The organism is Allomuricauda ruestringensis DSM 13258 (genome assembly GCF_000224085.1).
Lineage (GTDB): Bacteria > Bacteroidota > Bacteroidia > Flavobacteriales > Flavobacteriaceae > Flagellimonas > Flagellimonas ruestringensis.
Genome location: NC_015945.1, coordinates 692058 through 807400 on the forward strand (window position 1 = coordinate 692058; position 115343 = coordinate 807400).

Genomic DNA, 115343 nt, shown 5'->3' on the forward strand with positions numbered 1-115343 from the left:
AACTGTAATGGGAAAAGCAATGTCCAAAACGTCGTTGTCGTCGTCCAATCCATCAAAAATTTCTTCAACAATTTCAAGGTCACTTTTAGAATCGATTGTCACATCAACCCCATTTACATTCACTGTATAAGGAAATTGTATGGCAAAACAACTGGCACCATCGACAATATTGTCAAAAGAACCATCATAAGAAGATGTATTTTTAATCAATATAGCTGTTGTAGAATTGGCTGCAATGGCCTGTCCCTCGTCACCTGGGTCAATCTTTTCGTATTCTTTCTGGCAGGAGGACAAACTTAAAACAAGTACAACCAGTACTGTGCGCAACAAGTTGTCAATCAACTTTTTCATAACTTTTGAATTTTGGGGTTATAATTCAATCTTAAAACAACCCTTCTTAAAAAAACCCTACTTTTTCTTAAAAATTTTCAAATATATTTGAACCGAAAAACAAACCCCCATCCATGAGCAACGTATGCGAAGATCATGTTTTCAGCAAAGTTTTTAAGACCCACTCCAAAACGGTCTTCAATTATATCTTTTACAAATTTGGGAATGAGGAAAAGGCTCATGACGCCGTTCAGGAAGCATTTGTAAAACTTTGGCAAAACTGTGCAAAGGTAAGTCCGGAGAAGGCAAAATCCTACGTTTACACAATTGCCAATAATCTATATTTAAATGTGATCAAGGCAGAAAAGGTGAGGTTAAAACATGCTGACAGCCTTGTCAAGGACAGAACAAATGAGTCCCCAGAATTTTTGATGGAGGAAAAAGAATACAAGGAAAAATTGGACAATGCCCTAAATGCTTTGCCCGAAAACCAAAGAACTACTTTTTTGCTCAACCGGATTGATGGAAAAAAATATGCGGAAATTGCAGAAATGGAAGGAGTGAGCATAAAAGCCATTGAAAAAAGGATGCATTTAGCACTCAAGAGCTTACGGGAACAAATTGATGGTATTTAAAGTAGAAAAGATAGACGATAGGAAAGAGACAGGAGCCATTGAACTTGATGTTAGAAGCACGAAGTCAGATGTCAGTTCGCAGTTGGTAGTAGCCCCAGTCTTTGTCGTTTGGCCCTGATCCACGGATCTATGCTCTTGAACTTGAACTTGAACTTGAACTTGAACTTGAAAGGTAGGGTATTTTAAAAGGTAGTTGTTATTATAACGTAAAGCATAAAACCCATGCAAGAAAATTATTTGGCAAAATGGCTCAGTGGAGAGCTTTCGGAAGAGGAGCTTAGGGAGTTCAAAAATTCCCAAGAGTTTGCCTCGTATCAAAAGCTCAAGGATGTTTCAGGCAACTTAAAGGCACCCGATTTTGACACGGAAAAAGCCTTACAGCGCTTGAAAGAAGAGCACATTGACAATGCACCAAAGGTGATTTCCCTGAACCCTTTCAAGAAATTCCTGAGAGTTGCTGCCGTTATTGCCATACTCCTTGCCGGTTCTTATTTTTATGTGAATACCTTAAACGAAAAAGTTACCACGGATTATGCAGAGCGTTCCGAGGTTCTACTGCCCGATAATTCCGAAATCTTTTTGAACGCAGATTCTCAAGTGTCCTTCAATAAAAAGAATTGGGACAATAAAAGAAATGTTGATTTAAAAGGAGAGGCTTTCTTTAAAGTTGCCAAAGGAAAAAAATTCACGGTTTCCACCAAACACGGAACGGTTGCCGTTTTGGGCACACAATTTAATGTAGAAAATAGAAAAGGCTTTTTTGAGGTGACTTGCTATGAAGGTTTGGTAAGCATCACCTACAACAACAAAGAAACCAAATTGCCTGCTGGAACTTCTTTCTTGATGATCAACGGCAAAATTGTCAACATTGGGACGCCCAATGGCACACTCCCATCTTGGATGAACAACGAAAGTAATTTTGAGAGCATCCCCCTAAAATATGTTTTTGCCGAGCTTGAAAGACAGTTCAATGTAAAGGTATCTTCAAAAAATATAGATACAAATCTATTATTTACAGGTTCTTTCAACAACACTAACCTAAATATGGCGTTAAAAAGTATAAGTACCCCCTCCAAAACACGTTACAAAATAGAAGGAGACAACGTACTTTTTTATGCTGGGAACACACAACAATAAGCATTTAGGCCTCGTCCTTGTTTTTTTGCTTTTCATACTCTGCGCCGCCAATGCGCAGGAAAGGCAGCAATCCCCCATTGGCCTTATTTCCTATATAAAAACGTTGGAAAACCGTTTTAACATCAAGTTTTCCTATCTCAATGAAGATTTGGAAGGACTCACCATTTCCATTCCCGAAAACCTTAACTCACTGGAAGGAATTCTACAATATATTGAAGATAAATTTCGTGTAGAAACAAAAAAACTCAATGAACGGTACTACACCCTTACCAAAGAAAACCGCGTAAACCTTTGTGGCGTAGTACTGGATAATTTTGAAGAAAACACGGTTATAGGTGCAACGGTGGAGGTATTGGGAACCGACATTGCCAAAATTACCAACAGCGATGGCACCTTTACCTTGAAAAACATCCCCCGTGATGCCTCACTCAAAATTCGCTATTTGGGCTACATTACCAAATATGTAAAGATCGAAACCCTATTGCAACAAGGTGGATGCCCTAAAATACTATTGGCACAGCATTACGAACAATTGGATGAAGTATTTGTGTACAAATACCTTACCTCAGGAATCATAAAGGAAAAAGATGCCAGTATTACTCTGAAAACTGACGAATTTGGCATCCTTCCAGGACTGATAGAACCGGACATCCTGCAAACCGTACAAGCCCTACCTGGCATTAAGAGTATTGATGAAACGGTATCGGACATTAATGTACGAGGAGGAACCAACGACCAAAACCTAGTACTATGGAACGGCATCAAAATGTATCAGTCCGGACATTTTTTTGGTTTGATATCCGCTTTTAATCCCTACCAAACAGATAAGGTGACCATATACAAAAATGGAACCCCAGCAAATTTCGGGGATGGCGTGAGTAGTGTTATTCAAATGGGAACTGGGAATACAATCTCCGATAGATGGAAGGGAGGCGGAGGATTTAACCTGATAAGCGGGGACGTTTATGGAGAAATTCCGGTAACCAACAAACTCGGCATTCAATTTTCGGCCAGGCGTTCGGCAACCGATTTCCTGAGCACGCCTACCTACAAACAGTTTTTCAATAGGGCCTTTCAAGATAGCGAGATTACGCTTCAAAACAACAATACTGTAGATGACGAATTTATCCGAGATGAAGACTTTTTCTTTTACGACTTTTCCGGAAAAATCCTGTACAACCTCAACCCAGACCATAAAATCAGGCTGAGTGCCATACGTATCAAAAACAATCTAAAATATGAAGAAACCAATGTCTCCGCAGATGAGACCAACACCAGTTTATTAAGACAGGATAATATTTCCGTAGGCGGTCAATTGCAGAGTACTTGGACCGACCGCTTTTCTTCTCATCTCAACATGTATTACTCCAGGTACAATCTGGACGCACAGAATATTTTTGCCAATGGGGTACAGCAATTGTTCCAAAACAACCAAGTGACGGAAAATGCCCTAAAACTGAACACAGATTATATCTTGAACGATGAATTCAGTTGGAGCAATGGCTATCAATATATTGAAACGGGAATAAAAAACTTTACCGAAATCAATCAACCTGACTTCTTCAGCAAAGTTATAGACGTTGCCCGAATCCATGCCCCATACACAGAGTTTGGGTATAGTTCTTTTGAGAACAAATTCATTGGAAAAATCGGTGCCCGCTTTAACTTTATCGAGAATCTGGACACGTTCAAAAAGTTTTTGATCGAACCAAGAATCAACCTAAATTTTAAATTGGCCAATTACCTAAGAGCTGAAGTGTTGGGCGAATTCAAAAGCCAAACCACCAACCAAATCATAGATTTGGAGCAAAACTTTTTGGGCATAGAAAAACGCAGATGGATTCTCTCCAACGATAGCACACTCCCTGTTACCAAAAGCAAACAAGGTTCCGTTGGCATTAATTACGAAAAAAACAATTTTTACGTTGGGGTTGAGGCTTTCTACAAAAACGTAGATGGCATCAGTACAAGTACACAAGGGTTTCAAAACCCGTATCAATTTTCTGGGGAAATTGGAAGTTACGATGTTAAAGGAGTGGAATTGCTCATCAATAAAAAAGGAGAGAACTACAGTACATGGTTGAGCTATGCTTACAATAAAAATGATTATACTTTTGATTCGATAGTACCACAGTCGTTTCCCAATAATTTAGATATAAGGCACACGGTTACCTTTGCAAGCACCTACACCTATAAAGACTTGAAATTAAGTATTGGACTAAACTATAGAACGGGAAAACCATTTACAGAACCTGTTGAAGGAGATGAAGGTTTGGACCAAGATTTTTTTCCACCCAGAATCAATTACCAATCTCCGAACAGTAGCCGATTGCCAGAATATTTTAGGGCGGATGCTTCGGCCATCTATAATTTTCAGTTAAGTAGAAGCATTCGTGCCAATGCGGGACTCTCCATTCTAAATTTTACGAATAGAAAAAATACGCTCAACAAATATTATCGAGTAAACGCGGATGATGAAATTGAGACCGTGGAAAACGTTTCGCTGGGCATTACGCCCAATGTAAGTTTTAGGGTGAGTTTTTAAATTTTGTAGATTTATTCCATCAATCTCCCCGATTTAGCTAGTCTGAATCACCCCTCTTTTGTAAAGAGGGGAACTTTTTAAATAGAGATTGATGAAGAAAAGAATCCATAATCGTAAAGAATTAGAACATTTTCGAAAAAAGTTGAGAAAGAACTTAACCCCTGCCGAAGCCTTTCTGTGGCGACATCTAAAAGCTAAAAAATTACAGGGAAAGCGTTTCAACCGTCAGCACAGTATCAAAAACTATATTGTAGATTTTTATTGTGCATCTGAAAAACTGGTAATCGAATTGGATGGAGCTGTTCATAATACACCCCTAGCACAAGAATACGATGCAAAACGTACTAAAGTTTTGAATGAATTAGGTTTTACCGTAATCCGATTTGAGAATAAAATGGTATTTGAAAATTTGGAATCCGTACTCTCGGAAATTTCAGAACATTTTAAATAATCCCACAGGCTTCTCCCTTTAAAAAGGGAGATAACAGAGGGATTACATCCGCTCAGGAACATCTATGCCCAATAAGTGGAACGCTGACCGAATCACCTCACCCACTTTTTGCGACAACTGCACCCTAAAGTTTTTCTTCTGATCATCCGTTTCGCCCAAAATAGATACTTGTTGGTAGAACGAGTTGAACTCCTTAACCAAATCATAAGTATAGTTGGCGATCAAGGCAGGACTAAAGTTTTCCGCCGCCAACTGCACCGTTTCAGGAAACAATTGGATTTGCTTCAACAACTCCTTCTCCTTTTCGTGCAAGTCCATTGTCATGTCGAGCGCAGTCGAGACATTGAAATCCGCCTTGCGCAAAATAGACTGGATCCTAGCATAAGTATACTGGATAAACGGCCCTGTGTTCCCTTGGAAATCTACCGACTCTTCAGGGTTGAACAAGATGCGCTTCTTGGGGTCCACTTTTAAGATGTAATATTTCAAGGCACCCAAACCAATGGTTCGGTACAATTGCCTTTTTTCTTCTTCGGAATAGCCGTCCAACTTGCCCAATTCTTGCGAAATGGACGCTGCGGTATCTTCCATGTTTTTAATCAGGTCGTCCGCATCCACTACGGTACCTTCCCTACTCTTCATTTTTCCGCTGGGCAGGTCTACCATACCATAGCTTAAGTGGTACAATTGCTCTGCCCACGAGTATCCCAATTTTTTCAGGATAAGGAACAACACCTTAAAATGATAATCCTGCTCGTTCCCTACGGTATACACCATTCCGTTGATATCTGGAAAATCGGTTACCCGTTGTATCGCCGTACCAATATCTTGCGTCATATACACCGCGGTTCCATCGGAACGAAGAACTATTTTTTCATCCAGCCCTTCCTCGGTAAGGTCGATCCAAACACTACCATCATCTTTTTTGAAGAAAACGCCTCGTTCCAAACCATCTTTTACCACATCGCGACCCAATAAATAGGTATCGCTCTCGTAGTACAACGTATCAAAATCAACACCTAGATTTTTGTAGGTGGTATCAAAACCATCGTACACCCAACCGTTCATTTTTTTCCATAGCGCCACTACTTCTTCATCACCAGCTTCCCACTTTCTGAGCATTTCTTGGGCTTCTAACAAAATTGAAGCTTCTTTCTCCGCTTTATCCTTTGGAGTTCCTGACTCTATCAACTCGGAAATCTGCTCTTTGTACACTTTATCAAAAGCTACATAGTATTTCCCGACCAAGTGATCCCCTTTCAATCCAGAAGATTCAGGCGTTTCTCCTTCGCCAAATTTTAGCCAGGCCAACATGCTCTTGCAGATATGGATTCCACGATCATTAATAATCTGCGTTTTGTACACTTTTTTGCCCGAAGCCTTCAAAATTTCGGCCACGGAATAGCCCAAAAGATTGTTTCGGATATGCCCCAAGTGCAAAGGCTTGTTGGTATTGGGAGAAGAATATTCCACCATGATCGCATCATCGGACTGTGATTTCACATAACCAAAATCGGTCTCTTCCTTGATGCTGTTGAAGAAATTGAGGTAATAGCTGTCTTCAATAACAATATTCAAAAAGCCTTGTACCACATTGCATTTGGATACTTCATCAACATGCTCCTCTAAATATTCCCCAATCTGCCCCCCAATCGCGGCAGGATTTCCCTTTACATAACGCAACATGGGAAACACCACAACGGTAATGTCTCCTTCAAAATCCTTTCGGGTAGGTTGAAATTCCACCGTGGGCAGGTCAACTTGGTACAGTTGTTTTACCGCTTCGATCACTTTTTGGGTCAAATCGTTTTGCAAACTCATCTAAAAGGCTTTTCAGGGCGCAAAACTACGGATTTTTTGGGCTTTTCCCACACCATTATCAAATGGTCGGTCTTAATTTGACTATTTTTAGATATGCTATTGAACGTATCCTACAACGATAAAAAAATCACCAAAAAAATTGACGAAGCCGTGGGCAAACCCCTCCCCATAAAAGAGCGTTTTTCCATGGGCGGTATCGGTTCACCAAAATTATATATTACCGAAGCCAGTATCGACATCTACAATCTGCTTATTTTGGACAGCAGCACCAACACCTGCAATGTTGAAATCCGTCCCAATGGTATTATTGTTCGGTTCCGTTCCCGCTTGGAGACCTATGGTCTGATCATTCCCTATTACAAATTGAATGTTCATAAAGGTGACATTGGTATTTACTCCATTTATATGGACCACTATTTTATTAAAGTACGTTCGGACACCAAGGCCATCCAACGATTTTTTCAGAAATTATTGGATCATCGAGCGGACAATCTACCCACCAACCTTGAAGATTTATGAAAATATTGTTGACTGGAGCCAATGGCTACATTGGGATGCGTTTATTGCCCAAACTTTTGGATATGGGCCACCAGGTCGTCTGTGCTGTTCGTGATGAAAAAAGATTATCGGTCGATACCAAGACCCGCTCCAAAATCGCCGTTGTGGAAATTGATTTTTTGGACGACCCCAAAAAGCAAAAAGCTCCCACAGATATTGATGCCGCCTACTACCTGATACATTCGATGACCTCTTCGGTCACAGATTTTGATGAAAAGGAGGCACAAGCAGCCAAAAACTTCAATGCCATTTTGGAGAATACCCAATGCAAACAGGTAATTTATCTCAGCGGTATTGTTAACGATAAAAAACTATCCAAACACTTAAGCTCCAGAAAAAATGTGGAAGAAATTCTTTACAAAGGCCCTTTTCATGTTACGGTGCTTCGTGCGGGGATCATTGTAGGTTCTGGTAGCTCTTCATTTGAAATAATCCGTGATCTCTGCGAAAAACTGCCCATTATGATTACGCCAAAATGGGTGCTTACCAAAACACAGCCCATCGCCATTCGGGATGTGATTCAGTTCCTAACCGAAGTTCTGGGAAACAAGGACACTTACGACCAATCTTTTGATATTGGTGGGCCAGACATTCTCACGTACAAGGATATGTTGCACGGTTATGCGAAGGTCCGTGGTTTTAAAAACTGGATTTTTACCGTTCCCGTGATGACACCCAAGCTATCTTCATACTGGCTTTATTTTGTTACCTCAACTTCGTACAAGTTAGCTATGAACCTGGTGGATAGCATGAAAATGGAAGTAGTGGCCCAAGACAATCGGTTACAAGAAATGCTGGGGATTGAAACCCATACTTACGAAGAGGCCATAGATTTGGCTTTCAAAAAAATTGAGCAAAACCTCGTAATAAGCAGTTGGAAGGACAGCATTGCCAGCGGACAAATCAAAGAAGACCTCAACGAATATATCCAAGTACCCAAATATGGTGTGCTTCAGGATAAAAAATCCATCCGTATTAAAGATGAAGATGCCGTTTTGAATAATATTTGGCGTATTGGCGGCGAAACCGGGTGGTATTATGGCAACTGGCTGTGGAAAATCCGTGGGTTTTTGGATAAATTGGTAGGTGGACCAGGACTCCGGCGCGGGCGCACCCATCCCTACAGACTATTTCCAGGAGATGCATTGGACTTTTGGCGTGTGCTTTTGGCCGATAAAAAAAATAAACGTCTGCTTCTTTTTGCCGAAATGCGAACTCCGGGTGAGGCTTGGCTCGAGTTTAAGATTAAGGACGGAGTACTTTATCAAACCGCAACCTTTCGTCCCAAAGGCTTATTGGGACGATTGTACTGGTATTCCGTGCTGCCCTTCCACCTTTTTATTTTTGGGAATATGATCCGGAATATTGCAAAATCTCGATAATCATCCAGTTAAAAGTTAAGATGTCATTCCGTGCTTGACACGGAATCTCATCCAACCCTATGAGATATTGTCATTTCGAAATGAGCTGCAATGCATAGATTGAGAAGTCTTCACTATTCTCATATTTCACGTCCCGATAATTATCGGGAGCGCTCGAAATGACAATCACCCTAACTCCTAAGCTGTTAAAATACTATTAAGCCGCATCGCGATTCCGTTTTTCTTTGCACTTTGTCACAAATTTCCCCAACGTTCGTCTAAACAACAGGCAACCTTTCCTCCCCAAAAGGAGTCTTAACTAATATAATCATACATAAAACTATGTCCGTTAAAAAAGCTTTTCTCCTTACTTATTTCTTGCTTTTGACCGCATTCCCGTTGGTGTCACAAACCATAAGTTCCCGTTTGGTGGATGCCAAGACCCAAAAAGGAATTCCCTATGCCACCATACAATATGGGGAGCACCAAGGAGTAATCACTAATGATGAAGGCCGTTTCAGTTTTGTGTTGGAAGAAGGTACCGCCCTGCCCGACTCCATTTATGTGACTTCCATGGGCTATGAGAAAAAAGGCTTCACGCTGGAACAGATGCAGGACAGCTTGGTTACTTTAAATGCCAAGGCCATTGAACTGAGCGGAGTTTATGTTTTTGACAAGGAACTGGAAGTGGACGACATCATTGAAAAAATGATAGAAAACATACCCCAAAACGTGAACAAAGCCCCCATAAAACAACGATTTTTCCTTAGGAAGTCGGAATTGGCCAATATGCACAAGGTAGATTTTGGATTTGAAAAATCATCCATCAAAGAACTCAACAAGGAATTGATGGACAGCATTGCCCGATCTATCCCTAAAAATGCATCGCACTACACCGAGAGTTTTGGCGACTTCTACAAAAACGACACCGATTACAAGCTCAATATTATAAAAGCCGCCGACCTGTACGATAAACGCGATGTGAGCTCTTTTGAAGATTTGGCGGAACACATGGAGGACATTTTTACGGCGAACGTAAAGCCGGGTTCTTATCTAAAGATAAAATCGGGGATTTTTAGTGAAAAGATACAGGTGGATTCCATTCTGGACACTATGGACGACGAACGGATGGACCAGGCAAAAAAACTGAAAGCCCAAGTAAAAAAAGATAGTGTTTCCGGCTTAACCGATAGCCAACGTTGGCAGTTCAAGGAACTATTGAGCCAACTGTACTATAAAGATGATACCAAATTGGATTTGGTGGACAAAAACCGCCGTTACGAGTTTAAACTGGCGGGCTATGCCGATATTGGCGATGCAGGGGTGTATGTGGTCGACTTTTGGCCCAAGCGAAGCAGTGCCGATTTTAAAGGCCGGCTCTACATCAACATTGAAGACTTTGCCGTAATGCGGTTGGACTTTACCAATACCCAACGCCTGCGTAATTTTAGGTTGCTGGGCATCACCTATCGCGAAACGATGTACAAGGGCACCATGCGATTTGCCAAACTGCCCAATGGCAAGTACGACCTTCAGTTTATGGAATTGGCCGATGGTAAATTCTTTGGGGTGGACCGGCCCTTAAAAGTGGTAGAAAAGAACAAACATGTAAAGGGCCGTCGCAAACAGAACGAATTGAAACTGAACATTGATTTCCAGATGAACATTACTGCCAAATGGGAACTCGTGGTCTTCAACCAAGATAACATTGCCGAAAGCGAGTTCAAGTCCTTTAAAGTGGACAAAACGGTGAAGGCTACCTATATGCCACGCTACGACCCGGAGTTTTGGAAAGGCTACACCATTATGGAGCCCAACCAGGCCATTCGTGGGTTTACGGCCGAGGAGGAAGATTAGTTATGAGTTTTGGGTTAAGAGTTCTGAGTTTCCAAATTACAAATTTGGGATAAAGGGACTTCCATTGCTTACAACTTGTCATTTATGACATTAAACCGTTTTCCAAACTATTGTTACTTGCTTGCCTAAAGGTAAGGATGGACATAGAAGAATATTTATCGCAATGGACGGTTTTCCTGAAGAACTGGCCAAAGTTTTAGATTTGGCCGTAGAAATGCTGTTTTATTTGGAAGAGGATACGTTTGACCGTAAGGAGGTGCAACAAGTTGTTGCTACGCTTAGGGGTATTGTAGTTGGGTTGAGGGAATGAGGTGCAAAGCAGCGATTGAGAAATCCCCACTATTTCTAGATTTCTCACATCCGTTCGAAATGACAATTTAATACTTCGAGAAAATCCGTGCAATTCGTGTCAAAAAACATATTCCGACAACACCCCTCAGGTCCCCTCAAGGGGACAATTATGCCTTCGGCAAAAATACTTCCGCCATCATACAACGAGCACTACCGCCCCCACAAGTCTCAATGGTATCCAAAGGACTATGGATGATTGGACAATGTTTTTCAATGTTCATGATTTGTTCTTGAGTAAGGCTATTGTAAGCTTGGGTGCTCATCACCATGTAACGTTGGTCGTCCGCACCTACAACTTGCAGCATATTACCGGCAAAGTGGCACATTTGTTCCTCGGTGATTCTGATAACTTCCTTACCGTCCATCTTAATATGCTCGACCACATTCTTTCGTTCTTTTTTATCATCAATGGAGTCTAGGCAAATCACAGCAAAGGTTTCGGCCATGGCCATCATCACATTAGTGTGATAAATGGGCAATCGTTCACCCTCTACCGTTTGGTTGGCATGAAAAATCACAGGAAAACAATCAAAATCCTCGCAAAATTCTATAAAAAGCTCTTCATGGGCGCGTTCGGAAAGAGCACAATACGCTTTTTTATTGACTCTATCTTTGAGGATACTACCGGTTCCTTCCAGAAATACTCCCTCATCCTCAGCAGCTGTATAATCCATAATATTGTTGATGACAAAACCGTTTTCCTCCAACAATTCAAAAACATCCTCCCTACGTTCCTTTTTGCGATTTTCGGCAAACATGGGGTACACACAAACGGTTCCGCTCTCGTGAAAAGAAACCCAGTTGTTCGGAAAAATGGAATCCGGTGTATCGCGCTCCATATCATCGTTAATGGTAATCACGTTAACACCATGCTCCCGAAGAACCTTTACAAACTGGTCGAACTCTTGTTGCGCTTTTTTATTGATTTCGACATTTTTAAGATGCGGGTCTTCCTGAAAATAATTATTAACAGCGGTTTGCTCGTTCATCCTAAAGTTTACGGGACGCACCATAAGAATGGTGTTTGTAATCTGCTTTCTCAATATTTTGACTGTTTTGGCTATACCTGTGGCAGCAGGAAAGTTGGGTTAAAAAATCATGCTCTGATCAAAGGCATGGTGCTACAGCGCAACAGGCCTTCTTGTTTGGCGATTTCGGCATAGGAAATCTCCTCAACGGTGAATCCTTGGTCTCGAAGCCAATTGTTAAGTCGGGTAAAACTCTTTTCCGACACTACCACCTCGGGCGATATGGAAAAAACATTACTGAACATTTGGTACATTTCTTCTTTATCGATCTCAAAAATATTCTCCGATCCAAAGAAATCTACCAAATATTGGTATTCCTCCTCTACCAAGAATCCATTTTTATGCAAAATGGCTTTATCCTTGCCCACGGGTTGAAAACAACAATCCAAATGTAGTGCATTCTCCTTGGGGTCGGTATTGGATTTTCTGAGTTCGAAGGATTTTACCGTTTTATGGGGAAACATACCTCTAATAAATTCCACTGCTTCCCTATTGGTCCGTGCCGTAATATAACTTGCGTAGTCTGCACCCGAATAGGTTCCGATAAAAATATGGTCGTTCCAGGGCATTACATCGCCCCCTTCTATATGTGCTTCTTCTGGTGGGCGAACTATCTTTTTGGGGTCTATTTTGTCCAATACATTATGAATGGCCACAAACTCACGCTCCCTATCGGGCAAAATATTGGCATGAAACATTTTATCCTCTATAACAAAGGCAATATCTCTTGCGAAGATCTGGTTGCAATCCTTAAGCACTTCCGGTCTATAGACATCCACCCCATATTTATGGAACACTTGGGCAAAGCCTTCCATTTCTTTAACCATATCCGCTTCTTTGGGATAAGTGCCCGCCTTAATATGCTCTATGGATTTAGGGTCGTAAGCCTCATCAATAGTAGGTATAGGTCCACTACTTTGGGCCGTTCCCAAAATAACAGCTTTTAATTTACTGGTCTCATCAACAATGTTCAATTCAATCATACACGATTCATTAATGGCCAAAAAAACCGGCCGTTGAAAGTGATAAGGATAATCCTTAGAATACGGTGACAAATCTAGTGTTTTACTTCAATTTCCCCTTTGTTAAATAATAAAATTACCTACTTTATTTAAGGTTTTCCATTATAAGAACAAAGGAATATAATTTTAAATCAATGATTTGTATATCAAATGATTAAAATGAAAAATAAAATTTAAGAAACTGACTTTGATCAGGTTTTTGTTCATATTAATCATTACATTTGCAATAAGATTTTTCTTACAAATGAAAAGATTGCTACTTACATCGGTTCTGCTAGCCTCAGTGTTTATTACATTGAGCGGTATGAATGCGTTTCAAAAAATGGAAGATATTAATTTTAATTCCAAAGAACAGATGGAATCTGTTTACGCTGTAAAATATGATGATTGTATCACAGAGAGTGATTTTCCTGAAGGTTATCTATCTATAAATCAGGATGCCGACCAAGATGTGGATTGGAATATTATGAAGGTAAACCAATCCATTAACAAATACCGTAAATCTTTAGAGTCTACTTTAAAGAATTTAAGTACTGTGGACGCACATGATTTTATACATCAAACATTTCAAAAGGCGAAAAGTTCCATGGAAAACGACAATACCTCTGAAATACAGAAACATTACTTTAGTGGCATTATGTGGATATGCTATGACAAAGACAAGGATTTAAATCAAAATAGCGTAACCATACTATAGTTCCCCCATAAAAAAGGGGCGAGATTCGCCCCTTTTTAATTCTTTTCGTCCCAAATCTTATCTTTTTTCCAACGGAACAAAGCTTCTGAGGTTTTCCCCGATATAGACTTGTCTTGGTCTTCCAATAGGTTCTTTTCTAAGTCTCATTTCTCTCCATTGCGCAATCCATCCGGGCAATCTACCGAGAGCGAACATTACGGTAAACATTTCTGTGGGTATGCCCAAAGCGCGATAGATAATTCCTGAGTAGAAATCCACATTGGGGTATAGTTTTCTATCTACAAAGTAGCTGTCTTCCAAAGCTTCTTTTTCCAATCCTTTGGCAATGTCCAAAATAGGGTCTTCAATGCCTAAGTTGCCCAATACTTCGTCAGCTGATTTTTTAATGATCTTAGCCCTTGGATCAAAGTTTTTGTACACACGGTGTCCAAAGCCCATTAATCTGAATGGATCATTCTTATCCTTGGCTTTGGCCATATATTTTTTTGTATCACCTCCGTCGGCTTCAATTGCTTCGAGCATTTCCAACACTGCTTGGTTGGCACCGCCGTGCAGTGGTCCCCAAAGTGCAGAAATACCTGCAGAAAGGGAAGCAAAAAGCCCGGCATGCGAAGAACCCACAATACGTACGGTTGATGTAGAGCAGTTTTGTTCGTGATCTGCATGTAGAATCAATAATTTGTCCAAGGCATCAATAGCAATCCTATCTCTCTTATACTCTTGGTTAGGTCTTTTGAACATCATCTTATGTATGTTCTCGACATAACCGAGGCTATCATCGCCATAATCCAAAGGAAGACCTTTTTTCTTACGCATGGTCCAAGCCACCAATACTGGGAACTTTGCCAATATACGAACAATGGAGTTGTACATGGCCGATTCGGATGACACATCTACACAAGATGGGTTAAAGGCCACCAATGCACTGGTTAATGAAGACAACACTCCCATTGGGTGTGCCGATTTTGGAAAACCGTCCAAAATCTTCTTCATTTCCTCATCCACTTGCGACTCTTCTTTAATATCGCTATGGAATTTTTCCAGCTGCTCTTTGTTTGGCAATTCACCAAAAATCAAAAGATAGGCTACTTCTAAAAAGTCGGCTTTCTCGGCTAAATCTTCAATTGAATACCCCCGATACCTCAAGATTCCTTTCTCACCGTTTAGGAAGGTAATAGCACTTTCACACGATCCAGTATTTTTGTAACCGGGATCTATAGTCACCATTCCTGTTGAGGCCCTCAAGGTTTTAATATCTATGGCCAATTCATCTTCAGTACCTTTGATAACGGGGAATTCATATCTTTCTCCCCCATATTCGAGTATAGCTTTATCCGACATTTTATATTTTAATAGATTAGTAAAAATAGAAAGCGGAAAATACGAAAAAGCGCAACCATTAACAATTTCCAACCGCTATTTGTGTTGATATTAACGTGAAAACGATATAGAAAATTTGCTTAATCCAACTTGTAAAGTAGTTTGTAATATTGATCAACGGATTTCTCCCATGTGAAACGTTTTTTTCTTGCGGCGGCCTGTATTTTTTTCCAGGTCGGCTTATCATTTTCAAACACATCCAGAGCCATGTCCAAAGCTCCCAACATGTTTTTTATTTTTTCATCGTAACTGTCTCCGTCAAAGGCAAAACCAGTTATCATATGGTCCACCGTATCCTTTAACCCTCCTGTGTGGTGCACCAAACAAGGATTTCCGTTTCGCATGGCCAACATTTGGCTGATGCCGCAGGGTTCAAAAAGGCTGGGCATAAAATATAGGTCGGATTCCAAATACATGGAATCGATGAGTTTTTCGGATTGACCGTTCGTAAAAATAAAGTTCTTGTGCTCGTAGCTCAACTTTCTAAAAAGTTCCTCATACTCCGGAGCACCTGTTCCCAATAGCATAAATATTCCATCCACCTTCTCCAAGTGTTTCAGGATTTCCACGAATGCCTCGGGCGAACGCATAAAAAAATAAAACTTTTGCTCCGTTAAACGTGCTACGCTGGATGCAATGAATTTTGGTCGTTCATCCACAAATGCCATAATTTTTTCTCCTGTGTGCGCTAAAAAATCAGCTTTGTATTTTTTATCCTCTTGCTGTAGCCATCCGAACAATGCTTTGACCGTATTTCGGTAAATATTACCCTTCTTCTCTTTATTGATATTTTTGTAGTTACATCCATTTAAAATACCGAACAACCGTCCTTCTTGGTCTGCTTTTTGCAAATCCTTTTCCAATCCCTCACCTCCAATAAATTCAGGGGGCGAACTTGGCAGCAGCACATCTTCTTTATAAGAAGGTGAAACGGTGTGTACGGCATCGGCAAAACGGATACCTACCGCCATTAGGTTGATACAGTCCTGATACCTATAGTCCATCAATTTTTGATAATCCAAGGGCAGGTTGGGAAACCAGTTTTTTACGGATGAATAGTTTCCATCAAAAGGGCGTATTCCTTGAATGGCCAAATTATGAATGCTGTATACCGTCCTGATATCTTTTAGGTTGGTGTACTCGGGGTGATACTCCCTTAAAAACAATAACAAACTGGAGTGCCAGTCGTGCAGATGCACTATATCCAAATCTCCAAACGCTCCCTGTTTTATGGCTTCTGCCACTGCTGTACAAAATATAACAAACTTAATGGCATCGGTATAGAATGGTTCTTCTGGGTCATTATGATAAATGTGTGCAATATCTCCAGCCTCTATCTCTGGATGATGCAGTACATAGTGGAAAATATTTGGAAACTCCTTTTTGGGCTGTACTTCATACAATTCCGCAGTGGTTTTTATACCCCGCAGCGTAAAGTTTAACGTGGTTCTGGGCAATCCCCCTTTATGAAGCCTTGAATAAGCTGGCACCACTACGTGAACCTTGTCTCCCCGGTCCGAAATTTGTCTGGGCACATCGCGAACCACGTCGCCCATACCGCCTGCTTTACAATTTTCCAAAGCATCGTTTTCGGCGGCAACAAAAAGAAAGTTATTCATGCAGGAGAATTTTAAGGTAGTTTAGTGAACCATTAAGTTAACCAAACTTTGTTATTGAAACAAAAAAAAGCCTTTCCCAAATGGGAAAGGCTTTTTGTATGCTAAATAATTATTATGCTTATTTTACCTTGAAGGCTTTTTCCTGAGGATAGTAAGCAATGTCTCCCAACTCTTCCTCAATTCTCAACAATTGATTGTACTTGGCCATACGGTCACTCCTAGAAGCTGAACCGGTCTTAATTTGACCTGTGTTCAATGCCACTGCCAAATCGGCGATGGTATTGTCTTCAGTTTCACCGGATCTGTGAGACATTACAGAAGTATAACCTGCATTTTTAGCCATGTTTACGGCAGCGATGGTCTCTGTTAATGTGCCGATTTGGTTCACCTTGATCAAAATGGAATTGGCGATGCCATTTTCGATACCACGGGATAAACGTTCTACATTCGTTACGAACAAGTCATCCCCAACCAATTGTACCTTGTTACCGATTTTTTCGGTCAGTACTTTCCAACCGTCCCAATCGTTTTCATCCATTCCATCCTCAATGGAAATGATTGGATATTTATCACAAAGGTCGGCAAGATACTGTGCTTGCTCCTCAGAAGTCCTGACCACCCCCTTGCTACCTTCGAATTTTGTATAATCGTAAGCACCGTCAACATAGAACTCAGCGGCAGCACAATCCAATGCGATCATTATATCGTCACCTAATTTGTAGCCTGCTTTTTCAACAGCTTTTCCAATGGTATCCAAAGCATCTTCGGTACCACCTTCCAAAGTTGGTGCAAATCCACCCTCATCACCTACAGCAGTACTCAAACCACGGTCATGCAGTACTTTTTTAAGGTTGTGGAAAATCTCCGTTCCCATTTGCATGGCATGGCTAAAGTCCTTTGCCTTTACCGGCATTACCATAAACTCTTGGAATGCAATGGGTGCATCGGAGTGCGAACCTCCATTGATTATGTTCATCATTGGTACTGGAAGCGTGTTGGCACTAACACCACCTACGTAACGATACATGGGCATTCCCAACTCGTTGGCCGCTGCTTTTGCTACTGCCAAGGAGACACCCAATATGGCATTGGCACCCAATTTTGATTTGTTCGGGGTACCATCCAATTCGATCATGGCTTGGTCTATATAATTCTGCTCAAAAACAGAAGTTCCGATCAATTCCTCTGCAATAATGGTATTTACGTTGTTCACGGCTTTGCCAACTCCTTTGCCCATAAAGGAATCGCCACCATCTCGCAACTCAACGGCTTCATGCTCTCCAGTAGAGGCTCCAGAAGGGACTGCTGCCCTCCCCATAATTCCATTTTCGGTTACTACATCTACTTCTACTGTTGGATTTCCTCTGGAATCCAATATCTGTCTTGCATGAATGTTGATAATGATGCTCATTTTAATTCAATGTTTTATAGTTGTGATTATTTGGGCTAAGATACAAAAGGTGGCGTTTTTAACTCCATGATATTACACACAAAACGCACTTAATTGCTTAAAAACAAAACTATAACGTTTTAGAAACTGTTTAGAAATTTGTCAATTGTTTTCCTATGTCCCTTTTTCCGCATTTTTTCGTTATAATCTTGAACCGTAACCACGGCTATGCTTAAAAATTACGCCTCAAACTGCGAAAAAATGGCTTATACCAATTCCAATCACAAATTCCTAAACAGGCTCTTAGTTTTTCCTAGCCTTGATCAAATCAAAGAACTGGTCGAACAGATAATCCGCATCGTGTGGACCTGGACTTGCTTCTGGGTGGTATTGTACCGAGAATACATCCTTGTTCTTCATTTTGATACCTGCCACCGTTTGATCGTTCAAATGGGTGTGGGTGATTTCCAACTCGGCATTGGCTTCTGTTTCTTCCCTATTTACCGAGAATCCGTGGTTTTGTGAGGTGATTTCCCCTTTCCCTGTGACCAAGTTTAGGATAGGGTGGTTGATTCCTCTGTGCCCATTGTGCATTTTATAGGTGGAAACGCCATTGGCCAAGGCCAATACTTGGTGTCCCAAACAAATCCCGAACAATGGTTTGTTGGAAGCAATCATTTCTTTGGTGGCTGCCACGGCATCCGTCAGAGGTTCTGGGTCACCAGGTCCATTGGAAATAAAATATCCGTCCGGGTTCCATTCCTTCATTTCGCTGTAAGAAGTATTGTACGGGAATACTTTGATGTAGGCTCCTCGCTTTGCCAAGCTTCTCAAAATGTTCTTTTTGATTCCGATATCCAAAGCGGATATTTTGTATTCAGCATTTTCATCTCCGTAGAAATAGGGCTCGTTGGTGGACACTTTGGATGATAGTTCCAAGCCCTCCATACTCGGCACTTGGCTCAACTCTTTTTTTAGGGCATCAATGTCGTCCACTTTTGTGGAGATCAATGCATTCATGGCTCCATTATCCCTTATGTAGCTCACCAAAGCACGGGTGTCCACATCGGAAATGGCCAATAGGTTGTTCTTGTCCAAGAATTCCAAAAGACTCATTTTGGCATCCGGCCTCGAATATTCGTAACTGAAATTTTTACAGATGAGACCTGCAATCTTTACAGAATCAGATTCCACTTCATCTTCGTGGGCACCATAATTACCAATGTGTGCATTGGTGGTCACCATTAACTGCCCATAATAAGATGGGTCGGTAAAAATCTCTTGGTAACCTGTCATCCCGGTATTGAAACATACTTCCCCTACCGCGGTGCCTTCTCTTCCTCCAACGGCCTTGCCATAAAATATGGTTCCGTCAGCCAACAAAATCAACGCTTTTTTCTTTGTGTGATACTTCATTTCGTGCTCTAGTTTCAGTTAAGATAAAAAAACATAAAAAAAGGATAAGTTTTCACTTATCCTTTTTCCTAAAATATAATAGTTAATAACATTCTTCTTATTCTTCAGAATCGTCAGTTTTAGTTTCTGCTGCTGGCGCTGGAGCAGGTGTTTCAGCTTTTTTAGCACCTCCGCCGCCTCTTCTACTTCTTCTGGTTGATTTCTTCTTCGGCTTGCCTGCGTTGTAAAGCTCGTTGAAATCCACCAGCTCGATCATTGCCATATCAGCGTTATCTCCCAAACGGTTACCCAATTTAATGATTCTTGTGTAACCTCCTGGTCTGTCACCTACTTTCTCAGCAACGGTGCTGAACAATTCTGTTACGGCCTCTTTACTTCTCAAGTTGCTGAAAACAACCCTTCTGTTGTGCGTACCTTTTTCGGTAGTCTGGTTGTTTTCGGTTTTTGCTTTAGTGATCAAAGGCTCTATAAACTGTTTCAACGCCTTGGCTTTTGCAACCGTGGTGTTGATTCTTTTATGCTCTATTAGGGAACTTCCCATATTGGCCAACATGGCCTTTCTGTGGGCGGCTGTTCTACCTAAGTGATTAAACTTCTTTCCGTGTCTCATTGTTCTAAGTTATCATCTTGCTACCAAATCCCAATCAATCAGGAGAGCAAAATATGATTATTAATCTTTATCTAATTTGTATTTGGAAAGGTCCATACCAAATTGTAGGCCTTTGTTGATGACCAATTCTTCCAATTCGGTCAATGATTTTTTTCCGAAGTTTCTGAACTTCATCAAATCGTTTTTGTTGAAGGAAACCAAATCTCCCAAAGTATCCACTTCGGCAGCTTTAAGACAGTTCAATGCCCTTACGGACAAGTCCATGTCTACCAACTTGGTCTTTAACAACTGGCGCATGTGCAATGATTCTTCATCGTAGGTCTCGGTCTGAGCAATTTCATCAGCCTCAAGGGTGATACGCTCATCGGAGAACAACATAAAGTGGTGAATCAATACTTTAGCGGCCTCGGTCAAGGCATCTTTTGGGTGAATGGAACCATCGGTGATGATTTCGAAAACCAATTTTTCATAATCGGTCTTTTGTTCTACCCTAAAGTTTTCGATGCTATATTTTACATTCTTTACAGGAGTGTAAACAGAATCGACCGCAATGCTTCCCAATGGGGCATTGGATTTTTTGTTTTCTTCTGCAGGAACATAACCACGACCTTTTTCGATTACGATTTCCATGTTGATGCTCACTTTGGGGTCCATGTTGCAGATTACCAAATCTGGGTTCAACACTTGGTATCCCGAAATGAACTTTTGGAAATCACCGGCGGTCATTTGTTCTTTTCCACTTACGGAAATAGAGACAGTTTCGCTCTCAACATCATCAATCTGTCTTTTAAACCTAACTTGTTTAAGGTTAAGGATAATTTCGGTGACGTCTTCAACAACGCCGGAAATAACAGAAAATTCATGTTCAACTCCATCTATGCGCACAGAAGTGATGGCAAAACCTTCCAAAGAGGAAAGTAATACCCTTCTCAGCGCATTCCCAACTGTTAATCCATAACCAGGTTCCAAAGGGCGAAATTCAAATTTCCCTTCGAAATCTGTTGAATCGATCATTATAACTTTATCGGGCTTCTGAAAATTAAGTAATGCCATAATTGGATTAATGTTGAATTCTTATTTAGAGTATAATTCGACAATCAGCTGCTCCTTGATGTTCTCAGGGATCTGAAGTCTTTCTGGGACGGCAACAAATGTACCTTCTTTCTTTTCAGAGTTCCATGTAATCCATTCGTAAACACTGCTATTGTTAGCCAACGAGTCTACAATGGATTGTACGGATTTGGATTTTTCCCTAACACCAACAACATCGCCTGCCTTTAGTGAATAGGACGGAATGTTTACTACCTCTCCGTTTACGGTAATATGACGGTGCGATACCAATTGACGGGCTCCTCTTCTTGATGGGGAAATTCCCATTCTGTACACTACATTGTCCAAGCGGGATTCGCACAATTGAAGCAAGATTTCACCAGCAACACCTTCTTTTCTTTTGGCTTGAGCAAAAAGATTACGGAATTGCTTTTCTAATATACCATAAGTATATTTTGCTTTTTGCTTCTCCATCAACTGGATTGCATATTCTGACTTTTTACCACGGCGTCTGTTGTTACCGTGTTGTCCTGGAGGGTAATTTTTCTTTTCGAAAGCTTTGTCGTCTCCGAAAATCGCTTCTCCAAACTTTCTAGCGATCTTTGATTTTGGTCCTGTATATCTTGCCATCTTCTTTTAGTTTGAAAGTGCGATTATGAATTAAGGCTTATCCTTCGATAATCTAACTGCACCTTCGGGTGAAGACCCTTTTTGGGGGCCATTAATCTATTTGTGATTATTAAACTCTTCTTCTTTTAGGGGGTCTACAACCATTGTGTGGAAGTGGGGTAACATCTACAATCTCCGTTACCTCGATACCCGAGTTGTGAATGGAACGGATAGCAGATTCCCTTCCGTTACCTGGTCCTTTTACATACACCTTCACTTTTCTCAATCCTGCTTCGTGAGCCACCTTGGCACAATCCTCTGCTGCTATCTGGGCAGCGTAAGGAGTGTTCTTTTTAGAGCCTCGGAATCCCATTTTTCCAGCGGAAGACCATGAAATAACATCACCTTTCTTATTGGTAAGTGAAATAATGATGTTGTTGAAAGATGCAACAACGTGCGCCTCTCCGGTAGATTCTACGACTACTTTGCGCTTTTTAGCTGTTTTAGTACTTGCCTTTGCCATACTACCTACTTATTATTTAGTTGCTTTTTTCTTGTTGGCAACTGTTTTTCTTTTTCCTTTTCTGGTCCTAGAGTTATTTTTGGTACGTTGACCTCTTAATGGCAATCCTGATCTGTGACGAATTCCACGGTAACAACCAATGTCCATCAAACGTTTGATGTTCATTGAGGTTTCTGAGCGAAGTTCACCTTCAATTGTGTAAGCTCCAACAGCTTCCCTGATTTTTCCGATTTCATCATCGGTCCAATCCGAAACTTTGGTATCTTCACTTACTTGGGCTGCTGCCAAAATTTCTTGCGCCCTACTTTTACCTATACCGAAGATGTAGGTAAGCGAAATAACGCCACGCTTTTGTTTAGGTATATCTACCCCTGCAATTCTTGCCATAATTACCCTTGTCTTTGTTTAAATCTAGGATTCTTTTTGTTGATTACGTACAATCTGCCCTTTCTGCGAACAATCTTGCAGTCGGCACTTCTCTTCTTTATTGATGCTCTTACTTTCATGTAACTAGTATCTATAAGTAATTCTTGCTTTTGTTAAATCGTATGGACTCATCTCCAACTTTACTTTATCCCCAGGAAGCAGCTTAATGTAGTGCATACGCATTTTCCCGGAAATGTGCGCCGTTACCACGTGCCCATTTTCTAATTCTACCCTGAACATTGCATTAGACAATGCTTCAATAATAGTCCCATCTTGTTCTATTGCTGGTTGCTTTGCCATAAATTATGCTACTTTTCTGTTTTTACCGGTTTTCATTAAGCCGTCGTAATGCCTGTTCAACAAATAAGAGTTTACTTGCTGTACAGTATCTATTGCTACACCAACCATAATCAATAGTGATGTACCTCCATAAAACAATGCCCAACCGGCCTGTACATCCATCAATTTTACAACAACTGCGGGCAACACGGCCAACATTGCCAAAAAGACGGAACCAGGTAATGTGATCAAGGACATTATCTTGTCCAAATAGTTTCCTGTTTCTTTTCCTGGACGTATGCCCGGGATGAAACCACCACTTCTCTTCAGATCATCTGCCATTTTGTTGGTGGGCACGGTGATCGCTGTATAGAAATATGTGAATATTATAATCAATACTGCAAATAGGATGTTGTAGGCCAATCCAAAAATATCGGCGAACTGTACTTCCATCCACTGACCTGCAGCTGTATCGTTAAATGTTCTACCTATTAAACTTGGTGCGAACATAATAGCCTGTGCAAAGATAATGGGCATTACTCCAGATGCATTCAACTTAAGTGGAATGTACTGACGTGCTCCCATAACGTTCTTTTCGTATCCGCCAGAAGCTGTTCTTCTTGCGTACTGAACCGGAATTTGTCTAACTGCCATTGTTAGGTAAACACTGGCCAAGATTACCAAGAACCAAACTATCACCTCAATCAACATGAACATGATTCCTCCTGTGTTGTTGGTGGTTCTTGAAACAAATTCTTGCGCAAATGCCTGTGGCAATGTTGCAATGATTCCCACCATAATCAATAGGGATATACCGTTTCCGATACCCTTGTCGGTGATTTTTTCACCCAACCACATGGCAAACACACATCCTGTTACCAATATGATAACAGCTGGAACGATAAAATCCAAACCTTTACCCAAAACAAATGCACTATCTGGCACACCTAAGGCACCAAGACCGTACAGATATGCCGGGGCTTGAACAATACAGATACCGATGGTTAACCAACGGGTAATCTGATTGATGGTTTTTCTACCACTTTCGCCTTCCTTTTGTAGTTTTTGAAGATAAGGAATTGCAATTCCCATCAACTGTACCACAATGGATGCGGAGATGTAGGGCATAATACCCAAAGCGAATACCGAGGCATTCGCAAAAGCACCACCCGTAAAAGCATTAAGAATTCCCAAGATACCGTTTTCAGTCTGCGAGGATAATTCCGCCAATTGGGTAGTATCAATACCAGGAAGAACAACTTGAGCTCCAAATCGGTAAACCAATAATAGTCCCAATGTAAGGATGATACGTTGTCTCAGTTCATCAATCTTCCAGATATTTGATATGGTCTCAATAAATTTCTTCATGCTATATGTCTTATAAACTTATTGCTTCACCTCCTGCTGACTCGATGGCAGCTTTTGCGGAAGCAGTAAATTTATGTACCGATACTTTAAGAGATGATTTCAATTCACCATCGCCCAAAATCTTTACCAAATCGTTTTTGTGGGCCAAACCGTTTTCAATAAGTGTTTCCAAAGTAACTTCTTTTTTCACAGCACCTTTGTCCACCAATTCCTGAAGTTTGCCCAAATTGATACCTGTGTACTCTTTTCTGTTCATGTTGGTGAAACCGAACTTGGGTACACGTCTTTGCAATGGCATCTGACCACCTTCAAAACCAATTTTTTTGGAATATCCAGATCTAGACTTGGCTCCTTTGTGCCCACGGGTAGAAGTGCCTCCTTTGCCGGAACCTTCTCCTCGTCCTACACGTTTTCCTTCTTTGTGCACAGCGCCATCCGCTGGTTTTAGATTATTCAAATCCATGTGCCTTTATATTTTAAGCTTCCTCTGTGGAAACCAAGTGTTTTACCTTATTTACCATTCCAAGGATACTAGGAGTTGATTCGTGTTCAACTACCTGTCCGATTTTGTGCAATCCAAGAGCCTCCAAAGTTCTTTTTTGGTTCTGTGGCTTTTTGATGCCGCTCTTTACTTGTGTAACTTTAATCTTTGACATGTTATCCTCTATTTATCCTTTAAAGACTTTTTCCAAAGAAACTCCTCTTTGCTTTGCAACGGTATCTGCACTTCTCAATTGCAACAATGCATCGAAAGTAGCTTTTACTACGTTGTGCGGGTTGGAAGATCCTTGTGATTTAGACAATACATCCTGTACACCTACTGCTTCCAATACGGCTCTTACGGCTCCACCGGCGATTACCCCGGTACCGTGAGATGCAGGCTTGATGTATACGCGTGCTCCACCGTATTTTCCTTTTTGCTCGTGAGGAAGCGTTCCTTTGTTCAATGGAATACGCACCAAGTTTTTCTTGGCATCCTCTATAGCTTTGGCGATAGCCGTGGCAACATCTTTGGATTTTCCCAAACCATGTCCGACAACTCCGTTTTCATCACCAACTACAACTATTGCCGAAAAACCAAAGGCTCTACCACCTTTTGTTACCTTGGTAACACGTTGTACTCCAACCAAACGGTCTTTCAACTCCAGTCCACCTGGCTTTACTATCTCTACGTTTTTGTAATTCTGGTACATAGTTTCTTAGAATTTTAGTCCTGCTTCCCTAGCTCCTTCGGCCAATGATTTTATTCTTCCGTGATATAGGTTTCCACCCCTATCAAAAGCTACGGCTTCAAAACCAAGCTTAAGCGCTTTTTCCGCTATGGCCTTACCCACGTTGGTCGCTACTTCGGATTTAGATCCTTTGGCATCGACATCCTTGTCTCTGGATGAAGCCGCCGCCAAAGTTACACCTTTATCGTCGTCAATCAACTGTGCGTATATTTCTTTATTGCTTCTGAATACAGACAACCTTGGTCTTGCTTCAGTTCCGAAGGATACTTTTCGTATTCTTCTTCGGATGCGTAATTTTCTTTCAGTCTTAGATAATCCCATAGTCTTAATTATTAAGCTGATTTACCTGCTTTTCTTCTTAATTGCTCACCTACAAACTTCACACCTTTTCCTTTGTAAGGCTCTGGCTTACGGAAACCTCTAATTTTAGCGGCTACCTGACCCACCAATTGTTTGTCGTGAGATGTTAGTTTTACGATAGGGTTTTTCCCTTTTTCCGAGATGGTCTCGATTTTTACTTCGGGAGCGATATCCAGAACAATGTTATGAGAAAACCCTAGGGCCAAATCCAATTTTTGTCCTTGATTGCTAGCTCTGTAACCAACCCCTACAAGTTCCAACTCTTTGGTCCATCCATTGGTCACACCTTCTACCATATTATTGATAAGAGCGCGGTATAACCCATGCTTTGATTTGTGTTTATTGTCATCGGAAGGTCTTTCCAAAACAACGCTTCGGTCCTCGACTTTAATGTCAATCCCTGAAAACTCTTGGGTAAGTTCTCCCAATTTACCTTTTACAGTAACAACGGAATCTTTTACTTCTATAGTGACTCCATCAGGAATTTTAACTGGACTGTTACCTATTCTTGACATTTTTCTTCTCTTTTCTCAATTAATATACGTAGCACAATACCTCGCCACCTACTTTCTCTTGCTGGGCCTGCTTACTTGTCATTACTCCATGAGAAGTAGAAACGATAGCGATACCCAAACCATTCAATACTCTAGGCAAATCGTTAGAGTTCGAATACTTGCGCAGACCGGGCTTACTTACCCGCTGCAATTTTTTAATGATAGGCTCCTTGGTAAATTTATCGTACTTAAGGGCGATTTTTATGTTGCCCTGTACTTTATCTTCCTCGAATTTATAGCTCAAAATATAGCCTTGATCGAACAATATTTTGGTAATCTGTCTTTTAAGATTGGAACCGGGGATATCTACAACCCTATGACCTGCCTTGCTGGCATTTCTCAATCTGGTCAAATAATCTGAAATTGGATCTGTAAGCATTTCTTTTCTTTATCTAAATTACCAACTTGCCTTTTTAACTCCCGGAATCAAACCCTTATTGGCCATTTCCCTAAACATTACCCTGGATAGCCCAAAAGTTCTCATGTAACCACGAGGTCTACCGGTCAACTTGCAACGGTTTCTCATGCGAACAGGAGAAGCGTTCTTTGGCAACTTCTGCAAAGCCTCATAATCTCCCGCCTCTTTTAGAGCCTTTCTTTTCTCGGCGTATTTTTCTACCATTTTAGCCCTTTTTCTTTCACGGGCTTTCATTGATTCCTTGGCCATACTAGTTCTTTTTAAAGGGTACTCCCAGTTCGGTTAACAATGATTTTGCTTCTTTATCAGTTTCAGCAGAAGTAACAAACGTGATGTCCATTCCGTTGATTCTGTTGATTCTGTCTATATTGATTTCTGGAAAGATGATTTGTTCGGTAACTCCCAAATTGTAGTTTCCTCTACCATCGAACCCTGTAGCTTTTACTCCAGAGAAATCACGTACCCTGGGAAGGGCACTGGTAATCAATCTATCCAAAAATTCGTACATGCGCTCTCCTCTAAGGGTCACTTTTGCACCAATCGGCATTCCTTTTCTCAATTTGAACGTAGCAACGTCTTTCTTGGAAAGGGTAGCGACCGCTTTTTGACCTGTAATGTTGGTCAATTCGTCCACGGCATGATCAATCAACTTTTTGTCGGAAACAGCAGCTCCGACTCCACGGCTAACCACTATTTTTTGCAACTTAGGAACTTGCATTACGTTTTTGTAACCAAATTCATCAGTTAGCGCTTTGATCACGCGCTCCTTATATTCTTGCTTTAATCTTGGAATGTAACTCATGACTAAATTACTTCATTGGATTTTTTGGAAAACCTTACTTTCTTTCCATCCCTTACTTCGTATCCTATTCGAGTGGCTTCACCAGATTTTGGATCGATCAAGGAAAGATTGGAAATATGTATTGGGGCTTCCTTTTTTGTTATGCCTCCTTGAGGGTTGTTCGCACTTGGCTTTTCGTGTTTGGACACCTCGTTGATGCCTTCTACGATAGCTTTGTTCTTTTCACGGTCTACTTTAAGCACTTTGCCTTCGCTGCCTTTGTGGTCTCCCGCAATGACTTTTACCGTGTCCCCTGTTTTTATTTTCAACTTCATCTCTCTGATATTTCTTTTATAGCACTTCAGGTGCCAATGAAACAATCTTCATGAATTGTCTGTCCCTCAACTCTCTGGCAACAGGACCAAATACACGAGTTCCTCTCATCTCCCCGGTTGGGTTCAACAACACACATGCGTTGTCGTCGAAACGGATATAAGAACCATCTGGTCTTCTCACTTCTTTCTTGGTTCTAACAACAACCGCTGTAGAAACAGAACCTTTCTTTACAGTACCGTTTGGAGTAGCCTCTTTTACGGTAACAACGATTTTGTCACCCAAAGATGCGTATCTTCTTTTTGTTCCTCCTAGTACGCGGATGGTCAAAACTTCTTTTGCACCGGTATTGTCCGCAACTCTTAATCTTGATTCTTGCTGTACCATAATTATTTAGCTCTTTCTAGGATTTCTACCAACCTCCAGCATTTTGTTTTGCTCAATGGTCGTGTTTCCATTATTTTAACGGTATCACCTTCGTTGCAATCGTTCTTCTCGTCGTGGGCAACATATTTCTTGGTCTTCAGAACGAATTTCCCGTACATGGGGTGCTTCACTCGTTTTACCTCAGAAACCACTATCGATTTCTCCATTTTGTTGCTGGTAACAACGCCTATTCTTTCTTTTCTTAAATTTCTGTTTTCCATAAGGCAGAACCGATTATTGTAATTCCCTTTTAGTTAATTCAGTTGCAAGTCTTGCTACCGTCCTTCTAGTCTTTCTGATTTGTAAAGGATTTTCCAAAGGAGTAACAGCGTGCGCCATTTTAAGATCAGCGTGTTGTTTTTTGAACTCGGCCAATCGCTCCTTTAGCTCTTCAATTGAAAGTTCTTTTATTTCTGATTGTCTCATCTTTCTTCTCAATTAAAAATTAGGCGGAATAATCCCTAGCCACAATAAACTTGGTTTTAACCGGTAGTTTTTGCGCTGCTAGCCTCAAGGCTTCCTTAGCAACATCCATTGGTACACCACCGACCTCGAACATGATTCTACCAGGTTTTACTACGGCTACCCAATATTCTGGAGCACCTTTACCTTTACCCATACGAACCTCGAGAGGTTTTTTGGTGATAGGCTTGTCCGGGAATATTTTGATCCACAACTGACCTTGTCTTTTCATGTATCTTGTCGCAGCGATACGTGCAGCCTCTATCTGACGGGAAGTAATGAAGTGCGAATCCATGGACTTGATACCGAACATTCCATTGGAAAGCTGGTGTCCTCTCTGTGAGTTCCCCTTCATACGCCCTTTCTGGGCCTTACGAAATTTTGTTCTTTTTGGCTGTAACATTTTACCTTACTTTATCTTATTACTTTCTACGACGGGATTTCTTGTTATCCTTACCGCCTTTTCCTTGACTCTTGCTCAATCCTACCAATGGGGAAAGATCTCTTTTACCATAAACCTCTCCTTTCATGATCCATACCTTTACGCCCAATCTACCATAAGTAGTGTGAGCTTCGTGTAAGGCATAGTCCACATCTGCACGGAAAGTAGACAAAGGAATTCTTCCTTCTTTGTAAGATTCCGAACGTGCCATCTCGGCCCCGTTCAAGCGTCCGGAAATCTGAATCTTGATTCCTTCGGCATTCATACGCATTGCTGCTGCAATGGCCATTTTAATGGCTCTTCTGTATGAAATCCTGCTTTCAATCTGTCTTGCGACACTTGCAGCTACCAAGTTTGCATCAAGCTCAGGTCTCTTTATCTCGTGAATATTGATCTGAACCTCTTTGTTGGTAATTTTCTTAAGCTCTTCCTTAAGTTTATCTACCTCTTGCCCACCTTTACCAATAATAATACCAGGCCTGGACGTGGTAATGGTAATGGTAATCAATTTCAAGGTTCTCTCTATAATAACTCTAGATACGCTAGCTTTTGCCAAACGCGCAAATAGGTATTTTCTGATCTTATCGTCTTCAGCCAGTTTATCGCCGTAATCATTTCCTCCGTACCAGTTGGATTCCCATCCTCTGATAATTCCTAAGCGATTTCCTATTGGATTGGTCTTCTGTCCCATATTATTCTTCTAGCTTTGAACGTTGTTATTGGCCTCCAAAATCATGGTAACATGATTGGAACGCTTTCTGATTCTATGTGCTCTACCTTGTGGAGCTGGTCTCAATCTCTTCAACATGGTTCCTCCATCTACACGGATTTCCTTGATGTAAAGATCAGCTGCCTCGATATCTGCACCCTCATTTTTAGCTTCCCAGTTAGCAATTGCAGAGAGCAATAGCTTTTCCAGTTTTCTGGATGCTTCTTTTGGGTTGAACCTTAGGGTAGCCAATGCCATCTCAATTTGCTTACCTCTTACCAAGTCAGCGACCAAACGCATTTTTCTCGGGGAAGTTGGGCAATTGTTAAGCTTTGCAATAGCAAGTTGCTTCTTCTCTTCTTTTAACCTTTCGGCCATTTGTCTTTTACGAACTCCCATAGCTTACTTACTTTTTACCTTTGTTTTTAGCTCCTGCATGACCTCTAAAAGATCTTGTAGGTGAAAATTCCCCAAGTTTGTGACCCACCATGTTCTCTGTTACAAATACGGGAACAAATTGTCTACCGTTATGTACCGCGATGGTTTGCCCAACAAAGTCTGGCGTTATCATAGAGGCTCTAGACCACGTTTTGATAACTGATTTTTTACCTGATTCTATATTGGCCTGGACTTTCTTTTCCAGACTAAAATGAACGTATGGTCCTTTTTTTAACGAACGTGCCATTTACTTTTCTTTTATTTCTTTCTACGTTCTATGATATATTTATTGGTGTCCTTAGTTCTAGAACGGGTTCTGTATCCTTTTGCAGGAATACCGTTCCTAGATCTTGGATGACCTCCTGAAGCTCTACCTTCACCACCACCCATTGGGTGATCAACAGGGTTCATAGCTACTGGTCTAGTTCTTGGTCTTCTACCCAACCATCTGCTTCTACCCGCTTTACCGGATACCAGCAATTGGTGGTCAGAGTTGGAAACTGCTCCGATAGTAGCCAAACAAGTAGCCAAAATCATTCTAGTTTCACCGGAAGGCAATTTCAGGGTAACGAACTTACCGTCTTTCGCCATCAACTGGGCAAAAGTTCCGGCACTTCGCGCCATAATAGCACCTTGACCCGGTCTCAATTCCATGCAAGACACAATGGTACCCAATGGAATCTCCCCCAAAGGAAGAGCATTTCCGATTTCAGGAGCAGATCCGGAACCAGACTTGATTGTCTGACCTACCTGCAATCCGTTTTGGGCAACTACATATCTTTTTTCACCATCCTTGTATTCTACCAAGGCGATAAATGCAGTTCTATTGGGATCATATTGAATTGACACCACAGTGGCATCAACATCCTGCTTGTCCCTTTTGAAATCGATGATTCGATATCTTCTTTTATGTCCACCACCTTTATGGCGCATGGTCATTTTTCCTTGACTGTTCCTACCACCCGTCTTTTTGATCGGAGCAAGCAAGCTTTTCTCCGGCTTATCAGTAGTAATCGCGTCAAATCCGTTTACTACTCTAAAACGCTGCCCAGGGGTTATCGGTTTTAATTTTCTAACTGACATTTCTCGTCTTTATAGATTACTGTAAAAATCAATAATATCACCTTCAGCTACATCAACAATTGCTTTTTTGATTGCATTTGTTTTACCGTGCTGAATTCCGGTTTTTGTATAACGACTCTTACGCATTGGACCATAATTCATGGTTCTTACCTTTTCAACAGAAACACCATAAGTAGCCTCTACCGCTTCTTTGATTTCCAACTTGTTAGCAGCTGGATTTACAAAGAATCCGTAGCGATTGAAAAGCTCGCTATCAGCGGTCATTTTTTCCGTAATTATCGGTTTTATCAACACACTCATGATACTTTTATTTCTTTAGGTTCGATTCAATTCTTTCCAAAGCGCTTTCGGTCAATACTAAACTTGTTGCGTTAACAATTTTGTAAGTATTTAATTCTGAGCCTGTTACAACCTCGGAGCGTTCCAAATTACGCGACGACAAATATACGTTATTATTTGAATCGCCCAACACAATAAGGGACTTTTTATTTTCTATCCCCAAGGAAGACAAGAAATTAACAAAGTCCTTGGTTTTTGGAGCTTCAAAACTGAAGTCTTCCACCACCACTAAAGATTTCTCTTTGGATTTTAAGCTCAAGGCCGATTTTCTGGCCAATCGCTTCATGTTCTTGTTCAACTTTTGGGTATAGTCCTTTGGTCTTGGACCAAAAATTCTACCACCACCTCTAAATATCGGTGATTTGATACTACCTGCCCTTGCGGTACCAGTACCTTTTTGTTTTTTGATCTTTCTGGTACTACCAGCAATCTCTGCTCTTTCTTTGGCTTTGTGCGTTCCTTGTCTCTGATGGGCCAAGTACTGCTTTACATCCAAATAAATAGCGTGCTCGTTAGGCTCTATGGCGAAAACATCGTCAGAAAGGTCTACCTTTCTACCTGTTTCTTTTCCTTTGATATCTAAAACTGCAACCTTCATTACTTCTCAATTGTTACGTAAGCATTCTTATGACCTGGAACACATCCTTTAACTACCAAAAGATTTTTCTCAGGAACCACTTTCAATACTCTCAAGTTTTGAACTGTCACTCTTTCACCACCCATTCTACCGGCCATTCGCATACCTTTCACAACTTTGGAAGGGTAAGATGCAGCACCTATGGAACCAGGGGCTCTCAATCTGTTGTGCTGACCGTGGGTCGCTTGACCAACTCCACCGAAACCATGACGTTTTACAACACCTTGGAATCCTTTTCCTTTTGATGTCCCTATGACATCAACAAACTCTCCTTCTACAAAAAGGTCAACACCTACGGTGTCTCCCAATTTGAATTCACCTTCAAACCCTTGGAACTCAACGACTTTCTTTTTTGGAGAAGCACCTGCTTTTTTGTAGTGACCTGTTTCGGCCTTGTTAGCACGTTTTTCTGCCTTGTCATCGAAACCTAGCTGAAGGGCACTGTACCCGTCGACCTCTTCGGTTCTGACTTGGGTAACCACGCATGGCCCAGCTTCCAATACGGTACATGGAACGTTCTTTCCATTCTCGTCGAAAATGCTGGTCATACCGATTTTCTTACCTATTAACCCAGACATATTTAATTAATTAACAATTATTTACTTTTTATAACTCTAGCCAATTTCTTGGCAAAAAAATTGGGTCAAGAAAATATTCTGTTCTGACCCAGATTTTTTTCTTTCTCCGTTTTTCCCGAACCGTCGTTCGGGACATGTTGCTCCCGCCTAGGGCAGAAACACTATCAGACCTTAATCTCAACCTCCACACCACTAGGAAGCTCAAGCTTCATAAGGGCGTCGATGGTTTTTGATGAAGAGCTGTAAATATCCAATAATCTCTTGTAAGAGCTCAATTGGAACTGCTCTCTCGATTTTTTGTTCACGTGGGGTGAACGCAAAACCGTAAATATCTTTTTGCGTGTTGGCAATGGAATTGGTCCAGTTACCACAGCACCTGTTGTTTTTACTGTCTTCACGATCTTCTCAGCAGATTTGTCCACCAAATTGTGATCGTAAGATTTCAATTTTATTCTAATTTTTTGACTCATCTTGCTGAAAAATTAAGCGGTTACTCCTTTTGCTGCTTTGATTACTTCCTCCGCAATATTGGAAGGTGTATCTGCATAGTGTGAAAATTCCATTGTGGATGTCGCCCTACCTGAAGACAATGTCCTCAAGGAAGTAACATAACCAAACATTTCCGATAGTGGCACTTCAGCTTTAATGACCTTAGCCCCTGCTCTATCTGACATGCTGTTCACTTGCCCCCTTCTACGGTTCAAGTCACCAACAATGTCACCCATGTTTTCTTCCGGAGTAAGTACCTCCAACTTCATAATTGGCTCCATAATTACCGCTTTCGCTTTTTTGGCAGCAACCTTGTAACCCAATTTTGCAGCAAGTTCGAAAGAAAGTTGGTCGGAATCCACAGGGTGGAAAGAACCATCTTTAAGGGTAATTTTCATGGAATCCATTTCAAATCCTGCCAAAGGACCATTTTTCATAGCCTCTTTGAATCCTTTCTCGACGGATGGGATAAATTCCTTAGGAATATTACCACCTTTGATCACGTTAACAAACTCCAGTCCGGACTTACCTTCTTCAGCTGGCTCCATAGTAAATACGATATCCGCAAATTTACCACGACCACCGGTCTGCTTTTTATATGTTTCTCTGTGATCAGCTGTTCCGGTAATAGCTTCTTTGTACTCTACCTGAGGTTGACCCTGGTTAACATCTACCTTAAACTCACGCTTTAAACGATCACAAATAATATCCAAGTGAAGTTCACCCATACCAGAAATAATGGTCTGACCTGACGCTTCGTCTGTTTTTACCTGGAATGTTGGATCCTCTTCGGCCAATTTAGCCAAAGCCATACCCAATTTATCAACATCAGCTTTTGTTTTTGGCTCTACTGCGATACCGATAACGGGATCAGGGAAGTCCATGCTCTCCAATACGATCGGAGCCTTTTCATCAGACATTGTATCCCCTGTCTTGATATCTTTAAATCCAACGGCAGCACCAATATCTCCAGCCTCAATATAATCTATAGAGTTTTGTTTGTTGGAGTGCATCTGGTAGATACGTGAAATACGTTCTTTTTTACCTGAACGGTTATTCAAAATGTAAGAACCTGCATCCAAACGACCAGAATACGCTCTAAAAAATGCCAAACGACCTACAAAAGGATCGGTTGCAATCTTAAAGGCAAGAGCCGCAAAAGGCTCTTTTGGGTCTGGTTTTCTTGTGATTGATTCACCGGTATCAGGATGAAGCCCTACAATATCATCCTTATCCAAAGGTGATGGCAAGTAACGGCAAACTGCATCCAACAAAAATTGAACTCCTTTATTTTTAAAGGAAGAACCACAAATCATTGGAATGATAGCTCTGTCCATAACAGCAGCACGTAAAGCGGCGTGTACTTCATCTTCGGTGATGGAATCTTCATCTTCGAAGAATTTTTCCATCAGCTCTTCATCATATTCTGCAACAGCTTCGATTAAGGCAGCTCTGTATTCCTTAACTTCAGCCTTCATTTCTTCAGGAATGTCAACAACATCAAAGGTAGAACCGAAGTTATCCTCGTGCCATACAACAGCTCTGTTCTTGGCCAAGTCGACAATACCTCTAAAATCCGCTTCGTCACCAATTGGCAATACAATCGGCACCGCATTGGAACCCAACATTTCACGAACTTGCTTACACACGTTCAAGAAGTTGGAACCTTGACGATCCATTTTGTTAACAAACCCGATTCTTGGCACTTTATAGTTATCGGCCAATCTCCAGTTGGTTTCGGATTGTGGTTCAACACCGTCCACGGCACTGAACAAGAACACCAATCCGTCCAACACACGCAAAGAACGGTTTACTTCAACCGTAAAGTCAACGTGTCCGGGAGTGTCAATTATATTAAAGTGATAATCTTTTGTATCGGGCAAGTCTTTCGCATTCTCCATTGGGAACTTCCATGTACAAGTGGTAGCCGCAGAGGTAATGGTAATACCACGCTCTTGCTCTTGCTCCATCCAGTCCATGGTTGCGGCACCATCGTGCACTTCACCAATTTTATGACTCACACCTGTATAGAAAAGAATACGTTCTGTAGTAGTTGTCTTTCCAGCATCAATGTGAGCTGCAATACCTATATTCCTTGTATATTTTAAATCTCTTCCCATTGTATTGATTAGAATCTAAAGTGCGAGAATGCTTTATTGGCCTCGGCCATCTTATGTGTATCTACTCTTTTCTTCACTGCAGCACCTTCTTCTTTGGCCGCCGCTAAAATCTCAGCTGCCAATTTCTGCGCCATGGATTTCTCGTTACGCTTTCTTGAAAAGCTGATCAACCATTTCATGGCAGTGGATATTTTTCTATCTGGACGAATCTGCATTGGAATCTGGAATGTTGCACCACCCACTCTTCTACTACGAACTTCTACGTGGGGCATAACATTTGAAAGGGCATCCTTCCACAGTTCCAATCCCGTTTTTTCTTCGTCAGTGTTCTTTTCGTCAACAATTTCAATTGCATCATAAAAAATCTTGAATGCAACTGATTTTTTACCGTCCCACATCATCATGTTCACAAAACGCGTAACAAGTTGATCGTTAAATTTTGGATCTGGTAATAACGGTCTCTTTTTTGCCTGTTTTTTTCTCATCTCTTCTTCTTAAAAATGATTAATTTTTAGGACGCTTTGCACCATACTTAGATCGTCGTTGCGTTCTGCCCGCAACACCTGCGGTATCCAATGCACCACGAACGATATGATATCGCACACCAGGCAAATCCTTTACTCTTCCGCCTCTAACCAATACTATCGAGTGCTCTTGGAGGTTGTGACCTTCACCGGGGATATATGCGTTCACCTCTTTACCGTTGGTCAACCTTACCCTTGCAACTTTACGCATTGCAGAGTTTGGTTTTTTAGGTGTAGTGGTGTAAACACGCGTACAAACCCCTCTTCTTTGAGGACACGAATCCAAAGCAGCCGATTTACTCTTCTTGGTAATTGTGGCCCTTCCTTTTCGTACTAATTGTGAAATTGTTGGCATTAAATTTCTTTTAAAAACTAAATAACCCTCATTTTGAGGGCTGCAAATGTAGTAATTATTCCCAATAATTCAAATCCCCAGTAATTAAATTTCAACCAGAAGCAAAAAAATTCAAAACCAACACAACTCTACACATCAAAAAGACCAAGAAAAAGCAAAAAAATTGGTATATATATTAAGGTATGGGAACTCAAAGTAAAAATTCACACCTTCTTAACACTGCCCTTAACCCCTAATCATAACATATCAATTCCAGTAAAACCTTTAAAAAAACAACTTTTGAAAACCAGGCCTTTCCCATTTATGGGGTCTTAAAACCAATATTTACATTAAGAACAATTACACCCCCTTCAAATTACAGAGTTATTAATGAACTTAAATGATTTTGCAGTTATCTCATTTAATGACCTACTCTTAAAGATTTTATAAAATTAGTTTGGATTATTAACATGAAATTATGATTTTAGCGATTAGCTAATTCAAATAATTTAACAATGAGAACAAAACTTAATGGATTGTTAACGCTATTATTGGCGTTTGTTGTGCATATATCCTATGCGCAAGACAAGACGATTACAGGTACAGTTACGGATGCCAATGGGCTCCCGCTGCCTGGGGTCAACATTGTCGTTGAAGGGACCACAACAGGTACCCAAACAGATTTTGATGGAAATTACGCTATTAGTGCTAGTGAGGGGCAAACATTGCTTTTCACTTACATTGGGCAAAGACCCTCGACAAAAGTTGTCGGCGCCAGCAGCGTAATCAATGTTCAAATGGTGGAAGACACCCAGGCCCTTGAAGAGGTAATTGTTACCGCCCAAGGTATCAAGCGTGAAAAGAAAGCCTTGGGTTATGCGGTTTCGTCTGTTGGCGAAGAGGACTTGGAACAGCGTGCCGATGGTGATGTTGCTAGAGTGCTTTCCGGTAAAGCTTCCGGTGTAAACATTACCGCTGCTGGTGGTATGTCCGGTTCTGGTACTAACGTTGTAATCCGGGGTTTAAGCTCCTTTAGCGGGAGCAACCAGGCGCTTTTTGTAGTGGACGGCGTCCCTTTTAGTAGCGATACCAACGCTCAGGGCAACTTCCTTGATGGAAACACAGGTTCTTCCAGGTTCTTGGATTTGGACCCGAACAACATTGCCAGTGTGGAAGTACTTAAAGGTTTGGCCGCTGCCACCCTATATGGTACACAAGGTAAGAATGGTGTAATCTTAATTACCACTAAAGCTGGTTCTGGCGAAGGTGGTGCCAAAAAAACAGAGATTACGGTAAACCAATCTTATTTTGTCAATGCCATGGCTTCCTTGCCAGATTATCAGGATGAGTACGGTGGTGGTTTCGACCAATCTTTTGGGTGGTTCTACAGTAACTGGGGACCTAAATTCGAAAGAGGTGGAGTTGCAGGATGGGGAAATCAACCTGCTATCGACGACAACGGTACGCTTCCACACCCTTATTCAACAACTGCGATTCAAGCCACAAGGGATGCCTTCCCAGAGCTGCAAAACGCAAGATATGAATGGAGACCTTACGATAGCGTTGAAAACTTCTTTAGACCAGGCGGTGTAAGCAATACATCCATCAACATTAACGGTGGCACTCAAGATGGTAGTACATCATTCAACGTTAACCTAGGTTACTTGAATGATGAAAGTTTTGTTCCTGGCAACGATTTACAGCGTTTTAATATCTCTGTTGGTGGTAGAACACAACTTACCAACAAATTTACCATTAGCGCTGCCATGAACTATTCCAGAACTGACTACCGCACCCCTCCAGTTGCGGCAAGTAGAGGTAATGGTAGTTTAGGTTTCTCTACGTTCGGTGCTGTATTCTTTACACCAAGAAACGTTGACTTGATGGGATTGCCTTTTGAAAATCCCATTGACAATTCCAGTGTGTACTATAGAAATGGTAACGACATCATGAACCCAAGATGGATTGTGAAAAATGCACAAAATTCCCAGTTGACCAACAGGTTCTTCTGGAATGCTTCTGCCAACTACGCACTTTCCGACAATTTGGATCTAACCTATAGAGCAGGTATGGACTTCTATACCGAAAGAAACACTCAATATTCGAATAAAGGTGGTGTTACTTTCAACAATGCCATTTTCGGTTTCTTGAACACATACGATAACAACAATACCATCTGGGACCACTACTTGGCACTTAATGGTAACTATGACCTTTCAGAAAAATTGGGTATGACTTTCACCGCTGGTGCAACAACAAGGTCTACCACGTTTGATCAGCAAGGGGTTCAAAGTACAGGACAGTTGGTTTATGGCGTAGTACGTCACTTTAACTATTCCAACCAATTACCTATCCAGTATACCGAAAGAAGAAACATCGCCGGTGTTTTGGGTCAGGTAACTTTGGATTATGACAACATGTTGTTCTTAACAGGTTCTACCAGAACGGACTGGGTATCCAACTTGATTACGGAAAACAATAGTAAAACGTACCCCAGTGGAAGTATTTCTTTCTTGCCAACGGCCGCTTTCCCAGAATTGCAGTCGCAAGGAGGTCTTAACTTCTTAAAGTTGAGAGCAGGTATCGGGTCTTCCGCTACTTTCCCAACGGCTTACCCTACTGTAGGTATTGTTGAGCAGAACACGCAAGTATTTGGTGAAGGTGGGGAGATTACCACAAACCAAGTTGCAAACTTTAAAGCAAATCCAGATTTGAAGCCTGAGCTATTGTCTGAATTCGAATTAGGTTTTGAATCAAGATTTTTCAATAGCAGAGTTTCTTTGGATTTCACATACTTTGACCGTACAACTACCGACTTGATCGTGCGTGAACCATTATCCCCATCTACAGGATTTACCTTTACGCAGAGCAATGTTGGTAAAATTGAAGGTGACGGTATTGAAATTGATGCCTCGGTGGACTGGTTCAGAAGTGATTCTCCCGATGGATTTAGCTGGAACACTAGAGCAAACTTCTCTACGTACAAGCCAGTAGTAACAGAGCAAGAGCAGGACATTATCATTTACGCAGGTAGCTCTACCCTGTTTGTAGGTGGTAACGCTGCAATTGAAGGTAAGCCTCTCGGGGCCATGGTAGGAACAGCGGTCGGTAGAGATGCAGACGGCAACCTATTAGTGAACGATGCCGGTGATTATGTAATTGTAGAACAAGATTTGGATGGAAATGTTCCTGTAATTGGTGATCCAAACCCAGATTACATAATGAACATCATCAACACCATGTCCTTCAAAAATTGGAGCTTCGGTTTCCAATTGAGCCATACCAAAGGTGGCGACATCATGTCAAATACAATCGCCACCCTTCTAGGTCGTGGTTTGATTACCGAAACTTTGAACAGAGAGAACACTTACATATTGCCAGGTGTATTGCAAAGTACAGGTGAAGTGAACAACAAACAGACAAACAATGCGTCTTACTACTTCGATAACGTTTTGTTCGGTCCTGCCGAATTGAAAGTTTATGATGCTTCCGTAATCAGATTGCAAGAAGTTTCTTTAGGCTATTCGTTCCCGAAAAAGTTCTTGGACAAAACTCCATTTGGAACTTTGACCATTACCGCCCAAGGATTCAACCTTTGGTATGATGCATACAACACGCCAGATAGCGCCAACTTTGATCCAAACGTTCAAGGTGCGGGAATCGGTAACGCCCAAGGATTCGATTTCATCAACGGACCTAGCGCTAGGAAATACGGTTTAAGCGTCAAAGCATCGTTTTAAATAAAAAATAGCTAAAATATTATGAAAAATATAGGTAAATATATAACCGTTGTCTTTCTACTAGCAGGATTATTAAATTCTTGTGAGACAACCGATCTGGACCTCCTAGTGAGTCCTAACGATCTTGCTGCCGACCAGGCAGACCCAGCATTGCTTCTGAATTCTATTCAGCTTGCCTACGCTGGCAACATTTATGATTTCAGCATCTTGGGAGGTGAATTAACCAGGATTGAGTACATGAGCGGAAGAAACTACTTCAACAACTACCCAGGCTCAACTCTGGACGATGTCTGGGAAAGAACCTACAGTAGCGGTTGGGGAGATGATGAAGTATATTCAACAGATTATGATTTGGGTATCTTTTCCAATGTTCAACGATTAGAAGACATCGACGCAACCAGCGATGTGGATTATTCTTTCCATATTGCAGTGGGCAAAACAATTCAGGCCCACATGCTTATGTTAATAACCGATTATATTGGTTCAGCCGTTTATTCAGAAGCCGGAGACCCAGACCAGTTCCCAGCCCCTGTATTGGACGATGGAGCAGCTGTTTATGCCAGTGCATTGGCGTTGTTGGACGAAGCTGAAAGTTTGTTTGCCACAAATCCAGGAACAGTTGGAGCTACAGACTTCTACTATGGTGGTGATTCTTCCTTGTGGATCAAAGCAGTAAACTCGTTAAGACTAAAAGCTTATATTACCACAGGTAACACTGCCGCTTTTGATGCTGTAATCGCTGGAAACAATTATATTGATGAGGCCGAGGAAGATTTTCAGTTCCAATATGGAAGTCGTGAATTGCAACCAGATACCCGTCATCCTAACTACGCTGATGATTACACGCCAAGCGGCGCTGACAATTACCGCGCCCTTTGGTTAATGGAGTATATGCAAAATGTGGACGACCCAAGATTGCGTTACTATTTCTATCGTCAAGTTGCCGAAACTCCAGGAGCTCCTGGAGTTGACCCCAACGAAGAAACCTTGGCGTGCTCCTTGGCCGTACCTCCAATTCACTATCAAGAAAGTGAGTGGGCGTACTGTAGCTTGCCCAATGGTTACTGGGGAAGACAACATGGTAACAACGAAGGTACACCACCAGACGGTTTCACAAGAACTGCAATCGGTGTTTACCCAGCTGCTGGTAAATTTGACGACAGTGATTTTGCTGTAGATGAAGATGATCCCAGCTATGATCCAACAGTAGGTTTGGGCAAAGGCGGTGGAGGAGCCGGTATTCAGCCCATCATCCTTTCATCCTATGTAGATTTTTGGAGAGCTGATAACGCCATGGCCAAAGGTGAATCTGATGCAGTAGTGGCTGATTTTTTCGAATCCGCTTTGACCAAATCCATGGCAAAAGTAAAACCATTTGCTGCTTTGGATCCAACTGCCGATTTAAGTTTTGAGCCTTCAGGAACAGACGTAACAACTTGGATAGATGGAATTATTGCCGATTTCCTAGCAGCTACTGGAGATGATCAAATGAACATCTTTGCCGATCAATATTTTGTTACTCTGTATGGTGGTTCGGCCGAGGCCTACAACTATTATAGAAAAACAGGATATCCAACGAACTTGGCCCCAAACTGGGAAGCTAATCCAGGACCGTTCCCAAGAACCTTCCTTTACCCTCAAACCGAGGTTATCACAAATCCGAATTTGACACAAAAAACGGATATGACAGGACAGGTTTTCTGGGATACAAATCCGGCATCACCAGCATTCCCAGAAGCTCAATAACATAAAAAAATTGAAAATCATGAAATTTATAAATAAATCACTTTTAGCCGCAGCTCTAGCGCTAGTAGGATTCACATTCAATTCGTGTGATGATGGTGACGCTGTGATTGACGAAGTATTTGCCAATACCACAAGTGGTATTGTGCTAAGAACAGTGAATGTGGAATCGGACGAACTGCCCATTGGGCAATCCGACTCCTACTTTGCTGTCGAATTAGAAATGCAGGACGAAGAAGACGGTGCCCTGGTAGAAAGCCTGGATGTATTCGTCTCCTTTAAAGACAACACAATTGAAGAAGGAGGAACAGACTTTAGTGCTACCGAGGTTCAAGTTGGGACCGTTTCCAGTTCTGAGTTCACTATTGGAGAATATGGATTTCCAAGATACTCCTATAGCATCACTCTTCCAGAAATGTTAAGTGCTCTTTCTCTATCCGAGTCAAACGTAGATGGAGGCGATGTATTCTCCATCCGTTTTGCAGCCAATTTGGTAGACGGTAGAACGTTCTCAAACGGTCAAAACACAGATACCTCTACAGGATCTTTCTTTGCATCTCCGTTCCAATACAATGCAACGGTTGTATGCCCTCCAACTCCTCCAACTCCTGGGGAATGGACGATAGATATGCAAGATTCCTATGGAGATGGATGGAACGGTGCTTCAGTCTTGATAACCATTGACGGTGAGGCTACCAACTATCTAATAGAAGATGGAGCTTCAGCTTCTGAGTCTTTCAATGTTCCTGATGGAACTGAGGTTATCTCCATTGAATTTGTATCTGGAGATTGGGATTCTGAAATAACCTTTCAAGTCACCTCTGCGAACGGTAATGTGATTTTGGATTTAGGTCCAAGTCCTACTGCCGAAATTGAATTGTTGAACTACTGCTTGGACAACTTATAGTCCATCAAGTATTCAAACACAAAAAAGCCTGGATTAATAAATTCAGGCTTTTTTTGTTCTTAATTAGAATTATCCTACTTAATTTCTTATCTTTTTAATCACAAAAACACACACAATACATTAACATTCAATTACATGAAAAAATTCATCACACCATTACTACTATTTCTAACGGTCAATCTAATGTCGGCTCAGTATGCCGGTCAAGTAGCATCGGGCAGTTCATACAACGCTGCGTCCAGTGCCCTGGTCTCGACTGTAATTGGCGATATGGATGATCAATATGATCGCTTATCAAAACAAACAGGAATTGACGATTTTGCTGGTTCCCCGTATACGAATGATACATTTGTGCAAACCCCTGTTTTTTATGATGACGAAAGTATGGGCTCTTACTTTTACAGATACAATGCATACAACGAAGAGATTGAAATAAAAAAAACCAATTTATCAGAAGAAAAGATAGCTGCACTTACCAAAGATAAATCCATAAAAGTGATGGTAAACGGTAAACCTATGGGCTTTGCCACCTTTATCGACAAAAAAGGAAATACCCTGAACGGCTATCTAACCACAGTTTTAGATGGCAAAACCTACGACCTCTACAAAAGAGTAAATGTGAAGTTTACCGAAGGCCAGAAAGCACAAAACTCCTTTGTTAAGGCTGTTCCCAATAGGTTTACACACTTTATTGAATACTACTACCAAGAAAAAGGTGTGAACAGAATAGACGAGATTCCTTCAAAAACCAACAAAATTGCCAAACTGTTCAAAGAGCCGTTAAAATCAGAGTTGAAAAATTACATTAAGGACAATAATTTAGATGTTAAGGGGGAATCGGATTTAATTAAAGTCTTCAACTACCTGAACGAGAAATAACATATTCTTTTTCCTTAATTAATCAACCTGCACATGTTAAAATCATCAATCAAAACATCTCTGGCATTAATTTGTTCCACACTCCTTTTATCATGCTCCAACAACGACAACTCCATCACTCCAGATAAGTCAGGAGAAGAAACCCCGGAACAAGGAGAAACACCAACAGAAGAAACTCCACAAGAAAACAACGAAGAGGTTGTGGAAGGTGATTTGGGCACGGTAACCTACTTTAACAAAGCTTTGGCAGAAGACCATTACATCCTGGTAAACGATGCCATGAGCAACCGTGTTTATTTAATGGACAAAAATGGTGATTTGGTGTACGAATGGCCATTGGGAGACCGTAAAATCGGAAACGATGTTGTACTGCTTGAAGATGGAACACTTTTGGCCGCATTACAAGCCGAAGGACCCGATATATTGTTTGGTGGCTTTGGAGGGAAAATTCAGATAATCGACAAAGAAGGCAATGTGCTGTGGGATTTCACCTATTCCAATAGCAACCACCGTTTGCACCACGATGTAGAATTATTGCCCAACGGCAACGTGTTGGGCATTGCATGGGAAAAAATGACCCAGGAAGAATCCTTGGCCAATGGCTCCAAACACAATACCGACCTTTACCCAGAATCCATTCTGGAAATTAATCCTACCACGGATGAGATTGTTTGGGAGTGGCATGCCAAAGACCATTTAATCCAAGATTTTGATGATACCAAATTAAATTTTGGGGAGGTCGCAGCAAACCCGCAATTGATTGACCTAAATTATGTAAATGCAGAAAACGGCAATATTATGCACATTAACGGTCTTGGTTACGATTCCATTAACGACCTGATATTTTTGAGCGTTAATTTTTACAGCGAAGTATGGGTCCTCGACCACAGCACCACAACCGAAGTAGCGGCAACCCACTCGGGCGGAAGTTATGGAAGAGGCGGAGACCTGGTGTATCGCTTTGGCAACCCAAGTGCCCATGGTGACGATGATTCCGAAAGAATATTTGTAAACAACCATTACCCAAATTTATTTGAGCCTGGAAAAATGCTCATTTTCACCAATGGGGGTGATCTCGAACAATCCACTGTCCATGAACTGGCGCTTCCCGATGCACTTGACCAAAAGTCGGTTCCAAACCTTACCAATCCTGAAATCCTGTGGAGTTTCACAGATACTGAACTGTATTCCCCAAAAGTTTCTGGAGCAGTTCGTCTTCCCAATGGAAACACCCTTATTACCGAAGGTGACTATGGCATTTGGGAGGTTACGACCGAAGGAGAAGTAGTATGGAAGTTTTCCGGAGATGGTTTTTTCTGGAGATCATACCATTATGCTAAGGATCACCCCGGAATTATTGCTTTAGATCTATAAATCATTGCTTCAAAACATCTTAAAAAATAATGCACCCATTGGAAGTGGATAGGTTACTTTATTGCATCTTTGCATTTAAATTGCAATAATAATGAGCAGTCAAATCTATGGAATAAGAGCGGTTATGGAAGCCATTAACGCCGAACAGCCCATCAACAAGATATTTATCCAAAAGGGTCTCAAAGGCGAACTTTACAAAGAACTGGAATCTTCTGTTCGTAAAAATGGCCTTAGCCTATCCTATGTACCGGTTGAAAAACTGAACCGCCTTACCCGAAACAACCATCAGGGTGTAGTGGCGCAAATATCCCCCGTACAGTTTCATCAATTTGAAGAATTGGTGGAACAAGTGCTATCCAAAGAACAACTCCCCTTGTTTTTGATGCTCGACGGAGTTTCAGATGTTCGAAATTTTGGTGCCATTATCCGTACTGCGGAATGCTGTGGTGTACATGGCATCATTATTCCAAAAAATGGGGCCGCCCCCATTACGGATGACACCGTAAAAACCTCTGCCGGCGCAGCTTTTAATGTGCCCATTGCCAAAGTGGACCATCTAAAAGATGCCATTTTCTACCTGCAATCTTCAGGTATTGTGATTACCGGAGCTACCGAAAAAGCCAAAGATGAGATTTACGGAGTAGATTTTAACCAACCTACGGCCATAATTATGGGGTCAGAAGAAAAAGGCATCTCCCCTTCTACCCTAAACATTATCGATCACCAAGCAAAACTCCCGCTATTGGGCAAAATTGGTTCGTTAAATGTTTCCGTGGCCTGTGGTGTTTTTCTTTATGAGGTGGTTCGGCAAAGAAATAATTAAGAATCTTCCTCATCAGATTCCCTGTAATGGTACCTGATTTCGATTTTTTGTTCAGACTCTTCCGTAGTGGTCTCAATAAAATTACCATCTTCATCAAAATGTTTTAGGAAAGGGTCGTCCTCTTCCTTGTAATCTTCCCGTTCCCAATCGTACTTACGAACCTCGGGAATCCGAACCTTGGTGACCAGGGCAAGCGCAAGCCCCGTGGCAAATCCAGCAAGGTGCCCTTCCCACGATATGCCATCCTTTACAGGAAAAATATACCAAATCATGCTCCCGTAAATAAAAACCACAATCAATGACAGTGCTACCAACCGATAATGTTTGGCAAAAATTCCTTTAAAAAAAATAAAACTCGCCAACAAATAAATTACACCACTCGCGCCAATGTGGTACGATGGTCGCGCAATTGCCCAAGTAAGCAATCCAGACACCAGTGTCCCGAACAATAATATCCGAAGCGCCGCACTTTGGTAAAAATAGAACAGAAATGCCGTCAACACGGCCAATGGAATGGTATTGTTGTACAAGTGCTTTATGGAACCATGAATAAATGGGCTAAAGAGCACTCCTTTTAATCCGGATAACCTTCTTGGGTAAACTCCATAATCGTTTAGATTGATGCCAAACTGCACCTCAACCCAAAAAACAATCCAAATAGAAAGTGCGGCCACCAATGGCGCCAATACTACTGTATTAGAAAACTTAAATGTATCTGAACCCATATACTCACAAAATCAAACATCCCGCCACAACCTTAAATTTATACAAATTGTCAGGTCGAAAACAAAAATCCTTTCCAAAGTAAGAACAATGGACCATCAAATTTATTTTATTTTTACTCCATGAACGAACCTTTGGCAGAACGCATACGGCCTAAAACTTTAGAAGATTACATCAGTCAACAACATTTGGTGGGAAAGCAAGGCGCTTTGACCACCCAAATCAAAAACGGTGTTATCCCATCCCTGATTTTTTGGGGTCCTCCTGGAACGGGAAAAACCACCTTGGCCAACATTATTGCATCTGAAAGCCAACGGCCCTTTTACACTTTGAGTGCCATTAGCAGTGGTGTAAAGGATGTTCGAGAGGTAATTGACAAAGCAAAGCAAAGTGGTGGCTTGTTCACATCGAAGAATCCCATTCTTTTTATTGATGAAATCCACCGTTTCAGTAAATCCCAACAGGATTCATTACTCGGTGCGGTGGAAAAAGGTTGGGTGACACTTATTGGGGCAACAACGGAGAATCCCAGTTTTGAAGTGATACCCGCGCTTTTATCAAGATGTCAAGTATACACCCTGAACCCATTTGGAAAGGATGACCTTATTGCACTGTTGGAACGGGCCATTAAAACGGATTCCCATCTTTCCAAAAAACAAATTGAACTGAAGGAAACGGAAGCATTGTTACGCCTATCGGGGGGAGATGGACGAAAATTACTCAACATTTTCGAATTGCTAATCAATTCGGAGGGTAACAACAAAATTACCATCACCAACGATTTAGTGCTCAATAAGGTTCAGAAAAACACGGTGCTGTACGACAAAACCGGGGAACAGCATTATGATATTATTTCAGCCTTTATAAAAAGTATTCGGGGAAGCGACCCAAATGCCGCTGTATATTGGTTGGCCCGTATGATCGAGGGCGGTGAAGATGTAAAATTTATTGCAAGGCGAATGATCATCTTGGCATCCGAAGATATTGGAAATGCGAATCCCACGGCCCTTGTGTTGGCCAACACCACCTTCCAATCCGTTACCACTATTGGATACCCTGAAGCTAGGATAATTTTGAGTCAATGTGCTACCTATTTGGCAAGTTCGCCAAAAAGTAATGCCAGTTACATGGCCATTAACGAAGCCCAACAAAAAGTACGTCAAACCGGAGACCTTTCAGTGCCTATTCCGCTCCGGAATGCCCCTACCAAATTGATGAAGGATTTGGGGTATGGAAAAGGATATGACTATGCCCATAACCACGAAAATAATTTTGTGGATTTTGAATTTCTTCCTGATGAAATTTCCGGAACTACATTTTATAAACCTGGAAACAACCCAAGGGAAAATTCCATGAAGGACTTTTTAAAGAAAAGATGGAAAAACAAGTATGATTTTTAGAACTTGATATTCAGTTCTTTCTGTACTTTTTTACCGTTCTCGGAATATTCCAACAGCCATTTGCCGTCTTTTTGAAAGACCACTGCATTATTGCCCTGGAAATCGGTCATAAAAACATTTTCCATCGAAGTAGCTTCCAACCTTAGTACAACTTTCGGTGTACTGTCCACCAATTGATAGCCATTTTCGGTAGGTTGGGCATATAAAAGGCTTGTGGGAATCGTGGCCATCTTATCCTTATCGGAGCCCCTTACAATTGATGATGGTTTTGGCTCTACACTTTTGTAAACCTGTTCTTCTAAAGTGGCCTTTTGTTCCACAACGTGCTCTTTGGACTCTTTCTCAACAGATTTTACATCATCCTTAAAACTAACGGTAACTGGTGCTTCACTCTTTACTTCTTCTTTTTTGGGCTCATAGGCATAATCCATACCGGCATAAGAAACAAATGCTTTCTGAATGGCATCCTTATAGGCTTCATCATACTCTTTGATCTTACTTTTTCCCTCAACGGACCTAAATACCTCAACATTGTTACAATCCTTGAGGGTAATGGTCACTTTTGTGGAAAAAAGCGAGGAATCATCAACCAAGTCGGCTATAAGTCCTAAACATCTATTGCCTGCCAAATCTACAGGCATAGCATCATCATAAACAACATTAAAACCGTTTTGTTCAAAAAAATATTTTACCAAAGTGCTGGTCTGATACTCGTTTACTGATTTGAATGCGTCAAACTTCTTTGGGACAATAATATATTTATAATTGTTCAGTTGTGCGTTTACGGCACCGCCCAATCCCATTGCCAAAAGCAATATGTACAATACTTTAGATTTCATATAGTAAAAGTAATCAATTACTGTTCCAAGATATGATATTAAATCCGAACTGTAAAGAGGCGTAATGGCTATCGGCCACATTACTATAACTTAAAAGGTTGTCTGCCAGGACATAAAAGTTAACAGGCCCCAATTGAAGATTTGCACCCAATCCGATATTTGTAAAAGAATATTTATCAACGGTATACGTGGCTTTTAAGGAAGCTGTCCTTCCAAACCTTCTTTGGTAAAAACCGGTCAATGCGGCCTGTACGCCCCGAGGTCTTTTCATCATAAACAATTGGCCCCCAACACTGTTCCTATAATAATCGCGATTGCTTCCTCCTCCCCCATTAACAGCACATCCACAATTTTCGAACAAGGGTCTTTCTCCTCCTTCACCAAAATCGTGTCTAACAGAACCATAAACCTTAATTGGCCTTAATGAAATATAACTGGATTGGTTTTCGCCATGGGGCAGCGCCCCATCAATCTCATCAATGAGTTCTTGCCATAAATCGTTGTTCACATTGTTGATGTCCTCTGGAAGAAAAACAGAGATCCCGTCGGTAGTTGTGCTACCGCTAAAGGTGTAATTCCATACATCTTTGGAGTTATTGATAAACCCAATATCCAAAACACTTCCTGTTATTGTGGTCTGCGGGTTAAGATTATAGCTAAAACCAAAATCAAAACCAAGTCCAAGGTTTCCGCCCAATAATACCCGCTCCGTAAAAACACTTGCCAAATCCTTTTGTGTGGTTCCCGTATCTTCTTCAATAATATCGTAAAATTCCTTTATCCCTGCCGTTTGGAGTTCCATATCAGCATTAATCGTGCTTTCGTAAACATTGTTTTGACCCTGCCTTGTAGTAAAGGAACCTGAGTTATTTATGGACTGGAATTGAAAAATACTGGAATATATTTTAGCCCTGGCACCCAAGGTAAGTACTGTGCTCACCTTTCTATTGATTCCAAAATGAAACACATTGATCATCTCTCCACGAAGATTTAAATCCCCTAGATCAAAACTCCGGCCAATGTTGTTGCCTCCATTACCTTCAAATGCCAAAATAGCCAAATCCTTGGGCCAATACGAGATAATGTCCATTTCACCGTACATTCCAAAGGAATAGTAGTCGTCCGGCCTGTTTTTACCTCTAAAACCCACGGTAATTCCCTCTATCTGACTTGTAGTACTGAAATCATCCTTGTCCCGCATTACATCCAACAACCGCTCTTGGACTTTTGTGGTAAAATCAACACCGTCGTTGGCAAAGAGGTCGTTCACGGTAACACCACTGGTTGCGCCTTGTACAGATAGTCCAGAAATCACAGGAATTCCAGCATGCCATTTTTGCGATGTCTTTACTCCCGGATTTACCATCAAAGATTGTGGGATTTCATAAAAATCGTACAACAACTCCTTGTTTTGGGCAAGAACGGTGGTGCTACAAAATAGTGCAATCAATATAAGTTTTAGGGCTATTCTCATTGTAGTTGAAATACAAATTGTGCTCCTGAGCGTAAAATAATTTTAGGGTCTTCGGCCGACGAAACACTGGTGCCATCACTCAAATTATTGGCTGTAATCCGAAGGCTGGATGTGTTTGTGAGTATATCAATGCTTTTACCCCCGGGGCCATAGGGAATATCCCAAGTTTCAGAAGAGTTTGCTTCAATAGTAAAGGGTTCCGTGTCCAATAATTGTCCTGCATCATCCAAAAATTCAATGATTATCTGCAATTCCTTGCTGGTGGTATTATCCATCTCGTAGGTAATGACACCCTCCAAAAGACGCTCTGCCACATATTGCTCATTGAATGCCTCAAAATTGATCTCTTGGGAATAAAAAGAGTTTAGTGGCCCTGCTGCGTTTATGGTCTCTTCATCGGATTCCAAATAAAAAAGACCCGAGGCCAACGTTGGGGTTACCCTTAAATCATCAATCTGATCAAAATCTTGTTCTTCGGTACATGAAGCAATGAAAAATAAAAGGCTAGCCGCCAAGAAGACTGAATGGAATAATCTTTTCATAGCCAAAAACATTTTCGAGTGTCAAAATAATGAGGGTATACCACTCTTAATATAACTCTATAAAATGTTTTTTATTTCAATAAGGTCGTCAATCATTGTACATTCACCATGGTTGGAATCTTTATGGAAATTGTAATGGAGTACCTGCATTCCCATGGCTTTTGCCCCCAATATATCTGCTTCGAGGTTATCCCCGACCATCAATGAGTTTTGTGGCTCTACCTGTGCCATATCCAGTGCAAGCTCAAAAATATAGCGATTTGGTTTCTTGACCCCCGCCATTTCGGAATCAATAATTTTTTGAAAATAATGATTAATCCCGCTTCCTTTTAGTTTTCTTGCCTGTACTTCTTGAAATCCGTTTGTAATGATGTGCAATTTGTATCTTGGAAAGAGATATTCCAAAGTCTCCACGGTATTGGGCAACAAATGGGTAAAAGATGATAGGTGTGCAATATAATCGTTGGCCAATACATTGATTACCTCATCGGAAACATGCATGTGGAGCGCATCAAAAGTTCGTTTTAAACGTTGATAACGCAGTTCGGACTGACTAATCCCATTCTCACGGTACAATGCCCACATTTGCATATTGATGGGCGCATACACCTCTAAAAAACCGTCCAAATCCACCTTCACTTTATTATCCACCAATATTTTGGCAAACGTAAGGGCCGAGTTTTTCTCAAAGTCCCAAAGGGTGTGGTCCAAATCAAAAAAGATATCGGTTACTTCGTAATCAAACATAATAGCGTTTTAAAATGGATTGATAGAGCTCCATCCAATCCAATTGTTGCTTGCCCCCCAAGAGTTCGTTGGAAAAAACCAGAACAAAGTCACCCCTGACTTGCTTCACCAATCGGTACACCTTATCCATTTTCTCAAAAACCTCGTCCTTTTTCTTATACTTGACCAAGGCATAGTCGTGCATGGCAAAGGGGTGTATTTTTATCGGCTGCCTTACCTCGGTGTTAATATCATAAAAATAAAAAGGTGTACAGGTACCTGCCCTAAACCCGATTTCGTGCGTGTATCCCATAGAAAAATCATCCGTGAACTCGGTCTCTACCAAGTTCCTGTATGTAGCTGGAACATTCACTTTGTTATATCTAAGCCTGGCATAACTTATGGACCTGTTGATCAGGTTTCCCAATTGCTTTTTTTCTTCCCGTAGTACATTTTTGTCCGATGTGGATACAAAGGAGGTGCTTAGGGAAACAACGCTATAATCTGCCACGGACTTGATCAAATAACGAAACTTATTGTTGTTGGTAGATACATTTTTATCGTGGGCCGAATGCTTGGCGAACTGAAAAAAGAACATGGTCTTTATTGGGAACTTTTTATGGATATCCACCAACTCAAAGAAATTATCGTAAGGGTCTTTTTTAAGCCTCAACAGGACTGAGAATCGTTCCCAAACATCCCTGAATCTAAAATTCCCCAAATCCAGCAAAAAGCCACCGAGAGTACGTGAAATTCCGCGCATGGCATAGGCGTGCGACGTAGTGACGTTAATAATGGAAGTGAAGCTATAACTCTTTTCCTTGGTCTCCAAATCTGGAAAACGTTCTTTTAAAGCCTCCAATAGCTTGTAGGCCCAGAGATCAACCACAGGTAGTTCCAAAAAATTATTTTGATAAGCTATGCTTTCCTTTACTGGAAACCTGCCTACACTATCCTTAACATGAGGCAGATATTCTTCGTACCTGCTCAAAAGAAAAAAACTGGCCGAAAAAATATCAAAGGGAATGGCACTCTTCTCTCCTGAAGAAAAAAAACAGGGAATACCATCCCAATCCGAAACCTTTATCTCCAAATCGTTGATACCCTGTTCGAACAAAAGGTCGTTGCTCCGCACAAAAAACTCGTTTTGCAAGGGCTGCTTGGAATAAGTCATCTTGGGCCCATTATGCTTTATAAAGTCCTCGACCTTTGTGGTAAATCCCATCTCCACCCCTAAGATTTTCTCAAAAATCTGCTTGGCGGTATACGTTAATCGGTTGGTTACCTTATGGGTAAAAATCAATAACATAGGCAAAATGAGCTATAGTATTCCTTTATCCGCAAAACTTACATATTGATTTCGGGCCAAAATCAAATGGTCCAATATTTTTATGTCCAAAGCTTCGGAAGCGGTTTTCAGTTTTTCGGTCAACTGCTTGTCGGCCATGCTTGGTTTTAAGGTTCCTGATGGATGGTTATGGGCGAGAATAATCCCCACAGCTCCAAGTTCCAATGCCTGTCTCAAAACCAATCTAACATCCACCAGAGTTCCTGTGATTCCTCCTTTGCTCAACTGGGCTTTGTGCACAACCTTGTTGGAATTGTTTAAATACACAATCCAAAACTCCTCATGCGGAAGCTCCCCAATTAAAGGGTAAAGCAGTTCATAAGCATCATGACTGCTCTGTATTTTAATTATTTTGGAAGTATTCTCCAAGCGTCTTCTCCTACCCACTTCCAATGCAGCTGCAATGCTCACGGCTTTGGCCTCTCCAATCCCTTTGAATCGCATCAATTGGTTTACTGAGAGCTTGCCCAATTCATTCAAATTATGGTCCACGGAGGCCAAAATCCTTTTGGAAAGCTCCACGGCACTTTCGTTTCTACTACCTGAACCGATCAAAATGGCAATTAGCTCCGCATCAGACAGTACAAAGCTGCCTTTTTGCACCAGTTTTTCCCTTGGCTTGTCATCATCTGCCCAATTTTTAATGGAAAAGGAAGCTAGTTTTTCTTGCATGGCCTAAAGATAGGAGAATAATTTTATGTAATTTCCATGATAAATCCTTCATCATGAAATCCCTTTTCAACACTGAGGCACATACAGAAATTTTATCGCGGATCAACAAACTTTCAGATTCCTCAGAGAGGCAATGGGGCAAAATGAACGTAGCGCAGATGTTGGCACACTGCTGCGAGCCCCTGAAAGTGCCGTTGGGCAAGCTCACTCTTCAAAAGCCCAATGTCCTCATGCGTTTTTTGTTTTCGTTTTTTAAGGAATCGCTATACAACGACAAGCCGTGGAAACAGGGCTTGCCCACTTCCAAAGAGTACAAAGTCACCAACAATCGTAATTTTGCTGCGGAAAAAGACAATCTAAAATTGCTCATTGACGAATTTTATGCCCTTCGGGACGAAACCGAACTGCCTTCCCATCCTTTTTGCGGGAAATTGACCTCCGAGCAATGGGGGCAGATGCAGTACAAGCACTTGGACCATCATTTAAGGCAGTTTGGGGTTTAAGGTCTATTGATAGGTAGCTATCGCTTCGTAAAACTCTACCTCGTCAACACCCATTTGTTGGCATATCCACTTGGCCCCTGCCAAATTGCTCAACTTTGTTGCACTTGAGGTTTCCAATGGCAGTTCGCCGTCGGGCGTATCCAGAAGGACTCCCCCATTCTCTTCTTGATAATCTGGAGTTACATACGGCAGTTTTCTGATCGGGTTTTCTGATGCTTCCACAAGTTTTTTAACCACCATATCCTCATCATTATAAGTAATGCTTCCGCCCTTGACAATACTATCTACAAAAATGCGGTACTGCTCAGTGTAGTTTTCAAAGTCCCCGTAAGATCCTTTATCATCCCATTCAATGTCACTCAACAAAGCAATATTGGGGCGGTACAAGTGAAACTGGGGAGCACTATCAATTGCAGATGACGGAATATCACCACCCTCGATCACAATAAAGTCGTTTTCCTCGGTTAGGCGAATCCCATTAGTGGCCGACAATGCGTAGTCTACTTCAATATTATTATATTCCAACACATGTAAGATCATTGAGGCTACACTGGTTTTTCTCTGGCTTCCAGCCACGACCACCCGCGTCTTGTATTTGGTCAGCTCATACAGAAAATCGGGATAGGAATAAATTTTCAAACCCAATTCTTGGGCCTTTTCCAGCTCTGGATTATTTTTTTTTGCATTTGACCCCAGTACAACAGCGTCCAATTGTGCTTGGATTTTACTGGGAAACCATCCCATATCCTCTGGTAACAGTCCTTGCTCCTTCAACTTGGGCCTAAGAGATTCTTCTATCGCCTCATCGCTACCAGTTACAACTTCTCCTTTTTGATGCAGAACATAGGCCAAATTGAACATATTGACTTCGCCCAAACCTATAAAATGTACTCCCATTAATTTTAATTATCGGTCAAAAATAGCTAAAGCGGATACCATTCCAAACAAAGATGCTTTATATTAATCTCTATCTTGGCACTAAAATTTGAGCACAATGAACCTATCAGAAATCGAACCTAAGGAAATAATGCCCGGCTACCACGGAAAATTGGTACACGGTGAACGCATGAGCTGGGTATTTTGGGACGTGGACCAAGATGCCGAGGTACCCGAACACCAACACGACCATGAACAGATCATGCATGTGGTCGAAGGCTCTTTTGAGTTTACCTTGAATGGCGAAAAAGACACGTATGGACCGGGCGATGTAGTGATTATTCCATCCAACGCCTCCCATAGCGGAAAAGCATTGACAGCTTGTAAATTAATGGACATTTTTAGTCCCGTAAGAGACGAATACCGATAAGCCATGAACATTTCTTTAAAGGGAAAAACAGCCCTCGTAGGAGGCAGCAGTAAAGGCATTGGAGAAGCCATCGCCCGGCAATTGGCCGAAAGCGGGGCCAGTGTGACCCTAATGGCCCGTAGCGAAGAACGAATGCGGACCATTGTGGAAGAAATGGATACAAGTCAAGGACAGGAGCATCAATATTTGGCTGTCGATTTTTCCGATTTTGATGCTTTCAAAGCAATAATATCCAAGTTTTTTAAATCCAATACCATTGATATTTTGGTGAACAATACCCAAGGACCTGAAGCTGGCGGGGCTTTGGAGAAAAAGGTGGAAGACTATCAAAAGGCATTCGACCTACTCTTCAAATCAGTGATTTTTACCACCGAACTTGCCTTAAAGCACATGCAGAAAAACCAATGGGGCAGGATCATCAATATTGCCTCCATTTCTGTCAAAGAACCGCTAAATTATTTGGCATTATCCAATACCATTCGAGCTGCTGTGGTCACTTGGGCAAAAAGTCTGGCTTACGATGTGGCCAAAGATGGCATTACGGTAAACAGTACGTTAACTGGTTACTTCGACACGGACCGAATTGCACAATTGAACGCCAAAAAAGCTGAAAAACTAGGAATTTCTCCAGATGAGGTGCGTGCCAACATGGAAAAACAAGTTCCGATGAAACGTATTGGAACACCAGAGGAGTATGGGTATCTGGTTGCATTTTTGGCCTCGGAACAAGCCGCTTTTATTACCGGGACCAACATCCCTATTGATGGCGGACTGCTAAAATCTCTTTAAAAAACTGATTTATAACAAATTAAACCCTATAAAAACTATCAGATGTTTATTTTTTGAATACTTTTATTGAGTAACCAATAAAAGTTTAACTCTATGAATTCAAAAGTTTTTTTGGTGGTCCGCATACTTTTGGGACTTTTAGTCCTAGTATTCGGACTGAACAAGTTTTTAAACTTTCTACCTGCGGGTGGTGAAATGCCCGAAGCGGTCATGAACTATTTTGGTGCCCTGTCATCCACTTACACCCTAAAATTAGTGGCCGTGGTCGAGGTATTGACCGGGCTTGCCCTAATCTTTAACAAGTATGGCGCCCTCATGGCGTTGATCTTAATGAGCGTTGCCGTAAACGCTGTTTTGTTCCACATCACGCTCTCGCCAGATGGCCTCCCCCCTGCTCTTGCCCTTCTGATATTGAACATTGCTGTTCTATATGGATACAAGGATAGGTATAAGGAACTTTTAAGGGCTTAAAACAAAGAGACAGCTTTCTGTCAATATGGGCGCCCGCCTGTCCGTTCGGCAGGCGGGCGCTTTTTATAAACTCATCCGATCTTTAAAAATGTAGGATTGTCTGCGGGAAACCTCTACTTCCTTGCCATTATTTAGGGTAAGTTTTAATTTACCATTGAACCAAGGCACCACATTTTTTATATAGTTGGTGTTGATAATCTGTTGACGATTGGCCCTAAAAAAAGAATCTTCCGGCAGTTTTTCTTCCACCTGGTTGAGTGATTTGTACAGCAGGGGTTTCTTGTTCTCAAAATATACACGGGTGTAATTGCCCACAATTTCGAACAGGGAAATATCTCCAACTTTTACCAACCAACAGGATTCACCATCCTTTATAAATATTTGACTGCTGTCCGTTAATTTTTTGGTGGTCGATATAGCTTCTTCTTTGGATGCCATTTTGGACCGAATCTTTTCCAGAGCCATATCAAAGCGTTTATTGCTAACGGGTTTTAGCAAATAATCCAAGGCATTGTATTCAAAGGATTTTATGGCATACTCATCGTAGGCCGTGGTAAAAACGGTAATAGGAACGTCGTCCAACATCTCCAAAAGGTCAAAACCATCCTTCTCGGGCATATTGATATCGAGGAACAAAAGGTCTGGGGATTGCGTTTCGATGAGTTCCACTCCATCATCCACATTTCCAGCTTCACCTAATAGCTCCAAATCATCATGTAGTTTGATCAGTTCTTTTAATTCATTCCGTGCCAATCGGGAGTCTTCAACTATTACCGCTCTGATCTTCATACCAAAGGAATTTTGATTTGTGCCACCACCTCATCGGATATTTCCTCCAATTTAAAAGATGCGCGATCGGTATACAACAATTTCAATCGTTGTTCAATATTTTTCAACCCTAGCTGGGTGGAATCCTTGGAAATCTCCAATTTACCCGTATTTCTAACTTCAATGAGCAATTTGCCATCTTTCTTGGTAATTGCCAAAAGTATCCTACCGCCATTTTTAAGGTTGGAAATGCCATGCTTTACCGCATTTTCTATCAGCAGTTGAATAATCATGGGCGGGATTCGCACATCGAACGTATCATCGTCCACCTGCTTAACAAACTCCAAACGATCCTCAAACTGAATTTTAGAAAGGTCGATATAGTTATCCACCACCTCCAATTCTTCGTGGACAGGAATATCGTTGATGTTGTTTTTGGTTAGGGAATACCGAAGAATCTCGGAAAGTTTGGTGAGCATTTCCCTGGACCTGTCCACATCCTCCAACATTAACCCACGAATATTATTGAGGCTATTGAACATAAAGTGTGGATTGATTTGTCCTTTTAAAGTGTTCAATTGGGCCTGCTTTAAGGTAGTGTTCAACTCCAACCGCTCTATTCGGTTTTGATTGAGTTTTAGAAGCAATTTGATGACCAAATAGGTAATAGTCCAAGCTCCAACCAAGAATACAGAGTTCAGCACTTGGACCATGATTTTATCATAGCCTTCGAACATGTGCAATTCCGTCTCTGTCAATTCTGGCCCAAATTTTATGTAGATATATCCAAAAAATACATTTAATAGCCCAAAAATTGTAGAAGCCACCAAGGTGGACACAATAATTTTAATGACTTCTTTGCCTCCGAAAGAATCAAAATGTACATTTCTTTTAAGGTACCATCGTAAAATAGAGGTTGAAAATACTCCTATAAAAATTCCGACAATGACCGAAAATATGGTCATCTCAAAACTGATGCCCTGAGGAATCAAAATGGCTATGGAGTTGATAAAACCCCAACCAAGGAATTGAAGAACCCAAAATACAATGTTCCTCTTTCGCGTGCTTAACTCCATTCTATCGAATCTGAACTGCCCAAATTTACATTAAACTTTAACGGTATAGGCTATACTAAGATTTTTGTACCTTTTTTCTCTTAAAGAGGTTACAGCAAGAATTATTTTGTGGTAGGAATGCAATCCACATCATGGTTAATCCCGAATAGAAAAAAGGAAAGTACACCATATATTCCCATGTATTGAATTTTCCAAAAATTCCTATTGAAACGCCAAGAATACCCATGGCGAAAACTACTTTTTGTTTAGTGTTCAATTTTCTCATATTGATGAATTATGTAACCGCATCAGCGAATTATAAAATAATGCTTACTAAAAGAGAGATAATCAACTTGGCTAGTGCTATCATGACTGTTAGGTTTAGATTTTATTTCTGAAGCTAAAGTAATTGAATCTTCTCATCCGCTGAAGTGATTTATGACAAGTGGTAATTTTGTCCGACCGAACGGTAAAACCAATTTATTTACGCATAAAAATCACGCAACAACCTGATTATGAGTGTTATTTTATTTTTGGCGGGAATTTGGAAAACACTTTTTTCACTAGCTTCCTAAATTTGTCTTCCCTAACGCTGGGAGAAGCATTCTCCCGGAATCCACTCTCGGCCACAGCCTGCCAAACAAGGGCATCCCTTTGTGCATCCACCAAATCAAACTGAATACTGCGCTGCATGTTGGAACCGCCCAAGGGCAATCCTACGGATATACCCCCACCTACATTTCTGCCACCGCCACCAATTCCTACGCCAACATTATTATTTGGGGCACCCCTGTATTCATCGCTCATAATGTTAATGAAGAGTTCCGGTTCCTCGGCCAATCGGTAACCCCTGGCTTTTAAGGTTGAATCCATAGCGCGAAGCAATCTTTTTTCATCCAATTGGCTCAGCCCAGATTTCATGTCCGAATAATAATTGTATGTGGAATAACTTGAAAAATCGACCGCCTTATCGTAGTCATAGTTTACCTTAACGGAACTACATGACATGAGTACCGACACCAATATTATGGAAAGTAAATAACGCATGATGGGACTTTTGGGTTCTCCTAAATTTAATCAATATATTGATTGTGAAGGCAGAAGAAAATGCTTTATTCGTTCAATAGCTTCCACAGTCTATTCTTAAGCTGTTGTATTCCCAACCCACTTACCGATGATATGAACAAGTAAGGTACGTCTTTAAAATCCTCTTTCATGTCCTCATCCATTTCATCAATAAGTTCCTGATCTAACATATCGCATTTGGAAATGGCCACCAATCTTTCCTTGTCCAACAATTCCGGATTGTACCTTCTAAGCTCATCCAACAGAATATTGTATTCCTGACTTACATCCTTACTATCGGCAGGAATCAAGAACAACAATGTGGCATTGCGCTCAATATGGCGTAAAAAATAGTGTCCTAGCCCCTTGCCTTCGGCAGCACCTTCAATGATCCCTGGAATATCTGCCATTACAAAACTTTGAAAATCGCGATATTCCACAATGCCCAAGTTGGGTTTTAAGGTAGTAAACTCGTAATTGGCAATTTTAGGCTTTGCCGAAGTCATTACGGAGAGCAGGGTAGATTTTCCAGCATTGGGAAAGCCTACAAGACCCACGTCGGCCAAAACTTTTAATTCCAAAGTAAGATGTCCCTCTTGACCCTTAATACCGGGTTGGGCATACCTTGGGGTTTGATTGGTGGCACTTTTAAAATGCCAGTTCCCAAGTCCGCCCATACCACCTTCCAATACGATTTTTTCTTCACCATCTTCGGTAATTTCAAAAAGTATCTCGTTGGTTTCGGTATCCCTTACCACCGTGCCCAGAGGCACTTCCATATAAACGTCTTCGCCATCGGCTCCTGTGCTACGGCTTTTGCTTCCGTGCTCTCCATGGCCTGCTTTAAAATGCTTCTTAAACTTGAAATGGACCAGCGTCCACAAGTTTTTGTTCCCTTTGACTATAACATGACCTCCGCGACCACCATCACCACCATCAGGACCACCTTTGGCCACATATTTTTCGCGACGTAAATGCGCAGAACCCTTACCTCCGTTTCCGGAAGAAATGTGCACCTTTACATAATCGACAAAATTTCCTTCGGTCATATTCTAATATAATAGAGTCTTTGTTAGGAATCAATTACAGGGAGTCGATCACCTTGCTCAAACGCTCGGTAATCTCATCAATCTCTCCGATTCCGTTTACAGAATGGAATTTTCCCTGCTTTTCGTAATACACCTTTAAAGGTGCTGTTTTTTGATTGTATTCATCAAAACGGTTACGGATCTTGCTTTCGTCTTGATCATCGGAACGGCCGCTACTTTTGCCGCGCTCCAACAAACGGGCCACCAAAACATCATCCTCTGCTTCAAGGGCGATGGTAGCATTTATTTTCATGTCCTTGGATTCCAAGAAATTGTCCAATGCTTCTGCCTGGGCAGCGGTCCGTGGAAATCCATCAAAAATAAAACCTGCCGCCTCTGGACTTTTCTCTACTTCGTCTTTTAGCATATCTATGGTTACCTCATCTGGCACCAAATCACCTTTATCAATATAAGACTTGGCCAAATTTCCAAGTTCGGTTCCGTTTTTAATGTTATAACGGAACACATCTCCTGTAGAAATATGCTTCAAATTATACTTTTCTTTTAGGAACCCTGCTTGGGTGCCTTTTCCTGCTCCTGGCTTTCCAAAAAGCACTAGGTTGATCATATCTGTTTGATTTAATTGGTAAACTTCTCTTAGGTTTCTGCCCAGCTCGTTATAATCCAGCCCATACCCCACAATAAAATGGTCGGGGATCTCCAGACCCACATAATCTATGGCATATTCACCATTGTACACATCCGACTTATAAAATAGTGTGCCGATTTTAAACTCTTTCACATTGGTATTGGAGAATAGATGAACCAACTCTTTCAAGGTACGGCCGGTATCCACAACATCTTCCAAAATAATGACACTCTTGCCCTCAATATCTTCTGGCACATCCAAAAGTGTCTCAACGATACCCGTTGATGTCAATCCTTGATACGAGCTCAATCTCACAAAAGAAACCTCACATGGATGCTGGTAAGCTTTTAGAAAATCCGCCACAAACATAAAGGCTCCATTGAGCACACCCACAAACAAGGGCGTTTCATCCTTGTAGTCCTCGGCAATCTCTTTGGCCATTTTATCTATGGCCGCAAGGATTTCCTCTTCTTTTATATAGGGCTTAAAAAACTTATCGTGGAGCTTAATCAATGTTCTCAAGTTATGGTCAGGTTGGCAAAGATAATATTTTTAAAGCTGCTAAGCCTTCACATCTTTTATAGCCTCGTGGATTTCACGTATTTTTGCTTTCATTCAATTCAGAAATCAATGCAATTTTTCTCTTCTGACTTTAAACTAGGGATTTTAGGTGGTGGACAATTGGGCAAAATGATGCTCTACGAAACCCGGAAATGGGACATTTACACCAAGGTTATGGACGCTTCTGAAGAAGCACCGTGCAAAATAGCCTGCAACGAGTTTGTTCAAGGCAGCTTGATGGATTTTGATGCCGTCTACAACTTTGGAAAAAATGTTGATGTACTCACCATCGAAATTGAAAACGTAAATGTGGATGCCCTTGAAAAGTTGGAACACGAAGGAATCCAAGTGTATCCTCCAACAAAAACCTTGAGGACCATCCAAAACAAAGCGGTCCAGAAATTGTTTTATACCGATCACGGTATTCCAACAGCTCCTTTTACACGGTTTGCCTACACTTCGGAAATAGAGGATAGCATAAGCAACGGCGGCCTTTCGCTGCCATTTGTTTGGAAGAGCGCCCAATTTGGGTACGATGGACAAGGAGTAAAGGTGGTTCGCAAGATGGAGGACCTCAAAGGCCTGCCCAATGTGGAATGCATTGCCGAAAAAATGATTGATTTTAAAAATGAGCTGGCCGTGGTCGTAGCACGAAACACCAAAGGTGAAGTTGCCACATACCCAGTGGTTGAAATGGAATTTCATCCAGAGGCCAATCAGGTTGAATATGTAGTCTGTCCGGCAAGAATTGATGATGCCGTGGCCAAAAAGGCCCAAGAAGTTGCCTTAAAAGTTTCGGAGCATATAAAGCACGTGGGATTGTTGGCGGTGGAAATGTTCCAGACCAAGGACGACCAAATTCTAGTGAACGAATCCGCCCCAAGACCACACAACAGCGGACATTACAGTATTGAAGCAGCGTACACCAACCAGTTTGAACAACATATCCGTGCCATTTTAGGACTACCGCTTGGAAAAACGGACAGCAAAGTGGCCGGAATTATGGTTAACTTGGTAGGAGCCGAAGGCCATACAGGCGATGTGGTTTACGAGAACATCGAAAAAATACTAGAGATGAATGGTGTTACCCCACATATTTATGGTAAAAAACAGACAAGGCCTTTCCGTAAAATGGGCCATGTAACCATTGTGGACGAGAATATGGCCAGAGCTCGGGAAGTAGCACAGCAGGTAAAAGAAACCATTAAAGTGATAAGCAAATAAGATATGAGCAAAGTAGCCGTAATTATGGGAAGTACAAGTGACCTTCCCGTTATGCAAGACGCCATCGATATATTGAAGGAATTGGGTGTTGCCGTGGATGTGGATATTGTTTCTGCCCACAGAACTCCAGAAAAATTGTTCAGCTTTAGCAAGAGTGCCTACACGAATGGCTATGCTGTGATTATTGCAGGAGCGGGAGGCGCCGCACATTTACCTGGAATGGTGGCATCGTTATCCCCGTTACCTGTTATCGGAGTTCCTGTAAAAAGCAGTAACTCCATTGATGGTTGGGATTCTATACTGTCCATTCTACAAATGCCCGGTGGGGTTCCCGTTGCCACCGTAGCTTTAAACGGAGCAAAAAATGCTGGAATACTTGCCGCACAGATTATCGGAAGCTCCAATAGTGAAATTATGAACAACATTATTTCTTACAAAGAGGGACTTAAGGAAAAAGTAATCAAAGGTGCCGAAGAAGTAAAGAAATCATTCTAACAGCAAGCAAACCTTGGTTGATTATGAACTATAATCAAATTGGCATATTATTGGGGATTTGTGCTATTGCTTTTCTAGGCTTCACCCTAAAAAAAGTGAACAATCCATATATAAAAGGTATTTGGAAAAGTGGTCTTTTGGTTTTCGTCCTATATGCAGCGCTTTTAATTTATGTTGAAATACGTTGGCAATTCATTTCAGATTATGCCAGCAAATACGATATCAATGGAAATGGCTTCGTGGATCTGAACGAGTATTCGAATGAGGCCATTGACGCCATGAATAAAATGACCAGTAGCGCCAAAGAAAAAAGTTATGCCGCTTTAACCTTGGCTGCATTTTCCTCCATTATCGGTTTTGCCTATTTGATGAGTGATTGGGCAGTAACCCATTTTAAAAACAAAGAACAGAAGTAACAAATATGAACAATCCATTATTGGAAGCTTTTGATAAGGCTCCATTTTCAAAAATAAAGAACGAACATTTTAAACCCGCTTTTCTTCAGGCCATCGAGGACACCAAAAAGGAAATCGATACTATTGTAAATAATCCAGAGCCGCCCACTTTTGAAAACACTTTGGAAGCATTGGATTTTTTGGGTCAGCAATTGGACCGTATTTCCAGTATCTTTTTCAATTTGAATTCTGCGGAAACCAACGAAGAAATTCAGAAAATAGCCCAAGAAGTGTCCCCCCTATTATCCGAGTTCAGCAATGACATCACTCTAAATGAAGGGCTTTTTGAGCGTATCAAAACTGTTTACCAGCAACGAGATTCGTTGGACCTCACCCAAGAGCAACAAACGCTTCTGGAAAAGAAATACAAGAATTTTAGTAGAAATGGTGCCAATCTTAAGGAAGAGAACAAAAAACGCCTTCGCGAAATAGATGCAGAACTCTCCAAATTAAAACTGACATTTGGTGAAAATGTGTTAGCCGAGACCAACAAATATGAAATGTTGCTTACGGATGAAAAAGATGTGGAAGGGCTTCCCGAAGGCACTAAGGAAGCGGCTGCCCAATTGGCCGAATCCAAAGAAAAGGAAGGCTGGTTGATTACCCTGGACTACCCTAGCTACATCCCGTTTATGAAATACGCCAAGAACAGGGAATTGCGTAAAGAACTCTCCTTGGCATTTGGCAGCAAAGGTTTCCATAATGATGAACTGGACAACCAAGAACATGTAAAGCGAATTGTAAATCTTCGCCACGAACGGGCCGATCTTTTGGGGTATGACACCCATGCACATTTTGTGCTAGAAGAACGTATGGCCGAGACCCCAGAAAAGGTGATGGATTTCTTGAACGAACTTTTGGAGAAATCTAAACCAGCCGCCGAAAGGGAATTTGCCGAACTGGAAGCTTTCGCCAAGGAACTGGACAACGTTGACCGTTTGGAAAAATGGGACAGCGCTTATTATTCCGAAAAATTGAAGCAAAAATTGTTCAATTTGGATGATGAAAAGCTGAAACCCTACTTTAAGCTGGAAAATGTAATCAACGGGGTGTTCAAGGTTGCTGAAAAATTATTCGGACTTACCTTTAAAGAAATTGACAATGTGGACAAATACCACGAAGAGGTAAAAACCTTTGAAGTGTATGAAAACGACAACTTCATCTCTTTGTTTTATGCCGATTTCCACCCCAGACCCGGAAAGCGTGGCGGTGCATGGATGACCTCCTACAAACCACAATATACCTTGGGCGGGAAAAACAGCAGGCCGCATATTTCCAATGTCTGTAACTTTACAAAACCGACGAGCTCAAAGCCATCCTTGCTCACTTTTAATGAGGTAACCACGCTTTTCCATGAGTTTGGGCACGCCTTGCATGGTATGTTGGCCAACACCACATATCCAAGCTTATCCGGCACCTCCGTATATTGGGATTTTGTAGAACTGCCCAGTCAGGTGATGGAAAATTGGTGCTACGAAAAAGAAGCTTTGGAGCTTTTTGCGCATCATTACGAAACAGGTGAATTGATTCCTATGGAACTGGTTGAAAAAATCAAAGAGTCATCCACCTTTCAAGAGGGAATGGCAACGGTTCGCCAATTAAGTTTTGGATTGTTGGACATGGCTTGGCACGGAAAAGATCCAGCCAACATACAAGATGTAAAAGCCTACGAGACCGAGGCTTTTAAAAGCACCGATTTGTTCCCAGAAACACCGGAAACTTGCATGAGTACATCTTTTGCCCACATTTTCCAAGGCGGGTATTCTTCTGGCTACTACAGTTATAAATGGGCCGAGGTATTGGATGCCGATGCCTTTTCATATTTCAAGGAAAATGGAATTTTCAGTAAAATGGTTGCAAGCAAATTCAAAGAGCACGTACTTTCCAAAGGAGGCACCGAAAACCCCATGGAACTGTACAAAAAATTTAGGGGAGCCGAACCCAATATTGACGCCTTGTTGGAGCGGGCAGGACTGGTAACTAAATAACAGGGGTTTTTACAATAATTTGGAGCCGCAACAAGAAAAGTGATGGGAATTTACTATCTTTTTAAGTAATTTGCATTACCTGACCCATAAAGCTTGAGAGTTCCCATAAATAATGAAGGCTTGCTTTGTTACAACCAACCCCGAAGTATATGAAAAATTGGGACATTGAGGATTTTGGATCAGATAGTTTGTTTACAGAAACCATCAAACTAGCCAAAATTGGTATCTATGAACTTAACGTAGCCACCAATGAAATCTATTGGAGCGATGTTACCCGCGAAATCACCGAAGTTCCTGATGATTTTGCGCCATCCTTGGATAATCTTGCTTCCTTTTTTAACGAAGGATACTACAGGGATATGGCCCGTGATGCCATGCAAAATGCCATCTCAAAAGGTAAGCCTTATGATTTGGACATGGAGGTTGTTACAGCCAAAGGCAACATTAAGTGCGTTCGTAATGTGGGGAATCCAAAAATGGAAAATGGGGTTTGTGTAAAATTATTCGGTTTCCTCCAAGACATTACCGAAAGGAAACAGACAAAAGTTGAGCTTACCAAAAAAATCCAGCAACTCAATCTTGCGGAACAATTATCCCAAATTGGCTATTGGGAATGGGATATTATGGCCGACAATATTATTTGGTCGGACAACCTATATCGCATATTTGGTCTGGAAGTGGGCACTCCCATCCATTTTGAGCGCGTTGTCGAAGCGATACATCCCGATGACCGAAAAACTTTTCGTGAGAATGCCCAAGAGTTTATCGACGAGAAACGGTTTCGGAAATTTATGCACCGTATAATCCATGAAGATGGCAGTGTCCATACAGTTGAATTGATCGGGGAACTCATCATGAATCAACATGGTGATGTGGTAAAAATGATCGGAACCACACAGGATATTACCGAACACCGGATGTCCGAAATCAAGTTTAGAGGTTTATTGGATTCCGCACCGGACACCATGGTCATTGTTGATCGAAAAGGCATTATCCAATTGATCAACAAACAAGCAGAGAAAATGTTTGGCTATAAACCATCGGAACTTATTGACGAACATGTGACCATTCTCGTCCCAAACCGACTTTGGGACACTCTGGAATATTATGCCGAGACATTTTTTAAAGCCCCAAAACATACCGGGCTTCCTGCGGACCTTGATTTTTTTGTACAAAACAAATCAGGTTTCCAAATACCCGTTCAAGTTACCCTAAGTCCCCTCGAAACCTCCGAAGGCCTTCTGGTATCAATTGCCGTCAGGGATATTACGGTTCAAAAACAGGCAGCGCATCGAATTATGGAGACCAACAAAAGTTTAAAGGAATCGGCCAAGCGACTGAAAGCCCAAAATCGCCAATTGGAAGAGTTCAATCAAATCACATCGCACAATCTGAGATCACCAGTCAGTAATCTCAATGCCTTATTGGATATTTACAAAACGGAAAGTGATTCCAAAACCAAGGAGATGATCATCAATAAAATTGAGTCAGTTACCAACCATCTTACATGGACATTGGATACCCTTGTGGAATCCTTGTTCATTAAAAAAAGTGCTCAACAATCTTTAGAGAAAAGCCATTTCGACAAAACATTGGAAAGAACAAAAGAGATGCTCGCAGCCGAGATTTTGAAGACCAATGCGGTCATTACCTCTGATTTTTCCGAAGCTCCCACCGTGATGTACAACAAAATCTATTTGGAAAGTATTTTCATTAATCTGATCAGCAATTCCTTAAAATACAAGGCGAAAGACAGGGCTCCCGAAATTTTTGTCAAATCGAGGATAAACGATGGAACGGTACAGCTGGAATTTAAGGACAATGGATTGGGAATCAATCTAAAAAAAAATGGGCACAAACTTTTTGGATTTAGTAAGGTATTCCATAGAAACAAGGACGCCAAAGGTGTTGGTTTGTTTTTAACGAAAGCCCAAGTCGATGCCATGGGCGGTAAAATTTGGGCCAAAAGTGAAGAAGGCAAGGGAACTTCTTTTTTTATAAATCTGTAACCATTGATGATTATGAAACCAATCAATGTATTTGTTATTGATGATGATGAAATCTATCAATTTACAATCGGAGTAACACTTAAAAGCATTCCTGAAGTGCGGTCTACCCGCACCTTTTCCGATGGCGCCGAAGCACTGGAATATATCGTAGTGCACCAGAATGACGATGATGAATTACCCGACATCATCTTTTTGGATATTAACATGCCTGTAATGGATGGGTTCCAATTTATGGAAGAGTTTATCGAGCTACTTCCTAAATTGAATAAAAGCATCAAAGTATATATGGTTTCCTCTTCGATGGACCCCAAGGACATCAAAAAGGCGGACAGAATTGAGGAAATATCCGATTATTTGGTAAAACCGTTAAACTCAAAATATATCAAGGAAATCCTGTCAGAAATATCATAATACAGAAATATGTGTTCAATAGTTTCATCAACTTGCATTTCAGCATTAAAATGATGTACAGCATAATTCCCATTCTATGGGAACTTTTTTGTATAAGAATTGAACTATCTGGACTGAACCCTTGCTCCTTGTCAGGCTATTACGTTTTACACGTCTAATCCATTTTTAAACCATAACCCAAAAACCATTACATTTGGTAATTCGATAAGAATATGGCCAAGCATAAACTTCAACCGGACAATTGGGTAAATCAATATGCCGATTACCTGTTCAACTATGCAGTTTCTCGTGTAAGCGATGCTGAAATTGCAAAAGATTTGGTACAGGAAACCTTTTTTGCAGGTCTCAATTCAGCCAAAAACTATAAAGGTGACGCCGCCGAACGCACGTGGCTGGTATCCATCTTAAAAAGAAAGGTGATTGACCACTACCGAAAAATAAATTCAAAAAAAGGGAAGGCAGAGGTGCGCATCAACTATAGCTCCGATTCAGATGCAGAAGGGGATTGGCTAGAACAGCAAGTAGCCGACCCTTACAGCCGTGACGGTGATAATGTGCTTGAAAATGAGGAATTGGGCGCCGCCATTCAGGACTGCATTTCAAAATTGCCCCAAAAACAGGCATTGGTTTTTAAATTAAAGACCATTCAAGGAATGAGTACCGAAGATGTTTGTAATGAACTCGATATAAATCCGTCCAACCTTTGGGTGATGGTCCATAGAGCAAGAACGGCGCTCATGGGTTGTTTAAATGAAAATTGGTTTTAGGTATGAAGATTTCATGTAAAGAAGCATCATGCATCTGTGATAAATCCCAATATAAGGAAGCCACTTTATGGGACATCATAAAGCTGCGCTTACACCTTTTGTATTGCAAAGTTTGCAGAGGATACTCCAAAAAGAACGAGGAACTAACTTCGCTCTGCGACCGAGCCGGACTTACCATGCTATCTGAAGATGACAAGAAAAAAATGAAAAGAGAGCTCGAGGAAAAGCTCTAAAAGTAGTTTTCCGCCCACCAAAACATACAAAACCAAAAAATTGGTATTGCCTCCACCCAAAATATCACAAAGTATTTGGATTTTATCTGTTTTTTTGATGCAAGTACAAGGATAAGCAAAACAGATAATACTAAGCGCAATACGGTCTCCAGTTGATGTATCCCATCCTTCAAAAAAGTCAATAGAAAGAAAATTAGGGTTAATCCCATTCCCAATCGCTTTGTGTTTTTAGTGCCCAATACCTGCGGCAAAGTTCGGAGACTCCTATCATCCCATTGCATATCCCTTATCTCAAAAGGCAAAATAAGTACTAAAACCAACAACATTCTTTGAATAAAGGTTATCGCAAAGTCCCAATTCAAGGGCATTTTTGCATCCAAAACTGGGAGCAAAACTGTAAAGCCCGCCCAAACAAAGGCCACAATATAAATTTTAAGCCCACCCAAATTCCTTAAGTTTTTTGCCCGCGGCAATAACGGAACTGCATACAAAGCGGACAACACGCCCAAAACAAGGGTCGCCACCCAAATTTCCTCATCCAATTGGATCAAAAAATAGATGGCGAACACAAAAGAAACAAAGCTAAAAACCTGAATGACTTTGTGATAAGCATTGGAGACAATCAGATATTTGTAGGCCTCTACCCCATATTTGATGAAATTGTAGCAAACAATCACACTAAAAAAAATAAAGCCCAAAAGATCGATATCCGACGAACTCCCCAAAAGATGAAAGGTGACACCGGCCATGGAAATAACAGCAACAGCCACATGGATGCTAGCATCCAGATAAAAATCAAAAATGGCTTTTAGGGTTCGCATGGGTTAAAATCCAATGTCTTGTGCCAAAGGTTAACTTGTGGTTAACAACTTTGGTTCAGAGTCTTTCAAAATTGACCATTTTCATCGAATTAATCCCTAATTTTGTGCACTTTATTGGATTGAACATGAATACAGAGGTTTTTGCCGCCAGACACATTGGCATCACAGAAAGAGACTTGCCCCACATGCTCAAAACCATTGGGGTGGAAAGCATGGAACAGCTCATTTACGAGACCATTCCCGATGACATCAAATTAAATAAGCCATTGGACCTTCCAAAGGGCATCAGCGAACACGAGTTTCTGAGCCATCTGAACGAACTGGCCAAGAAAAACAAGGTTTTTAAAACCTATATTGGTTTGGGGTACCACGAATCCCTAACACCATCGGTCATCAAAAGAAATATTCTGGAAAATCCTGGATGGTACACGGCCTATACGCCCTACCAAGCCGAGATTGCCCAAGGTAGATTGGAAGCACTTTTGAATTTCCAGACGATGGTTGCCGACCTTACAGGTATGGAAATCGCCAATGCATCACTTTTGGATGAAAGTACCGCTGCCGCTGAAGCCATGAGCATGTTGTTCGAGCTTCGCAGCCGACAACAAAAAAAGGATGGTGCCGTAAAGTTTTTTGTTTCTGAAGAAATACTGCCACAAACCTTGAGCTTACTGGAAACACGCGCCATACCTTTAGGTATAGAATTGGTTGTAGGAAATCATGAAGGTTTTGATTTTTCAGATGAATATTATGGTGCGTTGTTGCAATACCCAGGAAAACATGGCCAAGTAAACGACTATGCCTCCTTTGTGGAAAAAGCCAAGGCAAACGAAATAAAAGTGGCAGTTGCCGCCGATATTTTGAGCTTGGTAATGCTTACCCCTCCTGGTGAATGGGGCGTGGATGCCGTAGTGGGAACCACGCAACGTTTTGGGATTCCACTAGGTTATGGTGGCCCACATGCCGCATTTTTTGCCACCAAAGAAGCTTATAAAAGAAATATTCCCGGAAGAATTATCGGAATCACCAAAGATACCGATGGCAACCCAGCCCTACGAATGGCACTTCAAACTAGGGAACAACACATAAAAAGGGACAAAGCAACATCCAATATATGTACCGCCCAAGTGCTTTTGGCAGTCATGGCCGGAATGTATGCCGTTTATCACGGTCCGGAAGGCTTAAAATATATTGCCGGAAAAGTTCACCTTCAAACCAAAAAATTGGCCAATACCTTGGAAAATTATGGGTTTGAGCAACTGAACACCGCATATTTTGATACCATTCAAGTAAAAGTTAAAAATACAGAACGACTTAGGGAAATAGCAGAGAGCAAAAGTATCAACCTTTATTATATTGATGATACAACAGTTTCCATTTCTTTGAACGAAGCTGTTTCCGATGCTGATGTAAATGCGTTGGTATCTTGTTTCTTGGAATCTCACGAACTAAAGGAAAAATCCTCGGCAAATATTGAATTGGAAGAGGCCATTCCTACCCATTTGCAAAGACAAGCTCCGTTTATGGAGCACGAAGTATTCAACTCCTACCATTCTGAAACGGAGTTGATGCGATACATTAAAAAATTGGAGCGCAAGGATTTAGCATTGAACCACTCCATGATCTCTTTGGGAAGTTGCACCATGAAGCTGAACGCTGCTTCGGAAATGCTGCCTTTAAGTTGGCCGGAATGGGGCAACATACACCCTTTTGTACCCGTAAACCAAGCGGAAGGTTACCAAGAGGTGCTAAAATCGCTTGAAGAGCAATTAAATGTAATTACCGGGTTTTCCGCAACATCACTTCAACCCAATTCTGGGGCCCAAGGAGAATATGCGGGTCTAATGGTCATCCGTGCCTACCACGAATCACGGGGAGAAGGGCACCGGAACATCTGCTTGATTCCTGCTTCGGCACACGGAACCAACCCTGCTTCGGCGGTAATGGCTGGCATGAAAGTGGTAGTGACCAAAACCGATGAAAAAGGTAATATCGACATGGTCGATTTGGAAGAAAAGGCAGAGAAACATGCGGAGAACCTTGCTGCATTGATGGTGACCTACCCTTCCACCCACGGTGTTTTTGAGTCATCCATAAAACAAATCACAAAACTTATCCACGACAACGGTGGGCAGGTGTATATGGATGGTGCCAACATGAATGCCCAAGTAGGGTTGACCAATCCTGCAACGATCGGAGCGGATGTTTGTCACCTTAACCTTCATAAAACATTTGCTATTCCACATGGTGGTGGAGGCCCAGGAGTAGGGCCCATTTGTGTTGCCGAGCATTTAAAACCGTTCTTGCCTACAAACCCTGTCATTGAAACGGGGGGGGAAAACGCAATAACCGCTATTTCCGCTGCACCATGGGGGAGTTCGTTGGTTTGCCTGATTTCTTACGGATATATTAAAATGTTAGGGACTGGGGGACTTACCAAAGCTACCGAAGCGGCAATTCTAAATGCCAATTACATTAAAGGTCGCTTAAAAGATAAGTTTGATGTACTTTATACTGGCGAGCGTGGACGTGCGGCCCACGAAATGATCATTGACTGCAGACCTTTTAAAGCCAATGGAATTGAAGTGACCGATATTGCCAAACGTCTTATTGATTACGGATTCCATGCACCAACCGTTTCTTTCCCCGTTGCTGGCACCATGATGATAGAGCCCACTGAAAGTGAAAGTCGTGCAGAATTGGACAGGTTCTGTGATGCCTTGTTATCCATCAGAACGGAGATTGATGAAGCTTCTGCCGACGAAACGGACAATGTTTTAAAAAATGCTCCGCACACCTTGGGTATGTTAACAAGTGATTCTTGGAGCCATCCGTACAGCAGGGAAAAAGCCGCCTATCCATTGCCTTATGTAGCTGAAAACAAGTTTTGGCCCAGCATTAGAAGAACTGATGAAGCGTTTGGGGATCGTAATTTGATGTGCACTTGTGCGCCTATCGAAGATTACATAGAAGCCTGAAAACCATTATAAACATTAGAAAGAAGCCTTGATTCCAAAATAAGATCAAGGCTTTTTTCATATCCTGCAATATATGAGGTATCTTTTGAACATTGTACTATTTATTATGCATGCATAGCATTGTTGACTATATATCTTAACTTGTTATGATTAAAACCTCCAGATAAGATGAAAATTGGCATTACAGGTACCGGAAGCTATATTCCATCAATAGTAACCAAAAACGAAGATTTTTTGCATCATAAGTTTATGGAGACCGATGGATCGGCATTTGAACAACAGAACAACGTTATCATTGAAAAATTTAAGGCCATAACGGGCATCGCCAACCGGAGGTATGCCAAACCTGATCTAAAAACTTCGGATATCGGCTTTTTGGCGGCAGAAGAAGCCATTAACAATGCTGGAATTGATAAAGAAGAACTAGATTACATCATATTTGCCCATAATTTCGGAGATCTCACCCCTGGAAAAATCCAAGGGGACACTTTACCCAGCCTAGCAACCCGTGTGAAGCATTTGTTGCGCGTCAAAAATCCAAAATGTATAGCCTATGATCTTATTTTTGGTTGCCCAGGATGGATTGAGGGTATAATTCAAGCAAATGCGTTCATCAAAAGTGGTATGGCCAAAAAATGTTTGGTCATTGGCGGAGAAACCCTTTCCAGAGTGGTGGATCAACACGACCGTGACAGTATGATTTTTTCCGATGGTGCCGGAGCGGCAATTTTAGAGGCCAATCCGTCAAACGGTGAAATATTGTCCCATGCCTCGGCAACCTACGCCAACGAGGAGGCCTATTATCTATATTTTGATAAATCCAACAGCTCCGAAGCGTGCAAGGATACCCGGTACATAAAAATGCAAGGACGTAAAATATATGAGTTTGCCTGTATCAATGTACCCAATGCCATGGCTTCTTGTTTGGATGATAGTGGGGTGAACATAGATGATGTCAAGAAAATCTTCATTCATCAGGCCAATGAAAAAATGGATCAGGCCATCATCAAAAGATTTTATAAAATCTATGGGAAAACGGTTCCCGAAAATGTGATGCCCATGAGCATTCAGGATTTGGGCAATAGTTCCGTGGCCACAGTCCCTACCCTTTACGATATGGTACTTAAGGGCAAACTACCCGAACATGAAATAAAAAAAGGAGATGTTGTTATATTTGCGAGTGTTGGTGCAGGAATGAACATCAACGCTATTGTTTACAGATGTTGAAATGTTTGGAAAAATAAGTTCAAGTATCAAGTATAAAAACAAAGAAAAGAGAAACAAGAGCCAAGACTCAAGTTCAGAGTTATGAGTCATGAGTTAGGAATTCCAAGTTATTGGGTTAAGTACTGCACACCACCACTGCCAACTGACTTCCGACGTTTCGACTTTAGTTTATCCTGAGCCTAGCCGAAGGGCTCAAAATGACAAATCAAACGACATTTAACAAGAGATTCGAGCAATTGGTGTAATTCGTGTCAAAAGAGAGAAGAGAAACAAGAGCCAAGAATCAAGACACAAGACTTCGTGCATCGTGCTTGGGACATCTGACTTCCGACGTTTCGACTTTAGTTTATCCTGAGCCTAGCCGAAGGGCTCAAAATGACAAATCAAACGACATTTAACAAGAGATTCGAGCAATTGGTGTAATTCGTGTCAAAAGAGAGAAGAGAAACAAGAGCCAAAAATCAAGACACAAGACTTCGTGCATCGTGCTTGGGACATCTGACTTCCGACAAGTTCAAGCGTCAGGTGCATCTAACTAAATTATTGGGTTACTGAGTTATTTAGTTACTTCTGACATCGAGCATCGGGCATCAAACCCAAGTGCAAGTTCAAACTCAAGTCCCAAAACCAAATTCCATTAACAAAATAATTAAGTAACCTAAAAACTAATTTGGGATATGTGATTTGTTTTTTGGAATTTTAGCGCATGTACGAAAACAACTTTCCCAACAAACGCTACAGGCACACCTTGGCGTTTCTACAAAAACACATCAATACTTCTGAATCCATTTTGGACCTAGGGGTGGAAAATCCTTTTTCGGTAATTATGAAATCCAATGGGTATCAGGTAAAAAACACTTCAGGTGAGGATTTGGATATAGATTTTCAAAACGCTGCTCAGACCGATGCCGATGTAGTGACCGCTTTTGAAATATTTGAGCATTTGGTGGCTCCATTTAACGTCTTAAAAGAAATAAAAGCCGAAAAATTGGTAGCTAGCATTCCCATGCGATTATGGTTTTCACCGGCATACCGAAGCAAAACAGACCCTTGGGACCGTCATTATCACGAGTTCGAGGATTGGCAATTTGATTGGCTTTTGAAAAAAGCGGGGTGGACCATAAAAGACTCCGCCAAATGGACGAACCCAACCAAAAAAATTGGGGTGCGGCCCATACTCCGGTATTTTACAAACCGATATTATATTGTTTACGCTGAACGTGTGCCATAGAAAGACGAAGGGTAAAGGGGCAAAAGGTAAATGAAGTGCAAGTTCAAGTGTAAAAACAAAGAGAAGAGAAACAAGAGCAAAGAGCCAAGAATCAAGACACAAGACTCCGTGCATCGTACTTCCGACATCTAAAACTAAACCAAACTTCTTTGGGATAAGTGACCATATTTTTGGACTTTTAACAAATGCGAATCAGTATCGTTATTCCCGCGCACAATGAAGCTGCTTTTTTAAAAGATTGCTTGGATTCTTTTGTGGCCCAAACCTATTTGCCCAATGAAATTATTGTGGTGGACGATAATTCTTCGGACGATACTTTTAAAATTGTCCAAAGCTACGCGCAAAAATACGACTGGATCAAAGTTTTGCAACGTAACTCAACCGATAAGCATGTTCCCGGAAAAAAAGTGATTGACACCTTTAATTTTGGTTTGGAACATACCTTGGAATACGACCTCATCGGAAAGTTTGATGCCGATATCATCTTGCCAAACAATTATTTTGAGCTTATAGTCAATCAATTTCAGGCCAATTGGAAACTGGGTATGTGCTCAGGGTTGTTATACATCAAAAAAGCAGATGATTGGGTGTATGAAAATATTGCGGACAAAAGTCATGTTCGAGGCCCCATAAAATTATATCACAAAGCCTGTTTCAACAAAATTGGCGGATTACGCCCAGGTGTAGGCTGGGACACCGTGGATACCCTTTTGGCAAAATACCACGACTTTGACACTTTAACCCTACCCGAACTCAAGGTAAAGCACCTCCGCCCTACTGGACATGGTTACAGTTCCAAAAATTATCAAACCAAAGGCGTGGCCATGTACAAAATGCGCTATAGGATTGTTCTCACCAAAATAGCCGCTTTAAAAATGGCTTGGCAGGCCAAAAGCCCCGGTTTGTACTTCCAAGCGGTTTTTGGTTACCTCAAAGCATTCTTCCAAAGACAACCTCGGTATGTTTCCAAAAAAGAGGGAAAGTTTATCAGGAGCTATCGCTGGAGAGGGATTTGGTCCAAATTTTCATAACAAACTACCTGTAAATCTTCATCCGTCAATTGAAAACGGGCATTCGTCAATTCACAAGGCTTTGCTATGTACGAAACTGGTATTTTGCTGGAGCAAAAGAATTTGCATAAATCACTTCTACTTATAAACCAAACCATACTAAAACTATGGATCCATCTACCCAAAACCTACATCTTATCCCCAACCCAGTTGACTTAAAAAGAATATGCAAAGCTTATGCGGCTTTGGAAGCCATTCTTATACCTAGACGAATAATAAGAAATAGCAGATACTACAAAGATCATGGCGAAACCATGGAACTTTTTGATTACAATCTGGATCCAGCGGGTACGGACATGGCTATTGTTTTTGGCGAGCAGGGAACCTGTATTGTCGGATTCTATTATGAGTGTGACCTTATCACCCGTTTTGAAAAAGCCCACTTGGCAAAGGAAGAACTTGAACGGAAAAAACATAAATGGTGGATGTTTAAAAAATTTGAACCCAAACCCGTGTGGGATATTTTCTATACTGTGGATGACTTGCCCGAAGAGATTGAAAAATTGTTGAAAGAAGCTATCATTGACCGGATATCATTTTGTGTTTGGCAGACCAAAACGAATAAAAAGTGGCAAAAAGGGTGTATTTCAGCTTCGAAAATTAAACTTGACGAAGATGTTTCCGATCTGGAAGATGGTTCAGATTTCTTTCTCCGCTATTTTGATGGTAATCCTGTTACAGTTAAAAATACTGTGAATCATGGTATTGAAAGAGGTTTGGATCTGGGAATCATAGAAAAAGTTGTCAATGGGGAAGCAATAACAAAAGAAATGGCACAAGAACTAAACCCAGAACACCAAGATTACGAAAAATTAAAATCTGACCTGGATGAAATTGGGTTCCCCCATCAAATATAAAGTCCATTCTAAGTCATAAAACCTATCCATCAATTGAAAACGGGCATCCGTCAATTCACAAGGCTTTACAATAAATTAAACTAGTATTTTGCTTGCACAAAAGAATTTGCATAAAGTAAATCCATTTATAAACCAAACAATACTACAATTATGGATCCATCCACCCAAAACCTACACCTTATTCCCAACCCAGTTGACTTAAAAAGAATATGCAAAGCTTATGCGGCTTTGGAAGCTATTCTTATATCTGACCAAACAATAAGAAATAGCAGACACAAAAAAAATTGCGACAACCCCACGGAGGAGAATTTTTCTTACTTCCTAGGATTCAATATATACATGGAAATCGTTTTTGGTGAACAGGGAACCTGTATTGTTGGATTCAATTATGACTGTGACCTTGTTGACCGTTTTGAAGACGCCCAAAAAGAAATCCTTAGGAAAGAGGAAGAACTCGAAAGGAAAAAACGCAAATGGTGGATGTTTAAAAAATTTGAACCCAAACCCGTGTGGGATATTTTCTATACTGTGGATGACTTGCCCGAAGAGATTGAAAAATTGTTGAAAGAAGCTGAAGCTATCATTGACCAAACATCATTTTGTGTTTGGCAGACCCAAACGGATACCAAGTGGCAAAAGGGGCGTATTTCAGCTCCCAAAATTGAACTTGACGAAGATGTTGTCGATTTGGAAGATGGTTCCAGTTTTTTGCTCCGCTATTTTGATGGAGACCCAATTACAGTTAAAAATAACCTGAGCGACTTTGTTGATAGAGATTTGGATCTGGAAACCATAGAAAAGGTTGTCAATGGGGAAGCAATTACAAAAGAAATGGCACAAGAACTAAACCCAGAACACCAAGATTACGAAAAATTAAAATCTGACCTGGATGAAATTGGGTTCCCCCATCAATTATAAAGTCCATTTTAAGTCATAAAACCTATCCATCAATTGAAAATGGGTATCCATCAATTACCTTAAAAATTCTTGGAGGTATACAGTACATTAAACCTTCTAAAAACAAGATATGGGCAAAAAAGACAAAGAATTAATTCAAGATGCAAATGTTAAAAAGCAACAGGGTGACTACAAAGAATCATTGAATCTATATAACGGGGCCATTGAATTAAAGGGTGAACATTTATATGAGGCATATTATAACAAAGGCATATTACTCAACCATTTAAACAACACGTTAGAAGCACAACAATGCTTTGAAATGGCCACAAACCTTAAACCTGATTGTGGAATAGCTTGGTTTTATTGGGGAGAACTACTCTGCAAAGTCCATAATTATAGTAGGGCAAAAGAAAAATTTGAAAAAGCATATAAAACAGACCCTTCGAACATTAATCCACAAATAGGAATAGCTTATTGCTTCAACCGTACAAACGAATTCCCAAAAGCAATTCAGATGCTATCAAACCTCTTAAACGCACCCAAAGACCCCAAACAGGAGTCAAAAATTTGTAGCGAGTTGGGTTTGGCGTTTCTACAAACCAATAATCTGCAAAAAGCATATAACAACTTTATTAGGGCATACGAGTTGAATGACCAAGATTATCAAGCATGTTATAATATCGCTTTCATTGAAGATTTATCCAAAAACTATGAAAAGGCTATATCGTTTTATGAAAATGCCATAGCCTTAAGCCCTAATGAGGGGAAGGCTTATCAAGGTTTGGCCTGCACATATATCCATATGAAAAAGTACCAACAAGCCAAGGATTATATAAATAAAGCAATAGCTTTAAATCCAAACAATTTTGAAGGCTACTACAACTTAGCATGTGTATACGCGGGGCTCCAAAATCAAAAAGGAACCATTGATGCTCTTAAAAAAACGATTGAGATTGCGCCTAAGCATATTGGCATCAAAAACCACATTTTAAATGATCCTGATTTTTCCAACTATATGGACAAAATTTCTGAAATCTTTTAATTCACGTTTTACCTACTCCAACACCTCGCCAATCGGCTGTCCCGTAGTTCCACTTGGGAACGCAATACCAAGCAACGCTGCTATGGTGGGGGCAATATCGGGTATTTCGGTACGGTTTACGGTACTACCCTGTTTAATACCTTTTCCGTAGAGCAACAAAGGCACATGAGTGTCATATATTTGAGCTGAACCATGAGTGGAACCTGTTCTGCTGTACGAAATGTAACCCACATTTGGCACCATAAGCACATCGCCCGAACGCTTTTGGTTATACCCATTCTGCAATATGTAAGGTATGCCTTCCGTGTATTCGTTTGCCCACATTTGATGGGCCGTGTACACTTGACCTATCCCTTCGTAGGACAATAGTTCTTTAGCGATATCCTCTTGGGCATCATCAAGGTCTATGTCCAAATTGGCCAAAATCTTATGGTCCAAAAACAATTGGTAATTGGAAAGATTTTTCACCACATCTGTTGTCCCATATTTGTATTGAAGAAACTCTCCAAACTTTGTTTGCATACCCTTCATATCCAAATAACCTGCTGGAATCTTGGAATCCATCAAATAAGAAGGCACATTAATGGCGGCATGATCGGCAGTCAAGAAAACGGTATACTCACCTTTACCTACTTTTTCATCCAAAGTAGTTAAGATGCGTGACAAATCTTGATCCAACCTTATGTAAGTATCTTCTACCTCTTTGGAATTAACTCCATAAAAATGCCCCACATAATCGGTACTGGAAAAACTAATGGCCAAAAAATCCGTGATGGTATCGGCTCCTAAACCCTCGCCTTCCAAAGCAGCCAAGGCAAAATCTGCGGTGATGCTGTTTCCGTACGGAGTAGCACGCAACAAGCCAAATTGACCGTTGGTATCCCACAAGCTTGGTAAATCATGCGGGAAGGCATTACTTGTCTCTCCTTTTTGCAAACCTTCATAATTATTGACATCCAAGCCACTTTCCACATAGGTTTCAATGGGTTTTAGGGTGTTCCAAGGTTTTTTATAGGCTTCAACCGCGTTGGACGTATTAAAATCGACCACCCACTGCGGCAATGCATCCATATAATACGTGCTGGTAATCCAGTTGCCTGTCTCGCCCCCTTCAAACCAATAGGCTCCGTTGGCTGCGTGTCCCGCAGGTAAAATAGCACCTCTATCTTTTAATGCCACGCCAATCACCTTTCCTCTTTTTTGAGTATGCAAGCGCAACTGATCGGTAATGGTGGTTGTAAGCATCCTATGGGGAGACATTTGCCCTGCATCGGACGTAGTCCCTACGGATGTGTAACTATCATCCCCTGCACAATACACGTCTTTGCCAGATTCCTTATCGAACCAATCATTGCCAATAATACCGTGCATGGAAGGTGTTGTACCGGTATAAACCGATGCATGACCGGGCCCCGTACTAGTTGGGGCATAGTTAAAATGGTTGTTTTTACAATTAAAGCCCTCGTTCACCAGTCTTTTAAACCCTCCTTCTCCATATTGGTTCCAGAAACGGGTAAGGTAATCGTACCGCATTTGGTCCACTACAATGCCCACTACCAATTTTGGTGTTTGGGCAATGGGTTCCGGCTGTACTTCCGCATCGTTCTTTTTTCTTCGTTGACCATAAGAAATGCTAATGATGCACAATGCTAAGATGGAAACTATAAGGTTGGTCTTTTTCATGGTATGGATTTAATCAAATAACAGCAAAACTATTGATTTCTATCGTTTAAAAATTTAAATGAAGGTTAAATGCTGCACAATATTCTTATTTTTATCAACTCAAGTCCAAAAAAACGCATGAAATACTTAGAAGCGATTGGAAAATACTTCATCATGATTTGGGAAGTATTTAAAAAACCTACCAAGTGGCGCATTATGAAAACCTTGATCTTCAAGGAAATTGATGAGCTTATATATGGTGCCATGGGCATCATTATATTTATCTCTTTTTTTATTGGTGGAGTTGTTACCATACAAACCGCACTAAACCTGACCAATCCTCTTTTACCTAAAAGTCTTATTGGATTTGCAGCAAGGCAATCCGTTATATTGGAGTTTGCACCTACCTTTACCTCTATTATAATGGCAGGGAAAGTAGGCTCGTACATAACATCGAGCATAGGAACCATGAGGGTTACCGAACAAATCGATGCACTTGAGGTAATGGGGGTAAACTCCTTAAACTATCTGGTTTTTCCTAAGATTGTGGCTACCATGTTGTATCCTTTTGCGGTTGCAATTTCCATGTTTGTTGGTATTTTAGGAGGATGGGTGGCAGCTGTATTTGGGGGTTTTGCTCCAAGTGGTGATTTTATTCAGGGACTACAAATGGATTTTGATTCGTACCATGTAACCTATGCGCTAATAAAATCGGTAGTTTTTGCCTTTGTGATTGCCACTGTTCCCTCTTACCATGGTTTTTACATGACAGGGGGTGCTTTGGATGTTGGAAAAGCCAGTACCACATCCTTTGTTTGGACGAGTGTTGTTATTATTATTGTGAATTACATTTTAACACAATTGTTATTGGGCTAATGATAGAAGTAGAGAACATACATAAATCATTTGGGGACAATCACGTTCTAAAAGGAATTTCTACAAAGTTTGATAAAGGCAAGACCAACCTTATAATTGGACAGAGTGGTTCGGGAAAAACAGTATTTCTTAAATGCCTTCTGGGTTTGTTTGAACCCGACCAGGGCAAAATATGCTATAACGGACAATACTATTCCGACCTTTCGGCAAAGGAACGGAGAAACCTACGACAGGAAATGGGCATGGTGTTCCAAGGGAGCGCCCTTTTTGATTCCATGACAGTAGAAGGCAATGTGATGTTCCCTTTGGACATGTTCACCACCCAATCATTGTCCGAAAAACAGGACAGGGTAGACTTTGTTCTGAAGCGCGTTAATTTGGTAGATGCCCACAAAAGGTTGCCTGCGGAAATTTCTGGGGGAATGCAAAAAAGGGTGGCCATCGCACGGGCCATTGTAATGAATCCCAAATATTTGTTCTGCGACGAACCCAACTCCGGGCTTGATCCCAAAACAGCTATTTTGATTGATAACCTTATCCATGAGATTACTCAGGAATACGACATTACTACGGTAATCAACACCCATGATATGAACTCCGTGATGGAAATCGGGGAAAAAATAATCTTCTTAAAAAACGGGCATAAAGAATGGGAAGGCACAAACAGGGAAATCTTTAAAACCGACAATGAAGCCGTAACTGATTTTGTCTACTCCTCGGAACTCTTTAAAAAGGTTCGACAAATGTATATTGAAGAACGGAATTGATGCTTTGTTCTTAGGTTATTGGGTTATTGGAATTTGTGATGATGATTCAATAAGGAATGGCATACTGACTTTCGACAATTTCAAGTGCAAGGGCAAATTCCAAAAATCAAAAACTGGAGTTACTGCTGACTGCGTACTGCAAACTGCCCCCGGACTTCCGACAAGTGCAAGAACAAAGAGAAGAGAAACAAGAGCCAAGAATCAAGACACAAGACTTTGTGCATCATGCTTCCGACATCCGACTTCTGACAATTTCAAGTGCAAGGGCAAATTCCAAAAATCAAAGACTGGAGTTACTGCTGACTGCAAACTGCCCACCGCGACTTCTGACTTCTAAATAAAAACTATTCCACTTCCTTAATTACAAGGGTTGTGTCCTGAAGCCTCAGTTTTAACCAAGCGAGCATTTTTTTAGTGTCCGCCTCTTTTTGTCCAGAACTTACCTCATCTTTCCAATCCACCTCAAAAACCGGAATTGTGTCCATTTTTTTAAAATCGGTACGCACCTGATAGGAAAAACCAAGTGCTTCAATATTTTCGTAATTGGCTTTGGCCTCTGCACTAATATCTTGGAAAGGTATCTGTTTTCCAACATTTTTGGTCAAACTAACCAATTCTTCTTCAAGCATTCGGATTTGCTCATCCTTGTTCAGCAATTCTGCCTTGTTCTTCTCGTACAACTCACTAACGTAGTTGAACTTTTCCTCTGAATCATCTTTTCCGCCCTGAATTATATGAAGCTCAGCATTTTTAAGTCGGTTGTACTCATTTTTTTGGATTCGCCATGTATTGACCACATTTTCAGGAACCAATTCATCACCCATAAACACAACCTCTATCATTGAGGTTCCATCATCCACATATTCCAATTTGGTAAGATTATCCACATATCTTCCGGCACCATCAAACTGGTATACTTCCACGGTATCTTGTAAAAAACTTTGTGCCTGCTTCATAAAAAGTGATTCTTGGAATACATTATAAAAGGTAAATCCAGCAGGTATCATCACCAAAATTCCTGTAATGGAAGCCAAACGAGCAATTAGTCTTCTACGCTGAGAGTTGGCGTAGCGCACCATGGGAAACCGCAAAAATTTGATTACCAAAAAGGTGGCCAGACCAATAAAAATGGTATTGATAGTAAACAAGTACATGGCCCCCGCCGCATACCAGGGTTTACCAATGGCCAAACCAAAACCCACTGTACAAAGAGGCGGCATCAAAGCTGTTGCAATGGCCACACCAAATATAACACTGGCAATGGTGCCTTTTTTGGCCCGTGCAATCACAAGGGCAAGTCCACCAAAAAATGCGATCAGTACATCCCGAATATCCGGTTTGGTTCGCGCCAAAAGTTCGGAGGATTCATCACGAAGAGGGAAAAGGTAGAAGAACAAAAAAGCGGTGATGACACTCAAAACCACCATTACGGCAAAATTTTTGAGCGATCGTCGCAAAGTGTCAATATCATTTATGGCCAAGGACATCCCCATCCCCAAAATAGGGCCCATTAGCGGGGAAATTAACATGGCTCCGATCACCACAGCGGTTGAGTTAGCATTTAACCCAACGGAAGCAATAAAAATGGAACATACCAAAATCCAAGAGGTGTGCCCCTTGAAAGGAATATCGGCAATAATGGATTCTTTGGTGGCGGCTGCATCGGTATTGGAACGAATTTCCAACAAATCCGAAAGAAACTTCCGCACACTGCCCAAAAGTCCTTTAAAGTCTTTTTTTACTTCATCTCCGCTGTCTTGACTTGGAGATGTCTCCGTATCTTTTTTTTGATCTTCACTCATCTATTATGCAAACTGGTCCCCAAATTTATCTTTTACTTGGTTCAATACTTTTTTAATATCCTGTTGTTTGTCCTTGGGATAAATCAAAAGCACCTCTTCTTTATCCACAATAATATAATCTTCCAGACCATCTACCACTACAATTTTTCCTTTTGGTGAACGAATCATATTGCCTTTGGCATTTTCCAAGAGCACTTTAGCATTGACCACGGCGTTTTCCTCTTCGTCCTTGTCCAATTTATCGTACAGTGCTCCCCAAGTACCTAGATCGTTCCAATCAAAAGTTGCAGGTAAAGTGTAGATGGATTTGGATTGTTCCAAGATAGCATAATCAATGGATATGTTTTCTGCCTTAGCGTAATTTTCTTGGATAAAGGCTCTTTCATCTTCGGTATTATAACTGGAAATACCTTTGCCAAATAATTCATATTGACTTGGCTGATACTTTTTGAAAGCTTCAACAATGGTTTCTACGCTCCACATAAAAATACCCGCGTTCCAAAGAAAATTGCCTTGTGCCAAAAATTCCTTTGCGGTCTCGTAATCTGGCTTTTCCCTAAACTGGGACACCTTTTTAAGGTTCTCGTCACTCTCTTTTTCAAATTCTATATAACCAAAACCAGTGTTTGGAAATGTTGGTTTTATGCCCAAGGTGCAAAGTGCATTTTCCTTTTCGCATTTATCAAAGCAAGTTATGACGTCCTTTTCAAAAGCGGTTTCATCTTCTATCCAATGGTCGCTGGGTGCCACGATCATTACCGCATTGGGGTTCATTTTTTGAATCTTTAAGGAGGCATACAAAATACAGGGTGCCGTGTTGCGCATGGCAGGTTCCAAAACAACTTGGTCCTGCTTTACCTTTGGTAATTGCTCCAAAACCAAATCATTGTATCGTTCATTGGTCAAGATCAAAATGTTTTCGGTGGGGATAAACTTGTTTAAGCGATCAAAGGTTTTTTGAATCAAGGTTTTGCCCGTCCCCAACATATCGTGAAACTGTTTTGGGTTTGATGATGTACTCACTGGCCAAAATCGGGAACCAACGCCCCCTGCCATTAAAACTGCATAATAATTCTTGTTCATTATGTATTAAAATTTTTATTGTCATTCCGAACGTATGTGAGGAATCTCAAAACCACTTCCTAGAGATTATTATCTTATCACTTTCTTTAAAGTTGTGGTTCTACCGACAAATCAATTCACCAATTCAACTTCTGCATTGGGTTGGAACAAATATAATCTCCCAGTGGACAACTCCACACATTCGTACCGTTTTACTTTTTTGTTTCCTTTTTTGAACAGTCTACCGTTGTACAATCTAAAAATACTGCCTTGGGGCAATTCGTACACGTAACTGTGCTGCCTTTCTTCCACATCAAAAGCTTTTAGCGCAATGGACAATCTGGCATCAGTACTACTACTTGCCTTTGGGTTTTTAAAATGGTTTGCAATAATGGGCAACAATTGCGAAGGAAACACCTCTGGCCTAATAAATGGAACCATTAAGTGCTGAAAAGTATGTTTCCATTCCAGACCATGTGGTTTTATTCGACGACCATAGGTTTCAAAGGCCACCAAATGCGCAATTTCGTGGACAAGTGTAATTAAGAATCTGTATTTATTGAGCGAGGCATTGACCGTAATTTGATGCAATCCATTGGGCAACCTACGGTAATCTCCATGCCGAGTGACCCTATGGTTCACAATCTTTAAATGTACCCCATGGGTTTTGATCAATTCAAAACAGGGTGCTACGGCAAGCTCTGGAAGATATTTTTGAAGGGTATTGTTCACTGGGATAAAGTTACAAGTTTATCCATAGAGTTTCACCCAAATTAAAACTAGGGTGTACTATTACTGACCTGCAACAACTTTCCATTATAGAGTTTTTGTCCGGTCAAGGCAAAATCTTTGATGTACGTAGCCATTTCCAAGGCAGTAACCGGAGCTTTATATCCAGGAAATGCTTCTTCCAACATCTCAGTTTGCACCGCCCCCAATGCCAGCACATTGAAACTTGGTCCGGTTTCTTTATATTCTTCGGCCAAGAGTTCGGTAAGAGTAATAACAGCTCCTTTGCTGGAACTATAGGCGGACAGTCCGGGAAATTTCATGCTGCCTTGCACTCCACCCATGGAACTTACGGTCACCACATGTCCTTCCTTGCCCATCATTGGCAGTACGGCCTTGGTAATTTCGGCTACACCGAACACATTTACTTTGTAAACATTTTCAAACTCTTCCGCTGTGGTTTCGGAAAAAGGTTTGTTCAGCAATCGCCCTGCATTGTTGATGAGCACATCCACCACATGCCATTGCTCCAAAAAATCGTTTACTTTTTCAAAATCGGCCGGATTGCCCAAATCAAAAGGAATGGAATGCACATTGGGCAGATTGAGATTTTTCACAGGTTCTTCATTCCTTGATAAGGCCAAAACCTGATGTCCTTCTCTGGCAAAAAGCTTGACCAGTTCAAAACCTATTCCCCTACTTGTTCCTGTAATTATAATGTTTGCCATAATGTATTGTATTGATTGTCATTCCTGCGTAGGTGAGAATCCATATATATTCCAGATTTCTCACCCTTGTTCAAGGGGTTCGAAATGACATTCTACTCATTTAATTTGATTTCTTGGTTCGGTGCATTGGCAATACTTTCAATTACCGGAATGGTTTTGTTCACCAAAGTAGCCATGTGATCGAAATCCATAAGGTCGGGCTCATCACCCACTTTATGATAGTGGTTAAAATTGGTAAAATCAAAAGTGCAAAACGTATGGGATGGCACACCGAATTCTTCATGGAATGGATAATTGTCCGACCGCTGATAAAGGTTATACTCCTTTGCCGTGGGTAAAAACCCCACTAAATTCTCCTCTGCATACGTATTGCTGACCTCTGCCAAATTGGACATATCATACCCCGTTATGTACATGAAATAATCTTTTCCTTTCAAGGGAACTCCGGTCATTTCAAAATTGAGCATGGTATAAAGGTTCAAATCCTGTTCTTTTAATTTTTCGGCTAAGTGTTTGGATCCCAACAAACCTTTCTCTTCGGCGCTGAACAAGGCAAAAATCAGACTACGTTCGTTGGTCTTTTGGGTACCAAAATAACGGGCCATTTCCAAAACCGATGTGGTACCGGAAGCATTGTCGTTGGCCCCGTTTGCAATATAGTCCCCATTTTCGGGCTCTATGGTACCAATATGGTCGTAATGTGCACCAATCAGGATGAACTCATCTTTTAAATCAGGGTTGTTACCCTCAATTACCCCGACAATATTGTAAGATGCCTTTTTAAAGTTTGATAAGGTATCGCGATAGGTTTCAAAATACGGTTTGAGTCCGTAGGACTTGAAATAGTTTTCAATATATTTTGCTGCCATTTCAATACCTTCACTCCCTGCTTCTCGTCCTTTAAGGTCGTTGGAAGCCAAATAATTCATCATCTCTCCTATTCGTTCAGCATCGGTAAATGTATTGTTTGATTCTGTGTTCTTTGATGATTGAGTAGTTTCAACCGTTGTAGTTTGAGTTACCTGCGTGGATCCGCAGCCTACTACAAAAATTGTCACCAGAGCATAAAACAGTATTTTCATTTTTTTGATTTTTGAATTTTTTAAAGATAAAAAAAGCATCCCGAAAAGGATGCTTTTTGATTTATGTTATTGAATGTATCTTTTGGCTACGCTTAAGGTGACATTTGAAAACTATGCCAACATGGTAACAGGGTTCTCCAAGTATGCCCTCAATGTTTGAAGGAACTGAGCACCGGTGGCGCCATCTACGGTTCTGTGGTCACAAGCCAGGGTAATCTTCATGGTACTACCTGGTACAATCTCGCCATTTTTCACTACTGGTTTATCCACAATAGCTCCAACGGACAAAATTGCTGAATTCGGCTGGTTGATGATGGAAGTGAATTCCAAGATACCGAACATTCCCAAGTTGGATACGGTAAAGGTGCTTCCCTCCATTTCATCTGGCTTTATTTTCTTGTTTCTAGCTCTTCCTGCCAAATCTTTAACCGCTGTTCCGAGTTGAGTCAAACTCAATTGGTCGGCAAATTTGATTACGGGAACCACAAGACCTTCATCTACAGCTACTGCCACCCCCATGTGAACATGATGCTTGTAAACCGTGGTATCTCCGTTCCAAGATGTATTTACCTGCGGATGCTTTTTAAGCGCCATGGCACAGGCCTTCAATACCATATCGTTGAAAGACACTTTAGTGTCTGGCAAATTATTGATTTGCACACGGGAAGCCTTTGCATTGTCCATATCCACCTCAATGGTAAGATAATAGTGCGGTGCCGTAAACTTGGATTCACCCAAGCGCTTGGCAATCACTTTACGCATGGTGGAGTTTTTAACCTCCTCTATGCTTTCTTCACCAACAGGCAATGCAACAGGTGCTACTGCAGGAGTTGCTTCTGTTTTTTCTACTGAAGGAGCTGTTTTTGTAGCTGGCGTAAAGTTCTCTATGTCTTTTTTTACAATTCTTCCGTTGTCGCCAGTTCCCTTTACATCGGCCAAGTTTATACCTTTCTCTTCGGCAATCTTTTTGGCCAACGGTGAAGCAAAAATGCGCTGTCCATCTTGAGTAGCCGTTGCTGTTTCTTCTTTTTTGGAAGTCTCTTCAGCTTTTGTGGCTTCTTCTTTGGATGCTTCTTTCTTAGGAGCACTCTTTGCAGCACCTCCCGAAGCATGTGCCTTTAATATGGCATCAACATCGGTTCCTTCTGGGCCAATAATGGCCAATAGGGAATCAACCGGGGCTCCTTCGCCTTCTTGAATACCGATATGCAACAAGGTTCCGGAGTAGAAAGATTCAAATTCCATAGTGGCTTTATCGGTCTCGATTTCAGCCAATATATCTCCTTCTTCCACTTCGTCGCCAACACTTTTTAACCAGCTGGCCACGGTTCCTTCTTCCATGGTATCACTTAATCGAGGCATGGTTACAATCTCTACCCCTTCAGGAATATTGGCTGGTGCACTTGCCGGAGCTGAACTTTCTTCGGCTTCGGGTTCCGCAGTATCTTCTTCTTTCTCCGCCTCGGACGACCCTCCAGAGCCATTCAACAGACCGGAAATATCTTCTCCTTCCTCTCCGATTATGGCCAAAAGTGAATCAACGGGGGCTCCATCACCTTCCTCTATTCCGATATGGAGCAAAGTCCCTTCATGAAAAGATTCAAATTCCATGGTGGCTTTGTCCGTTTCGATTTCAGCCAATATATCTCCTTCTTCGACTTTGTCCCCTACGTTTTTGAGCCATTTTGCCACGGTTCCTTCTTCCATGGTATCGCTCAATCTAGGCATGTTGATTACTTCTGCCATCTAATTATAATTTATGTTGTAAAAATGGATAGTCTTCTTGCTCGTAAACGGTGTCGTACATTTGTTCTTTTGGTGGGAAATCTGATTCTTCAGCAAATTTCTCGCACTCTTTCACCAAGTCCTTCACCTTTTTGTCAATTTGTTTTAGGTCGTCTTCTGATGCATATCCTTTCTCTAGGATAACATCTTTTACCTGAGTAATCGGATCTATCTTTTTATACTCTTCTACTTCTTCTTTTGTTCTGTAATGTTGGGCATCTGACATGGAATGTCCACGGTACCTATATGTCTTCATTTCCAAGAAAGTAGGTCCGCCTCCTGTTCTTGCTCGCTCAATGGCCTTGTCCATTTCTTTGGCAACGATTGCAGGATCCATTCCATCTACGGGACTACATGGCATTTCGTAACCTAGTCCCAACTTCCAGATGTCGGTGGAGTGCGATGTACGGGCTACGGATGTTCCCATGGCATAACCGTTGTTCTCACAAATAAAAACTACGGGCAATTGCCATAGCATGGCCAAGTTGAAGGCTTCGTGAAGGGATCCTTGCCTTACGGCGCCATCACCCATATAACAAAGGGTTACGGAATCCCTTTTAAAGTACTTATCGGCAAATGCCAAACCAGCTCCCAAAGGAATTTGTCCCCCAACGATACCGTGTCCACCATAAAAACGGTGTTCTTTGGAGAAAATATGCATGGAACCACCCATACCTTTGGAGGTTCCTGTTACCTTTCCAAAAAGTTCAGCCATCACTTTTCTTGGATCCACACCCATACCTATCGGCTGAACGTGGTTTCGATAAGCGGTGATCATACGATCTTTGTCCAAGTCCATTGCATGCAATGCACCTGCTAGAACCGCTTCTTGACCATTGTACAGGTGTAGAAACCCTCTAACTTTTTGCTGAATATATACGGCGGCAAGTTTATCCTCGAACTTTCTCCAGAAAAACATGTCCTCGTACCATTTAAGATAAACTTCTTTGGTAATTTTTTTCATCTATAGTAGTATTAAATGAATTTCCCCTGTAGTAGGGAAAAGCAAAAATACATATATATCTGTTTTGGAAAAAGAATTGAATTAAGAATCGCCCAAAAATGAGTTATTGAATGCCAAAGGCAATATGTCGGCCATGGAACTACATTTGTAAATCGGGCCTTTTTCTGACCTTAGCAACAACGAAATTGGAGTGTTCTGCTTTTGTTCGTATTCTATAATAGACTGCCTGCAATTGCCGCAAGGAGCCGCTGGAACACCTACCTCATGTTTAGAGGACGAAGCGCAAATGGCAATGGATTTAACGGTTACCCCAGGATATTTGGCGCCTGCATGGAAAATGGCCACGCGCTCGGCACAAAGGCCCGAAGGGTAAGATGCATTTTCTTGGTTGTTGCCAATGACCACTTCCCCGTTTTCCAACAATACTGCAGCACCCACTTTAAACTTAGAATAGGGCGCATACGCATTCTCCCTGGCCTCCGCAGCGTCTTGTAACAATTTTTGATCGTTTTGTGACAACTCTGTTTCATCCTCAAAAATGAGCAGTTCAAAACCAATTTTCTTTTTTTCCATCTAAGCTTGGGTGTATTCAAAAATAAAAAAACCTGCCCAAGAGACAGGTTTTTTCCTATTTATTTTATGCATTCTTAATCATTGTAAAATTCTTCTCCCAAGTTAAAAGTGAGCGAGAATCGCAATGTGTTTTCCAGTGGGTTTCTAACCTGTGAGGTTGAGAAAAGATAGGAAAGGTCTATTTGTGCAGATTTAAACATGAAGCCAGCTCCAAGCGTAAAGAACTTACGAGAACCTTTTTCTTCACTTTCGTTAAAGTAACCGCTCCGCAACATAAAAGCTTCTCTAAACCTATACTCTGCACCAAGTGCCCAAGTTACTTCTTTAAGTTCTTCCCCGAATCCATCCGGCGCATCACCGAAAGATTCAAAGACTCCTTTAAAAAAACCTATTTGCTGGTATTCATTGTTATCATCTGAATCAATATCCCCATCCCCATCAAAATCTCTTGGCGTGGGCACCAATAGTTTGTTGAACTCTGTATTTATGGCCAGCACATTGTCCTGATCAAAAATAAAATCAAATCCACCGCCAAACTTTAGGTTAGTGGGCAAAAAGTTTTCCTGCCCGCCTTCATCATATTGTATGGAACCTCCCAAGTTGGATATATTGAACCCAGCTCTCCAACGTCCATCAAAATTATTGTAAGCTATTTCCGGAGATCGGTAAAAACCCGATACATCTACTGCAAAGGCATTGGCTGCCTGAGAATCTTGTACACCATCTTGAAATCTGAGATTGGAACTGATAAATCTACCTGCCACAGCCATGGAAAAGGTTTGACTCAATTTTAAGGAATAAGAACCATCCAAGGCAAATTCGTTGGGCTTCACCAAAGTGGCCTGCTGATCAAATGTTTGCCTCAATTCAATCTCGCCCAGACCAAAATAACGGATACTGAAGGCAAAGGCACTCCTATCGTTTAATTTGTTGTAAAAGTTGGCATTTAATAAGGATACATCGTTTACAATGCTTTCCAAATACGGGGTATAGCTAACCCCAATACCCATTTTTTGAGTGGCAAAGGCATATTTTGCAGCGTTCCATTGTTGGGAATACACATCAAAAGAAGTGGCAACGCCCATATCTCCCATACCGGAAGCCCGTGCATCGGCGGCAATTGTCAAAAATGGTACAGCCGTTGTGATTGCCCTTTCTTGCTGAGCGCTAACTTGAGGTGCCACAATTAAGAAAGCAACCACGATCAATAACTTTTTCATTCTAAAATTTTAGCATTTAGTGTAGTCCTGGTTCCAAAAACATATTCCGGAAGCAATACAAATTAAACGGTCTTTTGCCAAAATTCTTATATCTGAATCCATATTTTTGGTGTTAATCGTCCAAACCACCACTATTTTGGTTAAAAGGTAAAATCCAAGGTTGAGTATTTTTTTTTAAACCGTTAAAAGCCAATCATCTTATACTAATTCCCCCCCTTCTCCGTTACAGAAGTGTAGCATGTGCCAAATGCCACATCGCCATAAATATTTGATGAGCACAAAATATAATGGCAAAAACACCGTTTTAATGCCATTGAAGGATTTTAAAAATCAAAACAAGTCGAAGTTACTGAGGGCATATAGCCCTGAGTTTTAAAGTACTCAAGCCCAAATTATGAAAAAACACTTAATTAAAGTTGTACTTTCTTGCGCCGTAGTGATGGGAAGTTTTTCCAGTTGTAAAAACTCTTCTTCATCCAAGAACGTCTCCAGAGCCACTGGTTGGAAAATTAATGCCAAAGAAGGGGGATTTCAATACAATTCGGACTTTAAGGAGCAAGAAACTCCTCCAGGAACCGTATTTGTAGAGGGTGGAACTTTTACCAAAGGTAAAGTCCAGGACGATATAATGCACGATTGGAACAACGCCCCAACCCAACAACATGTACAATCCTTCTATATGGATGAAACAGAGGTGACCAACGTAATGTATTTGGAGTACTTGGATTACCTCAAAGAAGTTTATCCTCCGGATAACCCCAATTACGCCAATATATACAAAGGCGCACTACCGGATACCTTGGTTTGGAGAAACCGATTGGGCTTTAACGAAACAATGACCAACAACTATCTAAGACACCCTGCCTACGCAGAATATCCCGTTGTGGGGGTTAATTGGGTACAGGCTACCCAGTATGCCGAATGGAGAACAGATAGGGTCAACGAAGTAATGCTGGAAAGAGAAGGGTATTTGGCCGAAGATTCCAAATACAAAGTTTTAAACGGCGAAATTGAGGGCACTTTTAGTACCGAGGCTTATTTAAACAACCCAGAATCTGTTTATGGTGGTGAAATAGATTCCCTGCAAGGAAAACAAAAGAAAGACTCTATCAATGCATTTGCCAAAAGAAGTAGCGGTATAATAATGCCTGCCTACAGGCTACCCACCGAAACCGAATGGGAATATGCCGCCCAAGCTCTTGTTGGAACCAGAGAATACAACAACTACAGAGGTAGGAAAAAATATCCATGGGAAGGTGATTACACCCGTAACGGACAACGAGTAGGTCGAGGAGATCAATTGGCCAACTTTAAGCAAGGTAAAGGTGATTATGGCGGTATTGCCGGATGGTCCGATGACGGTGCCGATATTACCGGAGAAGTCAAATCTTACAAGCCCAACGATTTTGGACTTTATGACATGGCCGGAAACGTAAACGAATGGGTGGCCGATGTGTACCGTCCCATTGTTGATGATGAAATAAGTGATTTCAATTACTACCGAGGAAACGTTTTCATGAAAAAAGCTATTGGCGAAGATGGAAAAGTAGAAATATTGAGAGATGAAATAGTTTATGACACTTTGCCCAATGGTAAAATTGTAGCCATCAATCTTCCAGGAGAAATCAAAGAAGTTCCGGTTACCGAAGAGGAAACTTATCTAAGGACCAATTTTGATAAAAGTGACAACCGTGGTTTTAGAGATGGTGACCCAGGTTCTTCTAGATTCTTTAGCCGTTTTAGCGATGAAGAGGACAACCAAAAAATGTATGATGCGCCCAAACACTCTGTAGAACGAAACGAAGAAGGTGAATTGGTTCGCCAGTATGACGAGTCAAACTACAGAACCTCATTGATCAACAACGAAGTTCGTGTGTACAAAGGCGGATCATGGAGAGATCGAGCTTATTGGTTAGATCCTGCCCAGCGTAGATACTTGCCTCAATATATGGCAACAGACGATATTGGTTTTAGATGCGCCATGTCCAGAGTTGGATCCAAATCCAGAACCAAAAAAACGGTACGCCATAAAAAAGCAAGATAAAATAACTTCTTGAGTATTTAAAAAAACCCCGGCCAAAAGGTCGGGGCTTTTTTTTATCTTCGATTTATGACAATGAAAGAGTTGCACGCTCTATTTTTAGAGCACCCCACAATAAGTACGGACACTCGTAAAATTACCGAAAACTGTCTGTTCTTTGCCCTAAAAGGGCCAAATTTTAATGGAAATGCCTTTGCACAAGAAGCTTTGAACAAAGGTGCAGCGTATGCCATTATTGATCAGGAAGAATTTAAAACTTCGGATAGACTGCTTCTAGTTGACGATGTTTTGGCCACCCTGCAACAGTTGTCCACCTACCACAGGAACCATTCCAAAGCAAAAGTAATATCGCTAACGGGAAGTAATGGGAAAACCACGACCAAGGAACTCATCAATGCGGTAATTTCCAAAAAGTACAAGACCATAGCCACCAAAGGGAACCTCAACAATCATATTGGAGTTCCATTGACCCTCTTATCCATTAAGGAAGATACCGAAATGGCAATTGTAGAAATGGGCGCCAATCACAAGAAAGAAATTGAATCACTCTGCAGCATTGCCCAACCCGATTTTGGATACATTACCAACTTTGGCAAAGCCCATTTGGAAGGTTTTGGAAGCATTGAAGGAGTGATCCAAGGTAAAAGTGAGCTTTACGATTATCTTAAGGCCAACGATAAATACATCTTTTTAAATGCAGATGATGACGTTCAGAAAGAAAAATTAAGTACTTACACCAAAAAGATGGGCTTTAGCACGAGCGACCATCAATATTACAACATCAAATTTTCCGGGGTTCACCCTTATGTCTCATTAGAGGTAGAAGGAACACAAATACATACACAATTGGTGGGCAAATACAACTTTCCCAATTGTTGTGCGGCAATCCTAATGGGCAAATATTTTAATGTTCCTTTGGAAGACATTAAATCGGCCATTGAAGTGTATCAACCACAAAACAATCGCTCACAAATTTTATCTAAAAATGGTTTCGATATTGTTCTGGATGCCTACAACGCCAACCCAACCAGCATGAAGGCTGCCTTGGAAAACTTTAGTTTAATGAAGTCCAAAAGAAAGACTCTAATCATTGGAGATATGTTCGAACTTGGCAATACGGCAGCCGAAGAGCATCAGGCAATTGCAGATTTTGCAAAGGAATTGGATTTTGATGATGCCTATCTGGTGGGAGAAAATTTCTATGGCACCAATACTACATTGAAAAAGTTAAAATCGTTTGATGAACTAAAAGAACATCTTTTGAAAAACCCTTTGGAAAAAGGAGCGCTTTTGATAAAAGGTTCTCGTGGGATGGCTTTGGAGCGGGCGTTGGATTTGCTGTAAACACATCGTTTATTTGAACTTTATTTCGTTGAAACAAGAAGTTCCCGAACATCCACGTCCAAAGCTTTTGCAATTTGAAATAGTGTTTCAACCCTTGGTTGCATATCATTCCTGCACCATTTTGAAATTGTTGTCCGGTTCATATCTAATTCATCCGCCAACCAATTATTGGTTTTTCCCTTCTCAGCCAAAACTGCTTTGATACGATTGAATACTTCTTTTTCCATGTTGGGAAGTTGTTCCGTATCAAAAATAGTCACTTAACTCTATATGTTTTTATCTTAAATTTATGCTTTATTATATTCATTAAAATATTTTTTATATTTTAATTTTACTTTTAACGATTCAAATAAATATTTTAAAGTTTTTTTTGAATATAATCACAAACCATGAGCAAAAGTTTTTCCCGATCAGACCTAGAACAAATCATCAGCCTACAACAAGAAAGCCTACAAGCCATGCAAAAGGTATTGGACGGTTTACGTAACCAAAACGAACGCTTGGAGCGCAGTAACCAAAAACTAAGAAAAAGAATTTCTGAATATGAGTAGAAAAAGTGGGATATACTGGATTCGAACCAGTGACCTCTGCCCTGTCAAGGCAGCGCTCTAAACCAACTGAGCTAATATCCCTTTGAAAACGGGGTGCAATATCGGAAATTAATCCCAATCTCCATACTCTGCAGAGTTCTTTGATGTCTCGTGCAGGGTAATATGTAACAATTGTCCCTTTTTAAGCTTTGGTTTTAGGATATCGTAGATGACTTTTACGAAGTACTCCGTTGTCGGGAGTAGATTTTTAAACTCTGGACAATCCTCGTTCAAGTTTTTGTGATCAAAACGCTCCTCAACCTCATCCTTGATCAAAGCACCCAGATCGGCCAAATCCATAACAAACCCAGTATCCGGGTCAACCTCGCCCTTTATCCTCACCTCAAGGTCAAAGTTATGACCGTGAAAACTAGGGCTGTTGCACTTTCCGAACACTTCAATGTTCTTTTCCTTGCTCCATTTTGGGTTATGGAGCCTGTGTGCGGCGTTAAAATGGGCTTTTCTACAAATCGTGGCAATCATGCTGCAAAGTTAAGTTCTTTTTCTTCAATCGTATTTTATTGATTCAAAAAATTATGCATAAGAATCTTCAAGGTTTCCATTTCGAATTGAAATTGACCAGTGTTCTTGTTAACTTTATAAAATGGGCAAAAAGCTTTCAACTTTACACATCAAATAAAAAATATACACTATGAAAATTACCTATTTAGGGCATGCGACTTTTTTAGTTGTGATGAACGGGAAGAATATTTTATTCGACCCTTTTATTACCGGCAACGAGATGGCATCCGATATTAATATTGATGACCTTAAGGTCGACTATATTTTTCTGACCCATGGCCACCAAGACCATGTTCTTGATGTGGAAGCCATAGCCAAGAACAATCCGGGAACCTTATTGGTCTCCAATTTTGAGGTAGTTAGTTGGTTGGCCAACAAAGGTATCGACGGACATGGCATGAACCATGGCGGTAAGTTTAAATTTGATTTTGGCACCGCCAAATACGTGAATGCCATCCACTCCAGCATGCTGCCCGATGGAAGCAATGGGGGCAATCCTGGAGGGTTTGTGCTCTGGGACGATTCAAAATGCATTTACATTGCTGGGGATACTGCCTTGACCAAGGACATGGAACTGATTCCTAAAACATGTCCAAAATTGGATATTGCAATTTTACCGATCGGAGATAATTTTACCATGGGTTATGAAGACGCTACCATTGCCAGCGACTTTATTGAGTGCAACCAAGTGATAGGATGCCATTACGACACCTTCCCTCCTATTAAAATTGATAAAACCAAGGCAGTTGAGTATTTCGAAAAAAAAGGAAAGAAATTGATGCTTCTGGATATTGGGGAGTCCATTACTGTTTGAAACCAAAAACGCCTTCGAAAAATCGAAGGCGTTTTTGTTGTGGGCGCTGAGGGATTCGAACCCAACTTGCCAACCCTTATGTTTACTAGGTTTTTCCTTGCTTGTGCTTTTAATACTAACCGGATTACAAACCTCTTTTGGTAATCTTCCTTCGTAGATATCAAATTTAGCCATAAAATATTAAACAAACATTTATGCCAAACTAAACACTAAAATGCGTCGGGATGACTGAACCATCTATATTATTGTAAGCTACTGTCAACCAACAACTAGCACTGATGTTATAAATCCCACACACCTTAATGCAATTTAATATGAAAGCGAGAATATGAGCATATCCTATAGAAAATAAAAATATTGAAATCGTCCCAAAAAGAAACAAATAACCTGGGAAAATTTAAACTGAATCAAACATACATTAATAAGTTAATCAATGCTGTTGCAAAATTTTTTCAAGTTATAGACTATAGCGTAGAGGGAGGTTTACTTTTACAAACGCCACAAAATTGATACCTTTAGAACTTGTATCCTATTTTTTATCGAATGATAAAACCTTCTTATTTGAGTATATGTTTTATGTATTTTTTGACTGCGTTTCAACTGTGGCCGCAAAACGCATTACTAAGTAGTGAGAAGGCATTTACAGAATTTCAAAAGATAAGCGACTCCATAGCCGTTGATTTTCCAGAGGATGACATTAAAACGTATAGGCGCTCATCTTTTTCTGAATCCCAACTGCAGAACTACTTGTCGCTTCATTACAAACGTTTAGATTTATTAAAGAATATTGATGGGCATCATAGCTTTGTTTTAGACAGTTATTTGCACTCGGGTAATTGGTTTATGGAAGTTGGATTTCCGAAGGAGTCCATAAAATCATACCTTAATTTTTTTAAACATTACCAAGCACATGAAGGCAACCTAACTGAAAAGGAGCGCGATGTTTATATAGAAATGTTAACTTATGCTCGCAGTATACTTGCTCAAAATTATGCTGAACTAAACGAATTAGACAGTGCTGCAATTCAGCATAAAAAGAATTTAGAATATACCAAGTCACTCGATTACATTTATTATCCTTCGGCATTAAATAACTATGGCCTCTTTTTTTATTGGCACAAGAAAGATTTGGATTCTGCCATGCACTATTTTCAGAAAGCCTATACTATTACAAAAGCATCATATCCCAATCATACTTTAATAGGAAGCATTCGAGATAATATTGCAGATATTCACACAGAACGTGGTGATTACCCAAAAGCACAACCCTTGTATGCCACAAATTTTGAGTTTTTTAAAACCGCCATTAATGAGAAAACTCACACTAAAGACATACCAAGGTTAATAAGTGCAGGTGCTCAACTGACCACTACGAACGCATATTTAAATCGTTTGACAGCAGCGCAACGCACTTTTAAGGAACTAGAAGCAATTGTTGTTTCACATGAGGAAAGGAATAGTTTAGGTTCGAATTCCAAATTAGAGTATTTAGAAGCTAAGGAGTTTTTACTGAAACAACAGAATAAGATTCCTGAAGCTTATGCTACATCACAACAGATTAATGCATACGCAGATAGCCTTCAGTTAATCGCAAAAATTGCGGATGAAAAATGGCAGACCGAGCTCAATGATGCTATTGTTGATAGAATAGCAATTAATTTTAAAATAGACCGTATTCAAAAAGAAAACAAGATAAAAAGTCAACGCACCAGACTTTGGTTTTCAGGGGTACTATCTTCCGTTTTTATCATTTTGTTAATCGTACTTTACTTAAACCGGCGTCAACATTTGGTCAACGCCAAGAACAAACAATTATTAACTGAACAAAAGTTTGAAAATACAGCCTTAAAGGTAGAACAGCTCAATACCGAAATTAAATCCAGGGAACGGGATCTTTCGGATTTTGCCATTAGATTGACGCAAGATCAGGATTGGGCCAAGGCATTGGCCAATCAATTAAGTGCTATTAAGCAAGCAGATGCCAAGGAACGGGAAGCTTTGATAGAAGAACTAGACCATACGATAGCGAATAAAATTAGCGTTGATACCGACACCCGGGAATTTTTTGAACGCTTGGACAAACTGAGTAATACATTTTACAGTAAGCTCACGCAAAACTATCCTGATTTGAGTAAAAATGAGATACGTCTTTGCTCTTTAATTCGTTTAAAAATTGAGAGTCGAAGCATTGCTACGCTTCAAAACATCACTCTGGCTTCCTTAAATACAAGTCGTTATCGCTTAAGAAAAAAGTTGAATCTCTCCGAAAACACTGATTTGGACCTTTTTATTCAGGATTTATAAAATCCTGATTTTCTGATTATTACAATTCAAGTAACTGATTTGTCTATTAATTGTCTATACCCTGTTGATTGGTAGTCTATGCCAAATTGATGGCTGAGCAAGTCTTATCCAATACTTTAGAAGTATCCTACTTTGTTACGCTTTACCAGTCGAAAAGATTTAATCAATTTAATTTAAAAAACCTCTCAAAAATGAAAAATCTGATAATTGTTCTTTTTATTGTAGGCTTAGCCAACCTTACAATTGCACAGGAAAACTTGGCTATGAATACGACAAATAAAGTGAATGTCCATACATCTAGATCCTCTAAAATTCAGAATGAGCAGTATCTAAATTCAAGGAACGACGTTGCACCAACTTTAGCCTTAGGCATAAAGCGTTTACAAAATGTTGCAGCAGACTATGATATTACCGAAAATCGCATTTATAGCATAAATGAACATATTACCTATACCGTAGTTTTTGAATCGGATGCCAATTATATTAAGGCCATTTACGCCCATGACGGTACTATTCTAGAGTCTGAAGAGTATTATGAAGATGTACGGATTCCATACAGTCTTGGCAGCGAAATCGCTAAAACTTATCCAGGCTGGTCATTTAATAACAGTGATTGTATAATCGAGTATACTAAGAATGAAGCCACTCGTTTTACCTACAGTTTTGTCTTGAAAAAAGGAACTAAATCGAAGACGATAAAACGTACGCTGTACAATCCGGTAAAAATGGACACGCGTTCCACTGGAATGTAAATCCATCATGGGTTCTGTTAATGTTTTACCTTTTTAAATTTTAAGATTCTTATAAATATTTATGAAGGTGGCTGGCATCGGCAAATCCCCAGTTTACAGCTACGGTCTCCTGAGTTAGATTGGAGTTTTTTAGCTGAAAAGAGGCGCCTTTTACCCGATATTGCAAAGCAAATTCTGAAAAGGTTGAACCCATTAAATCTTTGAACAATGCTGTGAACTTAGTAACGGACATACGGCAGGCCAAGGCAGCCTCTTTGGTCGATATCAGTCTTTTTTCTTCAAAAATTAATCGCAAGGCTCCTTGGATGGAGGCTCTAGCTCAGGCGAACAAGGCGATGCACCTATCGGCCATAGCCTACAACCTGAAGAAGTACCTGAAATTCGAACAAAAAAGGGTGAAAAGCGGGGCGAGGATACTTGCTTCGGTGGCATTGGTGAAAAGTACCTTTCAATTGCTATTTGGGCCTTCCCTAAAGTATCAACAATTGAATTACAACTTCTGAGTCGACAAGAAAAAAGCCCCGTAAAGAGCTCATATCAATCCATTCTATGTCCGATCAAGGGCTTGTGCAACGGTTACTGTTGTTGGTGGGCATTGAGGTCTTATATCTTGATCGTTTATTTGTATTTATCTCCAATTTTATTGCAACTGGTTATTCAACCACGCTTAAAAATTCTGGAATAAAAGTATCAAGACTTTTATAGATGTCAGGTTTCGATTCGTACTCACTGATGATCAATTCTTCCATTTGCGGAAGCCAAATGAAAGCTTTGTTCGCATCTCTAAGTTCTTGCGCTTCCTTAGCTCCTATGTAAAGGTCGGCAATCCTTACCTCCAATAACCGCACTATATGCTCAACGATATATGTGTGAAAATCGCCGATACCTGTATGCTTTAATGGCTCTTTCACTGCCTCTGTAAAGAGATGTTCTTTTTCATCTAAAAATACCTTGTTGGACGCAATACTCAAATCCAAATTTACAAAAGAGTGACCAAATTCATGAACCAGTATGGTTCGGATATATGAATTGTCCGTATATCCGTAGCCCATAGTAACTGGGTTATAATTTGCACCTTGAAAATCAATATTGGGAGAAGGACTAATGAACTGGAAACAAATCTTTCCGTTTTCCGTGTAGATAGTTGGGCCAATACCTCTTGACCCACCCGTAATAAAAAGGGGCTCAGGGGAGACCACATATCGGTAATTCTCCATTCGGCAGTATTCCTCCATCTGCTGGACCACGTCAAACTGGGCAGCGGCTCGTTTAATTTCATTCACGGCACCGCTGTACCAATAGTCCATTTCGTTAAGGAACTTTTCTACATTGGCCTCCCTATAGAAATCGTATAGTTCGGAGTAAATCCTATTATATAGGGTATCTATTCCGACATAACCATCCAATTCCATTTCTTGAATCGTTATCGAGTCATTATGTAAGTTCCCAAAATCCGGGAACTCCTTTTGATGGAGAAGCCACTGGGACACTACATCATCATATCCGATATCCTCATTCTGAAGTGTGTTAATAACCGAATGATTCACATAGTCATTAAAATAGTATTCCAAAGTATCGCGGACAGGGTTGGGTCTTGCAAAATCTTTGTCCGTTTCGGCAAGATGGTGTGCTATTCGAAAAACCACCTCGTTGCGATTAACTAAAACCTCTATTTTTTTCTTCGGTTCATTAGGTATGTCCAAAGGGGATTTCTCTTTTCTGCCACAAGCAGCAAAGAAACAGACCAGTAGGACCGAAAGAATCCTTTTAAAACAGTTGTTCACTTTGAATCGTTTATTTAAACTTCCCAAGGTTGTTTACCATAATGTAACTTATCTTTTTAATGTGAAATGACCTGAAAAAACAGTTCCGTTACCTAAGTCCGATTTGAACCAGTAATCATTGGACATCATTTCATCTCCATTGTAAGTGCCGTCCCAACCTATATCACTTGACGAAAGTTGCTTCAATAACTTACCATATCGGTCAAATATCAAAACATCTGCATTTGGATATGCATCAATCCCAAGAATATGCCAAAAATCATTGTAACCATCATGATTGGGAGTAAAGAATTTAGGATAATCAATTACGACAATTTCTTCGGAATCTTCTCCACAACCATTTTTGTCCCTAACAAAAACCGTATACTTACCGCCAATAAGATTGGTAAATATGTGGGAGTCCTTAAAGTTTACACCGTCTATCGAATATTCAAAGTCCCCATCGCCGGAAGCAGTGATCTCGATGGAATTATTGTCCGATAACTGTTGGTAGGACACATCGGTTATGGTCGGGGGCATCGAACGTATCAATTCAAATTCATAACTGTTTTCACAGAAAATGCCATTCACCATTACTCCAACCAAAAGGGTATACTTTCCAGCCTCTGTCAGATTAGCTTCATAGGTTGTGGAAATGATACTACCATCCTCATACATCCAATTGTAATTATCCCATCCAGAAGCTACGCTGATAGGTAAGAAAGGCTCCAGATTACACAAAAAATAAGAAGAGTCCAAATTTACCATTGGGAGTTCCTGTACTATGAGGTCCAGACTTGTTTCAGAAGAACACGAATCGTTTAGTTCGTTTTCGACAAGTACATGGATGGTTTGTTGCCAAGCTTCCATATTTTGAAACATGTCAGGTAACGGGTTAGGCAATTGTTCCCCATCATCATTGTAGAACTTGATTGTCAAACCAGTCTGATTACCTATTATTTCCGCCTCGATTCCAGCAGTAACAAATTGGGCAAAACCATTACCCTGGTCACAAGCATATATGGGCTGCGGGGAACTGATTTGTGGCTGTGTTGCCGTTCTGAGCAACAATGGTGTTTCTTCAAAACAATTGGTGAGTTCGTTCGTAACCCTAACCGTAATGGTTTCTTCATTGGCCAATATATTGGTATAAGGGTTGGGTAGGGGGCTTGGTAATGGAGTTCCACTGGCATCAAAATAGGATACCACTATGTTAGCTTGATTTCCGACTACTTCTGATTCTATATTCGAAGTGTCAAAATATTCTGAAATGCCATCATTGTTATCATCACATCCTACTAGGGTGTTCAAAGTGCTGGCCGTTGGCAAAGGGTGTGCCATAATTTTAAAGGTAGTTTCGTTGTAACAATTATTGGTTGGTTCAATCGCACGTACTGTAATTACTTCTTCATTGACAACCAAATTCTCAACGGCACCCAAAGGTTCCTGTATTTGATTTCCATTCTCGTGATAAAAAGAAATATCTACGGAGCCATTTACATCCAAAATATCTTGACGAAGTTGTTGAAGGTCAAAAAACGCAAAACCATCTGTCTCATTGCTACAAACTACCAAGTCTGAAACCGAGGTCAAGTCAAGTACAGGGTTTGTAATTAAATCAAAGGTGGTTTCTGAAAAGCAGCAGGGATTATCATCATGGGCCACCCGTACGGTTATAGTTTCCCTGTTTGCAACGGTATTGGTAAAAGGATTGGGCAATACATCATATTCGTTACCTGCTCCATCGATAAAGGTGACCACTTTATTATTTTGTCCACCTAAGACCTGTTGTCGCACATTAGAAACATCAAAAGTAGAAGAAATACCAGTATTAAAATTGTCCTCACATGCGTATATATCATTGATGCCATAAGCATTGGGTGGTTCTTTGACATCAATGGTTTCGGTAATAACCTCCATATTGCCATTGGTGTCCGTTACAGTAGCGTTAACTGTATAGACCCCGTCCGCAGAAAAATCATGAAAAGGAGATATGTCGGTAGAAGTATTTTCGACTCCCGAAGCAGGGTCTCCAAAATCCCATGTCACGGATGCAACATTGGTATTTGGAACAACGCCAAATTCCTTTAAGAACTCCAAACAGATGTTCGAAATATCCATATCAAAATTGTTGGTTACGTGATCAACATCTCCGGTTACATTTATAAAGAATTTAGCATCTGGATACCCTAAATCTTTAACATCTACAAATTCCCCCAAAGGGTAGCACCCTCCGTGATATGATTTAATCCATGAAACGGCTCCGTCATCTTCTATGGTACTCGTGGGGTAGGACGCATTGTTTGTTTGAAAAACTTCCACCAGTATTCTTTCCGCATTTGCTGGAATTATTATGGGAGTGTCAAATTCCACATCAAAAATTCTTGGGGTATTTAGATTGGAAGTGCCAAAATTGGGTATTCGAATGAGTTCACTGCTTCCGAGCAAATCCGTATCAGAGAATGAAGTTGGGAAATTGTCATCGATGGCATACACCCTAAATTGTATTTCGACACCCCATCCTGCATAATTGATACCTACTTGTCCTCGCTCCAATATGAATTCCTCTTCAGTGGAAATACCGAAATCTTCCAACCAAAAATCCCTTGACCAGCTCATACCCCCTGAACTACAACCAAAAATATGAGCATCAATAAAGTCTTCACAAACACTATGGGATAGCACCGTAGTGCCGCCCGTGCTTTGTGCCGGCAAGGCTTCACCAGTAACATTGATAAAAAAGTTGGCGTTGGGCACTGGTGTAGCCAAATCTTCCGTGGACACGAAGGAGTAATATTGTCTACAGCCTCGAAAATAAGAGGGACTACCATCATCAAATTGGTTACCTGCAATCTTAATTTTTTTGAAATCATCATTATATATGTCATCCATCTGGGAAACCTCCACCAAAATCCTTTCCACGTTGGCAGGAACAACAACAGGATTTGCAAATTCAATTTGTACAATTTCTGGTGTGTCACCTATCTCTGGAGCGGTTACTACGTTGCCGTAACTGACTCTCTTGGGTTCTGAATTGGGAAAATTAGAATCTATACTATAAATACTAAAGACTAACATCGCTCCGTCATAAGAGTTGCTAATTGCAACCTGTCCAGAGTTTATGATGAATTGTTCATTTATTGTTATACCAAAATCGGAAAGTCTAAAGGCTCTAGCCCATATCTCTTCGTAATCACAAGAATACATATCCGAAGGTACAGGTGAATTCCCGGTATTGTGCGTCAATGTTATTTGTGCAATGCTAAGCTGAAACGAAATCAGAAAAACAAATGGAATAATTTGCTTGTGCATATTGGTTTTCAGTCTTTTTCAGATTTGATTTTCTGCTTATTATGGTTCGTACTTCAATTTGTAAGATACATCTCTCAGAATCCTCAACGTAATTTATTCGATGTAATTTTCGTTTATTTAAACTTTTGTTTGATTCAGTTTACACGCTACTTCAAAGCAATCAAAACATACAAATTGATGAATTACCATACAATCGGCAAGATTATAATTATCACCTATCGAATCGATTTGAGCATAAAAACTCATTGGATTGTTGCATGAATCACATTTAGGGAACTGTTCTTCCGTTATACCATCAGGTTCACCTCCCAGTTTGTGCCTTGTCCCAGCAACTTCATTCCACTGAAACCCCAAAGCTTCTCTTGCTTCTTTAGTTTCGGGATTTGAAATCAATTTTATCTCTGGAATTTTCATTGCTTATGAATCGTTTTTTTGAACTTTATTTCTTTTTAAAATCTTTCAGTACCTTCTTGAAGTCAGTCCACTCCCTGTCCTCATAAAAGTTTATTTCAATAGGAAAAACATCGTGCTTTTCTAAAGCACCATTGAGTATTTTCATAAACTCGTCTTGTTTGGTTGTATAATAAACCAGTTCTTTTAAATTATTTCCTGTTCTGCTATATACGTGTGTGAAAATATCTGAATTGCTCATCGAACTTTCTAAAGCCCCCTCAAGTAAAATCATTCTTTCATTAACGCCTTTTGGTGGCATGTACGTCTTCAAACGAATCTGAACTGGCCCAGTCCAAAGTTAAGTCATAGTTTCAACTTTTGAATTTGGTGCTCTTTCCTTCTTTTGAGCATCGTTCTTTTCTTTATCAATTTACGGTTTTCCAATATCTTTTTGTCCAATCCAAAATATACGGTTGCCGGCGTCAGGTTGTCCAATGATTCGTGGTATCTCCTATTGTTGTAATAGTCCACGAACTCTTCCAACCTTTCCTTGAGTTCCCCCGGTAGATAGTAGTTGTCCAGTTTGATGATGTTCTTCATCGAACGGTGGTAACGCTCTATCTTGCCCTGCGTCTGGGGATGGTTCGGTTTTCCCCGGATATGCTCCATCTCTTTTTTCTTTATGAACTCCTTCAGTTCGCCACTGATGTAACAGGGACCGTTGTCCGACAGGAGCCTTGGCATTTGCCCCTTGGGCAGCGACACCTTTTCCAGTGCCCTTCCCACCGTTTTCTTCACATCCCCTGCGTTCATCGAGGGACAGAGTTCCCAATGTACGATATAACGGCTGTAATCGTCCAAAATGGTCGAGAGATAGTACCAGCCCCATCCCACGATCTTCAGATAGGTGAAGTCCGTCTGCCACATCTGGTGTACCCTTTGGGTCTTGTCCCTATACTCCTGTGAAGCGGCAATGGTATCAAAGGCTGGGGATGTCACCAACCCCTTGGACTTCAAGATACGGTAAACACTGCTCTCGGAGATATAGTATTCCCGCTCATCGGTCATCTTACAGGCAAGTCCACGACAGGATTCCTCCGGAAAGTCCAGAGCCATCTCCACGACCTGCGACCTAATCTTGTCGGGGATCCTGTTCCAATAGGTGTTCCTGGCCCTTTGGCTCGGGGCAAGCCCATCAAAGCCACCTTCGAGGTACTTGCCGTACCAATTGTAGAAGGTGCTCTTGTTGACCCCTGTTTCCTTCAATGTCCTGTTCACGCCTATCTCAGATGTCTCCACGAGCCTTATGATCTCGTATTTCTCCTGTTGGGTAAATCGCATATACTTCCTCCATTTTACCCTAAGCCATTGGTACTTTTTTTGAGCACCCGGTTTTGGAGCAATAGCTCGGCCACCGTTTCCTTGAGCTCGGAGTTCTCCCCACGGAGTTCCTTTACCTCACTGGTATTGGCCTCACGCATGGTGTCGCCCATCAGGCGTTTCTTCCCGGCCTCCAAAAAGTCCCTGCTCCAACGGTAGTACAGGGCAGGGGCGATTCCCTCTCGCCTGCATATGCCGGATGCCGATTCCTCCCCTTTGAGCCCTTCAAGCACGATGCGGATCTTTTCCTCGGCGGAGAACTTCCGCCTTGTCTTTCTCTTGATGTCCTTTACGATTGATTCCGTGTTCTTCTTCTTTGTCATTTTTAAGTGATTTAAATGGTTAATGAATCCATCTTCAAGGCTAGCCTTGAAGATAACAAAACCATCACTTAACTTTAGACCAAGTTCAGTCCACTTTTAGTTGAAGATTTACATGGGACGTTCTAGACCGAAGTTCACGATAGCATTGAAATAGTTCTGTTTCAACTTCCATCAGATAAGTGTTGATTTCCTGCGCTTCTTTTGTTCGCCCCAGAACCTTCGACCCCTTACTGTCCCAGATCTCTTTCGGGATAGTATACTTTAAACTCATGTTTGCCCTTTGCGAATCAACGGTGATCCGGGCATAAATCTTTGCGTTGCCGTCATTTCTTCGGGCAGTACTTATCCAGAAACTGATTGAAAATGTAGACCGGGTTCTCATAGGTTTTGTTTTAAATTGAATGAAAATCACCTACGAAAGTCAAATACTAAGTCACTGTAATATAGTTGTTTACATGCTTATCCGGTTAACACTTTTGACAAAAAAATTTACTAACCGAATTGCAAACCAAAACATATCAAATCAAACCAATTCAAATGTATGTCCTAAAACGTCAAAACCTTGCAAATCAATAAGATATGCAAGGTTTTGTTTTGATTTAAACTCTAAAAGTGGGCGCTGAGGGATTCGAACCCCCGACCCCCTCGGTGTAAACGAGGTGCTCTGAACCAACTGAGCTAAGCGCCCATTCATTTTCCTAAATGGGAGTGCAAATATAACACAGTTTTTGATTTAAAAAACAAAAAAGAAGAAAAAATCACACTATTTCTGCAACAACAAAAGTACTGCCACCAACATAGATCATATCATTGCTTGTCGCATTTTTTAACGCCTTGTTCAACCCCTTTTTTACAGACCTGCACACCTTCCCCTTAAGCCTCTCTTCTTGAGCAAGTTCCTCTAGCTGAATAGCATCCATACCCCTTGGAATACTTGGCCTTACAAAATAATACTTGGCATCTTTGGGAAATAACGGCAAAACGGACTTTACATCTTTATCTTTAACAAATCCAAGGACAATATGGAGTTGATCGTACGATTGTTTTTTAACTTGCTCCAAGACCAACTCAAGCCCCTCTTTGTTATGCGCCGTATCACAAACCACCAAAGGTCTATGTTGTAGCACTTGCCATCTCCCCAAAAGGCCGGTATTTTCCACAACTTTTGTGAGTCCGTCAGCAATTGCCCTTTCGGGAACATCAAAATTCTTCAACTGACGAATACATGCCACCACTCCGTTGATATTTTTCTGCTGGTATTCACCCAACAAATCCGTTTTATATTCCACGGAAGATTCTGCATCCGCAAAAACAATGTTGGATCTTCGCTGATGGGCAATCAGATTAAAAATCATCTTTGTCTCGGGTTGGGTCTCGCTAATGACCACTGGAACATTTGCTTTAATAATCCCTGCTTTTTCCAAGGCTATTTTTTCCAAAGTATCCCCCAAAAACTGGGTGTGGTCCATTCCAATATTAGTGATTAGCGACACTTCGGGAGTTATGATGTTGGTGGAATCCAACCGTCCTCCCAATCCTACCTCGATTATGGCAACATCTACTTTTTCTTCCGCGAAATAGCTAAAAGCCATGCCAACGGTCATTTCAAAAAAGGAAAGCTTATGGTATTCAAAAAAGGTTTTGTTCTCCTCTATAAAATCCTTTACAAATTTCTTACTTACTACCTCTCCATTTATTTTGATGCGTTCCCTAAAGTCTTTTAGGTGTGGCGAAGTATAGAGTCCAACCTTATAGCCGGCCTCCTGAAGAATGGAAGCCAACATATGGCTACTGGAACCTTTTCCGTTGGTTCCGGCAACGTGAATACTTTTGAATTTTCTCTCTGGATTATCCAATACATTGGAAAAGTGGATGATGTTGTCCAACTTGGCATTCAAGGCCGCAGCACCTTTTTGTTGGTACATCGGAAGTTGACCGAACATCCAGTCCAAAGTCTCTTTATAGGTCACTACTGCCCCAATTTAAAGTTGACGACCACAAACCCGATTTGCTGTGCTGGCGCGTTGGAATCCGGGTTCCATCGATGAAGCATAGCCGTTTTACGGGCGGGCTCCAAGAGGCATGGCGCATTATTAGTGGTGCCCTTTACGCCGGGCTGTGCTTGAATCACCTTTCCATTTCTATCCACCACTATCCTTACCACAACTCGACCTTCCTCATTGCATTCCTGCCGCACTACATCTTTGCCAGCTAACGACCTCCCACTAAGTCCATAACCTCCAGTTCCACTTCCACTGCCAGGTGCACCATAGTACGAGGTGGCATATGGGTCTCCATCCGGTTGGCCTTTATCTCCAGCCTTATCATCGTCGCCTTCGCTGCCGGTCGTGGTTCCGTCCGACTTCCCAATTCCGCCAATCAAAGCATCAACGCTTTTTTTCTTGGCTTCTTGCTCTTGTCTCTTGCGCTCTTCGGCTTCTCTTTTTTCTCGGGCAATACGTTCTGCTTCAGCTTTGGCTTTTTCAGCTTCTTCCTCTGCCTTGCGTTTGGCTTCTTCCTGTTGTCGCAGTTTAATGGTCTCCTCATCATTGCTCGTCAAAACCTCCTCAACTGGAGCTTCTTCTAAAACTGTTTCTTCTGGTTGAGCGGGCTCCACCTGTTCTTCGGGCTCTGGCTGATTTTGAACCTCTCTTGGTTCCGACCTTATTCGCTCCGTAGGCTGTACCTCTCCACTACCGTAATCCATGGTTCCGAAATTGACCGCGATTCCGTTTTCAATGGGCGGGTCTAGGTAAGTCAATCCAATATAAAAAAGCAATAGGAGCAGTGCGCTTAACAAAAGTGTTGTAAGCGTAAAGGATTTTTTCTTGTGTCTCGTATCTAAAAAGGACATTATTTTGGACGCACTGCCAAGATAACCTTGTAACTGTTCCTGTTAGCAATGTCCATTACGTTGACCGCTTCTTTAATGGCCACGTTTTCTTCTGCTCTGAGGATGATTGTAGGCTTTTCTTGACCTTCAAGTGCCTTTTTTAATTCAATTTCAATGTATTCTTTGTTGATTTGCTCGTTGTTCACAAAATATTTCAGATCCTTGTCAATGGTAACCGAAACATTCTGTGTGTTCGTCGATTTACCCTTTGCCTTTGGCAAAAGCAAATCCAACGCATTCGGTGCATTGGACGTCAACATGAAAAACACCAACAACAAGAACACAATGTCCGTCATTGATGACATGCTGAATTCCGGGCTTATTTTGTTTCTTCCCTTCAGTTTCATAGCTAAAGGTTTATATAGGTTCGTTCAAAAGATCTAAAAACTCTACCGCATTGGCTTCCATTTGATGCACTACCTTATCTGTCCTGTTCACCAAGTGGTTATAACCAATGTAAGCGATAATACCTACCACCAAACCGGCAACTGTTGTAGTCATTGCCGTATAGATACCGGATGCCAATGAGCCCATTTCGGCTTGTCCTCCGCTACTTGCCATTTCGTGGAATGCCAAAATCATACCAATTACGGTTCCCAAGAAACCGATCATTGGTGCAGCACCAGCAACAGTGGCCAAAACACTTACATTTTTCTCGAGCTTGTACACCTCAAGCGTACCTGCGTTTTCAATGGAAGTGTTGATATCGTCCAAAGGCTTACCAATTCTAGCCACCCCTTTTTCGATAAGTCGCGCCACGGGAGAATCTGTCTGGGCACACAACAATTTTGCTGCCTCCAATTTGCCATTGCTAATATGATCACGAATCTGGTTCATGAAGTTCTTATCTATCTTGGACGCCGCCTTGATGGCAAAAATGCGCTCAAAATAAATGTACATGGCTACAAAAAGAAGCACAAAGAGTACCACAATGATTATAACACTCCCTGCCCCTCCATTTACAATAAGATCGATTACGGATAAGGTCTTTTCCTCGGAAATAGAGGCTGTTGCCTCAGCGCCTTCCGTTACTTCTTGAAAAATATTCATATAAAATCCCCAATTTTAAGTTGCAATTATAACGGAGATTTTTGAACTAAAGTATTTTTTAGAACAAATATCGCATCACCATAAAGCAAATTGCTCCGGCAATGAACCCTAAAAAGGCCAACCATGATATCTTTTTAAGATACCAGAAGAAGTCGATTTTCTCCATTCCCATGGCTACCACACCTGCTGCAGAACCAATAATAAGCATACTACCACCCGTTCCTGCCGAATAGGCGATAAAATGCCACAATTGGTCATCCATTGGCTCGGAGAACATTCCCAAACTGGCGGCTACCAAAGGTACATTATCTATAATTGCAGAACCAATACCCAATAGTACAACAACCAGGTCGGAAACTTGGGTGCCAGCCATTTCTGTTCCTATCAATGGCATTCCTTGCTTCAATCCTTCGGCAAAGTTGAACAGCAAGCCGAGAGATTCCAAAGCGGCCACAGCCATTAAAATACCCAAGAAGAACAAAATACTGGGTAATTCTATCTTGGTGAGGGCACTATGCACCGGACTGTGGTGTGAATGCTCATCACTTTCTTGGTTTATGGACGATATAGCGATTTTCTTGTTACTGTAAATTTCAGCAAAAGTAGCCACTACTGCTAAGGACAACATCATTCCTACATAAGGCGGCAAATGGGTTACTGTTTTAAAAATTGGCACAAAAACAATGGCCGCCAAGCCCAAATAAAGCATTCTGGGCCCATATTTTGAGTTTGTTCCACCATCTTCTTCATCTACATCAATTTCTCCTTTGAAAGCCGGGAGATAGGATGCAATAAAAGAAGGCACAAGCATACAAACCAAAGATGGTATCAACAAGTGCTCTATAAGCATCGCCGTGGAAACCTTATCGCCGATCCACAACATAGTGGTGGTAACATCTCCAATCGGCGACCACGCACCTCCAGCGTTTGCTGCAACAATAATCAAACCTGCATACCAAAGTCTAACATCCCTGTCCTTCACAATTTTTTGAAGGATGGAAATAAGTACAATCGTAGCGGTAAGGTTATCAATGATTGCGGATAATATAAAGGCCAAAAATGAGAAAATCCAAAGAATCTTCTTTTTGCTTCTTGTTTTTACAAATGACTTTATGGTGGCAAATCCATCAAAATAGTCGATAATCTCAACGATGGTCATCGCCCCAAGAAGAAAAACCAAAATCTCTGCGGTTTTACCTAAATGGTGCAAAAGGGTCTCTTCCATGAGCTCCATCTTTTCCTCGTGTCCAAAAGCTCCAAAGTTTTCCAACAATGCATGGTTGCCGGAATCGAACCATGTGGTAAAGCCGTCTATTCCAAATGCCATCAAGGCCCACAAAATGGCCATCATGGCCAACGCAGGAATAAGTTTATCTATTTTTAAATTATGTTCTAGGGTAATTGCCAAATATCCAATTACAAAAATGACAACTAAAAGGGTCTCCATGTTAAGTTTGGTTTAATTAAGGAATAATATTTTATGAGTAGTTATCTGTGCGGCTAAAGATATTCAAAATGAATATTTCCGCATAATCTTATTGATATAAAAAAATGTGAAAGAGAAATATCGATTTTTTAAAAGACATTTAAAAATTCAATCATTCTCATTTATTTACACTTATTTATATAATATTAATATTGTAAAGCTATATTTGCAGGTAGTTTTTAAACATTATTCATTTTTATGGATTTCACACTTTCCGAAGAACAGTTAATGATACAACAAGCGGCAAAAGATTTTGCCCAAAATGAGCTTTTACCCGGAGTAATTGAGCGTGACGAAAGCCAAAAATTTCCAAATGACCTTGTTAAAAAAATGGGAGAACTGGGATTTTTAGGAATGATGGTCAACGAAAAATACGGAGGAAGCGGTCTTGACACCCTATCCTATGTATTGGCCATGGAAGAATTGTCGAAAATTGATGCATCCGCTTCGGTAATGGTGTCAGTAAACAATTCTTTGGTTTGTTGGGGACTTGAAACCTACGGAACTGAGGAACAAAAAGAAAAGTACCTGATCCCATTGGCCTCGGGAGAAATCATAGGTGCTTTTTGCTTATCCGAACCAGAAGCAGGAAGTGATGCGACTTCGCAAAAAACAACGGCCATAGACAAAGGCGACCATTACCTGTTAAATGGAACAAAAAATTGGATTACCAACGGGAACCAGGCCGAGGTTTACTTGGTGATTGCACAAACAGACAGAGACAAAGGTCATCGTGGCATAAATGTCTTGATTGTTGAAAAAGGCATGGAAGGTTTTGATATAGGCCCCAAAGAAAATAAACTGGGCATTCGAGGGAGTGATACGCATTCCTTAATGTTCAACGATGTAAAAGTGCCCAAAGAAAACCGTATAGGAGAAGATGGCTTTGGGTTTAAGTTTGCCATGAAGACCTTGGCGGGCGGAAGAATTGGAATTGCCGCGCAAGCTCTAGGTATTGCCGCTGGAGCTTACGAACTGGCACTACAGTATTCCAAGCAGCGAAAAGCCTTTGGCACAGAAATTTCGAATCACCAAGCCATTGCCTTTAAATTGGCCGATATGCACACCAAAATACAAGCAGCACGCCATTTGGTCTATCAGGCAGCTTGCGACAAAGATGCTGGCAACGATTACACGCTTTCTGGCGCCATGGCCAAACTATATGCATCCGAAGTTGCAATGGAAACTACTGTTGAGGCCGTGCAGATTCATGGTGGAAATGGATACGTAAAAGATTATCACGTAGAACGCTTAATGCGAGATGCCAAAATCACCCAGATTTATGAAGGCACCTCCGAAATTCAGAAAATC

At 41.0% G+C, this 115343-nt stretch carries 121 protein-coding genes, 2 tRNA genes and 2 pseudogenes (2 of these 125 cut by a window edge); 45 read left to right on the forward strand and 80 right to left on the reverse strand.

Translation table 11 applies throughout. From position 1 onward, the window contains the following. Positions 1-351, reverse strand: the 5' portion of a protein-coding gene (locus MURRU_RS03135) for a hypothetical protein (protein WP_014031969.1). The gene continues 1410 nt to the left of window position 1, outside the view; only the first 351 of its 1761 coding nucleotides appear in the window; the start codon lies at positions 349-351; the stop codon falls past the left edge of the window. A gap of 113 nt (positions 352-464) precedes the next feature. Between MURRU_RS03135 and MURRU_RS03140 the strand changes: the two genes are divergently transcribed. The 4 genes from MURRU_RS03140 (at position 465) to MURRU_RS03155 (ending at position 5098) form a co-directional block, all read left to right on the forward strand. Next, positions 465-965 (forward strand): RNA polymerase sigma factor, encoded by a 501-nt coding sequence (locus MURRU_RS03140; RefSeq protein WP_014031970.1) that lies wholly within the window; start codon positions 465-467, stop codon positions 963-965. Between the two features lie 222 nt (positions 966-1187). Then, positions 1188-2102: a FecR family protein gene (locus MURRU_RS03145; protein WP_014031971.1), complete on the forward strand. Its 915-nt coding sequence runs from the start codon at positions 1188-1190 to the stop codon at positions 2100-2102. Beyond that, a complete protein-coding gene (locus tag MURRU_RS03150) occupies positions 2080-4647 on the forward strand; it encodes a TonB-dependent receptor (protein ID WP_014031972.1) in 2568 nt (855 codons plus the stop codon). The genes MURRU_RS03145 and MURRU_RS03150 overlap by 23 nt, the downstream gene beginning before the upstream one ends. Positions 4648-4738: 91 nt before the next feature. Then, positions 4739-5098 carry an endonuclease domain-containing protein gene (locus tag MURRU_RS03155; protein WP_014031973.1) on the forward strand — a complete coding sequence of 120 codons (360 nt, stop codon included), beginning with the start codon at positions 4739-4741 and terminating at the stop codon, positions 5096-5098. Positions 5099-5140: 42 nt separating this feature from the next. Here MURRU_RS03155 and argS read toward each other — a convergent pair whose 3' ends face one another. Beyond that, positions 5141-6919: an arginine--tRNA ligase gene (gene argS / locus MURRU_RS03160; RefSeq protein ID WP_014031974.1), complete on the reverse strand. Its 1779-nt coding sequence runs from the start codon at positions 6917-6919 to the stop codon at positions 5141-5143. A gap of 93 nt (positions 6920-7012) precedes the next feature. On the opposite strand from argS, the gene MURRU_RS03165 reads away from it, so the two are divergent. The 4 genes from MURRU_RS03165 (at position 7013) to MURRU_RS17735 (ending at position 11005) form a co-directional block, all read left to right on the forward strand. Further along, positions 7013-7438 (forward strand): hypothetical protein, encoded by a 426-nt coding sequence (locus MURRU_RS03165; RefSeq protein ID WP_014031975.1) that lies wholly within the window; start codon positions 7013-7015, stop codon positions 7436-7438. Next, positions 7435-8859, forward strand: a complete 1425-nt coding sequence (locus MURRU_RS03170; RefSeq protein ID WP_014031976.1) for an SDR family oxidoreductase — start codon at positions 7435-7437, stop codon at positions 8857-8859. The genes MURRU_RS03165 and MURRU_RS03170 overlap by 4 nt, the downstream gene beginning before the upstream one ends. 321 nt (positions 8860-9180) lie before the next feature. Beyond that, positions 9181-10695 (forward strand): peptidase associated/transthyretin-like domain-containing protein, encoded by a 1515-nt coding sequence (locus tag MURRU_RS03175; RefSeq protein WP_014031977.1) that lies wholly within the window; start codon positions 9181-9183, stop codon positions 10693-10695. A 121-nt stretch (positions 10696-10816) separates the two neighbouring features. Continuing rightward, positions 10817-11005 (forward strand): hypothetical protein, encoded by a 189-nt coding sequence (locus MURRU_RS17735; RefSeq protein WP_148261471.1) that lies wholly within the window; start codon positions 10817-10819, stop codon positions 11003-11005. Between the two features lie 148 nt (positions 11006-11153). Here MURRU_RS17735 and ctlX read toward each other — a convergent pair whose 3' ends face one another. Together ctlX and MURRU_RS03185 are read right to left on the reverse strand one after the other, a co-directional pair. Further along, positions 11154-12059 carry a citrulline utilization hydrolase CtlX gene (gene ctlX / locus MURRU_RS03180; protein ID WP_041801269.1) on the reverse strand — a complete coding sequence of 302 codons (906 nt, stop codon included), beginning with the start codon at positions 12057-12059 and terminating at the stop codon, positions 11154-11156. 83 nt (positions 12060-12142) lie between these two features. Then, positions 12143-13057, reverse strand: a complete 915-nt coding sequence (locus MURRU_RS03185) for a dimethylarginine dimethylaminohydrolase family protein (protein WP_041801270.1) — start codon at positions 13055-13057, stop codon at positions 12143-12145. A 343-nt stretch (positions 13058-13400) separates the two neighbouring features. On the opposite strand from MURRU_RS03185, the gene MURRU_RS03190 reads away from it, so the two are divergent. After that, entirely contained in the window at positions 13401-13793 is a 393-nt protein-coding gene (locus MURRU_RS03190) for a hypothetical protein (protein ID WP_148261472.1), read from the forward strand. 57 nt (positions 13794-13850) lie between these two features. Here the strand turns inward: MURRU_RS03190 and MURRU_RS03195 are convergent, their stop codons facing one another. From MURRU_RS03195 to rpsL, 36 genes are all read right to left on the reverse strand, one after another. Next, positions 13851-15134: a citrate synthase gene (locus MURRU_RS03195; RefSeq protein ID WP_014031982.1), complete on the reverse strand. Its 1284-nt coding sequence runs from the start codon at positions 15132-15134 to the stop codon at positions 13851-13853. A gap of 119 nt (positions 15135-15253) precedes the next feature. Next, positions 15254-16792: a glycogen synthase gene (locus tag MURRU_RS03200; RefSeq protein WP_014031983.1), complete on the reverse strand. Its 1539-nt coding sequence runs from the start codon at positions 16790-16792 to the stop codon at positions 15254-15256. Positions 16793-16910: 118 nt separating this feature from the next. After that, positions 16911-18203, reverse strand: a complete 1293-nt coding sequence (gene eno / locus MURRU_RS03205; protein ID WP_014031984.1) for a phosphopyruvate hydratase — start codon at positions 18201-18203, stop codon at positions 16911-16913. A 282-nt stretch (positions 18204-18485) separates the two neighbouring features. Beyond that, positions 18486-19598 (reverse strand): glutamine-hydrolyzing carbamoyl-phosphate synthase small subunit, encoded by a 1113-nt coding sequence (gene carA, locus MURRU_RS03210; protein ID WP_014031985.1) that lies wholly within the window; start codon positions 19596-19598, stop codon positions 18486-18488. A gap of 97 nt (positions 19599-19695) precedes the next feature. After that, positions 19696-20208, reverse strand: a complete 513-nt coding sequence (rplQ, locus tag MURRU_RS03215) for a 50S ribosomal protein L17 (RefSeq protein WP_014031986.1) — start codon at positions 20206-20208, stop codon at positions 19696-19698. 60 nt (positions 20209-20268) lie between these two features. Continuing rightward, on the reverse strand, positions 20269-21261 hold the full coding sequence (locus MURRU_RS03220; protein ID WP_014031987.1) for a DNA-directed RNA polymerase subunit alpha: 993 nt from the start codon (positions 21259-21261) through the stop codon (positions 20269-20271). Between the two features lie 21 nt (positions 21262-21282). After that, positions 21283-21888, reverse strand: coding sequence for a 30S ribosomal protein S4 (gene rpsD, locus MURRU_RS03225; RefSeq protein WP_014031988.1), 606 nt, complete (start codon positions 21886-21888; stop codon positions 21283-21285). A 109-nt stretch (positions 21889-21997) separates the two neighbouring features. Beyond that, the gene (rpsK, locus tag MURRU_RS03230; protein ID WP_014031989.1) at positions 21998-22390 is read right to left on the reverse strand and encodes a 30S ribosomal protein S11; all 393 of its coding nucleotides are present in this window, start codon (positions 22388-22390) and stop codon (positions 21998-22000) included. Between the two features lie 12 nt (positions 22391-22402). Further along, positions 22403-22777: a 30S ribosomal protein S13 gene (gene rpsM / locus MURRU_RS03235; RefSeq protein WP_014031990.1), complete on the reverse strand. Its 375-nt coding sequence runs from the start codon at positions 22775-22777 to the stop codon at positions 22403-22405. 2 nt (positions 22778-22779) lie between these two features. After that, entirely contained in the window at positions 22780-22896 is a 117-nt protein-coding gene (gene ykgO, locus MURRU_RS17575; protein WP_010519235.1) for a type B 50S ribosomal protein L36, read from the reverse strand. A 4-nt stretch (positions 22897-22900) separates the two neighbouring features. Next, a complete protein-coding gene (gene infA, locus MURRU_RS03240; protein WP_014031991.1) occupies positions 22901-23116 on the reverse strand; it encodes a translation initiation factor IF-1 in 216 nt (71 codons plus the stop codon). Between the two features lie 3 nt (positions 23117-23119). Then, complete coding sequence (gene secY / locus MURRU_RS03245) at positions 23120-24463, reverse strand: preprotein translocase subunit SecY (protein ID WP_014031992.1); 1344 nt, start codon at positions 24461-24463, stop codon at positions 23120-23122. Between the two features lie 10 nt (positions 24464-24473). Further along, positions 24474-24926, reverse strand: coding sequence for a 50S ribosomal protein L15 (gene rplO / locus MURRU_RS03250; RefSeq protein ID WP_014031993.1), 453 nt, complete (start codon positions 24924-24926; stop codon positions 24474-24476). Between the two features lie 13 nt (positions 24927-24939). Next, complete coding sequence (rpmD, locus tag MURRU_RS03255; RefSeq protein ID WP_014031994.1) at positions 24940-25119, reverse strand: 50S ribosomal protein L30; 180 nt, start codon at positions 25117-25119, stop codon at positions 24940-24942. A gap of 12 nt (positions 25120-25131) precedes the next feature. Beyond that, entirely contained in the window at positions 25132-25656 is a 525-nt protein-coding gene (gene rpsE, locus MURRU_RS03260) for a 30S ribosomal protein S5 (protein WP_014031995.1), read from the reverse strand. A gap of 6 nt (positions 25657-25662) precedes the next feature. Further along, the gene (rplR, locus tag MURRU_RS03265) at positions 25663-26016 is read right to left on the reverse strand and encodes a 50S ribosomal protein L18 (RefSeq protein WP_014031996.1); all 354 of its coding nucleotides are present in this window, start codon (positions 26014-26016) and stop codon (positions 25663-25665) included. A gap of 11 nt (positions 26017-26027) precedes the next feature. Beyond that, the gene (gene rplF / locus MURRU_RS03270) at positions 26028-26570 is read right to left on the reverse strand and encodes a 50S ribosomal protein L6 (RefSeq protein WP_014031997.1); all 543 of its coding nucleotides are present in this window, start codon (positions 26568-26570) and stop codon (positions 26028-26030) included. A gap of 19 nt (positions 26571-26589) precedes the next feature. After that, a complete protein-coding gene (rpsH, locus tag MURRU_RS03275) occupies positions 26590-26988 on the reverse strand; it encodes a 30S ribosomal protein S8 (RefSeq protein WP_014031998.1) in 399 nt (132 codons plus the stop codon). An 18-nt stretch (positions 26989-27006) separates the two neighbouring features. After that, positions 27007-27276, reverse strand: coding sequence for a 30S ribosomal protein S14 (gene rpsN, locus MURRU_RS03280; protein WP_014031999.1), 270 nt, complete (start codon positions 27274-27276; stop codon positions 27007-27009). A gap of 1 nt (position 27277) precedes the next feature. Next, positions 27278-27829, reverse strand: coding sequence for a 50S ribosomal protein L5 (gene rplE, locus MURRU_RS03285; protein ID WP_014032000.1), 552 nt, complete (start codon positions 27827-27829; stop codon positions 27278-27280). Positions 27830-27831: 2 nt separating this feature from the next. Continuing rightward, a complete protein-coding gene (gene rplX / locus MURRU_RS03290) occupies positions 27832-28143 on the reverse strand; it encodes a 50S ribosomal protein L24 (protein ID WP_014032001.1) in 312 nt (103 codons plus the stop codon). A gap of 16 nt (positions 28144-28159) precedes the next feature. Next, positions 28160-28528, reverse strand: coding sequence for a 50S ribosomal protein L14 (rplN, locus tag MURRU_RS03295; RefSeq protein ID WP_014032002.1), 369 nt, complete (start codon positions 28526-28528; stop codon positions 28160-28162). Between the two features lie 2 nt (positions 28529-28530). After that, on the reverse strand, positions 28531-28788 hold the full coding sequence (rpsQ, locus tag MURRU_RS03300) for a 30S ribosomal protein S17 (RefSeq protein WP_014032003.1): 258 nt from the start codon (positions 28786-28788) through the stop codon (positions 28531-28533). Between the two features lie 13 nt (positions 28789-28801). Further along, entirely contained in the window at positions 28802-28993 is a 192-nt protein-coding gene (rpmC, locus tag MURRU_RS03305; protein ID WP_014032004.1) for a 50S ribosomal protein L29, read from the reverse strand. A 19-nt stretch (positions 28994-29012) separates the two neighbouring features. Beyond that, positions 29013-29432, reverse strand: a complete 420-nt coding sequence (gene rplP, locus MURRU_RS03310; protein WP_014032005.1) for a 50S ribosomal protein L16 — start codon at positions 29430-29432, stop codon at positions 29013-29015. A 19-nt stretch (positions 29433-29451) separates the two neighbouring features. Beyond that, the gene (rpsC, locus tag MURRU_RS03315) at positions 29452-30162 is read right to left on the reverse strand and encodes a 30S ribosomal protein S3 (RefSeq protein ID WP_014032006.1); all 711 of its coding nucleotides are present in this window, start codon (positions 30160-30162) and stop codon (positions 29452-29454) included. Positions 30163-30171: 9 nt separating this feature from the next. Then, a complete protein-coding gene (gene rplV, locus MURRU_RS03320; protein WP_014032007.1) occupies positions 30172-30579 on the reverse strand; it encodes a 50S ribosomal protein L22 in 408 nt (135 codons plus the stop codon). A 7-nt stretch (positions 30580-30586) separates the two neighbouring features. Next, positions 30587-30865, reverse strand: a complete 279-nt coding sequence (gene rpsS, locus MURRU_RS03325) for a 30S ribosomal protein S19 (protein ID WP_014032008.1) — start codon at positions 30863-30865, stop codon at positions 30587-30589. An 11-nt stretch (positions 30866-30876) separates the two neighbouring features. Then, the gene (gene rplB / locus MURRU_RS03330) at positions 30877-31701 is read right to left on the reverse strand and encodes a 50S ribosomal protein L2 (protein WP_014032009.1); all 825 of its coding nucleotides are present in this window, start codon (positions 31699-31701) and stop codon (positions 30877-30879) included. Positions 31702-31710: 9 nt separating this feature from the next. After that, positions 31711-32001, reverse strand: coding sequence for a 50S ribosomal protein L23 (gene rplW, locus MURRU_RS03335; protein WP_014032010.1), 291 nt, complete (start codon positions 31999-32001; stop codon positions 31711-31713). A 7-nt stretch (positions 32002-32008) separates the two neighbouring features. Then, entirely contained in the window at positions 32009-32638 is a 630-nt protein-coding gene (rplD, locus tag MURRU_RS03340) for a 50S ribosomal protein L4 (RefSeq protein WP_014032011.1), read from the reverse strand. Then, positions 32638-33255, reverse strand: coding sequence for a 50S ribosomal protein L3 (gene rplC / locus MURRU_RS03345; RefSeq protein WP_014032012.1), 618 nt, complete (start codon positions 33253-33255; stop codon positions 32638-32640). The genes rplD and rplC overlap by 1 nt, the downstream gene beginning before the upstream one ends. Before the next feature lie 164 nt (positions 33256-33419). Continuing rightward, a complete protein-coding gene (rpsJ, locus tag MURRU_RS03350; RefSeq protein WP_014032013.1) occupies positions 33420-33725 on the reverse strand; it encodes a 30S ribosomal protein S10 in 306 nt (101 codons plus the stop codon). Between the two features lie 12 nt (positions 33726-33737). Continuing rightward, complete coding sequence (gene fusA, locus MURRU_RS03355) at positions 33738-35864, reverse strand: elongation factor G (RefSeq protein ID WP_014032014.1); 2127 nt, start codon at positions 35862-35864, stop codon at positions 33738-33740. A gap of 8 nt (positions 35865-35872) precedes the next feature. Beyond that, the gene (gene rpsG / locus MURRU_RS03360; RefSeq protein WP_014032015.1) at positions 35873-36349 is read right to left on the reverse strand and encodes a 30S ribosomal protein S7; all 477 of its coding nucleotides are present in this window, start codon (positions 36347-36349) and stop codon (positions 35873-35875) included. Between the two features lie 19 nt (positions 36350-36368). After that, complete coding sequence (rpsL, locus tag MURRU_RS03365) at positions 36369-36743, reverse strand: 30S ribosomal protein S12 (protein ID WP_014032016.1); 375 nt, start codon at positions 36741-36743, stop codon at positions 36369-36371. 494 nt (positions 36744-37237) lie between these two features. On the opposite strand from rpsL, the gene MURRU_RS03370 reads away from it, so the two are divergent. The 6 genes from MURRU_RS03370 to rlmB all read left to right on the forward strand — a co-directional run bounded on the left by MURRU_RS03370 (position 37238) and on the right by rlmB (position 46188). Then, on the forward strand, positions 37238-40462 hold the full coding sequence (locus MURRU_RS03370) for a SusC/RagA family TonB-linked outer membrane protein (protein WP_014032017.1): 3225 nt from the start codon (positions 37238-37240) through the stop codon (positions 40460-40462). Positions 40463-40483: 21 nt separating this feature from the next. Further along, positions 40484-42208 (forward strand): SusD/RagB family nutrient-binding outer membrane lipoprotein, encoded by a 1725-nt coding sequence (locus tag MURRU_RS03375; protein ID WP_014032018.1) that lies wholly within the window; start codon positions 40484-40486, stop codon positions 42206-42208. A 19-nt stretch (positions 42209-42227) separates the two neighbouring features. After that, positions 42228-43112, forward strand: coding sequence for a hypothetical protein (locus tag MURRU_RS03380; protein ID WP_014032019.1), 885 nt, complete (start codon positions 42228-42230; stop codon positions 43110-43112). 135 nt (positions 43113-43247) lie between these two features. Further along, the gene (locus tag MURRU_RS03385) at positions 43248-43991 is read left to right on the forward strand and encodes a hypothetical protein (protein WP_014032020.1); all 744 of its coding nucleotides are present in this window, start codon (positions 43248-43250) and stop codon (positions 43989-43991) included. A gap of 33 nt (positions 43992-44024) precedes the next feature. Next, positions 44025-45365, forward strand: a complete 1341-nt coding sequence (locus MURRU_RS03390) for an aryl-sulfate sulfotransferase (protein WP_014032021.1) — start codon at positions 44025-44027, stop codon at positions 45363-45365. Positions 45366-45456: 91 nt separating this feature from the next. After that, positions 45457-46188: a 23S rRNA (guanosine(2251)-2'-O)-methyltransferase RlmB gene (gene rlmB, locus MURRU_RS03395; RefSeq protein WP_014032022.1), complete on the forward strand. Its 732-nt coding sequence runs from the start codon at positions 45457-45459 to the stop codon at positions 46186-46188. Here rlmB and MURRU_RS03400 read toward each other — a convergent pair. After that, the gene (locus MURRU_RS03400; protein ID WP_014032023.1) at positions 46185-46913 is read right to left on the reverse strand and encodes a rhomboid family intramembrane serine protease; all 729 of its coding nucleotides are present in this window, start codon (positions 46911-46913) and stop codon (positions 46185-46187) included. The two genes, rlmB and MURRU_RS03400, sit on opposite strands and share 4 nt — an antisense overlap. A 120-nt stretch (positions 46914-47033) precedes the next feature. Here MURRU_RS03400 and MURRU_RS03405 point away from each other — a divergent pair, with 120 nt between their 5' ends. Next, positions 47034-48311: a replication-associated recombination protein A gene (locus MURRU_RS03405; RefSeq protein ID WP_014032024.1), complete on the forward strand. Its 1278-nt coding sequence runs from the start codon at positions 47034-47036 to the stop codon at positions 48309-48311. Here the strand turns inward: MURRU_RS03405 and MURRU_RS03410 are convergent. The 6 genes from MURRU_RS03410 to radC are packed head-to-tail and all read right to left on the reverse strand — an operon-like array spanning position 48308 to position 53912. After that, positions 48308-49150, reverse strand: a complete 843-nt coding sequence (locus tag MURRU_RS03410) for a hypothetical protein (protein ID WP_041801276.1) — start codon at positions 49148-49150, stop codon at positions 48308-48310. The genes MURRU_RS03405 and MURRU_RS03410 overlap by 4 nt on opposite strands. A gap of 13 nt (positions 49151-49163) precedes the next feature. After that, positions 49164-50624, reverse strand: a complete 1461-nt coding sequence (locus tag MURRU_RS03415; protein WP_014032026.1) for a DUF5723 family protein — start codon at positions 50622-50624, stop codon at positions 49164-49166. Then, entirely contained in the window at positions 50621-51166 is a 546-nt protein-coding gene (locus MURRU_RS03420; protein WP_014032027.1) for a hypothetical protein, read from the reverse strand. Before MURRU_RS03420 ends, MURRU_RS03415 begins: the two co-directional genes overlap by 4 nt. A 57-nt stretch (positions 51167-51223) precedes the next feature. Next, on the reverse strand, positions 51224-51913 hold the full coding sequence (locus MURRU_RS03425) for a YjjG family noncanonical pyrimidine nucleotidase (RefSeq protein ID WP_014032028.1): 690 nt from the start codon (positions 51911-51913) through the stop codon (positions 51224-51226). Then, positions 51906-53201, reverse strand: coding sequence for a polysaccharide deacetylase family protein (locus MURRU_RS03430; RefSeq protein ID WP_014032029.1), 1296 nt, complete (start codon positions 53199-53201; stop codon positions 51906-51908). The genes MURRU_RS03425 and MURRU_RS03430 overlap by 8 nt, the downstream gene beginning before the upstream one ends. A gap of 12 nt (positions 53202-53213) precedes the next feature. Beyond that, positions 53214-53912, reverse strand: a complete 699-nt coding sequence (gene radC / locus MURRU_RS03435) for a RadC family protein (RefSeq protein WP_014032030.1) — start codon at positions 53910-53912, stop codon at positions 53214-53216. A gap of 53 nt (positions 53913-53965) precedes the next feature. Here radC and MURRU_RS03440 point away from each other — a divergent pair, with 53 nt between their 5' ends. Further along, entirely contained in the window at positions 53966-54415 is a 450-nt protein-coding gene (locus tag MURRU_RS03440; protein WP_014032031.1) for a DUF1569 domain-containing protein, read from the forward strand. A gap of 3 nt (positions 54416-54418) precedes the next feature. Here the strand turns inward: MURRU_RS03440 and MURRU_RS03445 are convergent, their stop codons facing one another. Continuing rightward, positions 54419-55312, reverse strand: a complete 894-nt coding sequence (locus MURRU_RS03445; RefSeq protein WP_014032032.1) for a Mur ligase domain-containing protein — start codon at positions 55310-55312, stop codon at positions 54419-54421. Between the two features lie 97 nt (positions 55313-55409). Between MURRU_RS03445 and MURRU_RS03450 the strand changes: the two genes are divergently transcribed. The 3 genes from MURRU_RS03450 (at position 55410) to MURRU_RS03460 (ending at position 56981) form a co-directional block, all read left to right on the forward strand. Beyond that, the gene (locus tag MURRU_RS03450; protein WP_014032033.1) at positions 55410-55721 is read left to right on the forward strand and encodes a cupin domain-containing protein; all 312 of its coding nucleotides are present in this window, start codon (positions 55410-55412) and stop codon (positions 55719-55721) included. Positions 55722-55724: 3 nt separating this feature from the next. Beyond that, positions 55725-56510 (forward strand): SDR family oxidoreductase, encoded by a 786-nt coding sequence (locus tag MURRU_RS03455; protein ID WP_014032034.1) that lies wholly within the window; start codon positions 55725-55727, stop codon positions 56508-56510. A 93-nt stretch (positions 56511-56603) separates the two neighbouring features. Beyond that, positions 56604-56981: a DoxX family membrane protein gene (locus MURRU_RS03460; protein ID WP_014032035.1), complete on the forward strand. Its 378-nt coding sequence runs from the start codon at positions 56604-56606 to the stop codon at positions 56979-56981. A 63-nt stretch (positions 56982-57044) separates the two neighbouring features. Here MURRU_RS03460 and MURRU_RS03465 read toward each other — a convergent pair whose 3' ends face one another. From MURRU_RS03465 to MURRU_RS17580, 5 genes are all read right to left on the reverse strand, one after another. Continuing rightward, a complete protein-coding gene (locus MURRU_RS03465) occupies positions 57045-57770 on the reverse strand; it encodes a LytR/AlgR family response regulator transcription factor (RefSeq protein WP_014032036.1) in 726 nt (241 codons plus the stop codon). Continuing rightward, positions 57767-58825 (reverse strand): sensor histidine kinase, encoded by a 1059-nt coding sequence (locus MURRU_RS03470; RefSeq protein WP_014032037.1) that lies wholly within the window; start codon positions 58823-58825, stop codon positions 57767-57769. Before MURRU_RS03470 ends, MURRU_RS03465 begins: the two co-directional genes overlap by 4 nt. Before the next feature lie 501 nt (positions 58826-59326). After that, positions 59327-59851: a DUF4136 domain-containing protein gene (locus MURRU_RS03480; RefSeq protein ID WP_014032038.1), complete on the reverse strand. Its 525-nt coding sequence runs from the start codon at positions 59849-59851 to the stop codon at positions 59327-59329. Positions 59852-59916: 65 nt separating this feature from the next. Beyond that, positions 59917-60918, reverse strand: coding sequence for a GTPase ObgE (gene obgE / locus MURRU_RS03485; RefSeq protein WP_014032039.1), 1002 nt, complete (start codon positions 60916-60918; stop codon positions 59917-59919). Positions 60919-60952: 34 nt separating this feature from the next. Next, positions 60953-62059 (reverse strand): adenylate kinase, encoded by a 1107-nt coding sequence (locus tag MURRU_RS17580; protein WP_014032040.1) that lies wholly within the window; start codon positions 62057-62059, stop codon positions 60953-60955. A gap of 117 nt (positions 62060-62176) precedes the next feature. Here MURRU_RS17580 and MURRU_RS03495 point away from each other — a divergent pair, with 117 nt between their 5' ends. The 8 genes from MURRU_RS03495 (at position 62177) to MURRU_RS03530 (ending at position 69689) form a co-directional block, all read left to right on the forward strand. Beyond that, positions 62177-63331 (forward strand): 5-(carboxyamino)imidazole ribonucleotide synthase, encoded by a 1155-nt coding sequence (locus tag MURRU_RS03495; protein ID WP_014032041.1) that lies wholly within the window; start codon positions 62177-62179, stop codon positions 63329-63331. 3 nt (positions 63332-63334) lie between these two features. After that, a complete protein-coding gene (gene purE, locus MURRU_RS03500) occupies positions 63335-63826 on the forward strand; it encodes a 5-(carboxyamino)imidazole ribonucleotide mutase (RefSeq protein ID WP_014032042.1) in 492 nt (163 codons plus the stop codon). A 23-nt stretch (positions 63827-63849) separates the two neighbouring features. Continuing rightward, entirely contained in the window at positions 63850-64242 is a 393-nt protein-coding gene (locus MURRU_RS03505) for a hypothetical protein (RefSeq protein ID WP_014032043.1), read from the forward strand. A 5-nt stretch (positions 64243-64247) separates the two neighbouring features. Next, positions 64248-66269 carry a M3 family metallopeptidase gene (locus tag MURRU_RS03510; protein ID WP_014032044.1) on the forward strand — a complete coding sequence of 674 codons (2022 nt, stop codon included), beginning with the start codon at positions 64248-64250 and terminating at the stop codon, positions 66267-66269. A gap of 149 nt (positions 66270-66418) precedes the next feature. Beyond that, positions 66419-68278: a sensor histidine kinase gene (locus MURRU_RS17295; RefSeq protein WP_014032045.1), complete on the forward strand. Its 1860-nt coding sequence runs from the start codon at positions 66419-66421 to the stop codon at positions 68276-68278. A 12-nt stretch (positions 68279-68290) separates the two neighbouring features. Continuing rightward, positions 68291-68689, forward strand: a complete 399-nt coding sequence (locus MURRU_RS03520) for a response regulator (protein WP_014032046.1) — start codon at positions 68291-68293, stop codon at positions 68687-68689. Between the two features lie 212 nt (positions 68690-68901). Further along, complete coding sequence (locus tag MURRU_RS03525; protein ID WP_014032047.1) at positions 68902-69456, forward strand: sigma-70 family RNA polymerase sigma factor; 555 nt, start codon at positions 68902-68904, stop codon at positions 69454-69456. A 2-nt stretch (positions 69457-69458) separates the two neighbouring features. Continuing rightward, positions 69459-69689 (forward strand): hypothetical protein, encoded by a 231-nt coding sequence (locus MURRU_RS03530; RefSeq protein WP_014032048.1) that lies wholly within the window; start codon positions 69459-69461, stop codon positions 69687-69689. Here MURRU_RS03530 and MURRU_RS03535 read toward each other — a convergent pair. Continuing rightward, positions 69686-70510 (reverse strand): UbiA prenyltransferase family protein, encoded by an 825-nt coding sequence (locus MURRU_RS03535; RefSeq protein ID WP_014032049.1) that lies wholly within the window; start codon positions 70508-70510, stop codon positions 69686-69688. The genes MURRU_RS03530 and MURRU_RS03535 overlap by 4 nt on opposite strands. A 125-nt stretch (positions 70511-70635) precedes the next feature. Here MURRU_RS03535 and gcvP point away from each other — a divergent pair, with 125 nt between their 5' ends. The 7 genes from gcvP (at position 70636) to MURRU_RS03570 (ending at position 79815) form a co-directional block, all read left to right on the forward strand. Next, entirely contained in the window at positions 70636-73488 is a 2853-nt protein-coding gene (gene gcvP, locus MURRU_RS03540; protein WP_041801770.1) for an aminomethyl-transferring glycine dehydrogenase, read from the forward strand. Between the two features lie 168 nt (positions 73489-73656). Continuing rightward, on the forward strand, positions 73657-74715 hold the full coding sequence (locus MURRU_RS03545) for a 3-oxoacyl-ACP synthase III family protein (RefSeq protein ID WP_014032051.1): 1059 nt from the start codon (positions 73657-73659) through the stop codon (positions 74713-74715). Between the two features lie 706 nt (positions 74716-75421). After that, entirely contained in the window at positions 75422-75946 is a 525-nt protein-coding gene (locus MURRU_RS03550) for a class I SAM-dependent methyltransferase (protein ID WP_014032052.1), read from the forward strand. 185 nt (positions 75947-76131) lie between these two features. Further along, on the forward strand, positions 76132-76977 hold the full coding sequence (locus tag MURRU_RS03555) for a glycosyltransferase family 2 protein (RefSeq protein WP_014032053.1): 846 nt from the start codon (positions 76132-76134) through the stop codon (positions 76975-76977). Positions 76978-77123: 146 nt separating this feature from the next. Continuing rightward, positions 77124-77873 (forward strand): hypothetical protein, encoded by a 750-nt coding sequence (locus MURRU_RS03560; RefSeq protein WP_014032054.1) that lies wholly within the window; start codon positions 77124-77126, stop codon positions 77871-77873. Between the two features lie 150 nt (positions 77874-78023). Then, positions 78024-78791, forward strand: a complete 768-nt coding sequence (locus MURRU_RS03565) for a hypothetical protein (protein WP_014032055.1) — start codon at positions 78024-78026, stop codon at positions 78789-78791. A gap of 109 nt (positions 78792-78900) precedes the next feature. Then, positions 78901-79815, forward strand: a complete 915-nt coding sequence (locus MURRU_RS03570) for a tetratricopeptide repeat protein (protein WP_014032056.1) — start codon at positions 78901-78903, stop codon at positions 79813-79815. A gap of 12 nt (positions 79816-79827) precedes the next feature. Here the strand turns inward: MURRU_RS03570 and pafA are convergent, their stop codons facing one another. After that, positions 79828-81498, reverse strand: a complete 1671-nt coding sequence (gene pafA, locus MURRU_RS03575) for an alkaline phosphatase PafA (protein WP_014032057.1) — start codon at positions 81496-81498, stop codon at positions 79828-79830. Between the two features lie 117 nt (positions 81499-81615). Here pafA and MURRU_RS03580 point away from each other — a divergent pair, with 117 nt between their 5' ends. Both MURRU_RS03580 and MURRU_RS03585 read left to right on the forward strand, forming a co-directional pair. Continuing rightward, positions 81616-82353 carry an MlaE family ABC transporter permease gene (locus MURRU_RS03580; protein ID WP_041801280.1) on the forward strand — a complete coding sequence of 246 codons (738 nt, stop codon included), beginning with the start codon at positions 81616-81618 and terminating at the stop codon, positions 82351-82353. After that, positions 82353-83120 (forward strand): ABC transporter ATP-binding protein, encoded by a 768-nt coding sequence (locus tag MURRU_RS03585; protein ID WP_014032059.1) that lies wholly within the window; start codon positions 82353-82355, stop codon positions 83118-83120. Before MURRU_RS03580 ends, MURRU_RS03585 begins: the two co-directional genes overlap by 1 nt. 344 nt (positions 83121-83464) lie before the next feature. Here the strand turns inward: MURRU_RS03585 and MURRU_RS03595 are convergent, their stop codons facing one another. The 9 genes from MURRU_RS03595 to porV all read right to left on the reverse strand — a co-directional run bounded on the left by MURRU_RS03595 (position 83465) and on the right by porV (position 93065). Then, positions 83465-84922 (reverse strand): DUF389 domain-containing protein, encoded by a 1458-nt coding sequence (locus MURRU_RS03595; RefSeq protein WP_014032060.1) that lies wholly within the window; start codon positions 84920-84922, stop codon positions 83465-83467. A 3-nt stretch (positions 84923-84925) separates the two neighbouring features. Continuing rightward, a complete protein-coding gene (locus tag MURRU_RS03600) occupies positions 84926-86005 on the reverse strand; it encodes a mannose-1-phosphate guanylyltransferase (protein ID WP_014032061.1) in 1080 nt (359 codons plus the stop codon). Positions 86006-86116: 111 nt separating this feature from the next. Continuing rightward, positions 86117-86716, reverse strand: a complete 600-nt coding sequence (locus tag MURRU_RS03605; protein WP_014032062.1) for a SprT-like domain-containing protein — start codon at positions 86714-86716, stop codon at positions 86117-86119. A gap of 47 nt (positions 86717-86763) precedes the next feature. Next, complete coding sequence (locus tag MURRU_RS03610; protein ID WP_014032063.1) at positions 86764-87441, reverse strand: SDR family NAD(P)-dependent oxidoreductase; 678 nt, start codon at positions 87439-87441, stop codon at positions 86764-86766. Between the two features lie 92 nt (positions 87442-87533). Beyond that, complete coding sequence (locus MURRU_RS03615; protein WP_014032064.1) at positions 87534-88523, reverse strand: M28 family metallopeptidase; 990 nt, start codon at positions 88521-88523, stop codon at positions 87534-87536. A 111-nt stretch (positions 88524-88634) separates the two neighbouring features. Next, on the reverse strand, positions 88635-90269 hold the full coding sequence (locus tag MURRU_RS03620) for a pyruvate dehydrogenase complex dihydrolipoamide acetyltransferase (RefSeq protein ID WP_014032065.1): 1635 nt from the start codon (positions 90267-90269) through the stop codon (positions 88635-88637). Between the two features lie 4 nt (positions 90270-90273). Then, complete coding sequence (gene pdhA / locus MURRU_RS03625) at positions 90274-91272, reverse strand: pyruvate dehydrogenase (acetyl-transferring) E1 component subunit alpha (protein ID WP_014032066.1); 999 nt, start codon at positions 91270-91272, stop codon at positions 90274-90276. Positions 91273-91353: 81 nt separating this feature from the next. Next, positions 91354-91845 (reverse strand): cytidine deaminase, encoded by a 492-nt coding sequence (gene cdd, locus MURRU_RS03630; RefSeq protein WP_014032067.1) that lies wholly within the window; start codon positions 91843-91845, stop codon positions 91354-91356. Between the two features lie 74 nt (positions 91846-91919). Beyond that, positions 91920-93065: a type IX secretion system outer membrane channel protein PorV gene (gene porV, locus MURRU_RS03635; protein WP_014032068.1), complete on the reverse strand. Its 1146-nt coding sequence runs from the start codon at positions 93063-93065 to the stop codon at positions 91920-91922. A gap of 394 nt (positions 93066-93459) precedes the next feature. On the opposite strand from porV, the gene gldJ reads away from it, so the two are divergent. Both gldJ and MURRU_RS03645 read left to right on the forward strand, forming a co-directional pair. Continuing rightward, on the forward strand, positions 93460-95109 hold the full coding sequence (gldJ, locus tag MURRU_RS03640) for a gliding motility lipoprotein GldJ (protein WP_014032069.1): 1650 nt from the start codon (positions 93460-93462) through the stop codon (positions 95107-95109). A gap of 66 nt (positions 95110-95175) precedes the next feature. After that, positions 95176-96450 (forward strand): UDP-N-acetylmuramoyl-tripeptide--D-alanyl-D-alanine ligase, encoded by a 1275-nt coding sequence (locus MURRU_RS03645; RefSeq protein WP_041801283.1) that lies wholly within the window; start codon positions 95176-95178, stop codon positions 96448-96450. 20 nt (positions 96451-96470) lie between these two features. Here the strand turns inward: MURRU_RS03645 and MURRU_RS03650 are convergent, their stop codons facing one another. After that, on the reverse strand, positions 96471-96677 hold the full coding sequence (locus tag MURRU_RS03650; protein ID WP_041801772.1) for a helix-turn-helix transcriptional regulator: 207 nt from the start codon (positions 96675-96677) through the stop codon (positions 96471-96473). A gap of 162 nt (positions 96678-96839) precedes the next feature. On the opposite strand from MURRU_RS03650, the gene MURRU_RS17740 reads away from it, so the two are divergent. Beyond that, entirely contained in the window at positions 96840-97001 is a 162-nt protein-coding gene (locus MURRU_RS17740) for a hypothetical protein (protein ID WP_014032072.1), read from the forward strand. Positions 97002-97007: 6 nt separating this feature from the next. Here the strand turns inward: MURRU_RS17740 and MURRU_RS03655 are convergent. Together MURRU_RS03655 and MURRU_RS03660 are read right to left on the reverse strand one after the other, a co-directional pair. Beyond that, positions 97008-97082: transfer RNA gene (locus MURRU_RS03655), tRNA-Val, on the reverse strand. A 27-nt stretch (positions 97083-97109) separates the two neighbouring features. Next, positions 97110-97523 (reverse strand): 6-pyruvoyl trahydropterin synthase family protein, encoded by a 414-nt coding sequence (locus MURRU_RS03660; RefSeq protein ID WP_014032073.1) that lies wholly within the window; start codon positions 97521-97523, stop codon positions 97110-97112. Between the two features lie 169 nt (positions 97524-97692). Here MURRU_RS03660 and MURRU_RS03665 point away from each other — a divergent pair, with 169 nt between their 5' ends. The 3 genes from MURRU_RS03665 to MURRU_RS03675 all read left to right on the forward strand — a co-directional run bounded on the left by MURRU_RS03665 (position 97693) and on the right by MURRU_RS03675 (position 101432). Beyond that, complete coding sequence (locus MURRU_RS03665; RefSeq protein WP_014032074.1) at positions 97693-98376, forward strand: metal-dependent hydrolase; 684 nt, start codon at positions 97693-97695, stop codon at positions 98374-98376. Positions 98377-98919: 543 nt separating this feature from the next. After that, positions 98920-100680 carry a transcriptional regulator gene (locus tag MURRU_RS03670; RefSeq protein ID WP_148261475.1) on the forward strand — a complete coding sequence of 587 codons (1761 nt, stop codon included), beginning with the start codon at positions 98920-98922 and terminating at the stop codon, positions 100678-100680. 89 nt (positions 100681-100769) lie between these two features. After that, positions 100770-101432, forward strand: coding sequence for a hypothetical protein (locus MURRU_RS03675; RefSeq protein ID WP_148261476.1), 663 nt, complete (start codon positions 100770-100772; stop codon positions 101430-101432). Positions 101433-101481: 49 nt separating this feature from the next. On the opposite strand, the gene MURRU_RS18195 is transcribed toward MURRU_RS03675, so the two are convergent. Continuing rightward, entirely contained in the window at positions 101482-101664 is a 183-nt protein-coding gene (locus MURRU_RS18195) for a helix-turn-helix domain-containing protein (RefSeq protein ID WP_417870661.1), read from the reverse strand. A gap of 82 nt (positions 101665-101746) precedes the next feature. Here MURRU_RS18195 and MURRU_RS18260 point away from each other — a divergent pair. Beyond that, positions 101747-101935: pseudogene (locus tag MURRU_RS18260) on the forward strand (hypothetical protein); the annotation flags it as partial. 150 nt (positions 101936-102085) lie between these two features. Here the strand turns inward: MURRU_RS18260 and MURRU_RS03690 are convergent. The 12 genes and pseudogenes from MURRU_RS03690 to nhaD all read right to left on the reverse strand — a co-directional run bounded on the left by MURRU_RS03690 (position 102086) and on the right by nhaD (position 113993). Next, positions 102086-103216 carry a DUF4932 domain-containing protein gene (locus tag MURRU_RS03690; protein WP_187289870.1) on the reverse strand — a complete coding sequence of 377 codons (1131 nt, stop codon included), beginning with the start codon at positions 103214-103216 and terminating at the stop codon, positions 102086-102088. 48 nt (positions 103217-103264) lie between these two features. Further along, positions 103265-106507 carry a T9SS type B sorting domain-containing protein gene (locus MURRU_RS03695; RefSeq protein WP_014032079.1) on the reverse strand — a complete coding sequence of 1081 codons (3243 nt, stop codon included), beginning with the start codon at positions 106505-106507 and terminating at the stop codon, positions 103265-103267. Positions 106508-106624: 117 nt separating this feature from the next. Beyond that, positions 106625-106921: a hypothetical protein gene (locus tag MURRU_RS03700; protein ID WP_014032080.1), complete on the reverse strand. Its 297-nt coding sequence runs from the start codon at positions 106919-106921 to the stop codon at positions 106625-106627. A 25-nt stretch (positions 106922-106946) separates the two neighbouring features. Next, positions 106947-107219, reverse strand: a complete 273-nt coding sequence (locus tag MURRU_RS03705; RefSeq protein ID WP_083816269.1) for a DUF695 domain-containing protein — start codon at positions 107217-107219, stop codon at positions 106947-106949. A gap of 44 nt (positions 107220-107263) precedes the next feature. Further along, positions 107264-108603, reverse strand: a pseudogene (locus MURRU_RS03710) (IS3 family transposase). An 85-nt stretch (positions 108604-108688) separates the two neighbouring features. Continuing rightward, on the reverse strand, positions 108689-108985 hold the full coding sequence (locus MURRU_RS18200) for an Arm DNA-binding domain-containing protein (protein ID WP_014032084.1): 297 nt from the start codon (positions 108983-108985) through the stop codon (positions 108689-108691). Positions 108986-109216: 231 nt separating this feature from the next. Further along, positions 109217-109291, reverse strand: a tRNA-Val gene (locus MURRU_RS03725). A 70-nt stretch (positions 109292-109361) separates the two neighbouring features. Then, on the reverse strand, positions 109362-110573 hold the full coding sequence (locus tag MURRU_RS03730; protein WP_014032085.1) for a bifunctional folylpolyglutamate synthase/dihydrofolate synthase: 1212 nt from the start codon (positions 110571-110573) through the stop codon (positions 109362-109364). Continuing rightward, on the reverse strand, positions 110573-111457 hold the full coding sequence (locus tag MURRU_RS03735) for a hypothetical protein (RefSeq protein WP_014032086.1): 885 nt from the start codon (positions 111455-111457) through the stop codon (positions 110573-110575). The genes MURRU_RS03730 and MURRU_RS03735 overlap by 1 nt, the downstream gene beginning before the upstream one ends. After that, complete coding sequence (locus MURRU_RS03740) at positions 111457-111843, reverse strand: ExbD/TolR family protein (protein WP_014032087.1); 387 nt, start codon at positions 111841-111843, stop codon at positions 111457-111459. Before MURRU_RS03740 ends, MURRU_RS03735 begins: the two co-directional genes overlap by 1 nt. A gap of 10 nt (positions 111844-111853) precedes the next feature. Beyond that, entirely contained in the window at positions 111854-112546 is a 693-nt protein-coding gene (locus tag MURRU_RS03745) for a MotA/TolQ/ExbB proton channel family protein (RefSeq protein ID WP_014032088.1), read from the reverse strand. A gap of 58 nt (positions 112547-112604) precedes the next feature. Further along, positions 112605-113993 (reverse strand): sodium:proton antiporter NhaD, encoded by a 1389-nt coding sequence (nhaD, locus tag MURRU_RS03750; protein WP_014032089.1) that lies wholly within the window; start codon positions 113991-113993, stop codon positions 112605-112607. A gap of 237 nt (positions 113994-114230) precedes the next feature. On the opposite strand from nhaD, the gene MURRU_RS03755 reads away from it, so the two are divergent. Next, positions 114231-115343, forward strand: the 5' portion of a protein-coding gene (locus MURRU_RS03755) for an acyl-CoA dehydrogenase (RefSeq protein ID WP_014032090.1). It continues 30 nt past the right edge of the window; only the first 1113 of its 1143 coding nucleotides appear in the window; the start codon lies at positions 114231-114233; the stop codon falls past the right edge of the window.

Bases quoted from the DNA above. Each gene is read 5' to 3' on its own strand.
- MURRU_RS03385 (WP_014032020.1), top strand. From the start codon at position 43,248: ATGAAAAAATTCATCACACCATTACTACTATTTCTAACGGTCAATCTA.
- rplQ (WP_014031986.1), bottom strand. From the start codon at position 20,208: ATGAGACACGGAAAGAAGTTTAATCACTTAGGTAGAACAGCCGCCCAC.
- rplF (WP_014031997.1), bottom strand. From the start codon at position 26,570: ATGTCAAGAATAGGTAACAGTCCAGTTAAAATTCCTGATGGAGTCACT.
- MURRU_RS03650 (WP_041801772.1), bottom strand. From the start codon at position 96,677: ATGGAAAAAGAAGTATTCAATCGTATCAAAGCAGTTTTGGCTGAGAAG.
- MURRU_RS03175 (WP_014031977.1), top strand. From the start codon at position 9,181: ATGTCCGTTAAAAAAGCTTTTCTCCTTACTTATTTCTTGCTTTTGACC.
- MURRU_RS03660 (WP_014032073.1), bottom strand. From the start codon at position 97,523: ATGATTGCCACGATTTGTAGAAAAGCCCATTTTAACGCCGCACACAGG.
- MURRU_RS03600 (WP_014032061.1), bottom strand. From the start codon at position 86,005: ATGAACAAGAATTATTATGCAGTTTTAATGGCAGGGGGCGTTGGTTCC.
- argS (WP_014031974.1), bottom strand. From the start codon at position 6,919: ATGAGTTTGCAAAACGATTTGACCCAAAAAGTGATCGAAGCGGTAAAA.
- MURRU_RS03200 (WP_014031983.1), bottom strand. From the start codon at position 16,792: ATGAATAACTTTCTTTTTGTTGCCGCCGAAAACGATGCTTTGGAAAAT.
- MURRU_RS03370 (WP_014032017.1), top strand. From the start codon at position 37,238: ATGAGAACAAAACTTAATGGATTGTTAACGCTATTATTGGCGTTTGTT.
- MURRU_RS03420 (WP_014032027.1), bottom strand. From the start codon at position 51,166: ATGAAAAGATTATTCCATTCAGTCTTCTTGGCGGCTAGCCTTTTATTT.
- MURRU_RS03530 (WP_014032048.1), top strand. From the start codon at position 69,459: ATGAAGATTTCATGTAAAGAAGCATCATGCATCTGTGATAAATCCCAA.
- gldJ (WP_014032069.1), top strand. From the start codon at position 93,460: ATGAAAAAACACTTAATTAAAGTTGTACTTTCTTGCGCCGTAGTGATG.
- radC (WP_014032030.1), bottom strand. From the start codon at position 53,912: ATGCAAGAAAAACTAGCTTCCTTTTCCATTAAAAATTGGGCAGATGAT.
- rplX (WP_014032001.1), bottom strand. From the start codon at position 28,143: ATGAAGTTGAAAATAAAAACAGGGGACACGGTAAAAGTCATTGCGGGA.
- MURRU_RS03445 (WP_014032032.1), bottom strand. From the start codon at position 55,312: ATGGGAGTACATTTTATAGGTTTGGGCGAAGTCAATATGTTCAATTTG.
- obgE (WP_014032039.1), bottom strand. From the start codon at position 60,918: ATGACCGAAGGAAATTTTGTCGATTATGTAAAGGTGCACATTTCTTCC.
- rpmD (WP_014031994.1), bottom strand. From the start codon at position 25,119: ATGTCAAAGATTAAAGTTACACAAGTAAAGAGCGGCATCAAAAAGCCA.
- MURRU_RS03375 (WP_014032018.1), top strand. From the start codon at position 40,484: ATGAAAAATATAGGTAAATATATAACCGTTGTCTTTCTACTAGCAGGA.
- rpsE (WP_014031995.1), bottom strand. From the start codon at position 25,656: ATGTACCAGAATTACAAAAACGTAGAGATAGTAAAGCCAGGTGGACTG.
- secY (WP_014031992.1), bottom strand. From the start codon at position 24,463: ATGAAGAAATTTATTGAGACCATATCAAATATCTGGAAGATTGATGAA.
- purE (WP_014032042.1), top strand. From the start codon at position 63,335: ATGAGCAAAGTAGCCGTAATTATGGGAAGTACAAGTGACCTTCCCGTT.
- infA (WP_014031991.1), bottom strand. From the start codon at position 23,116: ATGGCAAAGCAACCAGCAATAGAACAAGATGGGACTATTATTGAAGCA.
- ctlX (WP_041801269.1), bottom strand. From the start codon at position 12,059: ATGGTGCGTCCCGTAAACTTTAGGATGAACGAGCAAACCGCTGTTAAT.
- rpsL (WP_014032016.1), bottom strand. From the start codon at position 36,743: ATGCCAACAATTTCACAATTAGTACGAAAAGGAAGGGCCACAATTACC.
- cdd (WP_014032067.1), bottom strand. From the start codon at position 91,845: ATGGAAAAAAAGAAAATTGGTTTTGAACTGCTCATTTTTGAGGATGAA.
- gcvP (WP_041801770.1), top strand. From the start codon at position 70,636: ATGAATACAGAGGTTTTTGCCGCCAGACACATTGGCATCACAGAAAGA.
- rplB (WP_014032009.1), bottom strand. From the start codon at position 31,701: ATGTCAGTTAGAAAATTAAAACCGATAACCCCTGGGCAGCGTTTTAGA.
- MURRU_RS03465 (WP_014032036.1), bottom strand. From the start codon at position 57,770: ATGAAGATCAGAGCGGTAATAGTTGAAGACTCCCGATTGGCACGGAAT.
- rplN (WP_014032002.1), bottom strand. From the start codon at position 28,528: ATGGTACAGCAAGAATCAAGATTAAGAGTTGCGGACAATACCGGTGCA.
- rlmB (WP_014032022.1), top strand. From the start codon at position 45,457: ATGAGCAGTCAAATCTATGGAATAAGAGCGGTTATGGAAGCCATTAAC.
- MURRU_RS03705 (WP_083816269.1), bottom strand. From the start codon at position 107,219: ATGCCACCAAAAGGCGTTAATGAAAGAATGATTTTACTTGAGGGGGCT.
- rplO (WP_014031993.1), bottom strand. From the start codon at position 24,926: ATGGATTTGAATAATCTAAAACCAGCGGATGGCGCTGTGCACAAAGAA.
- MURRU_RS03555 (WP_014032053.1), top strand. From the start codon at position 76,132: ATGCGAATCAGTATCGTTATTCCCGCGCACAATGAAGCTGCTTTTTTA.
- MURRU_RS03560 (WP_014032054.1), top strand. From the start codon at position 77,124: ATGGATCCATCTACCCAAAACCTACATCTTATCCCCAACCCAGTTGAC.
- fusA (WP_014032014.1), bottom strand. From the start codon at position 35,864: ATGGGAAGAGATTTAAAATATACAAGGAATATAGGTATTGCAGCTCAC.
- MURRU_RS03740 (WP_014032087.1), bottom strand. From the start codon at position 111,843: ATGAAACTGAAGGGAAGAAACAAAATAAGCCCGGAATTCAGCATGTCA.
- rpsS (WP_014032008.1), bottom strand. From the start codon at position 30,865: ATGGCACGTTCGTTAAAAAAAGGACCATACGTTCATTTTAGTCTGGAA.
- rplC (WP_014032012.1), bottom strand. From the start codon at position 33,255: ATGTCTGGGTTAATAGGTAAGAAAATCGGTATGACCAGCATTTTCGAC.
- MURRU_RS03525 (WP_014032047.1), top strand. From the start codon at position 68,902: ATGGCCAAGCATAAACTTCAACCGGACAATTGGGTAAATCAATATGCC.
- MURRU_RS17740 (WP_014032072.1), top strand. From the start codon at position 96,840: ATGAGCAAAAGTTTTTCCCGATCAGACCTAGAACAAATCATCAGCCTA.
- rpmC (WP_014032004.1), bottom strand. From the start codon at position 28,993: ATGAGACAATCAGAAATAAAAGAACTTTCAATTGAAGAGCTAAAGGAG.
- rpsQ (WP_014032003.1), bottom strand. From the start codon at position 28,788: ATGGAAAACAGAAATTTAAGAAAAGAAAGAATAGGCGTTGTTACCAGC.
- MURRU_RS03610 (WP_014032063.1), bottom strand. From the start codon at position 87,441: ATGGCAAACATTATAATTACAGGAACAAGTAGGGGAATAGGTTTTGAA.
- rpsH (WP_014031998.1), bottom strand. From the start codon at position 26,988: ATGCTTACAGATCCAATTTCAGATTATTTGACCAGATTGAGAAATGCC.
- MURRU_RS03550 (WP_014032052.1), top strand. From the start codon at position 75,422: ATGTACGAAAACAACTTTCCCAACAAACGCTACAGGCACACCTTGGCG.
- MURRU_RS03405 (WP_014032024.1), top strand. From the start codon at position 47,034: ATGAACGAACCTTTGGCAGAACGCATACGGCCTAAAACTTTAGAAGAT.
- MURRU_RS03675 (WP_148261476.1), top strand. From the start codon at position 100,770: ATGGCTGAGCAAGTCTTATCCAATACTTTAGAAGTATCCTACTTTGTT.
- rplP (WP_014032005.1), bottom strand. From the start codon at position 29,432: ATGTTACAGCCAAAAAGAACAAAATTTCGTAAGGCCCAGAAAGGGCGT.
- MURRU_RS03545 (WP_014032051.1), top strand. From the start codon at position 73,657: ATGAAAATTGGCATTACAGGTACCGGAAGCTATATTCCATCAATAGTA.
- MURRU_RS03185 (WP_041801270.1), bottom strand. From the start codon at position 13,057: ATGATTGAATTGAACATTGTTGATGAGACCAGTAAATTAAAAGCTGTT.
- MURRU_RS03390 (WP_014032021.1), top strand. From the start codon at position 44,025: ATGTTAAAATCATCAATCAAAACATCTCTGGCATTAATTTGTTCCACA.
- MURRU_RS03425 (WP_014032028.1), bottom strand. From the start codon at position 51,913: ATGTTTGATTACGAAGTAACCGATATCTTTTTTGATTTGGACCACACC.
- MURRU_RS03195 (WP_014031982.1), bottom strand. From the start codon at position 15,134: ATGTCGGATAAAGCTATACTCGAATATGGGGGAGAAAGATATGAATTC.
- MURRU_RS03430 (WP_014032029.1), bottom strand. From the start codon at position 53,201: ATGTTATTGATTTTTACCCATAAGGTAACCAACCGATTAACGTATACC.
- MURRU_RS03165 (WP_014031975.1), top strand. From the start codon at position 7,013: ATGCTATTGAACGTATCCTACAACGATAAAAAAATCACCAAAAAAATT.
- MURRU_RS03565 (WP_014032055.1), top strand. From the start codon at position 78,024: ATGGATCCATCCACCCAAAACCTACACCTTATTCCCAACCCAGTTGAC.
- MURRU_RS03190 (WP_148261472.1), top strand. From the start codon at position 13,401: ATGAATGCGTTTCAAAAAATGGAAGATATTAATTTTAATTCCAAAGAA.
- MURRU_RS03520 (WP_014032046.1), top strand. From the start codon at position 68,291: ATGAAACCAATCAATGTATTTGTTATTGATGATGATGAAATCTATCAA.
- rplD (WP_014032011.1), bottom strand. From the start codon at position 32,638: ATGAAGGTTGCAGTTTTAGATATCAAAGGAAAAGAAACAGGTAGAAAG.
- rpsJ (WP_014032013.1), bottom strand. From the start codon at position 33,725: ATGAGTCAAAAAATTAGAATAAAATTGAAATCTTACGATCACAATTTG.
- carA (WP_014031985.1), bottom strand. From the start codon at position 19,598: ATGAAGTATCACACAAAGAAAAAAGCGTTGATTTTGTTGGCTGACGGA.
- MURRU_RS03140 (WP_014031970.1), top strand. From the start codon at position 465: ATGAGCAACGTATGCGAAGATCATGTTTTCAGCAAAGTTTTTAAGACC.
- nhaD (WP_014032089.1), bottom strand. From the start codon at position 113,993: ATGGAGACCCTTTTAGTTGTCATTTTTGTAATTGGATATTTGGCAATT.
- MURRU_RS03470 (WP_014032037.1), bottom strand. From the start codon at position 58,825: ATGGAGTTAAGCACGCGAAAGAGGAACATTGTATTTTGGGTTCTTCAA.
- MURRU_RS03665 (WP_014032074.1), top strand. From the start codon at position 97,693: ATGAAAATTACCTATTTAGGGCATGCGACTTTTTTAGTTGTGATGAAC.
- rpsD (WP_014031988.1), bottom strand. From the start codon at position 21,888: ATGGCAAGATATACAGGACCAAAATCAAAGATCGCTAGAAAGTTTGGA.
- pdhA (WP_014032066.1), bottom strand. From the start codon at position 91,272: ATGAAAAAAATTACCAAAGAAGTTTATCTTAAATGGTACGAGGACATG.
- MURRU_RS03570 (WP_014032056.1), top strand. From the start codon at position 78,901: ATGGGCAAAAAAGACAAAGAATTAATTCAAGATGCAAATGTTAAAAAG.
- MURRU_RS03700 (WP_014032080.1), bottom strand. From the start codon at position 106,921: ATGAAAATTCCAGAGATAAAATTGATTTCAAATCCCGAAACTAAAGAA.
- pafA (WP_014032057.1), bottom strand. From the start codon at position 81,498: ATGAAAAAGACCAACCTTATAGTTTCCATCTTAGCATTGTGCATCATT.
- MURRU_RS03170 (WP_014031976.1), top strand. From the start codon at position 7,435: ATGAAAATATTGTTGACTGGAGCCAATGGCTACATTGGGATGCGTTTA.
- MURRU_RS03695 (WP_014032079.1), bottom strand. From the start codon at position 106,507: ATGCACAAGCAAATTATTCCATTTGTTTTTCTGATTTCGTTTCAGCTT.
- rplR (WP_014031996.1), bottom strand. From the start codon at position 26,016: ATGGGATTATCTAAGACTGAAAGAAAATTACGCATCCGAAGAAGAATA.
- rplE (WP_014032000.1), bottom strand. From the start codon at position 27,829: ATGAGTTACATTCCAAGATTAAAGCAAGAATATAAGGAGCGCGTGATC.
- MURRU_RS03505 (WP_014032043.1), top strand. From the start codon at position 63,850: ATGAACTATAATCAAATTGGCATATTATTGGGGATTTGTGCTATTGCT.
- MURRU_RS03460 (WP_014032035.1), top strand. From the start codon at position 56,604: ATGAATTCAAAAGTTTTTTTGGTGGTCCGCATACTTTTGGGACTTTTA.
- rpsG (WP_014032015.1), bottom strand. From the start codon at position 36,349: ATGAGAAAAAAACAGGCAAAAAAGAGACCGTTATTACCAGATCCAAAA.
- MURRU_RS03440 (WP_014032031.1), top strand. From the start codon at position 53,966: ATGAAATCCCTTTTCAACACTGAGGCACATACAGAAATTTTATCGCGG.
- MURRU_RS03220 (WP_014031987.1), bottom strand. From the start codon at position 21,261: ATGGCATTACTTAATTTTCAGAAGCCCGATAAAGTTATAATGATCGAT.
- MURRU_RS03735 (WP_014032086.1), bottom strand. From the start codon at position 111,457: ATGTCCTTTTTAGATACGAGACACAAGAAAAAATCCTTTACGCTTACA.
- rpsN (WP_014031999.1), bottom strand. From the start codon at position 27,276: ATGGCCAAGGAATCAATGAAAGCCCGTGAAAGAAAAAGGGCTAAAATG.
- rpsK (WP_014031989.1), bottom strand. From the start codon at position 22,390: ATGGCAAAGGCAAGTACTAAAACAGCTAAAAAGCGCAAAGTAGTCGTA.
- rpsC (WP_014032006.1), bottom strand. From the start codon at position 30,162: ATGGGACAGAAGACCAATCCAATAGGAAATCGCTTAGGAATTATCAGA.
- MURRU_RS03415 (WP_014032026.1), bottom strand. From the start codon at position 50,624: ATGAGAATAGCCCTAAAACTTATATTGATTGCACTATTTTGTAGCACC.
- MURRU_RS03480 (WP_014032038.1), bottom strand. From the start codon at position 59,851: ATGCGTTATTTACTTTCCATAATATTGGTGTCGGTACTCATGTCATGT.
- MURRU_RS03380 (WP_014032019.1), top strand. From the start codon at position 42,228: ATGAAATTTATAAATAAATCACTTTTAGCCGCAGCTCTAGCGCTAGTA.
- MURRU_RS03585 (WP_014032059.1), top strand. From the start codon at position 82,353: ATGATAGAAGTAGAGAACATACATAAATCATTTGGGGACAATCACGTT.
- MURRU_RS03400 (WP_014032023.1), bottom strand. From the start codon at position 46,913: ATGGGTTCAGATACATTTAAGTTTTCTAATACAGTAGTATTGGCGCCA.
- MURRU_RS03645 (WP_041801283.1), top strand. From the start codon at position 95,176: ATGACAATGAAAGAGTTGCACGCTCTATTTTTAGAGCACCCCACAATA.
- MURRU_RS03410 (WP_041801276.1), bottom strand. From the start codon at position 49,150: ATGAAATCTAAAGTATTGTACATATTGCTTTTGGCAATGGGATTGGGC.
- eno (WP_014031984.1), bottom strand. From the start codon at position 18,203: ATGAGCATCATTATCAACATTCATGCAAGACAGATATTGGATTCCAGA.
- MURRU_RS03535 (WP_014032049.1), bottom strand. From the start codon at position 70,510: ATGCGAACCCTAAAAGCCATTTTTGATTTTTATCTGGATGCTAGCATC.
- MURRU_RS03510 (WP_014032044.1), top strand. From the start codon at position 64,248: ATGAACAATCCATTATTGGAAGCTTTTGATAAGGCTCCATTTTCAAAA.
- MURRU_RS03615 (WP_014032064.1), bottom strand. From the start codon at position 88,523: ATGAAAATACTGTTTTATGCTCTGGTGACAATTTTTGTAGTAGGCTGC.
- MURRU_RS03580 (WP_041801280.1), top strand. From the start codon at position 81,616: ATGAAATACTTAGAAGCGATTGGAAAATACTTCATCATGATTTGGGAA.
- porV (WP_014032068.1), bottom strand. From the start codon at position 93,065: ATGAAAAAGTTATTGATCGTGGTTGCTTTCTTAATTGTGGCACCTCAA.
- MURRU_RS03670 (WP_148261475.1), top strand. From the start codon at position 98,920: ATGATAAAACCTTCTTATTTGAGTATATGTTTTATGTATTTTTTGACT.
- ykgO (WP_010519235.1), bottom strand. From the start codon at position 22,896: ATGAAAGTAAGAGCATCAATAAAGAAGAGAAGTGCCGACTGCAAGATT.
- MURRU_RS03595 (WP_014032060.1), bottom strand. From the start codon at position 84,922: ATGAGTGAAGATCAAAAAAAAGATACGGAGACATCTCCAAGTCAAGAC.
- MURRU_RS03155 (WP_014031973.1), top strand. From the start codon at position 4,739: ATGAAGAAAAGAATCCATAATCGTAAAGAATTAGAACATTTTCGAAAA.
- MURRU_RS03450 (WP_014032033.1), top strand. From the start codon at position 55,410: ATGAACCTATCAGAAATCGAACCTAAGGAAATAATGCCCGGCTACCAC.
- rpsM (WP_014031990.1), bottom strand. From the start codon at position 22,777: ATGGCAAGAATTGCAGGGGTAGATATACCTAAACAAAAGCGTGGCGTT.
- rplW (WP_014032010.1), bottom strand. From the start codon at position 32,001: ATGAGTGTGTTGATAAAACCGATAATTACGGAAAAAATGACCGCTGAT.
- MURRU_RS03745 (WP_014032088.1), bottom strand. From the start codon at position 112,546: ATGAATATTTTTCAAGAAGTAACGGAAGGCGCTGAGGCAACAGCCTCT.
- MURRU_RS03495 (WP_014032041.1), top strand. From the start codon at position 62,177: ATGCAATTTTTCTCTTCTGACTTTAAACTAGGGATTTTAGGTGGTGGA.
- MURRU_RS03620 (WP_014032065.1), bottom strand. From the start codon at position 90,269: ATGGCAGAAGTAATCAACATGCCTAGATTGAGCGATACCATGGAAGAA.
- MURRU_RS18200 (WP_014032084.1), bottom strand. From the start codon at position 108,985: ATGAGAACCCGGTCTACATTTTCAATCAGTTTCTGGATAAGTACTGCC.
- MURRU_RS17295 (WP_014032045.1), top strand. From the start codon at position 66,419: ATGAAAAATTGGGACATTGAGGATTTTGGATCAGATAGTTTGTTTACA.
- MURRU_RS03455 (WP_014032034.1), top strand. From the start codon at position 55,725: ATGAACATTTCTTTAAAGGGAAAAACAGCCCTCGTAGGAGGCAGCAGT.
- MURRU_RS03145 (WP_014031971.1), top strand. From the start codon at position 1,188: ATGCAAGAAAATTATTTGGCAAAATGGCTCAGTGGAGAGCTTTCGGAA.
- rplV (WP_014032007.1), bottom strand. From the start codon at position 30,579: ATGGGAGTTCGTAAAAGACAAATGGCCGAAAGGTTAAAAGAAGAGAAG.
- MURRU_RS03150 (WP_014031972.1), top strand. From the start codon at position 2,080: ATGCTGGGAACACACAACAATAAGCATTTAGGCCTCGTCCTTGTTTTT.
- MURRU_RS18195 (WP_417870661.1), bottom strand. From the start codon at position 101,664: ATGTCCGTTACTAAGTTCACAGCATTGTTCAAAGATTTAATGGGTTCA.